Annotated in this window: 98 protein-coding genes (2 of these 98 running past the window's edge); 41 read left to right on the top strand and 57 right to left on the bottom strand. The window is 54.5% G+C overall.

Features of this window, described 5'->3' with window-relative positions:
• The 4 genes from panC to C5Y83_RS17070 all read right to left on the bottom strand — a co-directional run.
• A protein-coding gene (panC, locus tag C5Y83_RS17050) for a pantoate--beta-alanine ligase (protein ID WP_105330974.1) crosses the window boundary here: on the bottom strand, window positions 1-824 show its 5' portion. 43 nt of this gene lie to the left of the window's left edge; 824 of the gene's 867 nt are visible here — the first part of the coding sequence; it begins with the start codon at window positions 822-824; the stop codon falls past the left edge of the window.
• Between the two features lie 243 nt (window positions 825-1,067).
• Window positions 1,068-2,084: a class II fructose-bisphosphate aldolase gene (gene fba, locus C5Y83_RS17060; RefSeq protein ID WP_105330976.1), complete on the bottom strand. Its 1,017-nt coding sequence runs from the start codon at window positions 2,082-2,084 to the stop codon at window positions 1,068-1,070.
• A gap of 115 nt (window positions 2,085-2,199) precedes the next feature.
• Window positions 2,200-3,126, bottom strand: a complete 927-nt coding sequence (locus tag C5Y83_RS17065; protein WP_105330977.1) for a hypothetical protein — start codon at window positions 3,124-3,126, stop codon at window positions 2,200-2,202.
• A 135-nt stretch (window positions 3,127-3,261) separates the two neighbouring features.
• On the bottom strand, window positions 3,262-6,363 hold the full coding sequence (locus C5Y83_RS17070; protein WP_105330978.1) for a PVC-type heme-binding CxxCH protein: 3,102 nt from the start codon (window positions 6,361-6,363) through the stop codon (window positions 3,262-3,264).
• A 267-nt stretch (window positions 6,364-6,630) separates the two neighbouring features.
• Here C5Y83_RS17070 and C5Y83_RS17075 point away from each other — a divergent pair, with 267 nt between their 5' ends.
• Window positions 6,631-8,793 (top strand): hypothetical protein, encoded by a 2,163-nt coding sequence (locus C5Y83_RS17075; protein WP_105330979.1) that lies wholly within the window; start codon window positions 6,631-6,633, stop codon window positions 8,791-8,793.
• A gap of 3 nt (window positions 8,794-8,796) precedes the next feature.
• On the top strand, window positions 8,797-9,906 hold the full coding sequence (gene ribD, locus C5Y83_RS17080) for a bifunctional diaminohydroxyphosphoribosylaminopyrimidine deaminase/5-amino-6-(5-phosphoribosylamino)uracil reductase RibD (RefSeq protein WP_105330980.1): 1,110 nt from the start codon (window positions 8,797-8,799) through the stop codon (window positions 9,904-9,906).
• 9 nt (window positions 9,907-9,915) lie between these two features.
• Here ribD and C5Y83_RS17085 read toward each other — a convergent pair whose 3' ends face one another.
• The 15 genes from C5Y83_RS17085 to C5Y83_RS17150 form a co-directional block, all read right to left on the bottom strand.
• Window positions 9,916-10,542 (bottom strand): hypothetical protein, encoded by a 627-nt coding sequence (locus C5Y83_RS17085; RefSeq protein ID WP_146117813.1) that lies wholly within the window; start codon window positions 10,540-10,542, stop codon window positions 9,916-9,918.
• 130 nt (window positions 10,543-10,672) lie between these two features.
• Window positions 10,673-11,989, bottom strand: coding sequence for a DUF1501 domain-containing protein (locus tag C5Y83_RS17090; protein ID WP_105330982.1), 1,317 nt, complete (start codon window positions 11,987-11,989; stop codon window positions 10,673-10,675).
• Window positions 11,990-12,036: 47 nt separating this feature from the next.
• Entirely contained in the window at window positions 12,037-14,142 is a 2,106-nt protein-coding gene (locus tag C5Y83_RS17095) for a DUF1549 domain-containing protein (RefSeq protein WP_158262391.1), read from the bottom strand.
• A gap of 275 nt (window positions 14,143-14,417) precedes the next feature.
• Window positions 14,418-14,615: a CsbD family protein gene (locus tag C5Y83_RS17100; RefSeq protein WP_105330984.1), complete on the bottom strand. Its 198-nt coding sequence runs from the start codon at window positions 14,613-14,615 to the stop codon at window positions 14,418-14,420.
• A gap of 195 nt (window positions 14,616-14,810) precedes the next feature.
• Entirely contained in the window at window positions 14,811-15,830 is a 1,020-nt protein-coding gene (locus C5Y83_RS17105; protein ID WP_158262392.1) for a PRC-barrel domain-containing protein, read from the bottom strand.
• Between the two features lie 364 nt (window positions 15,831-16,194).
• Complete coding sequence (locus C5Y83_RS17110; RefSeq protein ID WP_105330986.1) at window positions 16,195-16,392, bottom strand: hypothetical protein; 198 nt, start codon at window positions 16,390-16,392, stop codon at window positions 16,195-16,197.
• Window positions 16,393-16,453: 61 nt separating this feature from the next.
• Complete coding sequence (locus tag C5Y83_RS17115) at window positions 16,454-16,705, bottom strand: hypothetical protein (protein ID WP_105330987.1); 252 nt, start codon at window positions 16,703-16,705, stop codon at window positions 16,454-16,456.
• Between the two features lie 54 nt (window positions 16,706-16,759).
• On the bottom strand, window positions 16,760-16,939 hold the full coding sequence (locus tag C5Y83_RS29150; RefSeq protein ID WP_146117814.1) for a hypothetical protein: 180 nt from the start codon (window positions 16,937-16,939) through the stop codon (window positions 16,760-16,762).
• 262 nt (window positions 16,940-17,201) lie between these two features.
• Entirely contained in the window at window positions 17,202-17,627 is a 426-nt protein-coding gene (locus tag C5Y83_RS17120; RefSeq protein ID WP_233207263.1) for a hypothetical protein, read from the bottom strand.
• A gap of 70 nt (window positions 17,628-17,697) precedes the next feature.
• Window positions 17,698-18,405, bottom strand: coding sequence for an AIM24 family protein (locus tag C5Y83_RS17125; protein WP_315850493.1), 708 nt, complete (start codon window positions 18,403-18,405; stop codon window positions 17,698-17,700).
• Between the two features lie 105 nt (window positions 18,406-18,510).
• Complete coding sequence (locus tag C5Y83_RS17130; RefSeq protein ID WP_105330989.1) at window positions 18,511-19,167, bottom strand: RNA polymerase sigma factor; 657 nt, start codon at window positions 19,165-19,167, stop codon at window positions 18,511-18,513.
• Between the two features lie 100 nt (window positions 19,168-19,267).
• On the bottom strand, window positions 19,268-20,497 hold the full coding sequence (locus C5Y83_RS17135) for a hypothetical protein (RefSeq protein WP_105330990.1): 1,230 nt from the start codon (window positions 20,495-20,497) through the stop codon (window positions 19,268-19,270).
• 201 nt (window positions 20,498-20,698) lie between these two features.
• Complete coding sequence (locus C5Y83_RS17140; RefSeq protein WP_105330991.1) at window positions 20,699-22,783, bottom strand: serine/threonine-protein kinase; 2,085 nt, start codon at window positions 22,781-22,783, stop codon at window positions 20,699-20,701.
• A 112-nt stretch (window positions 22,784-22,895) separates the two neighbouring features.
• Complete coding sequence (locus C5Y83_RS17145; protein ID WP_158262393.1) at window positions 22,896-23,486, bottom strand: FHA domain-containing protein; 591 nt, start codon at window positions 23,484-23,486, stop codon at window positions 22,896-22,898.
• 217 nt (window positions 23,487-23,703) lie between these two features.
• Window positions 23,704-24,558, bottom strand: coding sequence for a hypothetical protein (locus C5Y83_RS17150; RefSeq protein WP_199195065.1), 855 nt, complete (start codon window positions 24,556-24,558; stop codon window positions 23,704-23,706).
• A gap of 600 nt (window positions 24,559-25,158) precedes the next feature.
• Here C5Y83_RS17150 and C5Y83_RS17155 point away from each other — a divergent pair.
• A complete protein-coding gene (locus tag C5Y83_RS17155; protein ID WP_105330993.1) occupies window positions 25,159-25,362 on the top strand; it encodes a hypothetical protein in 204 nt (67 codons plus the stop codon).
• A gap of 69 nt (window positions 25,363-25,431) precedes the next feature.
• On the opposite strand, the gene C5Y83_RS17160 is transcribed toward C5Y83_RS17155, so the two are convergent.
• Window positions 25,432-26,505 carry a DMT family transporter gene (locus C5Y83_RS17160; protein ID WP_105330994.1) on the bottom strand — a complete coding sequence of 358 codons (1,074 nt, stop codon included), beginning with the start codon at window positions 26,503-26,505 and terminating at the stop codon, window positions 25,432-25,434.
• A gap of 52 nt (window positions 26,506-26,557) precedes the next feature.
• Between C5Y83_RS17160 and C5Y83_RS17165 the strand changes: the two genes are divergently transcribed.
• The 10 genes from C5Y83_RS17165 (at window position 26,558) to C5Y83_RS17210 (ending at window position 39,055) form a co-directional block, all read left to right on the top strand.
• Complete coding sequence (locus C5Y83_RS17165; RefSeq protein WP_105330995.1) at window positions 26,558-27,718, top strand: hypothetical protein; 1,161 nt, start codon at window positions 26,558-26,560, stop codon at window positions 27,716-27,718.
• Window positions 27,719-27,863: 145 nt separating this feature from the next.
• Window positions 27,864-28,910 (top strand): ROK family protein, encoded by a 1,047-nt coding sequence (locus C5Y83_RS17170; protein ID WP_105331887.1) that lies wholly within the window; start codon window positions 27,864-27,866, stop codon window positions 28,908-28,910.
• A gap of 96 nt (window positions 28,911-29,006) precedes the next feature.
• Window positions 29,007-30,821 (top strand): translation elongation factor 4, encoded by a 1,815-nt coding sequence (gene lepA / locus C5Y83_RS17175; protein ID WP_105330996.1) that lies wholly within the window; start codon window positions 29,007-29,009, stop codon window positions 30,819-30,821.
• A gap of 97 nt (window positions 30,822-30,918) precedes the next feature.
• Window positions 30,919-32,178 (top strand): hypothetical protein, encoded by a 1,260-nt coding sequence (locus C5Y83_RS17180; RefSeq protein ID WP_105330997.1) that lies wholly within the window; start codon window positions 30,919-30,921, stop codon window positions 32,176-32,178.
• Window positions 32,179-32,346: 168 nt separating this feature from the next.
• The gene (lepB, locus tag C5Y83_RS17185; protein ID WP_105330998.1) at window positions 32,347-34,083 is read left to right on the top strand and encodes a signal peptidase I; all 1,737 of its coding nucleotides are present in this window, start codon (window positions 32,347-32,349) and stop codon (window positions 34,081-34,083) included.
• 20 nt (window positions 34,084-34,103) lie between these two features.
• Window positions 34,104-34,874 carry an LPS export ABC transporter ATP-binding protein gene (gene lptB, locus C5Y83_RS17190; protein WP_105330999.1) on the top strand — a complete coding sequence of 257 codons (771 nt, stop codon included), beginning with the start codon at window positions 34,104-34,106 and terminating at the stop codon, window positions 34,872-34,874.
• A gap of 16 nt (window positions 34,875-34,890) precedes the next feature.
• Entirely contained in the window at window positions 34,891-35,913 is a 1,023-nt protein-coding gene (locus C5Y83_RS17195) for a class I SAM-dependent methyltransferase (RefSeq protein ID WP_105331000.1), read from the top strand.
• A gap of 257 nt (window positions 35,914-36,170) precedes the next feature.
• Window positions 36,171-36,611 (top strand): BlaI/MecI/CopY family transcriptional regulator, encoded by a 441-nt coding sequence (locus C5Y83_RS17200; RefSeq protein WP_233207264.1) that lies wholly within the window; start codon window positions 36,171-36,173, stop codon window positions 36,609-36,611.
• Window positions 36,608-38,185: a M56 family metallopeptidase gene (locus C5Y83_RS17205; protein WP_105331001.1), complete on the top strand. Its 1,578-nt coding sequence runs from the start codon at window positions 36,608-36,610 to the stop codon at window positions 38,183-38,185. Before C5Y83_RS17200 ends, C5Y83_RS17205 begins: the two co-directional genes overlap by 4 nt.
• Window positions 38,186-38,266: 81 nt before the next feature.
• Entirely contained in the window at window positions 38,267-39,055 is a 789-nt protein-coding gene (locus C5Y83_RS17210) for a class I SAM-dependent methyltransferase (RefSeq protein WP_105331002.1), read from the top strand.
• A gap of 8 nt (window positions 39,056-39,063) precedes the next feature.
• Here C5Y83_RS17210 and C5Y83_RS17215 read toward each other — a convergent pair whose 3' ends face one another.
• Both C5Y83_RS17215 and C5Y83_RS17220 read right to left on the bottom strand, forming a co-directional pair.
• Window positions 39,064-40,914 (bottom strand): mechanosensitive ion channel family protein, encoded by a 1,851-nt coding sequence (locus tag C5Y83_RS17215; protein WP_105331003.1) that lies wholly within the window; start codon window positions 40,912-40,914, stop codon window positions 39,064-39,066.
• 493 nt (window positions 40,915-41,407) lie between these two features.
• Complete coding sequence (locus C5Y83_RS17220) at window positions 41,408-42,922, bottom strand: diguanylate cyclase domain-containing protein (RefSeq protein ID WP_105331004.1); 1,515 nt, start codon at window positions 42,920-42,922, stop codon at window positions 41,408-41,410.
• Between the two features lie 367 nt (window positions 42,923-43,289).
• Here C5Y83_RS17220 and C5Y83_RS17225 point away from each other — a divergent pair, with 367 nt between their 5' ends.
• The 3 genes from C5Y83_RS17225 (at window position 43,290) to C5Y83_RS17235 (ending at window position 45,531) form a co-directional block, all read left to right on the top strand.
• On the top strand, window positions 43,290-43,994 hold the full coding sequence (locus C5Y83_RS17225) for a response regulator transcription factor (RefSeq protein WP_105331005.1): 705 nt from the start codon (window positions 43,290-43,292) through the stop codon (window positions 43,992-43,994).
• A gap of 77 nt (window positions 43,995-44,071) precedes the next feature.
• Entirely contained in the window at window positions 44,072-45,262 is a 1,191-nt protein-coding gene (locus C5Y83_RS17230) for a M20/M25/M40 family metallo-hydrolase (protein ID WP_105331006.1), read from the top strand.
• A complete protein-coding gene (locus C5Y83_RS17235) occupies window positions 45,259-45,531 on the top strand; it encodes a bacterioferritin-associated ferredoxin (protein ID WP_105331007.1) in 273 nt (90 codons plus the stop codon). Before C5Y83_RS17230 ends, C5Y83_RS17235 begins: the two co-directional genes overlap by 4 nt.
• A 26-nt stretch (window positions 45,532-45,557) precedes the next feature.
• Here C5Y83_RS17235 and C5Y83_RS17240 read toward each other — a convergent pair whose 3' ends face one another.
• Window positions 45,558-45,917 carry an STAS domain-containing protein gene (locus tag C5Y83_RS17240; protein ID WP_105331008.1) on the bottom strand — a complete coding sequence of 120 codons (360 nt, stop codon included), beginning with the start codon at window positions 45,915-45,917 and terminating at the stop codon, window positions 45,558-45,560.
• A 378-nt stretch (window positions 45,918-46,295) separates the two neighbouring features.
• Here C5Y83_RS17240 and C5Y83_RS17245 point away from each other — a divergent pair, with 378 nt between their 5' ends.
• On the top strand, window positions 46,296-47,339 hold the full coding sequence (locus C5Y83_RS17245; protein WP_233207265.1) for a TIGR00730 family Rossman fold protein: 1,044 nt from the start codon (window positions 46,296-46,298) through the stop codon (window positions 47,337-47,339).
• 100 nt (window positions 47,340-47,439) lie between these two features.
• Here the strand turns inward: C5Y83_RS17245 and C5Y83_RS17250 are convergent, their stop codons facing one another.
• On the bottom strand, window positions 47,440-51,396 hold the full coding sequence (locus tag C5Y83_RS17250; RefSeq protein WP_105331010.1) for a HEAT repeat domain-containing protein: 3,957 nt from the start codon (window positions 51,394-51,396) through the stop codon (window positions 47,440-47,442).
• A gap of 395 nt (window positions 51,397-51,791) precedes the next feature.
• Between C5Y83_RS17250 and C5Y83_RS17255 the strand changes: the two genes are divergently transcribed.
• From C5Y83_RS17255 to metG, 5 genes are all read left to right on the top strand, one after another.
• Window positions 51,792-53,744, top strand: a complete 1,953-nt coding sequence (locus tag C5Y83_RS17255) for an ABC transporter substrate-binding protein (protein ID WP_105331011.1) — start codon at window positions 51,792-51,794, stop codon at window positions 53,742-53,744.
• A gap of 58 nt (window positions 53,745-53,802) precedes the next feature.
• Complete coding sequence (locus C5Y83_RS17260) at window positions 53,803-54,789, top strand: ABC transporter permease (RefSeq protein ID WP_105331012.1); 987 nt, start codon at window positions 53,803-53,805, stop codon at window positions 54,787-54,789.
• Between the two features lie 2 nt (window positions 54,790-54,791).
• Entirely contained in the window at window positions 54,792-55,895 is a 1,104-nt protein-coding gene (locus tag C5Y83_RS17265) for an ABC transporter permease (RefSeq protein ID WP_105331013.1), read from the top strand.
• Between the two features lie 24 nt (window positions 55,896-55,919).
• Window positions 55,920-57,794, top strand: a complete 1,875-nt coding sequence (locus tag C5Y83_RS17270; RefSeq protein WP_105331014.1) for an ABC transporter ATP-binding protein — start codon at window positions 55,920-55,922, stop codon at window positions 57,792-57,794.
• Between the two features lie 194 nt (window positions 57,795-57,988).
• Window positions 57,989-60,049 (top strand): methionine--tRNA ligase, encoded by a 2,061-nt coding sequence (gene metG / locus C5Y83_RS17275; RefSeq protein WP_105331015.1) that lies wholly within the window; start codon window positions 57,989-57,991, stop codon window positions 60,047-60,049.
• Window positions 60,050-60,203: 154 nt separating this feature from the next.
• Here the strand turns inward: metG and C5Y83_RS17280 are convergent, their stop codons facing one another.
• From C5Y83_RS17280 to rlmN, 3 genes are read right to left on the bottom strand one after another with little or no spacing between them, the layout of a single operon-like run.
• Entirely contained in the window at window positions 60,204-60,734 is a 531-nt protein-coding gene (locus tag C5Y83_RS17280) for a hypothetical protein (protein ID WP_105331016.1), read from the bottom strand.
• A gap of 33 nt (window positions 60,735-60,767) precedes the next feature.
• Window positions 60,768-61,433 (bottom strand): hypothetical protein, encoded by a 666-nt coding sequence (locus tag C5Y83_RS17285; RefSeq protein WP_105331017.1) that lies wholly within the window; start codon window positions 61,431-61,433, stop codon window positions 60,768-60,770.
• A 32-nt stretch (window positions 61,434-61,465) separates the two neighbouring features.
• Window positions 61,466-62,542, bottom strand: coding sequence for a 23S rRNA (adenine(2503)-C(2))-methyltransferase RlmN (rlmN, locus tag C5Y83_RS17290; protein WP_105331018.1), 1,077 nt, complete (start codon window positions 62,540-62,542; stop codon window positions 61,466-61,468).
• A 181-nt stretch (window positions 62,543-62,723) separates the two neighbouring features.
• On the opposite strand from rlmN, the gene C5Y83_RS17295 reads away from it, so the two are divergent.
• Together C5Y83_RS17295 and C5Y83_RS17300 are read left to right on the top strand one after the other, a co-directional pair.
• Complete coding sequence (locus C5Y83_RS17295; RefSeq protein ID WP_105331019.1) at window positions 62,724-63,077, top strand: DMT family protein; 354 nt, start codon at window positions 62,724-62,726, stop codon at window positions 63,075-63,077.
• 114 nt (window positions 63,078-63,191) lie between these two features.
• Window positions 63,192-63,962 (top strand): hypothetical protein, encoded by a 771-nt coding sequence (locus C5Y83_RS17300; protein WP_105331020.1) that lies wholly within the window; start codon window positions 63,192-63,194, stop codon window positions 63,960-63,962.
• 21 nt (window positions 63,963-63,983) lie between these two features.
• On the opposite strand, the gene C5Y83_RS17305 is transcribed toward C5Y83_RS17300, so the two are convergent.
• From C5Y83_RS17305 to C5Y83_RS17315, 3 genes are all read right to left on the bottom strand, one after another.
• Window positions 63,984-64,889 (bottom strand): sugar phosphate isomerase/epimerase family protein, encoded by a 906-nt coding sequence (locus C5Y83_RS17305; RefSeq protein WP_105331021.1) that lies wholly within the window; start codon window positions 64,887-64,889, stop codon window positions 63,984-63,986.
• A gap of 11 nt (window positions 64,890-64,900) precedes the next feature.
• Window positions 64,901-66,013 carry an SMP-30/gluconolactonase/LRE family protein gene (locus C5Y83_RS17310; RefSeq protein ID WP_105331022.1) on the bottom strand — a complete coding sequence of 371 codons (1,113 nt, stop codon included), beginning with the start codon at window positions 66,011-66,013 and terminating at the stop codon, window positions 64,901-64,903.
• A gap of 87 nt (window positions 66,014-66,100) precedes the next feature.
• Window positions 66,101-67,096: an NADPH:quinone reductase gene (locus tag C5Y83_RS17315; RefSeq protein ID WP_105331023.1), complete on the bottom strand. Its 996-nt coding sequence runs from the start codon at window positions 67,094-67,096 to the stop codon at window positions 66,101-66,103.
• A 218-nt stretch (window positions 67,097-67,314) separates the two neighbouring features.
• On the opposite strand from C5Y83_RS17315, the gene C5Y83_RS17320 reads away from it, so the two are divergent.
• Complete coding sequence (locus tag C5Y83_RS17320) at window positions 67,315-68,088, top strand: SDR family NAD(P)-dependent oxidoreductase (protein ID WP_105331024.1); 774 nt, start codon at window positions 67,315-67,317, stop codon at window positions 68,086-68,088.
• A 78-nt stretch (window positions 68,089-68,166) separates the two neighbouring features.
• Here C5Y83_RS17320 and C5Y83_RS17325 read toward each other — a convergent pair whose 3' ends face one another.
• From C5Y83_RS17325 to C5Y83_RS17335, 3 genes are read right to left on the bottom strand one after another with little or no spacing between them, the layout of a single operon-like run.
• The gene (locus C5Y83_RS17325; RefSeq protein ID WP_105331025.1) at window positions 68,167-69,096 is read right to left on the bottom strand and encodes a DUF3618 domain-containing protein; all 930 of its coding nucleotides are present in this window, start codon (window positions 69,094-69,096) and stop codon (window positions 68,167-68,169) included.
• Window positions 69,072-69,518 (bottom strand): phage holin family protein, encoded by a 447-nt coding sequence (locus tag C5Y83_RS17330; protein ID WP_105331026.1) that lies wholly within the window; start codon window positions 69,516-69,518, stop codon window positions 69,072-69,074. The genes C5Y83_RS17325 and C5Y83_RS17330 overlap by 25 nt, the downstream gene beginning before the upstream one ends.
• Before the next feature lie 51 nt (window positions 69,519-69,569).
• On the bottom strand, window positions 69,570-70,091 hold the full coding sequence (locus C5Y83_RS17335; RefSeq protein WP_105331027.1) for a hypothetical protein: 522 nt from the start codon (window positions 70,089-70,091) through the stop codon (window positions 69,570-69,572).
• Between the two features lie 467 nt (window positions 70,092-70,558).
• Here C5Y83_RS17335 and C5Y83_RS17345 point away from each other — a divergent pair, with 467 nt between their 5' ends.
• Window positions 70,559-71,983: a DUF1254 domain-containing protein gene (locus tag C5Y83_RS17345; protein ID WP_105331029.1), complete on the top strand. Its 1,425-nt coding sequence runs from the start codon at window positions 70,559-70,561 to the stop codon at window positions 71,981-71,983.
• 101 nt (window positions 71,984-72,084) lie between these two features.
• Here the strand turns inward: C5Y83_RS17345 and C5Y83_RS17350 are convergent, their stop codons facing one another.
• The 7 genes from C5Y83_RS17350 to C5Y83_RS17380 form a co-directional block, all read right to left on the bottom strand.
• Window positions 72,085-73,071 carry a glycosyltransferase family 2 protein gene (locus C5Y83_RS17350; protein WP_105331889.1) on the bottom strand — a complete coding sequence of 329 codons (987 nt, stop codon included), beginning with the start codon at window positions 73,069-73,071 and terminating at the stop codon, window positions 72,085-72,087.
• Window positions 73,072-73,240: 169 nt separating this feature from the next.
• Window positions 73,241-73,933: a hypothetical protein gene (locus C5Y83_RS17355; protein ID WP_105331030.1), complete on the bottom strand. Its 693-nt coding sequence runs from the start codon at window positions 73,931-73,933 to the stop codon at window positions 73,241-73,243.
• A 146-nt stretch (window positions 73,934-74,079) separates the two neighbouring features.
• Window positions 74,080-74,796, bottom strand: a complete 717-nt coding sequence (locus C5Y83_RS17360; RefSeq protein WP_105331031.1) for a hypothetical protein — start codon at window positions 74,794-74,796, stop codon at window positions 74,080-74,082.
• A gap of 645 nt (window positions 74,797-75,441) precedes the next feature.
• Window positions 75,442-76,149 (bottom strand): hypothetical protein, encoded by a 708-nt coding sequence (locus C5Y83_RS17365; protein WP_105331032.1) that lies wholly within the window; start codon window positions 76,147-76,149, stop codon window positions 75,442-75,444.
• 238 nt (window positions 76,150-76,387) lie between these two features.
• Complete coding sequence (locus C5Y83_RS17370; protein WP_105331033.1) at window positions 76,388-77,233, bottom strand: hypothetical protein; 846 nt, start codon at window positions 77,231-77,233, stop codon at window positions 76,388-76,390.
• Between the two features lie 282 nt (window positions 77,234-77,515).
• The gene (locus C5Y83_RS17375) at window positions 77,516-77,869 is read right to left on the bottom strand and encodes a hypothetical protein (RefSeq protein WP_105331034.1); all 354 of its coding nucleotides are present in this window, start codon (window positions 77,867-77,869) and stop codon (window positions 77,516-77,518) included.
• A gap of 64 nt (window positions 77,870-77,933) precedes the next feature.
• Window positions 77,934-78,815 (bottom strand): SHOCT domain-containing protein, encoded by an 882-nt coding sequence (locus C5Y83_RS17380; RefSeq protein ID WP_105331035.1) that lies wholly within the window; start codon window positions 78,813-78,815, stop codon window positions 77,934-77,936.
• 706 nt (window positions 78,816-79,521) lie between these two features.
• On the opposite strand from C5Y83_RS17380, the gene C5Y83_RS17385 reads away from it, so the two are divergent.
• The 4 genes from C5Y83_RS17385 (at window position 79,522) to C5Y83_RS17400 (ending at window position 84,459) form a co-directional block, all read left to right on the top strand.
• The gene (locus C5Y83_RS17385; RefSeq protein WP_105331036.1) at window positions 79,522-80,580 is read left to right on the top strand and encodes an Lpg1974 family pore-forming outer membrane protein; all 1,059 of its coding nucleotides are present in this window, start codon (window positions 79,522-79,524) and stop codon (window positions 80,578-80,580) included.
• A 178-nt stretch (window positions 80,581-80,758) separates the two neighbouring features.
• A complete protein-coding gene (locus C5Y83_RS17390) occupies window positions 80,759-82,990 on the top strand; it encodes an HTTM domain-containing protein (protein ID WP_146117815.1) in 2,232 nt (743 codons plus the stop codon).
• A 17-nt stretch (window positions 82,991-83,007) separates the two neighbouring features.
• Window positions 83,008-84,138 (top strand): hypothetical protein, encoded by a 1,131-nt coding sequence (locus C5Y83_RS17395; RefSeq protein WP_105331038.1) that lies wholly within the window; start codon window positions 83,008-83,010, stop codon window positions 84,136-84,138.
• Window positions 84,139-84,177: 39 nt separating this feature from the next.
• Window positions 84,178-84,459 carry a hypothetical protein gene (locus C5Y83_RS17400; RefSeq protein WP_105331039.1) on the top strand — a complete coding sequence of 94 codons (282 nt, stop codon included), beginning with the start codon at window positions 84,178-84,180 and terminating at the stop codon, window positions 84,457-84,459.
• A 12-nt stretch (window positions 84,460-84,471) separates the two neighbouring features.
• Here the strand turns inward: C5Y83_RS17400 and C5Y83_RS17405 are convergent, their stop codons facing one another.
• A complete protein-coding gene (locus C5Y83_RS17405; RefSeq protein WP_158262394.1) occupies window positions 84,472-84,879 on the bottom strand; it encodes a phosphopantetheine-binding protein in 408 nt (135 codons plus the stop codon).
• Window positions 84,880-85,210: 331 nt separating this feature from the next.
• Between C5Y83_RS17405 and C5Y83_RS29860 the strand changes: the two genes are divergently transcribed.
• The 4 genes from C5Y83_RS29860 to C5Y83_RS17425 all read left to right on the top strand — a co-directional run bounded on the left by C5Y83_RS29860 (window position 85,211) and on the right by C5Y83_RS17425 (window position 91,813).
• Window positions 85,211-87,880 carry a hypothetical protein gene (locus C5Y83_RS29860; RefSeq protein ID WP_233207266.1) on the top strand — a complete coding sequence of 890 codons (2,670 nt, stop codon included), beginning with the start codon at window positions 85,211-85,213 and terminating at the stop codon, window positions 87,878-87,880.
• Window positions 87,881-88,036: 156 nt separating this feature from the next.
• Entirely contained in the window at window positions 88,037-90,166 is a 2,130-nt protein-coding gene (locus tag C5Y83_RS17415; RefSeq protein ID WP_105331041.1) for a peroxidase family protein, read from the top strand.
• Window positions 90,167-90,302: 136 nt separating this feature from the next.
• Entirely contained in the window at window positions 90,303-90,809 is a 507-nt protein-coding gene (locus tag C5Y83_RS17420) for a hypothetical protein (protein ID WP_105331042.1), read from the top strand.
• A gap of 119 nt (window positions 90,810-90,928) precedes the next feature.
• Complete coding sequence (locus tag C5Y83_RS17425; protein ID WP_105331043.1) at window positions 90,929-91,813, top strand: hypothetical protein; 885 nt, start codon at window positions 90,929-90,931, stop codon at window positions 91,811-91,813.
• On the opposite strand, the gene C5Y83_RS17430 is transcribed toward C5Y83_RS17425, so the two are convergent.
• A complete protein-coding gene (locus C5Y83_RS17430) occupies window positions 91,807-92,535 on the bottom strand; it encodes a hypothetical protein (protein ID WP_105331044.1) in 729 nt (242 codons plus the stop codon). The two genes, C5Y83_RS17425 and C5Y83_RS17430, sit on opposite strands and share 7 nt — an antisense overlap.
• A gap of 284 nt (window positions 92,536-92,819) precedes the next feature.
• Between C5Y83_RS17430 and C5Y83_RS17435 the strand changes: the two genes are divergently transcribed.
• Together C5Y83_RS17435 and C5Y83_RS17440 are read left to right on the top strand one after the other, a co-directional pair.
• A complete protein-coding gene (locus tag C5Y83_RS17435) occupies window positions 92,820-93,428 on the top strand; it encodes a hypothetical protein (protein WP_105331045.1) in 609 nt (202 codons plus the stop codon).
• A 186-nt stretch (window positions 93,429-93,614) separates the two neighbouring features.
• Complete coding sequence (locus C5Y83_RS17440) at window positions 93,615-94,358, top strand: hypothetical protein (protein WP_105331046.1); 744 nt, start codon at window positions 93,615-93,617, stop codon at window positions 94,356-94,358.
• Here the strand turns inward: C5Y83_RS17440 and C5Y83_RS17445 are convergent.
• On the bottom strand, window positions 94,350-94,724 hold the full coding sequence (locus tag C5Y83_RS17445) for a hypothetical protein (RefSeq protein WP_105331047.1): 375 nt from the start codon (window positions 94,722-94,724) through the stop codon (window positions 94,350-94,352). The two genes, C5Y83_RS17440 and C5Y83_RS17445, sit on opposite strands and share 9 nt — an antisense overlap.
• Window positions 94,725-94,949: 225 nt before the next feature.
• On the opposite strand from C5Y83_RS17445, the gene C5Y83_RS17450 reads away from it, so the two are divergent.
• On the top strand, window positions 94,950-95,279 hold the full coding sequence (locus C5Y83_RS17450; protein ID WP_105331048.1) for a hypothetical protein: 330 nt from the start codon (window positions 94,950-94,952) through the stop codon (window positions 95,277-95,279).
• Window positions 95,280-95,385: 106 nt separating this feature from the next.
• Window positions 95,386-96,168, top strand: coding sequence for a hypothetical protein (locus tag C5Y83_RS17455; RefSeq protein WP_105331049.1), 783 nt, complete (start codon window positions 95,386-95,388; stop codon window positions 96,166-96,168).
• Window positions 96,169-96,264: 96 nt separating this feature from the next.
• Here the strand turns inward: C5Y83_RS17455 and C5Y83_RS17460 are convergent, their stop codons facing one another.
• The 6 genes from C5Y83_RS17460 to C5Y83_RS17485 all read right to left on the bottom strand — a co-directional run bounded on the left by C5Y83_RS17460 (window position 96,265) and on the right by C5Y83_RS17485 (window position 103,081).
• The gene (locus tag C5Y83_RS17460) at window positions 96,265-97,296 is read right to left on the bottom strand and encodes a DUF1559 domain-containing protein (RefSeq protein ID WP_105331891.1); all 1,032 of its coding nucleotides are present in this window, start codon (window positions 97,294-97,296) and stop codon (window positions 96,265-96,267) included.
• A gap of 17 nt (window positions 97,297-97,313) precedes the next feature.
• Entirely contained in the window at window positions 97,314-98,387 is a 1,074-nt protein-coding gene (locus C5Y83_RS17465) for a DUF1559 domain-containing protein (RefSeq protein ID WP_158262395.1), read from the bottom strand.
• Window positions 98,377-99,459, bottom strand: a complete 1,083-nt coding sequence (locus tag C5Y83_RS17470) for a DUF1559 domain-containing protein (protein ID WP_105331051.1) — start codon at window positions 99,457-99,459, stop codon at window positions 98,377-98,379. Before C5Y83_RS17470 ends, C5Y83_RS17465 begins: the two co-directional genes overlap by 11 nt.
• Complete coding sequence (locus C5Y83_RS17475) at window positions 99,449-100,501, bottom strand: DUF1559 domain-containing protein (protein ID WP_105331052.1); 1,053 nt, start codon at window positions 100,499-100,501, stop codon at window positions 99,449-99,451. Before C5Y83_RS17475 ends, C5Y83_RS17470 begins: the two co-directional genes overlap by 11 nt.
• Complete coding sequence (locus C5Y83_RS17480; protein ID WP_105331053.1) at window positions 100,498-101,193, bottom strand: DUF2306 domain-containing protein; 696 nt, start codon at window positions 101,191-101,193, stop codon at window positions 100,498-100,500. The genes C5Y83_RS17475 and C5Y83_RS17480 overlap by 4 nt, the downstream gene beginning before the upstream one ends.
• 406 nt (window positions 101,194-101,599) lie before the next feature.
• The gene (locus tag C5Y83_RS17485) at window positions 101,600-103,081 is read right to left on the bottom strand and encodes a SulP family inorganic anion transporter (protein ID WP_105331892.1); all 1,482 of its coding nucleotides are present in this window, start codon (window positions 103,079-103,081) and stop codon (window positions 101,600-101,602) included.
• A 411-nt stretch (window positions 103,082-103,492) separates the two neighbouring features.
• Here C5Y83_RS17485 and C5Y83_RS17490 point away from each other — a divergent pair, with 411 nt between their 5' ends.
• Window positions 103,493-103,885 (top strand): hypothetical protein, encoded by a 393-nt coding sequence (locus tag C5Y83_RS17490; RefSeq protein ID WP_105331054.1) that lies wholly within the window; start codon window positions 103,493-103,495, stop codon window positions 103,883-103,885.
• Here the strand turns inward: C5Y83_RS17490 and C5Y83_RS17495 are convergent.
• Window positions 103,882-104,220: a hypothetical protein gene (locus tag C5Y83_RS17495; RefSeq protein WP_105331055.1), complete on the bottom strand. Its 339-nt coding sequence runs from the start codon at window positions 104,218-104,220 to the stop codon at window positions 103,882-103,884. The two genes, C5Y83_RS17490 and C5Y83_RS17495, sit on opposite strands and share 4 nt — an antisense overlap.
• A gap of 251 nt (window positions 104,221-104,471) precedes the next feature.
• On the opposite strand from C5Y83_RS17495, the gene C5Y83_RS17500 reads away from it, so the two are divergent.
• On the top strand, window positions 104,472-105,356 hold the full coding sequence (locus C5Y83_RS17500) for a M20/M25/M40 family metallo-hydrolase (protein WP_105331056.1): 885 nt from the start codon (window positions 104,472-104,474) through the stop codon (window positions 105,354-105,356).
• A gap of 1 nt (window position 105,357) precedes the next feature.
• On the opposite strand, the gene C5Y83_RS17505 is transcribed toward C5Y83_RS17500, so the two are convergent.
• The 3 genes from C5Y83_RS17505 to C5Y83_RS17515 all read right to left on the bottom strand — a co-directional run bounded on the left by C5Y83_RS17505 (window position 105,358) and on the right by C5Y83_RS17515 (window position 108,735).
• Window positions 105,358-105,768 carry a DUF4259 domain-containing protein gene (locus C5Y83_RS17505; protein WP_158262396.1) on the bottom strand — a complete coding sequence of 137 codons (411 nt, stop codon included), beginning with the start codon at window positions 105,766-105,768 and terminating at the stop codon, window positions 105,358-105,360.
• 233 nt (window positions 105,769-106,001) lie between these two features.
• Window positions 106,002-107,384 (bottom strand): sulfatase, encoded by a 1,383-nt coding sequence (locus tag C5Y83_RS17510; RefSeq protein ID WP_233207267.1) that lies wholly within the window; start codon window positions 107,382-107,384, stop codon window positions 106,002-106,004.
• 31 nt (window positions 107,385-107,415) lie between these two features.
• Complete coding sequence (locus C5Y83_RS17515) at window positions 107,416-108,735, bottom strand: sulfatase-like hydrolase/transferase (RefSeq protein ID WP_158262397.1); 1,320 nt, start codon at window positions 108,733-108,735, stop codon at window positions 107,416-107,418.
• A gap of 234 nt (window positions 108,736-108,969) precedes the next feature.
• Here C5Y83_RS17515 and C5Y83_RS17520 point away from each other — a divergent pair, with 234 nt between their 5' ends.
• The gene (locus C5Y83_RS17520; RefSeq protein WP_105331059.1) at window positions 108,970-111,696 is read left to right on the top strand and encodes a PQQ-dependent sugar dehydrogenase; all 2,727 of its coding nucleotides are present in this window, start codon (window positions 108,970-108,972) and stop codon (window positions 111,694-111,696) included.
• Between the two features lie 9 nt (window positions 111,697-111,705).
• Here C5Y83_RS17520 and rph read toward each other — a convergent pair whose 3' ends face one another.
• The 4 genes from rph to argB all read right to left on the bottom strand — a co-directional run.
• The gene (gene rph / locus C5Y83_RS17525) at window positions 111,706-112,422 is read right to left on the bottom strand and encodes a ribonuclease PH (protein ID WP_105331060.1); all 717 of its coding nucleotides are present in this window, start codon (window positions 112,420-112,422) and stop codon (window positions 111,706-111,708) included.
• 225 nt (window positions 112,423-112,647) lie between these two features.
• Entirely contained in the window at window positions 112,648-113,583 is a 936-nt protein-coding gene (gene argF / locus C5Y83_RS17530; RefSeq protein WP_105331061.1) for an ornithine carbamoyltransferase, read from the bottom strand.
• Window positions 113,584-113,639: 56 nt separating this feature from the next.
• A complete protein-coding gene (locus C5Y83_RS17535) occupies window positions 113,640-114,869 on the bottom strand; it encodes an aspartate aminotransferase family protein (protein ID WP_105331062.1) in 1,230 nt (409 codons plus the stop codon).
• Window positions 114,870-114,954: 85 nt separating this feature from the next.
• On the bottom strand, window positions 114,955-115,343 hold the 3' end of the coding sequence (gene argB / locus C5Y83_RS17540; RefSeq protein ID WP_105331063.1) for an acetylglutamate kinase. Its footprint extends 490 nt past the window's final position; 389 of the gene's 879 nt are visible here — the last part of the coding sequence; the start codon falls outside the window, past its right edge; the stop codon is at window positions 114,955-114,957.

Genomic DNA, 115,343 nt, shown 5'->3' on the forward strand with positions numbered 1-115,343 from the left:
CGCGTGGCCCCGACTTTTGCAGCCACAAGGATAACGACCTCGGCCGTGATTGTCTCCACCGATTTAAGTGTCTGCGGGTCGGCAATCGTCACATATTCCGGGGCGATACCCGCTTCCTGCATAAGTGCCAGCATTTCACCCGACAACAAATTGCCATCGGTCGCCCCTGCTTCAATTTGGGCAACTGAGGCCCGCAAAGTCTGTGAGATAACTAACGCAATTTTCCGCTCTCCCTCGGAGAGATACCGATTCCGCGAACTCATTGCTAAACCATCCTCTTCACGAATGATGGGGCAGCGGATGATTTCGATCGGCACCAACAAATCTCGCACCATCTCTTCAATGACGCGAACTTGCTGAAAATCCTTCTGGCCGAAATAGGCCGCGTCGGCCGGAGCCACTTGAAACAACTTCAGCACGATTGTGGCAACGCCATCGAAATGAGTCGGGCGAAACTCACCTTCCAGGGTTCGAGCAATCTCAGGAGCGTTTACTTCCGTCGTACTGCCGGAAGGATACATTGCTTCGACCTCCGGAGCGAGCACCCACACCGGTTCAAACCGTGACAAGAGCTTCAAGTCCGTATCGAGTGTCCGCGGATACTTCTCGAAATCTTCCCCTGGGGCAAACTGTGTTGGATTTACGAAGATAGTCACAACGGTCAAGTCGCAGGTTTTCTGAGACTCGGCAACGAGACTCAAGTGTCCTTCGTGAAGCGCTCCCATCGTCGGTACGAGCCCCGCACGCTGACCACGAGCTTGAGCTCTACGGACTTCCGATCGTAACTCGGAGGGATCGTGAAAAACGCGTGGTACCTGGGACATATCTGCTGTTCAACAAAAAGGAGTTAGAGGGCGGCTGAGACGCGGACGAGCGGCATCGGGGTTCTCTTCAAAATACACGCAATTGGCGTTTCGATGTCTTCGATTAAAGCCATTTGAGCCGCAAACCACCGGGAATTTTTGAATCCAAGCAATGATTTTGTGACGTCCAATTCGTAGACAAGAAACGAACAAAGGGCTGCGATTGCTCGCAGCCCTTTGCTTATTCGGTTTTCGCCATCTCGATTAGACGAGGCTGGCGGCACGCATCTTCGAAGCCTGACCTGCTTGGCCGAAGGCAACCATGCGATCGATACAAACCTGCTTCATGGCGTCGCGTGCTGGGGTCAGGTAAGCACGTGGATCGAAATCAGCAGGCTTTTCCATCAGGACCTTACGAATCGCGCCGGTGATGGCCATACGGTTGTCGGTGTCGACGTTGATCTTACGGACACCACTCTTGATACCACGTTGGATTTCTTCAACTGGCACACCGTAGGTCTGCTTCATCTCACCACCATACTTGTTGATGATGTCTTGCAGTTCCTGGGGAACGCTCGAGCTACCATGCATCACCAAGTGGCAGTTAGGCAGACGCTTGTGAATTTCTTCGATGCGGTCCATCGCCAGGACTTCACCGGTCGGCTTTTTGGTGAACTTGTAAGCACCATGGCTGGTACCAATCGCGACGGCCAAAGCATCGACGCCAGTTTCTTCGACAAAGCGAGCGGCTTCATCAGGATCGGTCAGCAGCTGATCGTGGCTCAGTTCGCCTTCCGCACCGTGACCATCTTCCGCTTCGCCCATGCCACTTTCCAGCGAACCCAAGCAGCCCAACTCGCCTTCCACGGAGACGTTCTTGGCATGAGCCATTTCGACGACCTTTTTGGTCACGTCGACGTTGTATTCGTAGCTTGCTGGGGTTTTACCGTCAGCTTCCAGCGAACCGTCCATCATCACCGAGGTGAAGCCGTTTTCAATGGCGCTCATGCAGGTTTCCGGGCTGTTACCGTGATCCTGGTGCATGACGATCGGAATGTTTGGATACAGTTCGGAAGCAGCCAACATCAAGTGACGCAAGTAGTTATCTTGCGAGTACTTACGAGCTCCACGCGAAGCCTGAACGATAACCGGCGAATCGGTTTCCTTGGCAGCTTCCATGATCGCTTGGATCTGTTCCATGTTGTTGACATTGAAAGCAGCCACGCCGTAAGAGTTTTCGGCAGCGTGATCCAACAGAACCCGTAGGGGAATCAAAGCCATGAGGTATCTCCCGAGTTAGAACGGTGACACGGCTGCTTGAGGATACACATTGCCCCTACGACAGCCAAAGTGTTTCATTGAAAGTCGTTATTATCAGAGCGTTTGCGGCGTGAGGTCAATCCCCGGTCGGCTCGTCAAAATGCGAGGGAAGCAGACCTTCCGTAGAGTCGTCATTAAGGGGAAGATTTTCCTTGACATGGGAAGGCGTTTGAAAAAGATCGTCAAATTGCGTCCCTGCCACCCGGATCATGAGTACTTGGCGACGCAACGAACCGCCACTTTCCCTCTGGAAATAGACCTGACCGATCCCTTTCGGATCATTCGTTCCACTAATCAACAATGTTTGCCCTGGCTCAAGCGTGGCCGCGAATTCGACCTGCGAGAGCACCCGGGTTTCCTTCCGGGTTTCGATCCGGAACATTCCTTCGCCAGGTTCGATTCGCTGACGGGCTTGGCCGTAATGAATCTCCGGCGTAATGGCAATTTTTACGCGCCCGTCGTTTTGCGGGAACGCCTTCATGATGAACTTGCATTCGGCGTCTTGGTAGGTTTCGCCTCGAATGCTTCCATCGATCCGTTCCAGCAAGGAGACTTCCGGCTGCAAAGGAACCATAATGTATTCGCTTCGTTTCCCGCGTGGGAACTGGCGGTGGTTGATCGCGGCTCGCTCTTCGCCGTCAACCTGAACCATCTCTTCGCCGTTGAGGCCTTTGGATCCTTGGCGACCTTTCATCATGTCCCGAATCGGAGCAGGCACGTTAAAGTCAATGATGCCAACACGGAACCCGTTGGCTGAAAGCTCGCGACGTTTTTCCAGCGGAATGCTTTGCTCGTCGACCTCTTGCCAAACGTCCAACAAGGCAACTTCTTCCGCCGTGGTCAGCGATAGACGAGCCATCTCGAGCATCACCGTGTCTTCCGAGATCGGTCGTGGTGGAAGCTCGCTTGGGGGAACGTCCTCGGGCGTCTGCCATAGCGCGCAGCCACTCAACGCGACAAAGATCGCGAGCAACAAGACAGCGGCGGTTCTTCGAGCATCCATGCAAGAAGTCGCTAAGTTTCCAGGGTAAGGAACAATCCGACAAAGGTGCGCAGCATTGGGCGGGGAGATATTAGAGAAAACCCCGCCTGACTGCAATTGCGTTTTCTAATGTGCTAGCAATGGACACCGTTTCGCTTACTCACGCGGCAACGGTACCTGAGCCGGATTCTTCAAATAAGAGATCAAATCGAGGAACTGTTCATCGGTTAAGAGACCGCCTGGTTGATTCGGCTCTGCCCCCAGCTGCAGATCTGGCATCGGTGAAAGATTCGTCTTCTTCTGGGCTTCGATCTCACCCTTCTCGACGGTCACCCGATCGGTCGGTGTTTGCAAGGTGAGCGTCTTATCGGTCTGTTCCGCCACAATCCCACTCAGCACGCGACCATCTTCCATCTGCAGCACGGTCATTCGGTAGTCGGCACTTACGATGGCACTAGGGTCAATTATGTTTTGCAACAAGTAATCGATGTTGCTTCGGTTGCTACCGGTCAGGTCTGGGCCAATCGTGCTTCCTTCGCCATACAAGCGATGGCACTTGGCGCACAGCCCTTCAAAGACCACACGCCCCTTGGCCATGTCGGCCTGGGCGAGATTGGCTTCGGTGAGTCGACCTTTCCAATAGGCCATGGCTTTCTGCTTCTCTTCGCTCGACTCGCGAACCTCTCCCCAAACTTCGTTAGCTCGCTTGGCAAGAGCCTCGTCGCCCAACGATCGCAATTGCCGCACGTGAATCGCGGTCACGTCTGATTTTCGAATTCGATTTTTGTCCAATGCATCAAGCAGCACACCAGCAAACGTGGGACGCGAAAGCAAGATCGCGAGAACTTCAGCTCGTTGTGGTTCGCGGAAGCGACGATAGTTAGCAATCAGCAACTCCGCCGCGGCCGGGTCGTCGTAAAGTGCCAACCCACGAGCCGCCACAACGTTGACCATCGAAGTCGTGATCAGCTTTTCGCAAATCGAACGTAGATCATCGGGCTTCGCTTCGATCAGCGAGGTAAGAGCCGCCTGTCGCGTAAGCGTGTCGGCTTCGCTACTGAGGGCCAACTTCCTCAATTCATCCAGGGCCCGGCCATCGCCGAAGACGGCTCCTAGCTCGCGTACCTTAGACGAAATTTTCGGAACCGGAAGCTTGGCCAACTTCAAGGTCAGCGTGTCCCAAGCAGCTGGCTTGGGTGCTTTCGACCACCCACGAAGCGCTTCACTCATCCCTTCTAACATGGCATCGACTCTTGGCACAGTCGAGACACTTGCCTTGGTAACCAGCGCGTTAATTGCCTCGGGCTGGCTCTCAATCTCTTCGGTCAATCGGCGGGCGATCAGCTTGGTCGTCGTCGGCCAAGTACTCGCCGCGGCCACTTCTACCAAGTCCTTCAAATGCTCTCCACGATTAGACATCAGCCCGTACCAGACCATTAACGGAAGATTATGATCGGTGGCATCTTCCTTGTGCGTTACGAGCGGCGTAGCCAGCTTACCGCGCATGTCGAGCGGTAAGCGTTGCAATGTCGAAGCGAGCGTTAAACGGACGAACGACGATGGGTCGTTATCAGCCATTTCAATGAACTTCGGCAACAATTCGGTCGCTTCGTCGTGAACTTGCTTGGCGATCGCATCCTCTTGCGGAATCGGACCGAGGGCCGCATCGAGTTGCCACTGCTCGGTCAACAGGCGAATCGCCCAGGCCCGCACATGCTCGTTCCGATCGTCTAACAGCTTTTTGAGCAGAGGCCGATCGGCACCGCCAATCGCATTCAAAGTCCACAAATATCGTAACCGATTACGATCGTGCTTGGCCTGCGAAGTCAAACCTTGTTCTGCAGCTTCCTGCAAAATGAGTGGTTGCAGCAAGCTGGCCAGGGCAGTCATGTCTTCGCCAGCCAATGCCTTCTCTTGCAGGACGAGCCGCGCCATGCGCGGTGCCCAATTGTCATCGAGTTCCTGCACCATCGGATTTTGGAAGTAAGAGTCGCCTGCCGGTGGTCGTGTGAACTGCCTCGCACGATCGTACGACACACGATAAATTCGCCCGCTGGTTCGATGCACGCCGGTATGATCGTGACACTCGCCGGTGTCGCTCCAATCAATCACGTAGACGCTACCATCGGGGCCAGCGCTAAGATCCATACCGCGAAAGAATGGATCGTCACTTAGGAGGATGTCGTTACCATGCTTGCCAAGGTAACCACTTCCTTCACGTTCTAAGATTTCCTGATTCGCCCGGCGGCCGTGCATATTGAACGTAAAGAGATTGCCGCGATACTCCTCTGGCCAGTTGGTTCCCTGGTAGATCATCATCCCGACGTGTGCGTGACCACCACCGAACTTGTTCGCGGCTCCGTCGCGTGAATCTTGCCAACGCCCGCTAGTGTCGAAGTGCCAATGATCGGCATGCATGTCGATTAATTCGTATGAATGTGGATGCGGATCGAGAGCGAAGTTCTGCATGAAATGAGCCCCCGGTAGCATGTGCCACAGGTGGCCGTTCACAGTGTTAATAAAGAATAGTTCGCCAAGCTCATCCCAATCGTGCCCCCAGGGATTGGTCGTGCCAGTCGTCAGGACCTCGACATGTTTGGTCTGCGGATGATAACGCCAGATTCCCCCTTCCATCGGCAGCCGCTCTTCCTCCGGTGTGCCAGGCAAGCCAATATGTCCCGGACACGAATGGCCGCAGCGACCATAGAGCCAGCCATCAGGGCCGAAACGAAGTCCATTGGCGAAGTTGTGATAGTTATCCTTGGCAACGGTGAATCCGTCGAGCACGACTTCCGCCGGACCATCTGGCCTTCCATCGTGATCGGCGTCAGGGACGAAAAGCACCTGGGGCGGGCACATCAGCCACACGCCGCCGAGACCAACTTCTACGCTTGTTAGCAACTGCACGTTGTCGATGAAGACATTTCGCTTGTCGAGTTTGCCGTCGCCGTTGGTATCTTCAAAGAAAAGGACCCGATCCCGCAAACTTCGATCGAACTTCATGCTGGGCTGGTCGTACGTATAGTTCTCGGCGATCCATAACCGTGCCTGGGAATCCCACGCCATATCGATCGGATTTTGGACGTTTGGCTCGGAGAAGACGACTTTGACGTTAAAGCCTTCCGGCACCTCGAGGCTTGCCGCGGCTTCCTCTGGCGGCATCGGTTGAGCCTCTTTGTCCCGTTCAGAATTGTGAATCTCGGGGAAATCGGCCCAAATCGGGCTGGCAGACAACAGCAAAATGAGAAAGGTTCGCATGAGCGACTCGCCTTGAAGAGGAAAGCTGGGGAGAAGGGGAATTGGCGGGAAAAACGAGAAAAACTAAGTCTAATCCATTCCGAGTCGCCTCAGCAAACTGTTCCTGACGCCTCTTTCCAGCGGGGCGATTCCCACCATAAAGCTGCTCGTCAGAATGCCATTAATTTGTTACCATCCGGGTTTTACGACGACTCGCTCTGCCTGATAGGCAGAAATTCAAATACCAACTTCGCGACCAAACCCCAGAAACCACATACGGAAGTCGGCATGACTATCGACGCTTATTCCTATCCACCTTGCGGCACCAACAAGAAGATCAAGTTTCATTGCCCCGACATGGTCGGCGATATCGAAAAGATCGAGCGCCTGCTGCAAGGCGATCAGCGCGTGGCGTGCCTCGACTTTGTGAAAAAGCTGCTCGAGAAGTACCCAGATCACTCGGTACCGCTGTTCTACAACGCCATTCTGAATCTTCAGCTTTCGGATGAACACAAAGCGGAAGAAGCGATCAACTTGTTTCTGGAAAAGCATCCAGAATTGCCTTCGGCCCATGCCTTGAAAGCGACCTTAGAAGCTTCCCTAGGCAAAGGGGATGAAGCAATCGGCGAGTTGCAAACAGCGCTCGAGAAGACCGAAGTTAATCTCCATCCATCGCTGTACGATGCCTTCGGTGTCGTAGGCCAGATGTTGCTGATGACTGGCAAAGTACTCGCCGCGCGGGCTCACTTCACGCTGCAGTCGAACCTGGCTCAGGACGACGACAACACGCCAATGCAAATGTTGATGCGGATGAATCATGCTCCGGAGATCCCAATCTTCTTGAAGCAAGATCTCTCCTTCGTCGAATGCCCAGCCGACTTCCCTCGCAAGGACGAATTCAACACCGCCCTGAAAGATGCCACGCAAGGCTTGTGGCGAAAAGCTCTTGCTCAGTTTGACGAATTGCGAGCAGGCGCACCACGTAATCCAGCCATCTTGGAAAATATCGCAGCTCTTCAGTTCAGCTTGGCCCAGGACGAAACCGCTGCCAAAACGCTGCATACGTTTGCCGTGGCCGAACAGCGGCTTGACTTTGAAACAGCCGCCGAAGCAGAAGCCCTCGCCAAGTCGCTCAGTGAGCAGGACGAAGAACAGATCGACGTGGTCGCTGCCTCGATGCCCATCAAAGAGATGGAGCAGCTGCTCGAAAAGCTACGCGTCGACGAACGTGCCGAGCACCTGCCGGTCGACCTTTCGCAGCTAGGCACGGAGGATTCGCCTCCACCGCGTGCAGCCTACTTGCTGCTGGACAAGCCACGCATTGCGTCTGCCGCAGAATTAACACTCGACAACGTTTCGAGCGTTCTAGGCGAAGTCCTGGTTTACGGCAAAGAGACTGATCGTCCCGCACGAATTGAATTCACTTCCGCCAAGGGTCCGCTATTCGATCAAGCAATTGCCACGCTGCAAGAGATCTGTGGTGACACAATCGACCCAACCGTCGAGGAATCACCGCAAGGCCGCATCTACGCTTTGCAAGATTTGATGAACTGGCAGTGGCGTCTGCCGGACGATATCACGCCAGAGAAGCGTGCCACGCTGATGGCCGAAAAACGCCGTCTAGTCATGCTGGAACAATGGATTGAGTTCCCGCTTAAGACGCTCGGCGGAAAGACGCCGCTGGCCGCATCGCAAGATTCGGAACTTCGATTGCCACTCGCTGCCGAGGTGCTGACCTTAGAGATGGTTGCTCAGCAAGAGAAATGGAAGTTCGACTTCAGCGAGCTGCGTAAGAAGCTGAACTTGCCTGGCGCCGACATGCTTTCTACAGACGACCTCGATGTCCTATCGGTTCCGATCACGCGTCTGCACCGCCTGCCAGCCGACAAGCTCTCGGACGAAGATTTAATTCACGCCTACGGTCGCAGCGTGATCCGTGGCCTGAACAAGGCTGTCGAAATCCTGGCGAAGGAACTGCTCAGTCGCGAATCGCTGCAGGAACAGATTGATCGATCGCAGCTTTACGGCGAGCTCGCACGCACCGCCGCCGACGGTGACGAAGCACTCGGCTATTTGAAGTTGGCCCAAAACGAAGCCATTCAGCAAGGACAGTCGCCAGGGCTGTGGATGGTTGCCGAGCTATCCATGCGGTTCGAACGACGCGAAATGGCGGAAGCCCAGCAATTGATGCAGGTGCTGATGTCGAAGTACGCTCAGGAACCGAACACTGCTCAAGCCTTGTTCGGTGTCTTGCAGCGATTTGGCTTGATTACGCCAGATGGTCGCATGGCAGGCATGCCACAAGGTGCTCCTCCGGCAGCTCCTGCCCCGGAGCAATCGCCAGGCCTATGGACTCCAGGTGCCGGCGGTCCACCTCCAGCAGCTCCGCCACAAGCTGCTCCCCCGGCGGAGGAGAAGAAGTCGGGCTTGTGGCTTCCAGGAATGGACTAAGCAATGTCCTCCCTTCGCGACGACGATCAGTCTTTCATGAATCGCGCCCTTCAGCTCGCCGAGCAGGGGCGCGGCCATGTCGAACCGAATCCCATGGTTGGCTGCGTTATCGTGAAAGAAGGTCAGGTGATCGGTGAGGGGTATCACGAAAAGTTTGGTGGTCCCCACGCTGAAAGAAATGCCCTGGCGAATTGCGGAAGCGCTTCACTGGAAGGCAGCACGGTCTATGTCACGTTAGAACCGTGTTGTCATCACGGGAAAACGCCACCATGTACCGATGCATTGCTGGCGGCGAAACCTGCCCGGGTGGTTGTCGCCATGCAAGATCCTTTTCCCAAAGTGCAGGGAGGTGGTCTGCAGATTCTCTCCGCCGCTGGAATTGAGGTCAACGTTGGTGTTTGCGGCAAAGAGGCCGAAAGGATCAACGCCCCTTACCTCAAGCGACAACGCCAGGGCAAGCCATGGATCATTGCCAAGTGGGCGATGACTCTCGACGGTAAACTGGCCACCGCCAACGGTAGCAGCAAGTGGATCAGCAGCGAAGAAGCGCGGGCCGAAGTCCATCGGATTCGTGGCTGGTGCGACGGCGTAATGGTCGGCAGCGGCACCGCGAAGCTAGACGATCCACTCTTGACCACTCGCCCCCCTGGCCCACGAACGGCAGCCCGAATCATCTTCGACAGCCAAGCTTCGCTTAACGAATCAAGCCGCGTGATCGAGACCATCGATCAGGCACCGGTTATCGTCGCCGCATCGACTTCAGCCCGATCAGAACGCCTTGAACGGTTGCAGCACGCCGGATGTGATTTGATCCTCTGCGAAGGCAACGATCATGCATCCCGGCTTGATGCACTTCTTATCGAGCTCGCCAATCGCGGCATGACGAATATCCTGGTCGAAGGAGGCAGTCAGCTTCTTGGTCTCATGTGGGATGAGCGCCAAATCAACGAAGTCTTTTCGTTCATCGCCCCCAAAATCGCCGGCGGAAGAGATGCCATCAGCCCGATCGGCGGCCAAGGGATTCGCAATATGGAAGACGCCACCCCCTTAGCCGAGACGGAGATACGCTCGTTCGGCAATACTATCTGCCTGCATGGCTTCACCGGCTTCTAACTTCTCTGCTTAAGCACCGAGTTGCGATTGAAGCGTTATTAATCGAGGATTCACGTAAACGGCTTCGAAGTGGTTGGGCGTAAAGATGGCACAATCCTGATTGTGCAGAAACACACGTTCAAACCGCTGATTGATATGACGAAACTGTGGAACGAACGACCCGGGTGAGCATTGCACAGCAATACCGATCCCCGTCCATGAGTCCGTGTCCGGAATGTCATACTCGATTGCTTCCCCCTTTGACTCCCAGAGAAGGCGACCATTGCCGTGTTTGTCATCAAGACGACAGGCAGGACTTGCCAACAGATGGTCGATTAATTCCTGACGGTCGTAGCGAGGTGGTTCGCATTCACAGAGCGTACTATCGAAACTATCTTCGAATTCGTCGCCTACCGATGTCAAAATCCAATACGACTCAAGAAAGACATCGTCCAGCTTAGCCAGATAAAACTCAATAAACGCGGAAGCCTCTGGCGCGTCGAGTAAACAATCGTAATGAACAGCCGATCCCGCAAATTTATAGAACGGATGCTTTTTGTTAAGCGAGAAGCACTCGAACTCAAATGAACTTGCGTCTGTTTCTCGGCCGCACAAACGACATTTTGTGAGGTCGTTCCGGTACTGAAAGAAGGGCACGAGAAACCAAACCTAAGGTGAATAAAGAGAGGGGAAGCTACGGACCATCTGATTCCATCAAAACGGCCACGAACTCCCATCAAGTATGATTGAAGTTCATCCCAACCTTCAAGTTTCACCAGCTTGCTTCTTAGAACAATTCGTGAATCAGCTCGCCACCTTTGACCAGTGCCAATGGTTGGTCTTGGTCGGTCACGTATTCGTCATGTGGGTTCATTCCCAGCACCTGGCAGAAAGTCACGAACAGATCCTGCACACCAACTGGCCGATCTGAAACGCTGACACCTTCTTTGTCGGTCGCTCCGATCACTTGACCCATGTTCACACCACCGCCCGAAAGGCACGTAATCCAGCCATCGGAGTAATGCTCGCGACCACCGTCAGGCTTGAACTTGGGTGTCCGTCCAAATTCCCCCATCCAGACAACCAATGTGTCTTCTAGCATGCCGCGTTGATCAAGGTCTTGCAGCAGCGCAGCGTAGCCTTGATCGATATCGCCAGCCAGTTTCGGATTCTCGTTCCAGCCATGCTTGTGTGTGTCCCAACCCTGGTCGCTGACGTTGCCGGTGCTGAAGACTTCGACAAAGCTGACACCGGTTTCGACCAGACGACGAGCCAGCAAACACCCCTGACCGAAATCGGTGCGTCCATACGAATCACGGATGCTATCGGGTTCGCTATCCAAGCGAAATGCTTCGAGCTTTGGGCTGAGCACAAACCGCTGTGTTTGCTCATAGATCGCTTGCTTCTCGTGAACTCGCTCGCTGCCGCCGCTGGTCGCGAATTGCGAATCGAGCCGGGCCGCCAGACTCAACCGCCGTTTGAGGCGTTCTTCGGGAACCGTGGTCAGGACATCCTCAGGCAAGCTTCCCGCCCGTTCAATCTTGAACGATTCAAACTTTGGCCCAAGCACACCGCTGTTGATGTCGCGTGTCGTGATGCGGGGCTTACCAATCCGCACGAACGCAGGCAAGTCATAGGTTGGATCGAATCGCTCGCGAGCCACCACGCTCCCCCAAGTCGGATATTGGATCGAAGGGTTAATCGGATAGCCACTGCGGACCAGCTTGATCGCGCGGAAGTGATCCCGTTCAGGACTTTGCATGGAACGAATACATGCAATCTTGTGCATCATCTTCGCGGTATGCGGCAGATGCTCGGCAATGTGCACGCCAGGTAGGGAAGTCGGGATCGACTTAGCTGGGCCTTGGTATTTGGAACCGATCTTCGGGTTGAACGTCTCGAACTGGCTCGGCCCGCCATCCATCCACAGCAAAATCATCGACTTGCCAGTTTTGCGAAGTTCGCTGGCACGTGCGATCATCATATCCCGCCACGACAATCCGACCGCACCGGCGGCGGAGGCAGTCACAAGCTGTTTAAGAAATCCGCGACGCTGCGAAACGTGACCATCTCGGGTCGCTAAATTCCAAAAAGGTCGAATCATCGTAGATTCCTTGGCAGGATGAGGGAGCTCGGCAGGTTTCGTGCGGCTTAACGACGCGTGGTGAATTCCGCAGTGTTTAACAACGCCCAGAGAAGATCTTCAAAGGCTTCACTTCTCGAATCGATTTCTTGAACATAGTCGTACGCTACATCCAACTCTTGCTCATTGGGCGCGCGTCCGAGGACATTCACATATAGCCGTTGAATAGCTTGGCGATCGTCTGGTGACTCGTCGAGCAGCTTCGCCAACTTGGTCTTCTGATCCCCTTCGGCACGAATCTGCGATTGCAGCTGTCGATTGTTCATCATGAACATGGCCTGCTGCATCGTCTGTGGTCGAAAATCTTTGCCGAGAGATGGGTCGTAGCCAAACACCTCGTTCACCAGGTCAAGCGTGCTCTTGGGTGGCGGCGGAAAGCGAATCGCATCGGTCGGTTCGGTTGGCTTGCCTTCCTGATTCGGCAGGTCAATTGCGACCGCAAGCGACTTGAAGACAACATCTCCCCGCATCTTCCGGAATTCGGCAGAAGCCAACTGGCCGACCACTTGATCATCGGCATCAAGCTGACGCTGATAGGCTTTGGTGTTTAGGATCAACCGGAACAACGATTTGGCGTCGTAATCGTTCGCCGCGAAATGACCAGCGACGGCATCATGAATGGAGGGCAAGCTGGGATAGCCGGCCTCGGCGGTGATTTCGTCAATCGGATCGCAAAAGGGTGAATCCATCAAACGTTCCCAGATACGGTTTGCGTAGGCCTTGGTGAACATTTCGTTTTCGGGGCTCGTCACCCACTGGGCCAGCTGCACACGACGCTTCACGTCGCTGGTCCCCTTGGGAAGTGGATCGCCGCTGAAAACGGTTGGCAACATCACACGGCTCGTTTCCGGCAGCTTGTGCTCGCCTGATTCCTTGCTGCTGACGATGATCTCACTGCTGTCGTTCCAAGGAAGCTTCGAGCTAGAACGCACGAAGAAAGCGGCCATCTGATGGAAGCGTTCCTGTGGAATGTCAACGAAAGGGTGATCGTGACACTCGGCACATTGGATCTGCGTACCGAGGAAAATCCGTGTCGTTTCGCCTGCAAGTCGAGAGGTACTCGCTTGGTGGTAACCAACAAAGAAAGCTGGCGGGTTATCACCCACTTTGCCAGTCGCCGTCAGAATGCGATAAGTGACTTCGTCCCAGCCCATTCCTTGATTCAGTTGCTCGGCCATCCAATCTTGAAAAACCTGGTAATCCAAGTAAGTCAACTCTGGCTGAGGGATTCGATAACTAAAGACATCGCTCCAATAAGTCGCCCAATTCTGCCCGAACTCCGGGCTGGCCAACAAGCGATCGACCAACAACGACCGTTTTGCTGGGTTTGTATCTTGCAGGAATTCGGTACGCTCCTCTTCAGTTGGAATGCGTCCGATGACATCAATCGTTGCCCGTCGCAAGAAAGTTTCGTCATCGATGATCGACGTCGTCTTATTGAGATGAGCGTCGCTGACGATCAGTGCGTCGAGTTCTTTCGAGGTTAAAGCATGTTGCGAATCAAGTTCAGCCCGCACAAATTCAGGAGCGATTTCCTGCTCAGGTTCGCTGGCCTTCTTTTCTGCAGCTTCCAGCTTCGCAACTTGGCTCTTCGGGACGAAGAGGAGTGCGTCGACGATCACAATTCCATCTGCTTCATTATCAGAAATCGTAACGACGGCATCTTGCTCGGATTGGAAGTCGAACTCACCTAACAGATGGAAGACCAACGGCCCTTTGGGCTGTGTACGCTGGTTGACCTTCAGCTGAGCTTCCCCTTTGGCATGTTGGATTACAACCGGTGCTTTTTTCGCTCGGTTGCCACCTGCGTTGTAAGCCAGGTAAACATGATAGGCACCCGACTTAGGAAGCTTCTTTCGGAACGTAACACGTTTGGCCTCGCGGCTGACTGGATCATCCGACTTGCCGCTGTGGATATAGCCCTCACCCACATACGGTTTCGAATGCTGCGACTTTTGCCAGGGACCTTCGATCTCAGCATCGAGATCATCCAATAACACACCCGGCAGCGGCTGGGTGTTAATCGAATCAGCAGCGCGCCCTGACGAAGCAGCCGTCAACAACAGCAAAGCCATGCATGATTGCACCACAAAGCCCGAAGGTACCAGTCGCATGGGCATACTTTCCCTGGATGAGAGGCAAGTGTTTGAGCGTCTCCACAGAAAGGGAGAACGGTAGGCAGACCCCCAATGTAAGGAAAAAAGAAAAGTAACGTCAATCTAAAAGCATAGAAGATTTGTTACGTCATGCTGTAACGGCGATTTTGTCACCGCTAAACTACGCCCCGCCTGCTAGCGACACGGTAAAGTCGCCGTAAATCACCAAGAGCCTTGGACTGCGAGGGACAATCCAAGGCTCTTGGTGCTATTCCGCTTTTCGCTATCTGCTCTTACAAAGCATTCCGAAATTGGTCGATCTGTCGCTCAGCTTCCTCTTTGGCTACGCCATATCGCTGTTGAATCTTGCCAACCAGTTCATCTCGCTTGCCGGCGATCACTTCCATGTCGTCATCGGTCAGTTTGCCCCACTGCTGACGCACGTTACCGCGAAACTCTTTCCAGTTTCCTTTAATGGTGTCCCAATTCATGATTGGACTCCTGACTGAATGAAGTAGTGAGGGGGTATCAAAAAAATTAAGCCAAGCCTCGGGGGAAAGTGTTCCTAAGAACGTCTCCCCCAAGGCGTTGGCCCAACAACCACTTCGCAATCCATCTCAGGTGTGGTTAAAAGTTCTTGCTCCTACGCGAAGCGTCACTCCATCAACCACCTGAGACTTCCTGTACTAGTTGTCTTTCGTGTCCACGTCGACACTCACACCAGGGACATTGATGTTGGCATCCACTTCCGGTCGGTCATCTTCGACCTTCAGTGTTGTCGTTCCGATATGAGCGTTCGCTTCTTGTGGCCAATTCTGTTGGTTGAAGCCTTTCACGTCTTCCAACGTTTCTGGGTCGATATTCAAAACCAGTTCGCTTACGTCGTCGTCCGCGTCATGCTTCATTCGGAAACTGTTCCAAGCGACGGCGTACAAACTATCGCCAATCCCAGCCAGTCCCCCAACCGACATTGCGGCGTAACGAACGCGACCGTTCGAGGTATCGATCATAAGATCGTTGATCTTGCCAACTTTCTCATCCGCTTCATTCACGATAGCCATACCGATCAAGTCGGCAGCTCGGTAAACAGCGTTCGGGTTGGAAGGTTGCTCGGCAGGCGTCTTACGATCGACGTCGACATTAATACCGACGGGACCGGCCTGAATATTCAAACCGCGGTCACGTTCACCATAATGTTTATCGATAGCCGTCGTGAAAGCCTCCGAAGCCATGTTCGGCCAGTTGTCCGAGTCGAAGCTAGGCGCCTTGCGTAGCATTTCCTCGTCCAAATTTAGAAGCAGGACATCGTCGCTGCCTTGCGCGGAAGCTTGGAACTTGAAGGCCTGGAACGGCACGGCATATAGTTTCGAGCCAAGCCCCAGGAAGCCACCGTACGAGACGGCGACATATTTCACTTGGCCACGATCGGTATCGATCACGAGATCGCGAACCGCACCCAAATCTTTTCCAGCTTCATTCTGAATGGTCATTCCTTGAATGGTGCTGGCTCGGCGGGCGAGCGACATCGATTGCTGATCGGTTGTTTTGACATCCGCTTTCAAGCGATCCGAAACGACTGGTTTCTTCACGTCGACATGAACATTGGAATCGTCTTTAACGGGTGTATCGTCGGCATGAACTAGTGAGGTGACGCATCCAGCGGCCATCAAAGCAGCGGCTGCGGCTGCGGGCATTCTGCGTAACATAAAACCTCTCCTTGAACCTTCACTGGGCAGACTCGTAATCGTCGCGGGCGGCTCTGCCTCAACACCAAAACGCGACATGGGCTGTTGTTGTTGATCACTTCGGTGTGGAACGAACTGCTTAAGCATTTTGCTGAAGCAATGGTGACCAACGGAAAATCACTTACGCATGTGCCGTTCCAGTGATTAGAAAAAAGAATGCCTTTGGTAGAAGATCGTGATGAATGCCGTGTTTTTCAGTGCCAAATTGATTCTGCAGCGTGCCGGTTAGCCATTGGCTGACTTCCTGAGAACCACAAAGAAAAAGAGCCTGGTCGTTCGACAACCAGGCTCTTTTCAGCATGATGGAGGCAAGGGGGCTTAGGCGTTACCAACGGCGACGAATGATGCTCACTAATTCTTCTTTGTGCATGATCTTGCTACGTCCACGAATACCAAGTCGGCTCGCCAGTTCGCGAAGCTCTTTCACAGTGTGGTCCTCAAGCCGTTTCGTCGAGGCTCCCATGGTTGCGGTGGTTTCTTCCGATACTTCGGGATCGGCGGAAGGACTGATAATGGTCGACATAGTGAATCCCTAATTGATTTTTCTAACGGACAGCCAGACAAGCACGAGGCAAAACTTGTCCTTACAATAAAACCCATACTTTCAATGCAATCGCAACGACAATGAGCAGTGCGATCGACGTCCAAAAGAGACGGTCAAGCATCACCATTTCACGATGACGATTGACTGCTCGTTCCGGCTGCCGCTCCGAATGAATCGCATCAACCGGATCATTCATAGGCACCATGAACGATCCGTCCGGCAGAGGAGGTTGCACGAGCGTGGCACTCAGACCGGCGGACTTTGTCGAACGATGCAGGGGGGCGCTGCTCATGATCGAAGACCTTTATGTGCTTGAAGAGAATGGGTTCTTCGCCCCATACCTCGCTTACGATGGCTTTGGCTCCGCAGGCTCGTTTTCGGGTGTTTCAGGAGTCTCTTCGGGTGCTGTCACGGGAGCATCTTGTTCCGAGTTCACTGCGGGTGGATGACATCCGGCGTGAAGCAATCCGCCGACGGCGGCTAATCCCATAATCGAAAACGTTCCAGAAGTGCGGCGCCAATTCATCGTTCCACCTGATTTGGCTAGAGGTATAGGAATATCTACTCGAATCGGACGTAACAGCAAGCTCCGTGCCAGGAATTGCGATCCAAGTTCAATAAGCGCGCGTAAACCCCTTTCAGATAAACAGATAGGGCGAATCCCGAACAATAATGTCGCAGCCTTTCGGGCGGGCGATCCAAGAAGGGCCTGGGCTGGGCTCCAGTTATTGACCGGTTGGCGGTTGGAAGTCGCTCAGCCAGAACGCCGCGCGAACAGAATTTGACCGTCAGTCTTCTTTGCGTAAACGCCCCACGCTGGACTGGAAATACTTCCGCCGGCGGGTCGTTTGCTGCTCATCGCTGGCAGACTGTTCGGATTCTTCCGAGGCTTTAATCAAGTCGGCCAAGTTCGCGGAGCAAATACGGCAGCCAACTTGCTCGAGGTGAAACGAGATGTAATTCACTTCCTCTTGCGCTGGCATCACTCCCAACAGATATTGCTGGAGTTGTGGCCGCGTCGGACAGGTAATGCGATGCCGACGCCAAATCTCGCCTAAGCTATGCACGCCCGCATCGCGTCGCGCCAAAATCTCAAGTAGTTTCGCTTTCAGCTCAGGCTGGTCACGGATTTGCTCCTCAACGGCACTAGCTTCTTCCACAGCCAGTTCTTCGTTCAGGTAGGCTTCCAGATCGGCGTTGGTAAGGGCTCGCATGATTCTCTCTTCCTCTCCCCTCTCTCCGCTAGGACAATGAGAGGGGATGCTGTTGACATGGTGACGGCGCTTAGCCTTCTGCCGTGTAGACTTCTTCAAACGGCTGAACGACCACGAAGCCGTTGCCAATGAACTCCATCTGGAAAGACTCACCACTCGATCGGCCAATCAACGAGCGGAAAGAAATATCAGTCTTCAGGTTCGGCGACAACGTACCGCTCCAGGCGACCGTGGCATTGGGGTCGGTATAAACGGGTTGATCAGGCGTCACCACCAAAGTCAACGGTTCATAGTGCGTGGTAATCGCGACCATGCCAGAGCCACTAAGGGTCATCTGAAACAGACCGCCCGCCATCATCGACGAAATCCGTTTCATCATCTTGATATCCCAGGTCACGCTGCTTTCAAATGCGAGGATGTCGTTCGCATTGACGACGATTTCCTGGTTTTCCAAACGCAAGATCTGGATCTTTTTACCGTAATCGGCCAGGTAAAGCTTGCCGTTTCCAGATACCTTCGTAAGACGGGCCCCTTCGCCAGTGATCGCCTTTTTGAAGAACCCACCGAGCCCTTTATCAAAGACCCCTTCACGTTCGAACTTCATACCGCCGAGATATGAGATCATCGATCCCATCTTGGTCCAGACGTATTGCCCTTTCAGGTTGACTTCCAGGATGCGGGGGCTCTCCATTTCGAAGAAGCCTTCGCCCCGGTCACGTTGTTGGGTTTGCTCGACAAACTCGCGTAGTGTGTAACGGTTTTCAACGGTGGACATCATTTCCCCCTGGGAACAATCGTTGTAGAAAAGAGAACTTATGAGTAGCCGTTTGCCTCGATACTCTGCGTTCTTTCAATGCATCTGCCTGGCGAATTGCTACGTGGCCTAACCGGCGTAAAGCTCTGGGAACACCTCTTCGCACAGCTGTTGATTCTTGACGCTACCACGTAATTTATTCGTGAAGTCGTGTTTGTAATTGGCGACATGTTGTTCGCTAATATCCAGATGGGTCGCAACATCTTTATTCGCCCAACCGCGGACGAAGAGCAGCTCGACGCATTGGACTTTGACCCAATCGCCTCGTTCTTTCCAGTATTCAATCTGCGAGCGAATCGCTTCCACCAGGGCGTCTTCTTCGAGTGTCCGACGTTCGCCACTGCGAACCAAGCTGGAAGCAGGGCGGGCAGGGCCTTCAAGTTCCCAGGTATCACTCGACGATCGACCAGCCCCAGCCGAACTGAGCGGCAGGGTAGGGCGGCGCCCTTCGCGACGCAAATGATCGGTGAGTTTATACGCGCAGATGGCGAAAAGATAGCTTTCCAGCGAACGACGACCATCATAGTTCGGCAAGCTATTTAGAAAACCGATGAAGGTCTCTTGAACGACGTCTTCACTATGGGCGCGACGACGCAAGCGACTTTCAACGAAAGCGAGTAAGCGTCCCTCGTATCGGTCGATCAAATCCTGCCAGGCGTCCTCTTCCCCGTCACGAATGCGACCAATCAGTAAGGCATCTGTTTCTGAAACGCGTGATAGAGACAAGGTGAGTGCGTTCCTTTCGGGCCGGTAGGAAAGTCGAAATCAGCGAACCGCTTGGTTACGCCACCGCGGGCACGACACCCCGCGGCTGGATTTTCCTAATTTATAGCATGGGAAATGACTGGACGAAAATCACGCCTGCGACGAAAAGACCTCCCAGAGCGACGACCGTGCCCGCTGAGACGAGCCAAGGAGAAACTTTGCTCCCCTCGCCGGTCAATGCCATGCCGAAGTAAAAGATAGTTAACATTCCTAACAATCCGAAAAACCCGGCCCCAATGTAGACAACACGACTAACTTGTTGTTGGGCCTGCCATAACTCGCGCAGTTTCTGTTGCAACGAGGTATCGAATTTCAGCAACGAATGCCATTGCTGCATCGGACCGATCGAAGGTGTTAATTCTTCGTGATAGGTTTCCATGACGACCGATTCCTGCAACTCGTCAAGCTTTGTGCCTAGCATTTTGGCGGCCTGGGGATTGTCCAGGTAGTCGTTGGCGAACTCCGCTAAGGCAATTCGCGTTTCGCTTTCCAGCGACTTTCGGCAGTCCATTCCCCGATCGAAAGGTCCGGAGCTAACGGCTATGAGACAAGTTCCATCGTCCTCCCAAACCGGAGCCTGTTCGACCCAATCTGGTCGGCCTGGCGGAATGATGCTGGGCGGTTCGCTAATTGGATCGCTCGGTGCGGATTCCTCGTCACTTTCAACTTCGGGCGAACTGGCCGAAGGCAGACCATGTAGACGTTCGTACAACCCGCCCATCGCTCGTTCGCGCATTCGCTCGATTTCGGCTCTGGGGTCGGAGGAGGCAGAAGACGCATAGCGTTGACCACTACCTGACGCGTAAGGACCAAACGGACGAGGAAAGCTCGGCGGTCGGATATCAGGATAGGGAAAATCGGAAGCCGAGCTAAGTGTGCGTGCTGGGGTCGAGGATTCTGAAACTTCCTCAGGCATTTCCTCGACTTCTGCTTCCACGTTTTCCTTTGCAGGCTGCGGTTTGCCCGACTTCGTACTCAGTTGTGCTTCTTGCGTCGTATCGAGCGGGATCTCGCCTGTCGATGAAGCCGGCACGCGATGATTGTCGTAGCGAATTTCGGTGGTCGATTGTGACGCGACTTCGGTGCGTGACGAACCGATCATTACAAAGCCCAGACCGAGGACGATCAAGCCCATGAATGCCAAAGTACCGACCCCCAAGATAACGCGGCCAGCTTTTGTCCTGACCATAACAAGACCAACAACAACCGCCATCAGGGAACTCAAAAAGAGCACGCCAAGGATAGCAAGAAGTAGTGTTCCGACCGTCAAATGAGGTTCAGAGGTGTACATGTTTCCAATTTTAACTCCGTGAGCCGGTTTCTGTTCGGCTTAAAACGAAGACTAATGGCGTCCGCGCGAGGCAATCGCCGCGATAGTAACGACCACCAACAACAATCCAACGCCCAAGACCGCTGCTCCACCTAATATCATCATCCAACTCATCGATGTTTCTGCCATAACGCAGACTCCCTATTAAATCTCAAACGGCTCTTAGTTGGCGTTCGATACGGTCGTTTCTTTCAAGGCTTGTTCGTAGTTCTTGCGGGCCTCGTCACGGCGTTCCTGGTTCAGCCAAGGAGAGGAGAATTGAATCGTGGTCGCGATCGCTCCGATCAGCATCACGCCACAAGGCTGAACGAACGGCCAGAAGATCGACAACAGCGCTGCCCAGGCAACGTACACGCCGATGGTCGCTGGGCTAAGCCAATTACTTCGTAGCGGATCAGCAAGCTTCCACCAGCATGGCACCAGGAAAGTCAGACCAAAGAAGAGCATCATCCCTCCCACGGTCGCCGGCTCGCCCAAGGTTAACCAGCCGCCGGTAACACTCTCAACGGGAAGCGAATGCGGGAACATCATCAGCGATGCGGCCCAGGCCAATATCCCAATACCAGCCCCTAGCATGGCCATCACCAATCGGCGTCGGGCATGCTCTCCACCACGGTTCTCCCAGAACTTGGCGGTGATCATCACGCTCCACGATGCCAACACGGTCACACCAGTGAAGAATACAAATGAGGGACCATAGGTTAAAATCGCCGAGCTGGTGAACGCCTTCTCGCCGGCGGTAATCAACAGCAAGACAGACGATACCACCACGGCCGTCAAACCGCTGGCAATCAGCGAGCCCGTTAATTCCTGGACACGCCGACGGGTCGAGCGGGTAGCCAACGCGGCCCGTTCTCGATCTTTTCGCTTAGGCTTCCAAGCCCCGTTCTCGGCAGCTCGATGCTTTCGCTTCATCGCCTCGGGATGGTACCGACCGCTGGACCCGCTTCTTGATTGGGGATTACCGCTACTGGTCTCTTCGTCCTTAAAGACCCCCATCAACAAGCGAATAAACAGATACGCCAAATAGAATACGCCCAGCATGATTCCAATCGGCAAAATGAAATGCAAATTGGTGATCACACCAAAGGCAACGGCGACCAAGACGATGATTTTCACCGGCATGCTGGTGGCGTTATGATTCCACCACCGCATGAAACGCTGCTGCGCGTTGCCCATCGCTTGCGCGATCGGTTCGTCGTCAAACGTTCCCTTTGCGGCTGGCTCCAACTCGGCAACCACCTCGGGTTCGTCAACAGCGCTGGCCACGTAAACCGGTTCTGGCTTCGGCTCAGGAGCCGGTGTCGCGCTGGATCGCTGCGAATCGGTTGGACGATGGCTGGCCAAAGTCGCCACGTAGCCATCGGTCTCTTTCAAGCCGAGTTGTTGTAGCATCTCTTCGGCGGAACTCGTTCGTTTTTCTGGATCCTTATGCAGCGCCGAGGCAACCACCGATCGGAACGGCTCACCCAAGTTCCCGAGATCTGGGCTGGCCGTCAGGTGTTTCATGATAATCTCTTGGCTGCTTTCCCCTTCAAAGGGCACACGGCCAGTGAGCATCTCGAACAGGATGATCCCCAGAGCGTAGACATCGATCTCGCGACCGTAACGTCCTTTGCCGATCTCCGGAGCCATGTAGTGAAACGTGCCCACACTTTCAGTCTGGCCACTTCGGCGACTGACCGAAATAAACTTCGATAGCCCATAGTCACCGATCTTGACGGTTCCCTGGTCGTTGAAGATGTTGCCTGGCTTCAAGTCACGGTGAACAATTCCATGGTCATGGAGATAGTTAACCGCTGAAGCAATCGCTTTGAACCACGACAACGCTTCTTCCCGCGGCATGCCGTTCGGGTTGCGTTCGACGACGTCTTGCAGGCTATCGCCATGGACGAACTCCATGACAATCCAGCCCTCGCCTTCGCTGTCGTAGCGAATATCGAACAGCGAAACCAAGTGCGGGTGCTTTAGATTCAAGCAATGCTTGGCACCTCGCATTTCGATATCCAGATTTCGCTGGATATGTTTCAGAGCGACTTCTTTGCCCGCGTCGGTGGTCGCGTAATAAACTTCGCCGAAACCACCCGCTCCGACACCACGCTTGATGGTGTAACCATCGAGCGGAGTGGAACCGGTTTTGTAAGTAAACCGCATGGGGCTTTCTTTCGGCATGGCTAGTTTCGCAGGGCCGACTTCATCGTCCCCCGGATTGTTATCCGGGGATATGGCGGCTGCCGACTGGTTCATGGTCTAGTCCCTGGCCAACAAATAATGGGATATATCTTTTCCACTCTTCTCTTGTCTCCACTTCCCTCACTGGCAGAAAGGGAAAAGGAGACCAGAGCCGAGCAACGTCTCGTCATGCCCGGCTAATTGGTTCCAGGCAAAACGACACCTCTTCTCCTTGGACCGTCTCTCCTATTTTGATCGATGACGCAGGCTGGGTCGAATCACTTTGATAAAGGGGCGTTTTCGACCGCAGTTGCAGTTTGTCTCCATTTCGGAAAATGACCACGTCGCGTTCCCACTGAGGGCAAACGATGTGATTATTCGACTTGGGGCCCAGCAGCAACGAGTCGGCCAGCATCACGATTCCATCACAAGCCGGTTCGGTCCGATGGCGGCTAATGATCCGCAACACGGCAGACGTGCTGAGTGGATGAGGCTGCGTGAACTGAATCCGAACCCCGCGTCCTACCGTCATGACATCGCGATGCTTGAGCATCGTGGGCCGTTCGACTCGTTGATCATTGACCTTTACCTCGGCCAGCGGTTCCAGGATGTATTCATCCCCACTCCGCCGAATCGCTGCATGACGTCGGCTGATATCGCCCATGATGGGAATATCGACTTGGGCCGAAGCCATCGCCTGGCCGATGTTGACGCGATTGGCCAGCAGCAACATGTAGCCACCAACCCCATCGATCCACATTTGCAGGCGATCGCTCACATTCCCTCTTCTATACGCGAAATTTGGCTCGACTACAGACATTTAAAATTGCTCGTGCATTCGCTGTCCAAGTTTACCACACAAGCCCCGATTCCTACTGCTGTTCGTTGTCGGCCGGAAAATCTTGTCCCGCGCGTGCCAAGATGGCTGCCGTTTTTCATCCTAAACGTAGCCATCTCGGCGATCGCTGGAGATTTTCCAAGGGTCTATCCGTGCCCTAGTTCAGCTGAGACAACTCGATTCGGTTGGTCAGCTTTTCGGCGGCTTGCGTATCAATTTCAGCAAACTCTTCCTCGTCCACTTCAGCTTCCAGGCCGAAATAGGTTGCCACTTCGTCACCGATGTCGGTGTTGGCTGGTTCGTCCAGTTGGATCTCGCCAGCCAGTTCACCGTCGACATCGACCATCCGTTCCGCCACGTCGATTCGGGTTCGGATCTCGTCGATCAGACGCTTGGTCTTCGAGAGATGGCTATCGTCAAAGGCAAACTTGCTGGAAGTTTGAGCGACTTCAACCATCTTCTGACGCGCTTCCAGATTCTCGACGTCGACTTCCAATTGGCGACGAGCCGTCAGCATACCGTCGAGTTTGGCACGAGCAGCGTCCAAACCTTGCTGGCGAGCACGCAGAATGCTTTCCAGCTTTACGCGTGTGGCGTCCTGAGTCTTGAAGCGTTCAAAACGTCCGGCGAGATCGGTCTGCACCGCACCGCGGGAGTATTCGTGCCCGGCGTAGGTGAAATAAGTGCTTCCAGAATCGAGATCGGTTTTCAGGCGGACAATGTCAGACTTGCTCGATGCTAGCTTCTTTTCTAAATCGCCAACACGCGATTGGAGCTTTTCGACTTCGACCTCTTCCTTCGCAATCAAATGCATGTTGCGACGAATCTCAGGAGTGAGGTCCGTAATCATCTTGCGAGCTCGATCCAGCTCGAATTCAACTGGAACGCTGCTTTTGACGTTGTCGCTCAAGCGACTAGCCGTCGTCGAGATGTAGCTGTACGCATCGGTGCCAAACACCAATCCTGCCAGCACGGCGGCACCAATTCCGGTGCATGCGATTTTCTTGATCATGACTCAACCCTCTTCAAAAACGGAATGACCCTCGTACTTTTCCTGCCCGGCAATGACTTCCGGATCGTAAAACCCCGCCGTGGCCGAGCGGTTAACTTGCAGGCATAAATAGGACTTCGCAGGGAATTTGCCGATCTTTGGATTTTTTTCCCGTTTTTTGACATGCTGTCAGTCAGATCCATGTCGAGAGCAGAAATAGCTCGAATTGAAAGATTTCTGTTTTCACCCACAATGGGGTAGACAGCAGGCAGAAGTAACTTCAACTCCCCTTAATCAGGTCCGAACGTTGATGTTCTCAACTGCAGGCCAAGCCGCGTTGCTCCGACAGTTAGGATGGCAGGTTGATGCAAAATGTGGTGATGAAAATGGCAGGTGCTGCCTGAAGACCACACAACCGATGCCGCGGCCTACCGCAATCCACCAGGAACTGCATTTCCACAACTGATTGGTAATTTTCACTTTAAGAAAGATTCGCGACGCCCCATTAAGAATTTGTGCGAACTTGGCACCACGGTTGCGGTGTCATGATGTGACCAGAACCGTCCACCACCCGAGTTGCTTCGCGAAGTGCGACTTCTCGCTCGGATAGGAGAATACTCAATGGATCACTCGACGCCATTTAAGCTGGTTCATGAACCATCGAAGACCCCCCGGGGTAACTTTGTGGTATTCCAGCAGCTCCCCGAAGATTCGCTCGCCGCGTTGTCAGATTGGATGGACCACGCCCTCGAGATTCTCGAAGAAGAAAACGCGAATTTCGTCTCGCCGAATTCTTCCCGTAAAGACTTGGTCAAAAATCGCTGAGACCAGTCGTGGAATCGGCCGTCACTGATCGGCGGTCGATCATGCCACAGATGCAGTTATCGTAGTGGTTTACTTATCTACGTTGACTGGCATGGTCGCCAGTTCTGGGGTTTCAGTTTCCCCTTCCGGCACATTTTCTGTCGTGTCGTTATTTTGCCGCAATGCGGCTTTATCTTTTAGGCCCATCATTACCACGCCTGCCACCGTCAGTACGATTCCAAACTGCAGATAGATGCTGTCTGCTTCGTGAAAGAGGTAGACGCCGGCCAGCGCCGAGAGAGGATTCTGCAACGAGTTTGCCGCATTTCCGACGATGATCGGTGCATACCGAAAAGACATCGCCAAGGACACGAAAGCCCCAGCATTCAGCAATCCCGCAACCAGCAAGACTCCATATTGCGGGAAAGTTGTCAGTGCGATCTTCTCGAAGCCTGCGGTAAATAAACTGAGCGGGCCCAAAATCAGCATTCCCACGGCACAGATCAAAGAGGTGGTCGTAAACATACTTACCTCATGCGACACCCCTCGCCGTATCGCAAGACTCAAAAAGGCGTACGAAACGCCAGAGGACATGGGGGCGATGATCCCCACGAGCGTTAGCCACCACTGCGTTTGCGAGTCAGCGACCGATTGAACCGCTCCTTTGCCGGCCATGCTTAACGTAACGAGTGCTAATACCAGCGAGACTGCTCCCCAGGTCTGCCATCGCGTGAGGTGTTCGTGCAAGATCCATTTACTAATAAATACACTCACAACGATCATCGATCCCAGGCAAAGCGGAACGCTCATAGCGACACCGATGACGCCGAAGCTCCACTGCAGAAGTGCATTTCCCAGCAACTGACTGGCGATCGCCGCGACAATCAACAGGACCAGCGATGAGGCCGACGGAAGGGGCGTCCGACGCGTTGCCACTTGCCAAATAGCAACCGGCCCCAGCAACACGACAGTGGGAATTGCTTTGAAGAACGAGACCCAGATTGGATCCAATCCGGTCAACGAACGTAAGCAAACGTTGGTCAAAGAGTAACCAAGCGCCGCAAGCACACCACATAACATGCCCAACCAGAGATGGGTGGAAGTTTTGTCCGTCATAATGATCCGCAGGAATCGCTCGAACACATGAAGACATGTGGTCGACATCCGACCGCCAACGGTCTATTCTTTCGAGGGTCAAGGGACTAGGAAATTGGCCATGAACGACTCGATCACCCAACATTTAATTCGGCAATTGCATCGTTCACCATGGCGACTGGCAGCAGTCGTAACAGGGGGTGGAAGCGAGGCTCTGAGCCGATTGCTAAGCGTTCCCGGTGCATCCGAGACCGTTCTCGAAGCACTGATCCCTTATTCCAGCGCATCGTTGGAAGACTTCCTGCACTACAAGCCCGCTCATTATTGCAGCCGAGCCACAGCCCAGGCCATGGCTATGCGGGCCTTTTTCCGAGCACGTGATCTAGAAAAACGAAATTCTAAACACGAACTCGATGACACCCATTTGATTGGCGTGGGGTGCAGTGCGAGCCTCCGCAGCTTGCGTCCCAAGAAGGGGCAGCACCGGGTCCATATCGCCGTGCAAACGGCCCAGGTATCAAGCTTGGCCTCGCTTGTCCTGACGAAGGACTCTCGTGATCGAGAGCGAGAAGAGAACGTGGTTGCCGCACTGCTTCTCAATCGAATTGCGGACGTTACTGGGATTTCTGATCGCATTCCCATGGATCTGCTGCCAGGCGAGCGTGTCGACGAAAGTTCCGCCTCGGCATGGCCAACATGGAGCGAACTGATCTTGGGCAAACGAAAAGTCGCCTGTGCGATTAAAACAGAACAAGATGCGTCGCTCGATTCGTTCAGCGGAGTTCTTTTCCCAGGTGCCTTCAATCCGCTGCACGAAGGACATCAGCGGATGGCCGAACTGGCCGAGAAAATCACCGGACATCCGGTCGACTTTGAGATATCCATCGAAAACGTCGACAAGCCGCCACTCGACTTTTTCGATATTCAAAAGCGAGCAAGCCAATTTGCCCCTGCACAGCGATGCTGGCTGACCCGAGCACCGACGTTTTTGGAGAAAACTAAGATTTTTCCGGAAGCGACGTTTGTGGTCGGGGCCGATACGATCGTCCGCATCGCGGAGCCACGCTACTACAACGACTCGATCGAACAACGTGATGCGGCCCTCGAAGAGCTTCGCCAGCAGAACTGCCGTTTTGTCGTCTTTCCGCGGGTTGTAAAGGAGCACTTTCTCTCGCTGGAAGATTTGACTCTTCCGCCAATGCTGGCGGAACGGTGCGAAGCGGTATCGAGTTCGGAATTTCGGATGGACATCTCGTCAACCGAATTGCGTAGTGGCGCTTAATTCCGATGAGATTCTATGCGATCTCACCTTATCCGCTCGACAAGCCAAACAAAGGAGCGGATTGCGGCCGTAAATCGGCTTCCGTATGATTGAGGACGATCGGCGTTTCGCCGTGCTCCCAGCATCCGTTTCAGAAGGCAAAGCTATGGTGTCGGCACCGCAAATAGAACCAGGTAAGGAGACTCTTCCCCTCTTTTTCGGCGTCGACGTCGGTGGCACCAATATCAAGATTGGCTTGGTCGACGACCACGGAAACACGGTCGTCTATCGCAAGATCCCGACGTTGGAAACGGAAGGTCCACAGCGATATATGGAGCGTTCGACCGAGGTGATGCAGGAAATCTGCGCTGAACTCGGTCGTCCGATCAGCGATGTCACGGCAATCGGTTTGGCCACGCCGGGCACAATGGATATCGATAACGGATTGCTGCTGGAACCGCACAATCTGCCGAACTCGTATAACTTCCCAATCCGCGATTGCCTGGCAAAGTTGACCGGTCGACCGGTGATCTATGCCAACGATGCCAATGCGGCCGCGTTCGGTGAATATTGGCTCGGCTCTGGCCGCGAATTCCGTAGCATGATCTTGCTAACCCTCGGAACGGGCGTGGGGGGAGGTATCATCGTTGACGACCTGCTCATCGATGGCGAACATAGCCACGGCGGCGAGTTGGGGCATATCATCATCGACTTCAGCGAGAACGCCCGTACGATCCCAACGGGGCAGAAAGGGCATTTAGAAGCCTATGCCAGCGGAACGGCCATCATTAAACGAACCGCCGAAGCTTTGGCCGGCGATCTAAAAAAGGAAAGCTCGCTCCACATTCGCATCGATAATGGTGAGCCACTATCCCCCCTAATGGTTTCACAAGAGGCAAGCCGAGACGACTCACTCTCGTTGCACATCGTCATGGAAACGGCTCGCTATCTGGGAATAGGCATCGTTTCTTTGATGCACACCATCGATCCAGGTGCGGTGGTTTTGGGCGGGGCGATCGATTTCGGCGGTCACGAAACGCCGCTGGGCCGAAAATTCCTGGAAAGGGTTCGCCAAGAGGTCAAAGCCCGGGCTTTCCCAGTCCCGGCTAAGGGAACCGTGGTAGATTTCGCCCGTTTGGGTGGGGACGCGGGATATCTGGGGGCTGCGGGTAAAGCCAGAGCGGTTACCCACCGCGATTCCCTGAACTCCTAGTCGTCATGTATAATGGGGCGTTTACCCGAACCATTCGGGCATTCGTCAGGGTCCCGCTCGGGGACCAACCATGCAAATCAGGGTATCTTCACCACGATGGCAATCATCGACCAGAAGTACATTCGCAATTTCTGCATCATCGCTCATATCGACCACGGCAAGAGCACGTTGGCCGACCGCCTGCTGGAGAAAACAGCCACGGTCAGCTCGCGCGAAATGAAAGAACAACTGCTGGACGACATGGAAGTCGAACGCGAGCGGGGCATTACGATCAAAGCCCGCGCCGTGGCGATGCGATACAAACACGATGGACGCGAGTACGAGATCAATCTGATCGATACGCCTGGTCACGTTGACTTTCAGTACGAAGTGGGTCGATCGCTGACTTGCTGTGAAGGTGCTGTATTGTTGGTCGACGCCTTCCAAGGGGTGGAAGCGCAGACCGTTGCCAATGCGTTCATGGCGATGGAGCACGAACTGGAAATCGTTCCGTGCCTTAGCAAGATCGACTTGAACCATGCTCGCCCGACTGAAGTCGCCGAGGAAATCGAGCAAACCTTGGCCCTCGACGCGACCGACATCTGCGGTATCAGCGGCAAGACCGGGCAGGGTGTCGATGCCTTGTTGGCTCGGATTATAGAACGCGTCCCCGCCCCCACCGGCGATCGCGAAGGCACGCTGCAAGCGATGGTCTTCGACTCGCATTATGACAAATTCCGCGGCGCGATCACGTACGTCCGCGTAATGAATGGTCGCTTAAAGAAAGGGGACAAGATCCGCTTCATAAAAGGTGGGACGAACCACGACGTACTCGAGGTCGGACAGTTTGTTCCTCGCCCAGTCGCCCGCGACGAGCTTTCCGCGGGCCAGGTCGGCTACGTCATCTGCAACATCAAATCGCTCGAACTGGTCAACATCGGTGATACGATCACCGTGCAAGGTGACAAAGGCGCAAAGCCGTTACCCGGTTATCAAGAACCGAAGCGGATGGTGTTCTGCGGCCTGTATCCTTCGGACGGGCAAGACTTCGAACAACTACGAGACGCGCTTAAGAGCCTGCGTATCAATGACCCTAGCTTCACATTCGAGCCAGAAACGAGCGATGCACTCGGCTTTGGATTCCGCTGTGGCTTCCTTGGATTGCTGCATATGGAAATCGTGCAGCAACGACTGGAGCAGGAATCGGACATCGATCTGGTGCAAACCGCGCCGAACGTAACTTATCAAATCGTCAACAAGCAAGGCGAAACGGTCGACATCCACAAACCGCAGGATGTTCCTGAAGCAGGCGAGATCGAAACGTTCCTGCAGCCCATCGTTCGCGTCAGCTTGATTCAGCCGTCCGACTACATCGGTCCGGTGATGCAGCTTTGCAACGAGCGTCGTGGAATCCACGTTCGCACGGAATACTTGTCCCCAACACGATCGATGTTGGTTTACGACATTCCGCTGGCCGAAGTGATCTACGACCTTCACGACAAGCTGAAGAGTGCTACACGTGGCTACGGCACCATGGACTACGAGATCCGTGGGTACGAAGAAGCCGATTTGGTCCGCATGGATATCCTGGTCAACGGCAAACGGGTCGATGCGTTGAGCATCATCTGCGATCGAGCCGACGCCGATCGTCGCGGTAGGGCCGTTGTCAAGAAGTTGAAAAGCGAGATCGATCGGCATATGTTCGAAGTGGCGGTGCAAGCCGCTATCGGTACTCGCGTGATCGCTCGCGAAACGGTCAAGGCGCTACGTAAGAATGTTACCGCCAAGTGTTACGGTGGTGATATTTCACGTAAGCGCAAGCTGTGGCAAAAGCAGAAGGAAGGTAAAAAGCGGATGAAGTCGATCGGCTCGGTCGATATTCCGCAGAAGGCCTTCATGGCCGTTCTCGAGACCGGCGAAGACCGCACGTAATCGATTTAAGCATTCCCATCAGACGCAATTACAATGGAACGATCGCCGGCCCCACTCCGGCGATCTTAGATCCCCTCCCTTTCCGTTGGAGGAGCCGATGCGTCTCGTTCCTTTGCTTGTTCTCCTGATTTCGTTCGCAGGCGTGATTGGTTTCACTGCGGCCAACATCTCGCCTGATCCGATCTACCGGATTGCCAGTGGATCGATGGCACCTCATCTGCTTGGTCCGCATGCCGAATTCGTGTGTCCCAACTGCCAGTTGGAAACATCGATTGATGGGGCGATCGAGTTACCCCCTGAGGTAACGTGCCCCAATTGTGGACAGACAAGTTCCTTTGACCGTGCCGAGATCTACCCAGGACACGTCATTCAATGGGAACGTGTCTCGTTTGATCAGTTGCAACGGTTCGACCTGATCGTCCTGAAAGATCCAGCCCATCCCCAGCAGTTCGCGATCAAGCGAATTGCTTTCCTGCCAGAGGAACTACCTGAAATCGCGGACGGTGAGCTTTGCCAGAGCGGCATGCTGATTTGCAAGACACCGCGGCAGCGGGAAGCAACAAAGCTACTTGTCTACGATCAAACCCACCAACCATCCGACAACAACCGCTTCCTCACAGCACTTCCCAGTGGAAGTGGCTGGGACGTCCGCCCCGGCGTCATGGCGTTCGCTCCGTTACATGGCGATCATTCTGGGGAATCCGATTGGCTGGTTTACCATCATCAGCCCTGCCTCCCACCCCCTAGCCCGCAGCAACACGAGGGGCCTCCGAAAGACAGCTACGCCTACAATCACTCCGTTTCTCGCGAATTGTTTCCGGCAAACGACCTTTGGCTGGAGTGGACGTTCCGTCACTGGCAAGCGGACTCGCTCACCTTCAAGCTGAAGGGGAAGACGGCCGAAGCTAGCATTCGCATCGACCCACGAAAAAAAGTGGTGCACGCCCAATCAACTGTGGGTGAGATCGAACTACCTTTGGAGATTGATACACTCACCGGTGCAACCGTTCGAGCAGGGAAGTGCGACGGTCGCCTGTTTCTCGAGATTGAACAGGGCTACCACCACTGGACCTTTCCTTTAGTGGCGGCCGAGATTGACTTTGCGGCCCAACCACTGGCCGTCCTGGTTGAAGGAGGTCCGGCGGTCTTGAAGCAGGCGAAAGTCTACCGCGATATCGTCTGGCTTGGCGCTCATCGCCGAACCGATGCCTGGTCGTGGGAAAGAAAATTGGGGAAGCACGAGATCTTTGTGCTGGGAGACAACGTACCCATTTCGGAAGATTCACGCGGTGAACTAGGAGCGATCGATGTCCGTAAGTACTTGCAAGGACGTGTCTTGCGAGTGACAACGGATTGACGTTCGCCAATCCATCCAACTGGGCGACCAGCGCTGCGTCAGAATCGGCGATTCGCTATAGTAAAGTTTCTCCAATCCACAAACTTCGGGGATTTCGCGCCCCGAGCGACTCCTTTGCTTCCCGTTCGCCCCTTCGAGCTCGATCTGGGAAACAGGAATAAACAGATAATGGTCAAGAAGAAACGTAGTCCAGCAGCCGCCGATAAGTCAGGCAAGGGAAGCAAGGAAGCCGGCGATAACGATCACTTTGCCGTAACACGTGAGTTTGTCGAATCGCTCGTCGTGGCCGTGATTCTGGCACTCTTGTTTCGGGCGTTCGAAGCCGAAGCATTTGTGATTCCCACCGGTTCAATGGCTACCACTTTGCTTGGGCGCCACAAGGATGTCGTCGATCAGTACACCGGCTACGAATACACCGTGGGTGCCAGTGCTGAACTTGACCGTGACACGCAAATTCAAGAGCGCGACGTCATCCAAGCGGTCGATCCGTTGTATCACCGTTTGACGGATGTCAGCCAAGATACGTCCTACAGCGGCGACCGTATTTTGGTAAGTAAGTTTGCTTACGACTTCTCGGCGCCTGCTCGGTGGGACGTGATCGTCTTCAAGTTCCCCCTTGAGCCACAAACGAATTACATCAAACGATTGATTGGTCTCCCTGGCGAGAGTGTGCGCATCTTCCATGGCGACATCTACATTAAGAAGCCAGGCGAGAACGATTTTTCGATCGCTCGCAAACCTCCGGCCAAGCAGCTAACCCTCCAGCGTCTTGTTTACGACACGAACTACCCCTGTGATATTCTTGAGAAAGCAGGTTTTCCCGATCGGCTCGAAGCATTTCCTGCGAACACGCAAGGAAGTTGGACCAAGGAAGAAAACGGTTCGTTCGTCTGCAAACCCCAAGGGGAGACGTGGCTACGTTATCGCCATGTGCTGCCGGACAATGGAAAAAACATTGGTTACTGGGCGCTGGCCGAAAATAACCAGCCCATCGATACCAAGGTTGCCCGAGATAGATGCAGCCAGTTGATTACGGACTTCAGTTCGTACAACACCGGCACCGTCGTCGAGAGTTCCAACTACCAACATTCGTCCGGAATGCACTGGGTGGGCGATCTTTGCTTGGAATGCACCACGAAAGTCGAGTCCTCGTCGGGCGTGCTATCGCTTGATTTGGTCGAAGGAGGTGCCCACTTCCGCTGCGATATCGATGTCGCCACGGGGAAGGCGACCTTATCGTCAAGCGATGCCAGTATCAAGTTCGATCAAGAGGGCGTTATCGAAGCTGACACCGGCGTTAAAGGTGCCGGCACCTACGCATTCCGCTTTTCAAACGTCGACAACGAACTACGTTTATGGGTGAACGATCGTGTGGTCAATTTCGGTGCCCCGGTCACCTATTCGCCAACTCAAGATGTTGTTCCTAAATGGAGCGAAACTGATCCAGGCGATCTGCTACCAGCGGGGATTGGAACAAGCTCCGTAGAGATGACCGTCACTCGTGTTCGCATGTACCGCGATACGTACTACATCGCCTTCGGAACGCAATATACCGCTGGACGTCATTCCAACACGATCGTTGACTATGCCTCGGATTCTCATCCTGGTTTTAATTTTGCTCAAGAGAGTGACATTCGCGCGGTACTTACGGATCCGCAATCTTGGGCCACGACCAATGTATTCAAAGCGCGTCGCGAAGCGATCTTCGACCTGGAAGATCGGCAGTACTTCCCGTTGGGTGATAACAGCGCCGAAAGTTCCGATGCGCGGCTTTGGGACATTGGTCAACAATTTGTGCCGGAACATATGCTTATTGGCAAAGCCTTGTTCGTATATTGGCCCCACTCCAAGAACAAGCCGATCCCGTTTTTCCCCAACTTCAGCCGCATGAAGTTCATTCAGTAGCGGAAGGACTCGCACGATTCATGGACGAATCAACCATTCTCTCTGCCCAAAATCTCGTCAAGACTTACGGTCGCCGCCGTGTCGTCGATGGGGTTAGCTACGAAGTTAAACGCGGCGAAATTGTCGGCTTGCTCGGCTCGAACGGTGCCGGCAAAACGACCAGTTTCCGCATGACTTGCGGCATGGTCACGCCCAACGAAGGTCGCGTTCAACTGAACGGCAAAGACGTCACGTTGTGGCCGATGTTCAAGCGGTGTCGCGATGGCGGGATGGGCTACCTGGCCCAAGATAGTAGCGTATTCCAGAAGCTGACGGTTGAACAAAACCTGATGGGCGTGATGGAACTCTTGCGGATCGACGCCTATCATCGCAAACAGCGCTGCGAAGAACTACTTGAACGCTTTGATATCACCCACATTCGTAAATCGAAAGCCAAGAGCCTCTCTGGCGGTGAACGTCGCCGCTTGGAGATTGCTCGCTGCCTAGTTTCCGATCCCGAAATCATCATGCTCGACGAACCGTTCACTGGGATCGACCCGGTGACCGTCGATAGCATCCAGTTGGTGATTCGCGAACTGCGACAAAGCGGGATTTCGATCCTGATCACCGACCACCAGGCGGAGAAAACCTTGGAGATCGTCGATCGCTGCTACGTGGTGCATCGCGGCAATATCCTTTGCCATGGCACCCCGGACGAAGTGGTTCGACATCCTGAAGCCGTGAACTATTACTTCGGTAACCTGTCACGCAACAACTTCGGCGGACGAGAGAACGTCGACGCTGCGGCCTGATGTAAAGGATGATGAGATGGTGCATCGCGTATTCCATGCCTGGGATGGAACCGACGGAGTCGTTGGTTCCGAGATCACCGCATCGGCGTCTTGCCCCATCTCCGGCGACCGAGCCGCACTGGTCGTCAGCAATCGCGACCGCCGCGGCTTCCCGTTGCGCACGATCATCTCCATGGCCTCCGGGTTGGTATACGTCGATCCTCAGCCGCCTGCCGAAGCGATCGACAATTTCTATCGCTATTCCTATCGGTTGTCGTACAAATCTTCGGCCACTCCCAAGTGGAAGCACACAGCTCGCAACGCATTTATCGCCGGGCAGCGAGTCGAACGCCTAGAGCATTACGTCCCGAAAGGCGGAACGGTCCTTGATATCGGTACCGGCTCTGGCGAGCTCTTGTACGTTGGCAAGAAGCATGGCTTTGTCATGCAAGGGCTTGAAGTCGATCAGGCTTATTCCCAATTCGGCCGCAGTAATTACGGGGTGCAGATCTCGAACACTTCGCTGCAAGATGCCAAGTTGCCTGCGGAAAAGTACGATGCCGTTACGATCTTTCATGTATTGGAACATCTGGCCAACCCGCTAGGCGCGATGCAGAAGATGGCTCACACGCTCAAAATAGGTGGTCATCTGATTCTTGAGGTGCCGAACGTCGAATCGCGAGACGCCCGTTTCGCGCAAAAATGGCATCTCGGTCATCTTTATCATTTCAATTGCGCAACCATAACAGCCATGGCGAATCTGTGTGGGCTCGTCCCCACGGTCGTCGCGACATGCGCCGGAAAGAATCACACGGAAGCCGTTTTGACCAAGGTAATCAACCCACCTCCTGTCGATTGGCAGTCGATCGTTGCTGGGAATTTCGAGCAAACCTGGGGCACGCTTCAATTCCAAGCTCGCTGGGGCTGGCAACAAAACTGGTACGCTCGTTTCGACCGTACGCGGCACAAGCTGACTCGGAACGTCAAAGAATGGGTTTCGGCATTCTCCGAGCCGAATCGCAGACGCTTGGTGGACAAAGTCGTCAAGAAGCGAGCCTGATCGGATCGTGCGCAGACCAAACTTCACCCTGCCGCACAAAGGCCAGCTTCGGCGAACCGCAATTCTCTCGCTTGCTTTGTCAGATGAACGGCTATCGAACGAATTTCATTTCCAGCGAGAAAATCGAGATCGCTAGACCAGAATCAGGCAGTGCGGTACGATGTCTCCAGTTTATGATAGTAGTTTCGGGGGCGAAACCATCTTCATCATCAGAGCTGCATGCGCAGTGAGTTAGGACTTTGAATGAAGCGGTTTCGATGGACGATTCTTTTCTCTCCGATAGAGACGGCATCGAAAACAACATGGCAAGGCCAAAGCAGGATACTCCCACATCCGGAGAACTTGAAGTTCTCAAGGTTCTCTGGAAACGGGGACCAAGCACCGTTCGCGAGGTGCTAGAAGAACTCAATCAACAAGGACGTCGACGCGCCTATACCTCGGTGATGAGCTTGATGAATGTCATGGCCGACAAAGAGCTCTTAGACCGAGAACCACTGGGACGTGCTTTTCAGTACACGGCCCGCATGCCTCAAGAGTCGACGTTGGGTGGCATCGTCGGCGATATTCTGGGGCGTGTGTTTGAAGGGTCAGCTCACTCGATGGTAGCTCACTTGCTTGAAGAATCGAAACCCAGCGCAGTCGAACTGGAAGAGATTCGCAAGGCACTAGAACAATACGAAGAGGAGAACGGGCAGTGATCTGGAGCTTGCTGCAAAGCCCTGTCGCGATGAAGCTGACGTTTGTTTTGCTCCACTTCCTTTGGCAGGCGATTTTGCTCGTTTGTCTGTGGCGTGTTGCGGCGGCATTGCTTCCGCTACGTTCGGCGGAGGCACGTTACAACGGCGCTTTGGCAACGCTTTTATTGATGCTCGCGTGTCCCCTGGTGACGTTCATGCTGGTGGACGTTCACGACATTTCTTCCGCCACGGAACTTCCGTTGGCGGTTTCATCTTTGGCTGCCAATCCTGAGTTGAGCTTGAACTCTAACGCGATGCCGGATTTTGCGGCTGAACAAGCAATCTCGCCAGAAATCGCACAGGCGGCGGTAATCAACGATCAAGCCGCGCAGCTAACCCCGACCGCGATCTTACTTGCCAGCCAGCCCTACTTGATGCTCACTTGGCTGGTTGGTGTTCTATTACTGGGAACCAGGATTTGCGTTAGCTACCTGGGCACCGTCTGGCTTCGCAAAGCTGGCCTGACCTGCGTTGCCCCAACCGTTCTGGTTCGTTTCGCGGAAACTGCGCAGCGTTTGAATATCGTTCAATTACCGCCTATCGCGTATTCGAGCCGTATCACGCAAGCTATGACTGTTGGTCTGATGCGGCCGATGGTACTGCTGCCGATGGCCTGGGCCACAGAAATTAGCCCCGATGTTCTCGAAGCGGTCCTGGCACACGAACTGGCCCACGTCCGACGTAGCGATCTTTGGATTAACTTTCTACAGCGTGTGATGGAGACGATCTTTTTCTATCACCCGGCGGTCTGGATTTTGTCGGCGGAAGTTCGTCGCGAACGCGAATCGTGCTGTGACGAGTTGGCTATCCGAGCGACCGGTCAACGGCTGGATTATGCCAAGTCTCTGCATGAAGTTGCCTATCGTCAAATGGCCTCACAAGCGCCTTCGCTGGCGATTCCTTTCCTGGGACAACGGCCTGGCGAGTTGCTGGGTCGCGTACGTCGCATCTTGGGTATTACCACTCCACAAGCCGGAGAACGGTCGTGGCCAGCCGGCTTGATGCTGATGATTGTCCCTCTCTTCTTGTGGGCGATCTCGGCGATCTTCTTCCCAGAGATCAGTGCTAAAGCGGAAGCGGAAGAGGCCCCTAGCCAAGAAGTCACCGAAGTGGAAGAAGTGATCGAGGAAGACGAGATCTTCCTTCCGCCGCCCCATCACCGTCGCGGCAGGCCGCACCCACCACATGCGCCGATCCATCCACCGCATCCTCCAGGGGAACCAGGGAGACGCCCAGCCCGCGATCACCTTCCTCCGCCACGAGGCGCTGTCGTGGGCGAAGACCGCCCAGCCCCGCCCCTTAATCAAATCGACATGGACGAGTTAGCTCCTCACGACCAAGCGATGGTTCGCGTGCTGCGTTCCCTCCGACATGAAGTCCGTCAGCTTCGAGATCAGGTTCAAGAGCTCAAGGAAGAACAGGAACAAGAGACCGAATTGCAAGCCAACGCTCCGCGTCGTCGTAAGCGAGCACGTCGCGTGGAAGTGATGGAAACGACCGAGTCAGACATGACTGCCTTAGACGAAACCGATTAAGTTCGGCCATCTTCCGTGAGACGCATTCGCTAACCTCTTTCGCCAGTCTCCTTCACTGGCGTTCTTTCTCGATCGACAACTATGACCTCACGTTCTTCCAAACCAGCCTGGCAGCTCCCTCCAGGAGTCACCCGGGGCTCGCTCGATTACATCGAATCTCCTGCGATCGCCGACGGCTACGACGAAGACCTTGCGTTTGGCAGCGACTTTCAATTCGATGAAGAGACGATTGCCAACTTCGTTCCTTCGACCGGACTGGTCGCCGACCTAGGTTGTGGCACCGCCCGCGCCCTGATTCCATTAGTCCGTCGAGGAAATCGGGGCTTGGCCGTTGATCTCTCGTCCGAAATGCTCCGTATCGTCGCTGAGAAGGCCCGTGACGAGAAGTTGGATATCGAATGCATTCAGGCCAATCTGGTCGAACTAGACGCGATCCAAGACGCTTCAGTTGATCATGCTATCTGCATGTTCAGTACGCTCGGCATGATCAAGGGAGCAGAAAACCGTAAGAAGTTTCTGGATCATGTCCACCGCATGCTCAAGCCAGGAGGCAAGTTCGTGGTTCATGTCCACAACTTTTGGTTCAACTTCTTCGAACCAAGCGGGGCGTACTGGCTGGCCTCGCACATGATCAAAGCGAAGCTGACCAAAGGGATGGAGCGGGGCGACAAATATTATCGCTATCGTGGCATCCCCAACTTCTTCCTACACGTTTTTAGCCGCGGTGAATTCAAACGCGCATTAAAGCAGAGCGGTTTCCAGATCGAACGCTTGGTGCCACTTCGCATGGATCGCCAGGGAGAGCTTTCCAGCGCATGGATGCTAGGTGGTTGGCGCGCAAGCGGCTGGATCGCGTTGTGCGCGAAGTAACCATCGGGTTACTTCTTTCTTCGCCGTGTATCGATATCTTCGTACGGATGCGGCCCGGGGAAGTCGACCAAGCCTCGACGTTCGTTCGGCATGGGCAAAGGCCCCGCGATTTCCGCTGCCGCGCGACGTCCTGATTCCTCGGGAAGTTCTTCTGCACCGGGGAAGGGGGTCGCTTCTTCCTGGTAAAGATGAATCGTCTGGGTTGGAAACGCGAACTGAACTCCCAACCGTTTCGCCAAGCGAACAATATCGACAAACAATCGATGCCGCTCGCGTAACTCAACGCTCCAGTCGTTACAGTCCAGGTAAAGGTTGACTAGAATATCGAGCGAGCTGTTATTAAATTCATTGAGAAAGACCTGGTAATAGTCTTTCCGTGTATAGGGCTGGCGTCGAATCAGTTCGCGAATACCTTCACAGAACGCGTCAATCTGCTCAGGCGTCGTATCATACTGCACGCCTACGACGGTCTTCACGCGACGGAATTGACGGCGCCCCATATTGTCGACCTTCGCGGTGATCAACAAGCTGTTCGGAACGGTCATCAAGCTGTTATTAAACGTGCGAATCTTCGTGCTTCGCAGGCCCATCTTCTCGACGGTACCTTCGACACCTTCCGTCAATATCCAGTCGCCGATCTCGAAAGGACGATCGATCATTACCGTCAGAGAACCAAATATGTTGCTCAGCGTATCTTTGGCCGCCAAGGCGATCGCGATACCACCGATACCGAGCGAACCAAGCAAACCGACGATCGGCAAATCGAACGATTCGGCTAACACCAGTACGCCCACACACACGGCAAACGTCTTCAGTGATTTGCCCAACAGTGGCAATAAGAGATCGTCATACTTCTTGCCACGACGGGCCGCAGCGTTGATCAGGTGAATGATCAACAAGTCAATGATCCGGAAAAACGCCCAGATCGCTGTGACAATTCCAAAGAATTGAACCCCATAAAATAGAATCGCACGGAACAAGTCCGGTAAACGAAAGAGGTACAATCCCCAGTACCAAACAACGGCCATCGCCGTCAGTCCAATCGGCTGCCACGCTTTCTTGAACGCTTCGCTCAGTTCCTCATCCGAGGCCGTACGCGAAAAGCGAAATAGATAAATCAAATGCAGAAGCCACTTGGTCATCACGTCGACGGCATAGCCAGTGACGATCAGCAGCAGCAAACAAATCCATTGATACGTCGGAATCAGAAAATGATCCTGACGATAAAACGGCGGAACTTGTGATTCAAGCCACAATGCAAATGTTGGACGTGGCTTGGGTGTGGCATCGCCTGATTGTTTTTCTTCCTGTTCGCGACTTGTAATCTCCGAGGCATACTTCGTGACCAGCTTGTTGATCGCGTCGACGGTCTTCGTGCTGAAACGCCATAGGCCGTCACTTCCTTTAGTCAGTGTGATTTGCTTAGCATCGTCTCGTTCATCTTCGCGAACATATCGCCCTGTCGTGCCATCCCCAAAAACAGGAACTTCTATTTCTTCGGTCTTCTCAGGGACATCTTCCGGTTTGATACTCCATAGCGTTGATAGCAGCTGAAACAACTGGTAGGCCAGGTCGCGCTGCGATAGCTTCTGAGACTCAGGCCGTTCGCTGAAGTCCATGCACTGGATCGCCGTGTCGAAGTCATTCTCCTGACACGCTTCCAGAAACGTCTTTACCGTCGCTCGAGGCGTTCCCTGACGCAACAGCAGCTTGGGATCGATCGGTGGGGGCTCAGCTGGTTTCTCAGCCGCGGCCCCACCAGTTACTTCAGGGATCGGAACCGTCTGAGCCGATGCTACCAATGCCAGCTGACCCATGAGCCAACAGCCGAGCAAGATCCGAAGAATTTTTCTGGCCATGATGGGGGAGAAAACCAATTCAGGACGTTGATGGAAGAAAGCCGTCCAGTGCTATCCAAATTTCACCGCAAAACCGTGCGGGAAGTTATCCAGAGACCTTCGATGCTATTCGTTTGCTTCGAAATAAAAAAGGCCCCCGGAAAGTTCGGATCCCAGGGGGGCAAAGGATTCCGTTCTTCTCCGGGAGCGATTGGTCGGTTCTGCGATCGACATCCTGTCGAAAATGAGCCGAGTCTTTCGGTTGCCGAAATGCGAGTTATCAAGCCAGCCAGTCGAACTTCCGTGCCCAACCGCCAGCTAACGATCCGCGGAAAACCATCGTCACGGTTTTCCCTATGCAGGAAACATCTCATCACTAAGGCAAGTCCGAACGACCGTCAATTTGCTTTCGCAGGGGAAGACGTGTCGTTCGTGTGTGGCGGCAAATTATTTGTTTTCGGAAAACGGGTCAACCCCGTTTCTTGGAAAGATTTCCCCTGCGATTACCGACAGACTACTTTGCTATCACCGGTGAAGCTGTCTCTTGTTCCGCTTCCGACATGGCGCCATCTTTGTCAGATCGGATGACGACATTTCCTCCAATCTCACCACCAAGCCGCACACAAGCCTCGGCACGAGAAACAAGCTTCTTGCCACTATCGCCATCCATCGCTTCTGCGACGCCGCAAGTGACCGTGATTCGAACCACACCTTCTGGGGTTTCGAACTGCAACTGACTAATTGAATTGCGTGCTCGTTCGGCCACAGCGGCCGTTTCCACTTCACCAGCCGTTGGCAATAAAGCGCCGTACTGCATCTTCGACAGTTTGCAAACGTGATCCATCTCGCGAAGTACTATTTTGAGTTCTTCATGAACACCTTCCTCGATGGCTTTGAAATCATTGGGGCCAACCATCACGTTTTCGTCGAGTGGATCGATGTTGACGATAAAGATTCCTAGCGGATTTTGTTTTCGATGGAACATTGCTAAGCGACGATCAACATCTCGCAGGAATTCTTCACGACCGGACATCGCGACCGGAACGTCGTGCTCTTCCGATGTCACCGAAGATTCGTCGTTTCCTTTGGGGATCTCATGACATCCATGCGAGTCATGCCAGCATGCACGATTGCGACCACGGCGTTTGGCGTCGTATAGTGCGCGATCAGCTCGGCTAAGCCAGTCTTCGGGAGTGGCATCGTGAAAGAGTTCCGCCACACCCAAGCTCACCGTTACCTCCAGAGTTGTCTCCTCGTACGGTACGGCCAGCTTTTCGATCTTATGGTTGATTCGCTGTGCGGCAATCTTCGCGTCAAAGATTTCAGTCTTCGGAAAGAGGACCGCGAATTCCTCGCCGCCGTAGCGTACGACAATACCACCAAGCGGCTGAACAGTTTGCCAGATCACTTCGCCGACTGATCTTAAGCATGCATCACCTGCTTGATGTCCGCGACGATCATTGAACTCTTTGAAATGGTCGATATCGATCATGATCAAGCATGCTGGATCCTTCAGCCGTCGTCGGTGATCAAATAGTCTTTTCAGTTCTTCGTCGAAGACGCGACGGTTTGGCAATCCGGTCAATGCATCGGTGCGTGCTTCGACGCGGTGCGATCGTAGCTGTTGCGATTGTTCGAGGAGCCTTGCTTCGGCCACACTCAATCGCGTATCAAGATGGCGATTGGCTTCAATCAAGTGAGCAATCACGCGGGCAACGCCTTCGACGTCGGCCACGCCAGAGATAGTGGTCAAATCGTTGTTAATTCGTTCGACCGATTGCGAATGCTCCTGGACATCGGTTCGCATGCCGTCGGCAAGCGTCTGCACGCTTTCGACGACACATTGAACCATGTCTTCCAGCTCAGAGGACGCGCAGCTATCTGGCGCCGGCTCGTCGACAGCATGTTGGTCTGATTCCACGACCGATTTCTTTCGGCCGATGGGAAGGTTGAGCCACGCGGATGCAAGGAAGCCAATTCCAAAGAACAGGCCACATTGAATCGCATGAAACAGCGTGAATTCAGGCATCTCTAAATTCGCGATCACTGGGGGCAGTGGTAGCGATCGTACCGGTTAGATCATCTGTGACCGGCCGTTACCGCTGAGGTTGTTAGTGCGCAACCGCACTATGGGCAGCAACCTCTACTTGTTACTTAAGTCACAATACCCCCCGGTCAAACGAAAACGGCAAGATAGTCCACAAATACCAGGGTCACGAAAATCCTGCGTATATCCGCACTCGTCGGCAATTAACTCCCTATCTTGAAAAGCGGAACTATACTTGACCCAGAGGATGCGCCAGTTGTGTGACGTTGCGCATTCAACGACATGCTACGCGTTCATTTTTTTGGCGCCAGCTCATAGGAACCCTGCTAGTTGAATCAGGGGCAGACTGATGATGCTTGCAAAGAGCAATTCCGAACAACGCTACCCACGCGTTTTGGTCGTCGACGATGACGATGCCATTATGCGTGCAGTGTCGCGTGTGCTCGACTCCGACGAATCAATTCAGATCGTTGGTCAAACCACTCACGCACAAGCGGCCTTGGCGATGGCCGAAGCATTGAAGCCCGAAGTCGTGCTGATGGACATCCACATGCACGGGCTCGATCCATTCCTGGCATGCACGGAAATCTCGCGAGCAACCAACGGTCATTCTAAGGTGTTGTTTTACACTGGGTTTCCTAAGGACAATTATCTCGATCGCTGCTTGGCGGTCGGAGCCGCCGGTATTGTCTCCAAGCATTCCGAATCGCTCCGCAATCTGGCGTTTGCTATTCGTCATGTGGCGGCTGGTAACACTTACTTTTCGCCAGAGCTCGATAAGCGATTGACCGAGCGAGAAGACGGCCTGCCTGCCTCGCGATTGGCCACTCTCACCGAGCGTGAAGTGGGGGTACTACGTGAACTGGCCCTGGGCCGTACCCAATCCGAAATCGCCGAAGCGTTGGATATCAGCGAACGAACCGTGAACAAGACGGTTGGTGACCTGAAAACGAAGATCGATGTCCAAACGATCAACGAGATGCTCATCTTCGCCGTAAATGAAGGCCTGGTTCATCCCGAACTGCTATTCGTCGAACGTCCTGAAAAAGCGTAGGCTGCTTTTTCCGCAGACGATTGTGGTACGATAATTCCCAGGGAACCCCTGGAATCTATCACCACGGAAGATCGTTCATGCTTACCAAGACGCAACAAGATCGCGCGTTCGCCCTCGTACAATCCCTCATGGCCATCTCGGGCAAGAGTGGCGACGAGGCAGAAGTCGCGACCTTCGTCCGCAATCAACTTCTGGAAGCTGGCGTTGCGGAAGAGGCAATGCAGCACGATACGGCGCATTCACGCTGCCCTATTCCCAGTAGCACCACCGGCAACCTAATCGTCCACTTGCCCGGCGAACTCGATATTCCTCGCCGTCTATTGATGGCACATATGGATACCGTTCCGATTTGTGTCGGATCGCGTCCAGTCCGAGATGGTGATTTCCTGATACCGCAGGACCCGCATACAGGTCTCGGCGCGGACGATCGGGCGGGTGTTGCCACCATGCTTTTTGCCGCAACCGAGCTCTTACAGCAAGGGCTGCCGCACGGACCACTGACTCTGTTGTTCTGTGTGCAGGAGGAAATAGGTTTGCAAGGAGCACGATACCTAGAAACCGACAAGTTGGGGGAACCAGCCTTAGCGTTTAACTGGGATGGGAGTGATCCGGCAAAGCTGACCGTGGGAGCAATCGGCGGGTATCGCATGACGATCGAAATTCGAGGCAAAGCCAGCCACGCTGGCGTCGCCCCGCAAAAAGGTGTTAGTGCCGTGACAGTCGCTGGCATCGCGATCGCCAAACTACATCACGCCGGCCTCCTCGGTAAGATTGACCAAGGAGACCTTCAAGGTACAAGCAACATCGGCGTGATCCAGGGTGGCAACGCGACGAATGTGGTCGCCGATCATGTCCACCTACATGCCGAAGTCCGCAGTCATCAGAAGGAATCGATCGAAATCCTGGTCGAACGGTTCGAGATGGCCTTCCAGGAGGCCGCCAAGGAAGTGGTGAACGATCAGAACGAATCCGCGAGCGTCACCTTCGATGGCGATCTCAACTACGAGCCGTTCGTCATGCCAACTGACTCCCCCAGCGTGCAAACGGCCGAACGGGTCTTGAAGTCCCTTGGCATCGAACCGATTCATGCGATCGCCAACGGGGGCCTCGACGCCAATTGGATGTTTCGACACGGAATCCCCACGGTTTCGATGGGCTGTGGCCAGCAGAACCCACACATGACAAGCGAACGAATGAGTATCCCCCAATTTCACACCGCCTGCGAAGTCGCATTGCGTATCGCCAGCGGAGAAGATGGTGCGTCATGAAGCCAGACGATGAACTGTGCTTATGCTTCCATGTGACGATGCGAAAGGTGCAGAACTTTTGCCGGATTGAAAAGCCACGGCGTGCTTCTCAGCTCTCGGAGTGTGGGGGGGCAGGAACAGGCTGTGGTTGGTGCCGCCCATTTCTGCAGCGGATCTTCGAGAACCAACAGCAAACTGGTGAATCCGAGATACCCGATTCTGAGGCCTATCACCGTGATCGAGCCGCCTACTTAGAGGAACGTAAGAAACGCGGCGACAAAACGGACTAATGGAACGCAAGCCGACGAAGTGTCTGCTACGATTGCCACAGTTCTTTGAGGGCAACCATGGCAGCTTCGCGATCGGGATATCGCTGCCAAAGAGAGTCGATCTTCGATCGCTTCAGAACGTTTAAACAATCCTCGTTCAAACCGGCAAGTACGAGGTGGCCACCCCGCTTCTTAATCAACTTCCAGATCCGAATCAGGAACTGAATAAAGAACGCACCGATCGACTTCGTATGCGAGAGATCGATCACGACCAGGGGAGGCGAGGCATGTTTCGCAACTTCAACGATTTGCTGAACCACGTTGCCGAGGTTTGACTCTTCTAGGTTCTCGTATTCTGGCCCGAATTCGAGAACCGTGATATCGCTCTGGCGCAGAATATTGACCATTTGGCTGACATTCGCCGGTATACGTGGGAACTAGATCACGTGGCAAGGATTTCCTCTTGGGTGAGCGGGGTTTTCACCTAAGGGAAAAAGGGAGTCGACTGTATGTCAAACAGAAAACCGGCAAATCGAGCAAATCCATGCTTTCGCGTAGTCTATCTGTCTATGTCCGTAATAACAACCCCTTAACTTCTTAAATATTTCCGTAGTGATTTCACAACAATTGTATACTTGAGGAATGCCTCCGAACAATTTTATCCCTAGAGGGATATGCTATTATTCGCATGGGTGCCCTACCTTAAGAGGGGCCACCTTCGTGGTTACCCCTGTGCGAACAAAACCTCATCAAACATCTTCTGTTCAGACAAGGAGTCAGGAACCGTGAATCGATTCGAAGACACGGATGACGACGACCTCTTACCCGAGAGCGACGATCGTCGCACGAAAGAGATTAATCGCTTACTCGATCAAATCCATGAGACTGCGGACAAACTGCAACGCGATGCCGCAACGCGTGGCGACCTCAAACTCCTTTCACGCTCTCTTAAAGAGTTACGTTACGCGTTCAAGGTGTTCACGCCGTATCGCGACATGCGAAAGCTAACCATCTTCGGTTCAGCCCGCACACTGCCAGATCATCCGACTTACATCGCCGCCGCCAAGTTTGCCGAGACCATGGCCGAGGACGGTTGGTTGGTGATTACGGGAGCCGGCAGCGGCATCATGGAAGCGGGTCATCGCGGGGCAGGGCGAAAGAACGCGATGGGGCTCAACATTGTGCTTCCGTTCGAACAACAGGCCAATCCCATCATCCATGGGGATGATAAACTCGTAAACATGAAGTACTTCTTCACGCGAAAACTAATGTTCGTGAAGGAATGCGATGCAGTCGTTTGTTTACCTGGTGGATTCGGTACTTTGGACGAGGCGTTCGAAGTACTCACCTTAGTTCAAACTGGCAAGCGTGATCTGTTCCCGATTGTGCTTTTAGATGCCCCAGGAGGAACCTATTGGAAGAAGCTTGATGACTTTATCCGTGCCTCACTTTTCGAGGACGGAATGATCTCGCCAGAAGACTTTGCACTGTACCGCGTCACCGATCGTGTGGAAGAAGCAGTCGAAGAGATCGAGCAGTTTTACAAGGTCTATCACAGTATGCGGTACGTCCGCAACCGTTTGGTTATCCGTCTACAAACAACGATTAGCGACAAGCTATTCAATGCCATTCGGTCGGAGTTTCAAGACATACTGAGCGAGGGGGATTTTGAAATCCGTTCGGCGTTGCCGGAAGAAGACGAACCCGACTTGGAAGCATTACCTCGTTTGGTGTTCACCTTCAATCGGCGCAATCTGGGAAGACTCCGACTGATGATCGATTGTCTCAATGCGGACAGTTTGGAACCTGCTTCGCGTGAACCAATCTGACGGTTTCCGGCCGCGAGACAAGATTTTTTTGTTCCACTAGCGCAAAAAAATCGTCCGCAAAATTTTGTTCGCGGACGATTACTAGGGCGTTAATTATTCGCTATCGAATCGTTGATCCTGCCGGCCGTTCGGCAATGCGATCTTCCTGACTTTGCTTGTTCGCTTTCAAGTAAGTCATCAAGTCGCCGATTTCCTCGGCCGTCAGTTGATCTAACAACCCCGACGGCATCACGCTGATCTTCGATGGCTGAATCTCGTCGACATCCGCCTTAGCAACCGGTGTCTTATTGCCTTGGCTATCGATGACCACGTAGTCGCCAGTAGGGCTGGTCGAAACCAAGCCAGAGAGCACCTTGCCATCCAATGTCAGAATCTGCTTGGTCGCGTATTGATCTGAGATCACATGCGATGGGAATAATACCGATTCCAAGATCTGCTTCTTCTGGAACCGATGCGAGATGTCGGTCAGGTCAGGACCAATTGCTTCGCCGACGCTTCCCATCCGGTGACACGCCGCACACTGGGCCTTTTTGAAGATCACCGCCCCAGAGGATACGTCACCCCCGTGGTAGTCTTCCGCAGTCAGGAAGTCGAGAAGTTCGTCCAAGTTCCAGTTGCTTGACTTGGTATCCACCAATTTCGCTTCCGGCAAATCAGGATGCGTTTCAGTGAACCACTCTTGCCAGGCAGCCATCTTTTTCTCAGGCGAATCGGATGGCCGTGCAGCGAGTTCTCCCGTCCAGTTCCCCAGCAATTGGCTAACCGCTTGTTTTCCGGTGTCATCCAAACGTAGCCCAAGTAAAATCAGCTGACGAATTGCCTGCGGATCGTTCTCGGTCTGCGAAACCTGGCTCATCTTCTGCACGATATTCGTAGCGAAGTCCCCTTCAATAACCGGAATGGCTTTAACCAGGTAAGGGAAGTTCTTCCCCTCGGCTTGTTGAGCTAAACCAAACGCGATCGATGCGCGACGTTCAGGTTCTCGGTCGAATGCCTCACGGAGATAGGCCATGTTCTCGGGCGTTCCGTTACCCGCCAAAATGGCCACGATTCCTTTCCGCATCCGGGTCGCTACGGTTGTTTCGTCGCCAACCAATTCCTTGTCGATCATCCGCAAGGTGGCGAGCACCTGCTCGCTTGGATGCTCCGGCAATTCAAACAGCACCGCCAACGCCGCATTGGGCCACATATGTCCCATCGAGAGAGCAACGTACTGCTCTTGGGGTGTTAGACATTTAACAAATTGCTTAGTACTGGTTTCGATGTAGCCTCGCAGGCCTTCACCGCCGTCGATATCTAATCCGTTCTCCAGATGGCCCAGCAGTTTCAACTTTTGCTCGCTGGTCCAACCTTCGCTGATGAACGACATGTGCATTGCCAGGTTCAGCCGTTCGGCTGCTGGGATATCGCTATCCAGGTGAGCGATGTACCGGTCGGTAATGTTGGAAACGTGGAAGTGAGCGAGGGTACGAATCAATTCGCGATTCATCCGATCGTCACCCGCCGGGAATTCGTTCGCAATACGATCCGCCAAGCCTGGGACGTCGGCGTCTTGCAAGTCACCACGATGCACAGCCAATTGAATAACTCGCAACATCGCTAAGAATTCCGTATCACTTAGGTAATCGTCCAATCGTTTCTGAGCACGCTGAGCGATTTGGAGTGCTACGTCTCGTGATGGCTGAGCAATCAAAGCTGCCACACAACCCGCGTTGAACAGCTTGGACGAATCTGCATTCAACGCCGAATCAATCCACTCGTTCACTGGTTGCATTTCCAACAGACGTCGAGCCGCGTACGCTTCGCGCCGATCGGTGGCGGACAACAGCGGACTAAGTTGCTCGAAAGTCACCTTGCCGTTGATTTCAGCGAACGAGTTACAGACTTCACGTCGTACGGCAGCACTTTCGTGGCCGAGCAACTTTTGTAGTCGTTCGGTCGTCTCGTCGCCGGGGTAGTTGATCAGCAGCGAAACCGCTTTCTGACAGACGTCGTAATTGTCGTCCTTGGTCAGATCTAACAACATATCAAGCGATGGAGTCGGTCCGTAGAGTTGCATCAAGTCCAGTGCACGCGTCCGGTAATTCGAGGGGTTCTCTTTGGCGATCGCCACCCCTTGGATCTGAGCATTCCAGGAATCCCCCAGCTCGGCTTGGATCTCGGCGATCTTCTGGCGTCCCCAGGCACTTTGCGGTTGTGGATAACGAATCGCTTTGGCGATCCCCTCACCGAGGTTTTGGGCACCTTCGGAGATCTCACCCTTGTAGACAATTCGGTAAAGGCCACCTTCCGTACCGCGGCCACCAGTGGTGAAGTAAACCCATCCATCTGGTCCAACTTCCAGATCGGTCACGTTCATCGGCTTGCCTTCCAGTAGCGGTTCGCTCTTGGCGGTGTAACCAGCACCCACTTTATCGAGTTCTACCGTACTGATTCGACCGTTCGCCCAGTCTGTCACGAACAAGCGATTCTGGTACTTCGTGGGGAATTTGAAGTGATCGTAAACCACGACACCCGTCGGCGAGCCTGCTCCCGTTTCCAGAATCGGCGGAACACAATCGGGATAATAGTTTGGCCACTTCGCCCAACCGCTACGCCAGCCGAAATCGGAACCAGGCGAAACCTGGTAGATGCGGGTCGGACGATGCCAGACGAGACCTTCGTCCCATTCCATGTCGCTATCGTGGATGAATAGATCACCGTTGCGATTAAATGCCAGATCGTACGCGTTGCGAATACCGCCTGCGACGACTTCGACGTTCTGTCCTTCGATATCGGTTCGCAGCACCATCCCGCCTGGGGCTTTCACACCGACGGCGTGCCCACCTGGATCTTCGAAACGAGGCACTAAGTCCCCTTCGTAGAAATGACGATGCGGGCTTGTTTCCGAAATCTCGAAGTCGAGCTTCGTGTCGTTACCAGCAACCATGTAGATCAAGCCGTCTGGTCCCAAAGCCAGGGCATGAGGACCATGCTCGCCGATTGCTCCGTTGAACTTAGCCAGCGTTGCGACTTCTTCCACCTTGCCGTCCTGATCGGTATCGCTCAGGCGATAAAGGCCGGTTCCTTCCGAACCTTCACCGACAACAAACACGTCGCCGTTGAGTGGCAAGATCCCTTGAATGTTCTTGACGGTATCATTGTAGGTACGCATCGAATCGACGATGCCGTCGTCATTGGTATCGTAGAGCAGCATCAAATCGCCACCTTCTTTCGAGGCGATGATGTTGCCGAACTCGTTGAACGTCATCGAGATCAGCGCACCGGTCTTCTCCGACGATAAAACCTCTTGAATGGCGAAGCCAGGCAAAATGCGGAAGCGTGATTCTTCCGGGGCTGGTTTATCATCCGGAGCAACTTCCGGTGTCGTGTTGGTGACGACTTCAGGCTGTTTCTTCGCCGAGATCGGCTTGGCTTCGATTGGGCGCTGCGAAGGCTTATTGTTCACTTCCGCAAAGGTTGGCTCCGGCGGGACAGGCGGCCCGGAGTTGGTTCGTGGTTTCTCAGCGGTTTGTGAAGAGGTCGACGTCGAGCTATCGGGTCCGAACTCTTGCGCGCCACCCCAGCGTGAATCGCTGTAGAAGGTCGATTGCCACAGCGGGAAGGGGCGCAGATCGGTCTTCCATCCGGAGTTCGACGGGAAGCTGACCTTCTGGTTGTTGGAACCGAAGATCGTGATTTCCGCCAGCAGCCCCGCCGTGTTCCCACTGGTGTTTTGAACCTGAATTGCGAAAACGTTATCGCCAATCTTCAGATACTGCGAAACGTCGAATCGCTTCTTGCTGCGGGAGTTATTATCTTCCGCGATTTTTTTTCCGTTTATCCACAGCTGGTATTCGTCGTCCGCGGCGATCATTATTTGACCACCTGTCATCTGCTTGATGTTGATGCTCTTGCGGAAATAGCACGAAGCTGCCGGGACTTGGTTCATTTGGTGCTGCGGCGCCCAAATCCACTGCGGCTGGTTGGACTGAGCCAGGGCCAACCCAGGACGTCCTACGACCGCAGAAACGGCGACGAGCAGCAATAAGCAAAGTGATTTGGGGGAAGTCGACATCGTACCACTCTTACCAGCTACGTATTCTTTCCTCGTTGCGGGAAGCCGAGACCGGCGACAACGAGGCGCAATCAAGCCTGATCCTTCATTCGAAAGATCGGGAAGAGCGGCCAGCAAAATCAGCAAAACCGGACTAACTGGCAAAATTTACCGCATCGACAGACACTATCATTGCATTCCCCCCAGAATGTGAGACCACCGAACAGAGTGATAGCACGTGATCGCATCGAAGCCATCGCGCGGATGTTATTGACCCTCTTTTTTGATCCGTTTACGATTCGGATGGGACTATTTAGGAAATCTGCATCGAATGGGACACACTCCATCATCGCTAGCGGTGACTGGATAACTTTTTCCCTACCTATTGGTGCGTTCTCACTACTAAAGGTTGCGTAATGGCAGACACCCGCGGCGCGCATGGACTTTGTCTTGTTCTAGCCCTCACCTTGCTGGCATCACTTGCTGGTTGCAAGGTCGGATCTTCCGAATTGACCGAGGAGGAGAAGCAACAAGCGATCGCGGACTTCGACTTTGATGCCGGTCTACCTGATCCCGACTTCAAGCCTCCCACACTGGAGGAACTCGACGCTAACTACGGTTGGACCGATAAGAAGGTCATCGATCCGATGCCTGCCCTCCAGAAGGAGATGGCTGACTACATTCCGCCGATTACTCCCCAAGAGGCGATGAAGATTCGTCCCAAGGATGAGAAGGATTACGAAGAAATCCTCGGCGCCATGAAGATCCAACCCAAGAACGATGATGAAGTCGCTTGGGATTCGACTTGGGTCCACCACGAAGCAGGCGACGTCAACAGTTTGAACCCGCTTCGAATGAGCTCGGTGGGCGACTTCTTCTATGTGTACCTCACCGGCGTCAGCGCGGTCAGCTCGTCCATCGATTTGGAACCTTTCGGCGACGGACGGTATATCAAGTCGTGGCAAGCTAACGACGACAATACCATTCAGAAAGTCGTTCTTCGAGACGATATCACTTGGTCCGACGGAACCCCCATCACAGCCGAAGACTGGGAATTTACTTTCAAGGTAATCCTTCATCCAGACCTGATTTCGATGTTCCCCGCGATTCCCAGCAGCCTGGAAGACGTGAAGATGATCAAGGCGTACGGTAAGGACACCTTCGTCATTTTCCACGACAATTCGAGCGCGGTGAACGACATGAAGCTCGATTTTCCGATCATCCCCAAACATATCTACCAACCGGCTATCGCGGTCGATCCCACGCTGACCGATAGCCTGACCTTCGAAGAGCAAGAGAACCAACCGGTGGTTGGGGGGCCTTACGAAGTGGTCAGTCGCGAACGGAAGCAGCGTATTCTGCTGAAGCGACGCGAGAGCTATTACATGCACGAGGGCAAGCAAGTGCGTGAGAAGCCGTTCTTTAAAGAGATCCGTATGGAGATCATTGAGAACCCGACCCAAGCGTTGATCGCGATGACCGATGGTCGCATTGATGACATGGAAGTGCCCGCCTCGAAGTGGAACACTGATGCCAACAAGGAAGACTTCTTCAAGAACAACGTGAAGGTTAAGCACACGGCCTGGTCCGAAGGGCACATCGTGTGGAACACCGGCTCGCCATTCTTTGAAGATGCTCGTGTGCGTCGCGCGATGAGCTATGCGATTGACTACGACGCCCTGATCAACGGCATCATGAATGGAATCCACGAACAATCGAGTGGACCGTTCCATCCTTCGGCTTGGTTCGCTCCGCAGCCCTCCCTGCCGAAGTTCACCCTCGACCTCGACAAAGCTCGACAATTACTCGACGAAGCAGGTTGGAAAGACACCGATGCCGATGGTATCCGTGACAAGGAAATCAACGGCAAGAAAGTGCCGTTCTCGTTCAAGATCATGTTGTCCTCCGGAAACCCGGTTGGCGAACTGATGGCCCGTCAACTGGCCAGCGACTTTGGCAAGATCGGGGTCAAAGCAGAACCACGTCAATACGAATGGACCGTGGTCCAGCAAAAGACTCGCGAGCATAGCTTCGATGCTTCGTTGGGCGGCTGGGGATCTGGCGGCGATCCATTCTCGACAGAAAACATCTTTGGAACCGAGGCTCCTCGTAACTTCGGCCAATACTCGAACAAGAAAGTAGACGAGTTATATAAACAAGGTCTGCTTGAACTCGACCGCGAAAAGCGCGCCAAGTACTATCAAGAGATCGCTAAGATTCTGTACGAGGAGCAGCCTTATACCTGGCTTTACTACCGCGCCGACCTATTCGCGTTCAACAAGCAAATGCGGGGCTACCAATTCAGTCCCACCGGACCTTGGTACTATGCTCCAGGGATGCATTCGGTGTGGAAGGCGAAATCCGAGTAAGTCGAATCATGCCGCTCGAACAATCGTGCATTGCTGAACAACCAAGAGGCCTGGCTGCATGCTGACCTACATTGCGCGCCGCGTATTTATCGGAGTCTTCACGATCCTGGCAGTAACCTGCTTGGTTTATGGATTGATCCGAAATATGCCGGGCACTCCCTTGACCGTGATGCAAGAGAATCCGAGCATGGACCGGGGAATGTCAGAGAAGCAGATGAAAGAGCTCGAGAAGCTCTATCATTTGGATAAGCACTGGATTGTCGGCTATGGCTATTGGCTGGCGGATGTCGTTCAAGGAGACTTGGGCCGCGGAATCAGCTTTACCGACCGTCGCCAGGTTTCAACGATCATCCTTTCTCGCTTGCCCAATACGTTGATGCTGACGATCACTTCGTTGTTGCTAACGTATCTGCTTTGTATTCCGATGGGTTTGTTCTCAACCGCGAAGAACGCGACGGCGAGCGAGCGTGCCTTGAGCGTCACTCTTTATGTGCTTTATGCACTGCCAACCTTTGTCGCAGCGATCTACTTGAATCTGCTCTTCGCGGTAAAGCTCGATTGGCTTCCCCTGGGCGGCATGACCAGTCCTAACTACAGCGAACTGACTAGCTTTGGTAAAGCCTGGGACCTCCTCAAACACACGATCCTACCGATCACTTGTTTGACCTATGGGTCGTTGGCCTATTACACCCGCTTTGTCAAAGCCAACATGATGGAAACGATTCAGCAAGACTACATCCGCACGGCTCAAGCCAAAGGGGTAGGGCCCCTCAAGGTTCTCTTGGTTCATGCGTTTCGCAATTCGCTGATTCCCCTTTTGACCCTGATCGGACTAACGCTACCAACCCTGCTCGCCGGTAGTGTGATCTTGGAACATATCTATCAATGGGATGGAATTGGACAGCTTTTCATCTCGAAAATCGGACAGCGCGACTACCCTGTAATTATGGGGCTGGTTCTCATGTTTTCCGTGATGACGTTGATTGGCCAACTGTTGGCTGACATCCTGTATGCCGTCGTTGACCCTCGGATTACCTATTCCTAAACATGAGTGCCGATCAAGAGCCAGTCACCCAATTGAGCAAGCCCACGAAGTCGCTCGGATTTTGGGCCACAAGTTGGCGTTATTTTCGCCGGCGATTTCTCGCTATGGCGGCGTTGTATTTCGTGATCTTTCTCGCCCTTGTCGCGATCTTTTCGCCGGCAATTGTCGGAACAAAACCGATTGTCTGTTACTACAAGGGCAACATCTATTTCCCGGCGATGGGCTATTTCTATCAGCCTTGGGAAAACGCGATCTTCACGACCGGTGATCACTTCGACAACAAGTACGAACCTAACCTCAAAAAGAACGATCCCAACAGCTGGGCCATCTGGCCATTAGTCCGCCAAGACCCGATCGAACCGGTTGGCGATGACTGGTTCGAAGGACAGCCGAAAAACCCTTCCAATGCCGAAGGGCACCCGAGTTGGCAAAACCTGTTCGGCACCAGCAGTGTCGGCGTCGACGTCTTTGCTCAGTTAGTCCATGGAACACGTGTCGCGTTATTGGTCGGTTTCGTCTCCATGGGACTCGCCTCGGTGATCGGCATTATCATCGGAGCCTGTTCAGGTTACTTCGGTGGCTGGATCGATTTCGTGCTGTCTCGTTTCATCGAGATCGTACTGTGCGTTCCCACTTTAATCTTGGTGATCGCGTTGTTAGCCGTCGTCGAGAATCCCAGCATTTGGCAAGTGGTGCTCGTGATTGGTTTGACCGGCTGGACGAGTATCGCTCGCTTGACCCGAGCCGAGTTCCTCAAGATCCGCCAGATCGAATACGTGGCAGCCGCCAAGGCCATGGGTGCCGGGCCCGTTCGAATCATGTTCGTGCATATCTTGCGGAACGCTTTGGCTCCGATTCTCGTGCCGATCACGTTCGGTATCGCGGCGGCGATTTTCACCGAAAGTGCCCTCAGCTTTCTCGGCATTGGGGCAGATACGGAAACACCGACGTGGGGCCGAGTGCTTCACGAAGGGCAAGATCACATTCGTTCGATGTGGTGGCTCAATTTCTTCCCCGGCTTGGCCATTTTCAGCACCGTGCTGGCCTACAACTTAATCGGGGAAGGCATCCAAGAAGCAACCGACCCACGAACCCGCGACGCCTAACACAACCAGCTTGACCCGCGAACTATGACTAAAATCCTGCTCAAAGTCGACGACCTCCGCACCTTCTTTCATGGCGAAGAGGTCGTCAAAGCGGTCGATGGGATCTCCTTCAAACTGGAAGAAGGGGAGACGCTCGGTATCGTCGGCGAATCAGGTTCCGGCAAGTCGGTCACCTCGCTTTCGATCATGCAGCTGCTGGCTCGCAGTGCGAAGATCGAATCTGGCACCATCTCGTTCCTTGGGACTGACCTGGTTCGCTTGCCTGATCCGGCCATGCGAAAGATTCGCGGCAAAGATATCAGCATGATCTTTCAAGAGCCGATGACCTCGCTGAATCCGGTTTTCACCGTCGGGTCACAGGTCATGGAAGCGATCATCCTGCATCAACGCGTGAGCAAAGCTGAGGCCCGCGAGCAAACCATACAGCTATTCGACGAAGTCGGTATCCCGGAACCGCATAAGCGTGTCCATTACTATCCTCATCAAATGTCCGGCGGACAGAAGCAGCGTGTGATGATCGCGATGGCGCTGAGCTGCAATCCGAAGCTGCTGATCGCCGACGAACCGACCACCGCCCTCGACGTCACCATTCAAGCTCAGATTCTCGACATCCTGCGCCGGCTACGCGATAGCCGGGGCATGTCGATTCTCTTCATCACGCATGACTTGGGCGTGATCGCGGAAATCGCCGACCATGTACTGGTCATGTATCGCGGCAAGGTGGTCGAGCACGGCGAGATTCACCAGATCTTCGAGGCCCCTCAGCATCCGTATACCAAGGGTCTTCTCGCATGCCGACCTCGTCTCGATACCAAGGTCCGTCGCTTGCCCACCGTAAGCGACTTCATGGATTCGACGGTTACCGAATCCGGGATCGAGATTACCGAAAAGAAGATGTCGCCGGAGAAATACGAAGAGCTGCTTCAAGCGGGGCGTGGCCGTCTCCTCCATCCCAAGCCGATCCTCGAAGAGATTGGGCATCCTTGGAAGGAGGGAGAATACAGCGCCGATACGAAATGCGTTGCCGACGACGAAAAGCCACTGCTCAGCGTTCGCGATTTGAAGGTTCACTTCCCAATCCGTAAGGGGATCTTCTCACGAGTACACGGGCATGTGAAAGCGGTCGACGGAATCGACTTTGATGTCTTCCGCGGACAAACATTGGGACTCGTCGGGGAATCTGGCTGTGGCAAAACAACCACCGGGCGAGCAATCCTGCGATTGATCGAACCGACCGATGGAGTTGTCGAATTTGAAGGGAAGAACGTCCGCTCGTTGCAGGGTGCCTCCCTAAGAGAGATGCGGAAGAAACTACAGATCATCTTCCAAGATCCTTACGGCAGCTTGAATCCTCGCATGACCATCGAAGCGGCCATCTGTGAACCGATGGTCATTCAAGGCATCGGAGGCACTCGTAAAGAGCAAGGCCAGCGGGCCGCCGAACTGATGAAAGAGGTCGGCATGAATCCCGATCACTTGCGGCGTTATCCGCATGAATTCTCCGGCGGTCAGCGACAACGTATCTGTATCGCCCGCGCTTTGGCCGTTGAGCCTGACTTCCTGGTCTGTGACGAATCAGTCTCGGCCCTCGATGTATCCGTACAGGCTCAAGTCCTCAATCTTCTGAAAGAGCTACAGGAACGTCGCGGGCTGACCTATATCTTCATCAGCCACGATCTATCTGTGGTCAAGTTCATGGCCGACATGATGGCTGTGATGAATGCCGGCAAGATCGTCGAGTTCGGCCCGGCCGAGGACATCTACGCCAATCCGTCCCAGGAATATACCCGTAAGCTGATCAACGCCACCCCGAAGGACAGCCTGGAGCATATTCAGATGCGGCAAGAAGAACGAAAACAAGCCCGAGCCGAGCGTCTCAGCACCATCGCTTCGGCCTAGGTAGCTGGCCGTGTTCAAAACGGCGAATGTCCGATTTTCCTGGCGAAATCGCATTTTTTGAACCTTTTTCGCCGGCGGGTTGTCTTCCCCCTACCGTTTCAACCGCACTCCGCGCATCGAGCGGGGTGGGGTACAATGCTCCATTCTTGAAGATTGAACCCCAGCGATAGGACCTCGACCGAGAGGAAGTCCCCATGGCACGACGCATTTTGGTCACCTCTGCCCTGCCGTACGCGAATGGGCCGATCCATATCGGGCATCTGGTGGAATATATCCAGACCGATATCTGGGTCCGCTTCCAGAAGCTGCAAGGCAACGATTGCCGTTATTTCTGCGCCGACGACACGCACGGCACGGCAATCATGATCAGCGCCCAGAAGAACGGTGTGACCGAAGAGCAGTTCATCGCCAAGATGAGCGAAGAGCACCAGCAAGACTTCGCCGGTTTCGGCATCGAGTTCGACAACTACGGCTCGACCCACAGCGATGAAAATCGCGTCCTCTGTGGCGAGTTCTGGCAATCACTGCGCGAAGCCGACTTGGTTGTCGAAAAGGATGTCTCTCAGCTGTACGATCCAGAAGCGAAAACCTTCCTCGCTGATCGTTTCGTACGTGGAACCTGTCCCAAATGCGGCGCCGAGAACCAGCCTGGCGATAACTGTTCGAAGTGTGGTGCTGCTTATACCCCAGCCGACTTGGTCAACCCCAAGAGCACGCTCTCCGGTGCGACTCCGGAACTGAAGACTTGGAAGCACTTGTTCGTGCAGCTTGAGAAGTTGCACCCATTCCTGGAAGAATGGTCGCAAAGCGGGAAACACCTGCAAGATGAAGTTGCGAACTACTTGAAAGGTCACTTCCTCGGGGAAGAGCTTCGCGACTGGGATGTTTCGCGCCCAGGTCCCTACTTTGGCTTCGAGATCCCCGACAGTCCAGGCGACTACTGGTATGTCTGGTTCGACGCGCCGATCGGGTACATCGCCTCGACACAGCAGTGGTGTGACAAAAACGGCGAAGACCTGGCTAAGTGGTGGAAGAACCCGGAAACCGAAATCCACCATTTCATCGGCAAAGATATTACCTACTTCCATACGCTGTTCTGGCCCGGCATGCTCAAGACAGCCGGTTACAATCTGCCGACTAAGGTCCATATCCACGGCTTCCTGACAGTGGATGGCAAGAAGATGTCCAAGAGCGATGGGACGTTCATCAAGGCAGCGACCTACCTGAAGCATCTGGATCCTGCCTACGTCCGTTATTACTACGCCACCAAGCTCGGTCCGCGCCTGGATGATCTCGATTTGAACGTGAAGGAATTCGTCGACAAGGTCGATGCCGATCTTCGCGGCAAAGTGGTCAACCTCGCCTCGCGGGCCGCCAAATTCGTCGAAAAGACAGGGCTATCCGAGACCTATCCGGACGACGGTGGCTTGTTCGAGCGTGGTACGAAAGCAGGCGCTGAAATCGCCAAGGCGTACGAGGATTGTGACCTGAATAAGGCCATGAGATTAATCCTGGAGCTGGCCGACGCTGCGAATCCTTACATTGAGGCGAATAAGCCGTGGGAGCTTCGCAAAGATCCTGCCAACGCCCAGAAGCTGCAAGATGTCTGCACGGTCGGGATCAATTTGTTCCGGCAGATCATTGTGTACCTGACGCCGGTGCTGCCCAAGTTGGCCGCCGACACCGGTGCACTGCTGAACGATCCAATTACCAGTTGGGAGCAATCCCAGACTCCGTTGACTGGCACCGCCGTCAATAAATTCCAACACCTGATCCAACGGGTCGAACCCGATAAGGTCCAAGCCATGATTGATGACAGCAAGGAAGAAGCTGCCGCCGAATCCCCCGCGACCGAAAGCCAAGCCGACACGACGGCGGCCAAGTTCGAGGACAGCGGTCAGCCGCTGATCGACGAACCGATGACCGAAGAGTGCACGATCGACGACTTCGTGAAAGTCGACCTGCGTGTTGCTCGGGTCCTTTCGGCGGAAGAGGTCCCCGATGCTCGGAAGCTGCTGAAGCTGACGCTGGGACTGGGTGGCGACGCGCGAAAGCAAGTCTTCGCCGGGATCAAAGCGGCCTACAAGCCGGAAGAACTGGTCGGACGACTGGTGATCATGGTCGCCAACCTCAAGCCACGCCAAATGAAGTTTGGCCTCAGCGAAGGCATGGTTTGCGCCAGTGGCCCGGGCGGTGAAGAAGTCTTCCTGCTCAGCCCCGACGATGGTGCCAAGCCCGGCCAGCGGATTCACTAGGCGAATCTAGTCATCCGAAAGAAGAGTCATAACCACGGATCACACTGATATCACCGAATAGATGTTCGCCTCGCCGATGGCGAGGCGAACATTTTTCTAATCGTTGCCCATCCGTGTCATCCGTGGTTACTCTTATCTAGGCCGATCACGCTTCTTACGTCCCACGCAGCCCCAGTACCATTTCTACGGCGTAAGAATCTAAGCCCAGTTTGGCGGCGATTTCTTCTTGAGTGCTTCCAGCATCGGCCATCTCGTAGACTTCGATTTTCTTTGCTTCGTCGCACAACAGTTCCGACACGGCGGCGAAGTTCGGGGCGCCCTGGTCCGTCAATTCTTGGCTTTCACGGATGACCGGTTCGATGGCGGCTTTCTCTTCCGCGCTGAGAGGCGCGGCTTTCACCTTCAACAAGGTACGATGCAGAATCAGCAGCTTGGTATCAACAATGGCCTGAAGCTCGCGGGTTCGCTCGAGCATTTCGACCTGCCACTGATTAAGCTCTTGCGGACCATCCGACATGGTCCATTCTTTGGGCTGCGGCCGGGGATTCCGCGCGAGGTAGTCATCTTTACCCCGCTCTCTCTTGGCGCGTAGCTGTCCTTTCCAGTTCCGGCGCATCAGCAACCAGATGAGAAGGATCAAACCTCCAAAGAACATCAAATATGGTGCGTATCCATCTTCGCCCATGACCGGCTTCCTTGCTGGCGGCGTCTGCCACGGTTACTGGTCGAGCACGAGGTACTTGTCCAATAAGGCCTCGACCCCGATGCAATACTGCGAGCTGCTTTCGTTCTCTTCGTAAACTGGATCCATCGCCACGGCAGAAACCGAGTCACGCAAACCAAGTAAGATCTTGCGGACATGTTCCATGTTGTGCAGCGTGACAACTTCACCTTCTTTGTCTTGCGTCTCGGCGTACTTCTTGGCTTTCTCTTCGTCGGTAAATAGGTTCAAGAGTGTCATCGACTCACCCTCTTCGCCGTTGCCGACCGTGCTGGAATAGCCGTCGGCCTGATTCACCACGTATACCGGATAGTTCCACGGCGAGTTATCGACGATCAAGTAATCTTCCAGCAGCGTCTTGATCTTGGCAATCCACTTGGCGTTGATGTCGAACTCGACTGGCTCTGGATCGTATGCCACTTTGGTAACCGGCAGCTTCAAACTCTTCAAAAACCAGCGAAACTCACGATCGTTATTCAACTGTCGTGGCTCGCCGATGATGCCGAACTGCTGCATAAAACCGAGCGCGATCGCTTCCGTGGAATGTGTCGTCAGAATATGCTGCGGCTGATCGTCCGTGTCTTGCGGATCGACGATCGACGTGTATCCCCCGCCATGAGCAATCAGATACAGCGGATATTCCCATTGAATCGGGGCAGACATGTCCAAGCTTCCTCCCTTTTTCCTATCCCTGGTTACTTCGTGGCGGTTTGCGTGGCCCGCAATTGCTTCGCGATCTCACGATTCTCACGTTGAATCAGTTGCCCGCACGCGGCGGCGATGTCCGCACCCAATGAATACCGAATCGTCACCGGGAAGCCAGCGGCTTTCAACGTATTGCCGAATCGCTCGCGTGTCGCCTGACTGCTGCCGGTCAGATGATCCGCGCCATCGATCGAATTGTACGGGATTAAGTTGATATGTGCGGGGATGTTTTCCAGGAAAGCGATCAGTTTTTCCGCATCGGAGTCTCGATCGGTTCGCCCGTCAAGCATCAGGTACTCGATCATGATTCTTCTCTTTTCCGACAGCTTGAGCTTCAGCAGCGTCTCTCGCAGCCGGGCAAGCGGGACACTTTTGGCCAGCGGGATTAGTTCCTGGCGGCCAGATTCGTCGGCACTGTGTAAGCTGAGAGCCAAGTTCACCTGGGGAAACTGCTCATCGAGCCGTAGCATCTCGTCTGGAATGCCGACCGTCGAGACAAGTAGTCGTTGCAGCGAGTAATCCAATAACAGCGGCGATGAAAGTACCGCGATCGCTTCGTTCAGGTTTGCCGGATTGTGAAGTGGTTCCCCCATGCCCATGAACACAATGTTTCGGACGCGGCGGTCTTCTTTCCGCAACAGCTCATTCGCTTGGACAACCTGATCGAGGATCTGGGCCGTGGTCAGGTTCCGGGCAATTCCCATCTGGCCTGTCGCGCAAAAACGGCAAGCGGCCGCACAGCCAACTTGCGAAGAAATGCACAGCGATGTCCGCCCTGTACCGGCCCGCAAGATCACCGACTCGATCATTAACCCTTCGTCGGTACGAAATAGCAGCTTGCTGGCCCCGTCCAGCTGCGAGTCATGCCGTTCGGCCAGGACTAAGGGATGCGGCTTGATCTCGGCCTTGATGGTCGAAGCGACGTCAGGCGAAACTTCTGCCAGCGCCTCTTCGAACGACCAGCCCTGCTTCAGCCACCGCGTGCGAAACTTGCGGAGCGAATGAACGGTTTGCGAATCGTTGCCGAATCGCGCATTCCAGGCGTTAACGTCGTACCAGTGCAGCATAAAAGAAGTTCTCGAGTGCTCGCTCCAAGTATAACAGCCGTGTGCCGAATCGTACGATGCTACTTGACAACCTTGCCGCAACTTTTGACACGTAGCCACCTGACGGGATCGCCCAAACCGAGTTCGATCGCAATAATTCCCTCCTATCGGATCGACTTATCCCCCTTCAGGTGCCCAATCTATGTCCACTATTTTGACCACTTCGGTCTTGCTGGCGATGTCGAATATCTTCATGACGTTTGCTTGGTACGCCCACTTGAAGGACCTCGATAAGCGGCCCTGGATCTTGGCGGTCCTGATAAGCTGGGGAATTGCCTTCTTCGAATACCTCATTCAGGTCCCAGCCAACCGGATCGGGTTTTCCGAAATGAGCCTCGGACAACTCAAGATCTTGCAGGAAGCGATCACCCTGACCGTGTTCGTCCCATTTGCAATCTTTTACATGAAACAACCACTAAAGCTCGACTTCCTGTGGGCGGCGCTGTGCATCTGCGGTGCGGTTTACTTCATCTTCCGTGGGAACCCGGCCAGTTAGTTAGGTGTCCTTTAAAAGCGTTGATTGTGGGCGCTACAGTATCGAGAACGTGTCCACACTGCAAGTAAATGTTTCCCCTTTCCTGATAGACAATTCGTCTCGGCAACGAATCCGATGGATGAACTCTCAAACCTCGCAGAAAGGTTCTCTGCCTCGCCAGACGCGATTTGGAACAAACTGCGACCGGCGATCGATAACAAGATGCTGCGAGACATCGCGATGGCCGACTACGGAAACGGTGCCGATCAGGCATACGATCTGCTTCGCGTCATCCGTGATCGGGGAGAATTGCCGCAGCCGCTGCCATCGCAATTGGACGAAGTCCTCCATCTAACTCGTTGGTGCGATCCTGACCGGCCAGAAAAGTCTCCGTTTGCCCCCGGCCCAACTGGCCAGAATGGGCACCTGACGCGGTTATTTGCCTGCGCGATCTTACTGCGCGCCGCCGATACCCCAGCCTGCCTGTATCGTCACGACAGTTACGATTCCACAATTGCCCAGGCCCTTCAAAGCAGCAAAGCACTCGGCCACGACTTCGACCTGGCTCTGGGACAATATCTTGCGTGGCGTCTCTCGCAGGACGAACCGCTGGGCGAACTGTCTTATTCTCTGTTAGGCCTACTAATTGTGCTCCTTCGCACTCAGCCACGGCAGGAGATTGAGCCGCTTGTCGAGCATCTGGCGGAGATATTGAAGCGACACGAGGAACTCGTACAGGCAATAAACGGTCCCCTTCATTCCACCGAGCCGTGTCCCAGCGAATTCAGCATTCAGCAAGGTTTCTGGAAACCACTCGCGAAAGAATTGAATGGATACGCAGAGAAGATCAACTCGCCTGAACTACGCGAACGCTTGCAGTTCATCGCGCTGACCCTGGAGGAGTGATGTCGATCAGTAACACGTCGCTTAACTCAGTTTTTCTTTCAGATAAGCGATATCGCGTTTCATGGCGGCCAGGTTCTTGGCGACCATTTCGTCACCCTTCAACCCGTGCAAGTATTCGACATGCAGCGAGATCGGACCGTTGTAGTCGCTTTCCTTGAGGAGTTTATAAAACTGGTCAGGCAGTTCGCCTTGGGTAATCGAGCACCAAGCCGGCTTGCCGCCGTTGCCGGTAAAATCTTTGATATAAACCGAGCCTAAGTGCGATTGAACCAGATTCCATTGAATCGGCCACGATGTATTTCCTTCGACTCGGGCATGGCCGATATCGAAGGCCATTGCGATATGCTGAGGATCGTACTGACGCACCAAGTGATAGATATCCCAGATCGGTGCCCCGACGTACTGACTGCCGGAATGATTTTGGTAGACCGCCTGGATGCCGATCTCCTCGTTCATCGCGACCAGGTCCTTCAGCATCGCACCTGCTTCGCGCAACTGGCGCGTGACCGGCTTCTTCAAGTCGTACTTGTAGTAGTTCATCCGGTAACGCGGAATCCCCAAATCTTTGGCCACCTTCAGTGTCTCTTCCGCATTGGGCGAATCAACGCTGTTGATACTGGAGGTAAGAATATCGATCGTCAGCCCCCGCTTCTTCAGCGCTGCGACGAACTTCGGCAACTCGTCCGCGACGTTCTCCGGCTCGATGTGTCCTTTGATGCGAATAGGGGCTTCGATCCCATCGAAACCGAGTTCCGCCACCGCATCGGCCATCTGGTCGTAGCTAAGGGGCTGTAGGAACTTGGTGAATGTGATTAGCTTCCAGCGAATGGGCGTGGGTTGGGCCGCCGGTAAAGCACTTCCCAGCGAAAGCGCCGCGGCGGTACCCAGGGTCGAAGTAAGCAGCTGACGTCGATTGAGGCTAGACATGATCGGGTTCCTTAGTTTGCCGACGGGATCACTTTGCGAACCCGATGATTGTTTGTGTCGCCAATGTAGAGGGCGTTGTCTGGCCCAATGCCAATTCCATGCGGCCGATCCATCTTCGCTTCCGTCGCCGGGCCTTTGTCACCGCCGTAGCCTCGTCCTTGCGGACCAACCCCTGCGACGGTGCGAATTTTGTCGTTGACAGGATCAATCTCGCGAATCACTTGGTTTTCTGTATCGACGATATAAATGTTGCCGTTAGGCGCTTTGGAAATTCCTTTGGGACCGTTCATCGTGGCCTCTTTTGCACTGCCACCGTCGCCGCTGAAGCCCGTCTTGCCGGTACCGGCGATGTGATGAATACGACGTCCCTTTTTGTCCAAACGCCAGACACTGTTTCCTTCTCGCAGCGCAATCCACAGCGAGTCGCCGTCGTAGAATAATGCTCGCGGGCCGAGGATAGGTTTACCCTCGGTCGTTTCCCCGTCGGTGGGCAGTTTCTTTTCGCCGTTGCCAGCGATTGATTTGATCATGCCGGTAGTCAGATCGATGATCCGAATTCGATGATTCTGAATGTCAGCCACGAACAAGTAACGATCGTCATCGGTCAACGCGATACTATGCGGTCGGTTAAACTGGGCTTCGATCGCGGGGCCTTTGTCGCCACCGTACCCTGGCTTACCAGTTCCCGCCACGGTCGAGATCGTCCCCGTCTTGGCATCGACCTTGCGGATAAGATGATTTTGCATTTCGACGAAGTACATGTCGCCGTTGGTGGCGAATCGGACTTCATAGGGCTCGTTCAACTGCGCTTCGGTCGCCGGGCCGCCGTCGCCGGAATAACCTTTCGTTCCGTTGCCAGCCACGGTGGTGACCTGCTTGGTATCGAGATCGACTCGCAGCACACGATGGTTCTCGACTTCGGTCACATACATCGCCCCATCCGGGCCAATCAGCACGCCAAATGGCTGACCAATGTTGACCTGATCGACCGGTCCACTGTTCTCTGAAAGCTCTTTCTGGCCTGTCCCAGCGACGGTGATGATGTCACCAAACTCGTCCGCAACAAGGCAAGACACAGGAAGCAATAGAAGCACAAAGGGAACCAAGGCAAGTCGACGTAGCATGAGATCGATTTCGGCAGGATTGGGGAATAAAAAAGGCGGGCACCCAAGAGGATGTCCGCCGCATTATAAACTGCCGAAATTTGCAAATCACGGCTTGATCACAATTTTCCCGGCCAGCGTCCCTGCTTGACGCAATGTGTTGTCTTCCTGCAATTGATGGGCGGCGGCCGCTTCTGACAGAGGGAACTCTTTGCCGATTTGCGCCTTCAGCTTTCCTTCCGATAACCACTGGCTGATCTCTTTCCCGCACACTTCCATTTCTTCGGGCGTGGCCTTAAACATCACGAACCCGTGCAGGCTACATTCCTTGACATAGAACGGACCAACCGGGAAGGGTGGTCGTGCGTCACGTCCGGCCATCAACACCATGCGACATCGCTCGGCCGCAATGCTGACCAGGAAATCAAAGTCTGGCTCGCGGATTGTTTCCCAAATGACATTCACGCCGCTCGGACAAATCTTCAATACTTCTTCCGCGACGTTTTGCGTCTTGTAGTTGAAGATGTGATCCGCACCGAGTTCTTTACATAGCTCGGCCTTCTCGTCACTACCGGCAGTCGTTAAAACGGTTGCCCCCATTGCCTTGGCCATCTGCACGACCATCGAACCAACCCCGCCCGAGCCACCATGGACAAAGATGGTTTCGCCCTGCTTAAGTCGAGCGTTATCAGCCCCAAGCCCAATGTGGGCGGTCACGCCCGTCAAAGCACATGCGGCTGCAGCTTCGTCGCTTACGTTGTCAGGGGTCGCGTACAGCCAATGCTCGTCGACAACGGCATATTCCGCGAACGTCCCTTGCCGACCGACCAAACCTTGGTTCGTTCCCCAGACGCGCTGTCCAACCATGAACTTTTGGGTTCCCGGCCCGACGGCTTCGATCGTTCCCGCCAAGTCACTACCGGTAATAAAGGGCTTGGGAAGCTCCCAGTAGTTCGCTCCGTTGCGAATGTACGTATCGATTGGGTTCAACGCCGCTGCCCCGACCTTGACCAGTACTTGACCGTTACCCGGCTCTGGGGTCGGCAGGTCGCCATATTGAATGACTTCCGGTGGTCCAGTCTCTTCGATATAAGCGGCTTTCATGGGATTTCTTTTCCTCGCAAGGGTGTCGGGGCTCACTATCCCTCATCTTACCGTGCAGGCACTTCGTTACAAACCGGGTGACCGCCACCTAAATTCATGAACAATTCTCACCTTATTCATGCACACTTATGGGTGAATCTCACCAGAGTTTCCCCATGCTTGCAAGTTTCTCTAGAATAGAACTTTGCAAGTTCATCGCCACCAAGGACCGAGCCCCCATGAAGAACACCGCACTTATTACCGGCGCCTCAAGCGGTATCGGACGCCAGCTGGCCTGGGTTCATGCGGAAACTAAGGGCGACCTTATCCTGGTTGCCCGCCGCGAAGATGCCCTGAACCAGTTGAGGGACGAACTGGTCGCTCGACATGGCATCGAAGTGCTGTGTATCCCAATGGACCTGAACGAATTTGGGGCCCCCGAGCGACTGTTCGATCAGATCACTTCCCAAGGTATTGAAGTCGAGTTCCTAATTAACAACGCTGGGTTCGGCTTGCATGGCTTGTATCATGAACAAGAATGGGCGACCGACGAAGCGATGATTCATTTGAATGTTACCGTCTTATGCGAGCTAACGCATCGTTTTCTGCCGGGCATGATCCAGCGGAAACGAGGACGCATCTTAAACGTCGGCTCGACGGCCGGCTTTCAGCCAGGTCCATTGATGGCCGTATATTATGCGTCGAAAGCATACGTCCTCAGTTTTTCTCAGGCCATTGCCGAAGAGGTGGAACGCTTTGGTGTCACAGTCACTGTGCTTTGCCCCGGACCGGTCGATACTGAGTTCTTCGATCGCGCGAACGCAAAACAGGTGTCGATGTTCAAAGCAGGGGCAACTGCGCGAGACGTGGCGGAACTCGGTTACCGCGCGATGCTTAAAGGCCGCTTAGTGGTGATCAACGAGTGGCGTCTCTGGTTCATTCAGAATTGGATCAATCCTTGGGTCCCACGACGTACGATGCTGAAGATCTCGCGGTGGCTGCTTGAGACCTAATTGCCAAGAAAGAGAAGAAGGGCATGCCGGTGCGTGAGGAATCCGACATGCCCTTACCTCGTGGAGAGAGTCCGCAGATTAGCTCTTTGGTTTGTTCTCTTTCCAATCTTCCTTCGCCGACTCGGTTGCCGCCTCGGCGGTTTCGGTCAGCTTGTCTTTAACCTCTTCAGGGCCGAGCCCTTCTTCGTCCAGCGTTTCGCTGGCCGCGTCGGCTGCCGCCGCTGCCGCGTGCATACCACGATCACGAACTTCCTGAGCGACCTCTTTTCCTTGCTCCATCAGGTCGTCGCGGGTCTCACCCATCCATTCGTCTTCCGCTTCCGTCTCCGGGATCAGCACGCCGCAAAGCAGGCCTAGTCCCAGCGCGATACCACCGACTGCCAGTGGGGCTTTCCGCATGCCAAGCTCGTAACCTTCTTCCAGCTGATGAATGCCGCGTCGCGTCTGACGCCGGGCATACTTGCCGGCCTTCTTCATCGAGCGAGCAGCATCGTGAGCGGTCTCTTGGACATACTCACTCGCCTCGTGCATACCATGCTTGGCAGACGAACCCGCCGACTTCATCGCTTCTGCCGAACGCTCTGCCAAACCAGGCTCGTCGTTCAAGTCATCAAGGAAGCTATCGTGGTAGTTATGCCGGTGCGAAGCCGGACGGTCGCTCTCCATGAACAACCAAGCCGCGCCCAGTGCGATCATCGCCGTAGGAATTGGGTTTTCCTTGGCTTTCTCGAGCAAGTTCTCACCCATGTTTTCGAGTGAATGCCCTGCCTTGCCAGCCACGTGGGCTGTTTTGTCCGCCGCTTTCGAGCTACCGCCGATAAAGCTGCGGACCGTTTTGGAAAGGATAGCGGCAGGATCAAGGCGATCGATCAGAGCATCAATGGTGGCATCCATCTCAGCTCGCGTGTGGTCGACCTGACGCTTGATTTGCTCGGACGAGTGATGTCCGTTGCCATTGCCGTTACCGTTGGTGTAGCGACCGCCTACGTAATCTTGTCGTTGACCCATTGCTTATTCTCCTTCATCGTTTGTGCGGTTTTTTCAGGGACGATCGTATCGTCCGCCATCGATTCCTTGACCGTGTAAGCGACGATCGCGCCGCCGATCATCACGACCAGCCCGACCAAGACCGGGCCAATCCAAAATGCCTGGGCGCCGACGCCGGCTGCGGCCAACATCAAGCTGATTCCTTCTGCGATACCGATCAGCAACACGATCAAGCCAGCGGTCGAAACCAACGTGCTTTGCGTGAAGATGTAGGCCTTGCGACCGAAGCGACTCGCCTTTTCGGTCATCTCGGTGCGAGCCAGTTCAACCTCTTGGTGGAACAATTCAATCGATTCGTCACGAATCTCTTTGATCAACGAGCCTAAGCTGCGTTCTTGATCGACTTCGTGCTCTTCCGCGTACGTTGTTTGTGGGGGATTCATCGTTACCTTTCCTTATCTTGGGAACGTTCACAGGGATAACGCGACCGGCCTTTACGGACGGTCTGGATCCATGTCGCGCGAGAGCGAATCGGGATAACGTGTTTCTGGTTCTGGCGACGAAGCCTTAAGGAATCTCGCCGCGGCTAGACCGGCCAAGAACATTCCACCCAGGAAGATCTCGGGGTGCTTTCGGGCGAAGCTATTGGCGTCGTGATACAGATCACCCAGCTTTCGTTCACGAAGGTAACGCGACGTATTCTCCAACTGTTCGGCACACATGTTGGCATAGCCAGCCACGGCTTCTTCACCGTCCGATTCCAACGAATCGGCTGCGGAACGAATCGCCGAGCCAAATACGCCAAGCTCTTCCGCGGCGACACCTTTCCGCTCTTCCGCGAACTGTCGACCACGCTCAAGCGTGCGATCGCGTGCTTCGCGTGCCTGCTCTTTCACTTCCGCGCGAACCTCTTGGGCCGCTTCTTTGGCTTCCTGAGCGGTCGCCGACGAAGGTCGCTCGTTCTGCGGGTTAGCACGAGACTTCTTCTTCATTTGCGAGGGGGATGGATTGGTCATGGGGGGAACTCCGTTTATGTCAGATGCGACTTGGTTACGAAAAGAACAAAGTCAATGCATCTCTCATGACGCAAATGAAGCGCCAACAATGATGAAGTCGACTTACAAGTTCCTTGCGTCGAACGAACGTCGGAGTACCAAATGTGGTGTCAGAAAATGACTAATGCGAATTCGCCCACCTGCGAAAGAAAATGACAACAGGCGTTCTGCTGGAAGCCACTTGCGTGCTAGCCCGCTGATCGATAGACGTCCAAGCCGAAAGCTCAAGGCGCGAAACAGCTGCTCGATCGACGGCCGCATGACCGTACAACGCTCTCTCGGCGTCCCAGGAGACTTCGTTGAAAGAATGTTCGATGAACCTGGCAGAATTCATTCGCCAGAGGTCAACGGGTGAAACCATAATAGGGGCAGGCAGGGAGTGCCATCTCGACCGTTCGTCTACTCATCATTTATCGGGGGATAATGCGATGAAAAGGTTCCGTCTCACGGCTCTGGTGTGGGCCCTTGGCTTGATCGTTCCTCTTTCCAGTGTAATGGCGCAAGATGCATCGCCCGACGATGCAGCGATTGCCGAAGAAGCGTTCGTGTACGGCTTTCCCATGGTGATGAACTACGGCGTGATGTACGAGTACTTCATCGATACCAGCTCGGATCAGTACAAGTGTCCATTCAACGAGGTCTATAATACCGCTCGCGTTTATACACCCGCCGATACCTCAGTCGTCACGCCGAATAGCGATACACCTTACTCGTTCTTTTGTGCCGACCTGCGGGCCGAGCCCGTTGTGTTTGCCGTACCAGAAATCGAGAAAGATCGCTATTTCTCGGTTCAACTGGTCGACTTCTACACATTCAACTTTGGCTACGTCGGCAGTCGCGCCACCGGTAATGGAGGCGGCAAATACATGATCGCCGGACCGAACTGGAAAGGCGTGAAGCCGGATGGCATCGACCAGGTCTTCTACTGCGAAACCGATTTTGCTACCGCGATTATCCGCACCCAGTTGTTCAACCCTGCCGATCTCGAGAACGTGAAGCAGGTTCAAAAAGGATATCAGCTGATTCCCCTATCGACGTATCTGGGCGAAAAAGCACCAGAGCCTGCTCCTCCCATCAAGTGGCCGAAGATCAACAAAGAGCTGGCCGCCAAAGATCCCTTTGGCTATCTCGCGTTCCTGCTGACCGTTTGTCCGCCGGTGGGCCCCGCCGAGATTGAAATCCCGATGCGAGCCCGCTTCGCCAAAATCGGCATCGAAGCGGGGAAGTCGTTCCCTTGTTGCGAACTGACCACCGCCCAGGAAGCGGCCCACAAGCAAGGTGTCGAAAAAGGACTCGCCGCAATCAAGCAGAAAACCAGCCACATCGGTACGACGGTCAACGGCTGGAGTATCCTCGACATCACTAACGATCGCGAAGCCTACCATGGCGATTGGATGGCACGAGCCGCCATCGCCATGGCCGGGATCTATGCGAACGATTCGGTCGAAGCGGTCTACCCGATCACTCGTAGCGATGTCGATGGCAGCCCCCTCGACGGTAGTCAGAACAAGTACACCATCACCTTCCCCGCTGGCCAGTTTCCACCGGTGAAAGCGTTTTGGTCCGTCACCATGTACGACGGCAAGACGCAGCTACTAATCAACAACCCAATCGACCGCTACCTGATCAATTCACCGATGCTGTCTGATTTAAAAAAGAACACCGACGGTTCGCTGACCATCTACATTCAAAAGGACTCGCCCGGAAAAGAGAAAGAATCGAACTGGCTGCCAGCACCCGACGGGCCGATCTACCTGGCGATGCGTTTGTATTGGCCAAAGACCGATCCACCGTCGATCCTGCCACTCGGAAAAGGAACCTGGAAACCGCCAGGCATCGTCAAAGCAGACTAATTTCGTACCGCGCTTTCTCCTATTCCTGAGGGAGTAAAAAAAGCCATGCCGACTCTTATGCCGGCATGGCTTTTATTTTGATCTGGTGGAAATGCAATAGGTTAGGCTGCTTGTTTTCGCCACTTGATCGATTGCGGCGAATCTTCTTCAAAGTTGGTCAGGCTGCGGACGGCGTACGAATCGTTACCGTTCGAGGCGTAATAGATTCGGGCGTTCACTTCGCCCAGCAGCCCCATGCCGAACATCTGCGAGCCAAGGATCGTGCTCAGCACGGCCAACAGCAGCAGTGGGTTCCCAGTCATGTCGACACTGCCGATCAGCTTCATGCCTACCGTCGTCAGCACACTTAAGCCGGCGATTCCTAAACAGGCAAAGCCCATCCGGCCGAACAGCTTCATCGGGCTGGTGAAGAACTGCTGCATGTAGGCGACCGTCAACAGGTCGAGCACAACTCGCGTAGTACGACCGATGCCATACTTGGTTTGGCCGAAGCGGCGAGCATGATGCCGCGTGACCACTTCCACGCACTTCGCTCCGCGCTGATGCGCCAAAATGGGAATGAAGCGGTGCATTTCGCCGTACAGTTCCAGTTCAACAGCAATCTCGCGGCGAATCGCCTTCAACGTGCAACCCAAGTCGTGAATGGGGAACTTGGTCACCTTCGAGATAATCCAGTTGGCAATCTTCGACGGCAGCTTCCGATTGACCCACGCATCTTGCCGATTCTTCCGCCAGCCGTGTACCAGATCGTACCCTTCGTCGATCTTGCCCAGCATCATCGGAATGTCGTCTGGCTCGTTCTGCATATCGCCGTCCAGCGTAATCACCACTTCCTTGGAAGCGTGCTGAATCCCGGCATGCATGGCCGCCGTTTGCCCGTAGTTGCGGCGAAACTCGATTACCTTCGCTTTGGGATCGGTCGCGGCAATCTCTTTCAGCTTGCTGGAGGAACCATCGGTCGAGCCATCGTCGACAAACAAGATCTCATAATCGCGCCCCATCCCTGCTAGCACCTGGTGCAAGCTGCTGTAGAGCAAAGGAATGGTCTCGATTTCGTTGTAAATGGGGACAACAACGGAAACACTCATGATGGCGACAACCCGCATGGAACATTTGAAATTCAGGCTCAAGTTGGATCGTCCATAATCCGACAAGCCTGGCGCGGGATGTTAGCAACTGTGGGCCGAGTACCACAATGTTGATTTCACAGAAGAGCATCCCTGCGAAGATAGGATACGTGGGGAAGTGGAACTGAGTTCACTCGGCTCGCTGTCTTATTAGCTCTTTCTGCGTGGGAGGTCCCCAAGGAGTCCACCAGGGGCTGGCATCGATCAACCACCTTCCGTCAACGTTCTTGAAATGGAGTTTTCCCCAGCCGTCTCGATGGTACCGGTCATGAAAGTCGTTCACCTGAGCGATTGCCCAATCATCGTCGACGCGTAAGTCGCTCATCGTGCTTTCCTGATCGATCAGGCTGTTGTCTTCCCATAATAGCAGTGCGTCGGAAATCTTTGGGATAAACTCGTCCAGGTTATCAATATCCCCTGGCCACACTCTCCCCCGATCAGGAAGTTGGTACTCGTCGAAAACAGCCGATACTTCGAGTGCCTGTTCTTTCTCCCAACCGGAAAGAGGTCGTCGGCGATCGGGATCGATCTGAATATACTCGTCGTCATGTTTCGCGCGGAAGTTCAAGTGCGAACCATCCCTTAGAAGCGTTTCGATCATGTCGTAGCGTGCCTCGTTGGTAAGGCATCCGTAAAACTTCGGCCAGTCGCGCTCGGCCGATGCGGCTTGCAGTGTCTCGAATGTTGACTCCGGAGTATCTCCCGTCGGCAACTCGACCTGCATCGTCTTCCAGCCCTGCGAACAGCCGCTACCGAATATCGTTAGCCAGGCCAGTCCTAGCATCAGTACATTGGGATGAAAGACCATTAATGCAGGTCGCATGGTTGTCACTCGTTCTGAAATGCCCCAATTTTCCGTACCAAGCGTTATGAAGAATCCTTCCCCAATATGGCTCCGGATCCTTCACAACTATGGGCCACGTTTTGGGGGAGATTTCATGAAGTTCATCCTGATCGGAAATTGGAGCTTTAGAACCACAAACGTGGAGCGACATACGAAAGGGCTCTCCGAGCAAAATCCGAATACCCCTCCGCTCCGACATAAAATTTCTGGTTGCTCCCTCCAGCAACGGCATCGAAACTGGGAACGACACGGAGCTTCCCCACGAAATCCAAATCGTCAAAATGAGATTGTAGAACTCGGAAAAGCTCTCTTTCACTTGCCGATGTGCGCATTGACTCGCGCGCCGTAAACACGAACTTCTCCAAACTACTTCTGCTGGCGGCAAATGTCCGAGTATCCGCATATTTTCGGCCAGGCTTGACATCGATATAGAATTTTGCGCCACTCGGAATTGTTCGCCATAATCGACTGTAGTTCGAAAGAATGTATCTACCGGTGACTTTCCACAATACTTCATCCGGAGGCAGGTCTCTTAATATACGTGATTCCTCAAACGCGGTTTCCATAAGCAAGTATTCCCCATATCCACGTCCATAACTTGCAGGATAATCGAGGCCGTAATAGGAGACGATCTCGACTTGTTTATTCGGATACTCTTGAGCAATCGCTCTTAGATCACTTATGTCCGAATTCGAGTTCTCGACAAACACGATCCGGTCCACGAGTTCCGTCTCAACCTCGAGATAAAATCGCAGGGCTTTAGTGTAGTCCTGCCTTCGAACAACTGGGTCGGTTCGCTTCAATCCTGTTAGCCCTGCCTGTGGCGTGATCGTCGCCGTCATCAACAATGCGAAGGGACCTGGTTCTACTGGCCCCCGCACCCAGCGGAGAGGACATCGACTTATCTCGCGGGCCAATCGGACTAGATTCATGATTCGGCATTTACATTAAGTAGAATACGATTTGGAATATGAGGTCAAAATAGAATAATCACGCTTGTCTCGACTGTCTACAAATTCTCGTCAATCAAGCCTCGCTGCCCTATTAACCGCTGCGTCATGAATCTTGTACGAGTCGGCTCGACAGGTGTCTTTCTCCAATAAACGTCGATCCAGCGATTGCTGGAAGATTTCGCCTAAGAAACCTGCTTCCATTTCAGCACGATCGGCCTCAAGCCAGCTGCATAACCTGCCTCTTGAATGAACTCATCCAGCAATGGCTCGATCAACATCTATTGGAACACCACTTCAGTCATGCAGGATCAAAATGAAGTTGGGTTAGCACTGGTTTCTGAACAACATAAGAGGATCGAAAACACAGAAGAGGCAAGGAGGTCTCCGAGTTTCAACTGACGGCCATTGAGTCGGCTCAATAACTGCTGGTGTCGCGATGACAAATTTTTTGCACGCCGATCTCCAGACGAACACGCTAAACATCTTGTTGAAGTCGGCCAAAGTGACGTCTCATCACTAGAGCATCTTTCCTATCTACCTCGGTTTGATCTGCACCGAGTCGACCGGGTGAAAACGATCGCGCTGCACTTCCGCTTTAAGCTGCTTGACCAACTTCGTCATTCCCTCAGGAACGTAGATAACGCAGTAATGGGTCATCGTTTGCCGCTCGATGTCTTCCAAACCGTCCAAGAAACTCCACAGGTTTTTCTCCGCCTCTGCCTGTTCGCTGCCGCGGGCATCGCGCAGGGCCTGAATCCGCAGCAAAAGATCAATTGCCTTGATGCATGCTTTCGCCTGAAACTGACCACGCATCTCACGCAGGCGTTCGGGGGCGATGGTCGATTCTCCGAATCCGAAAATCGACAGTCGAATGCCCCCCTCATCACGAGCGTGCCTTAAGGTTTGTATTAATCTGTGATCCTTTTCGACATCGCCGTTGATTCCGAGAGAGAGCTTCGCCTCAACAATTGTCGGAAAGTTTCTAGGTGTTTCTAAGTTCAGAAACAAATTGTACTTGGCCCTGATGGCAAGTTGACTCCCTTTGCTGACCTGTTGCCAATAGTACTCGTTATCCTCCATCAGTCCTGGAAACGAACGATGAAAATAGAAATCGACCTGTTGCATCGACTCCAAATCGAACCGATTGTCACCCGGCCCGCCAAAGCCGTAAGCCCTGGGACTTATTTCACGAAAAAGTAGATTTCCTAGTCCTTGGTCTTGCGTAAAGTATTCCCATCCCACGCATCCGGTTCCTCTTGGCCCCTGCAACGTGAGTTTCTGATCGCTCAAGTTCTTGATCGAGAGTCGCAGGTAAATCGGTTCGACAAACGAGCGATGTGCCCGATATTATTCCAACTGGCATTCAATCGGCTGTGCCCACGCCATTGCCGTCAGCAGGAGAGAGAAGGCAATGGCGACTATCGTTTTGTGAATGAATCTGGTCATGGCAAGTTCTCAGCATTGCTACTCATTCGGTTCGTCAACGTACCGGAGGGTCAATCAAGATGGTCTCGGACATTCCATTGATCCCTAAGCCGTGCCGCAGTGCTTCGCTTTCGATTCTCGGCTGTCGGTCATACCAGTGTTCAAGCGATTGCTCAGCAACGTTTCGAGTCGATTCCGGTGAATGGGTCACCGCATGCTTCAGCAACAAGAATTCAACAAGCTCATCGACGTCTTCTTCCATGAACTTCCCCTTGAACTGGGTTAGGTTCTCCTCCGAGATCTTATGACCTGGGGCTCCCAAGAAACCAAGACCGATCCCTTCCTGGTCATTCGTGCCAGTCAGTTTCTCGAGCAATTCGAAGTCACGCGGTATCAAGTTGCTAACGACCAATTCTGTTTCAGCAACAAATTGAATTCGCGGCTGCTGGTTTAGGTCCAGTGAACTGCGCGGGGTATAAATCGCGTTGACCTGCAAGGCACCAACCCCGGCCATGGCTTCCCAAAACTCGGGGGCGTTGGTGCGATAATCTCGTAGCGAACGCACCAGGAAATACCTCGCCGTTTGCCCTGGCTTCAAGGTGATCGGCTGCTTATCCGAACGCAAACCAAAACCGGCCCCGCGATCGACATACTTCAGCACGGACAGCCCTTGCTCTTTCGTCCAATACTCCAAACGGAAATTTCGAAAATTCAAGGTCGGCGGCAAGACCGAAACCTCTTGCTCTGATGGATTGCTTATCTCGAATTGAAAGTAGACATGCGTCGCCAGATCGATCTTTCGCGATGCCGGCGTCAACTCTACATGAAGGTCTTGGGCAGCCAGCGGTTTGCCTAAGCAAAATGCTGACGAGATAAAGAAGGTTAGCAACAATCGATTCATGAGTTTCACCACGGTTAATGTCCTAATGAATCTGATTCGACATCAGTAATACAGCGGCGTTGCCATATCCGTTCCTCGGCCAATATCGATTATGTGAAACCAATCAGAAACAGAAAAGCAATCAAGAACAAACGATTTCGTGGGGCGAAATGCATCGAAGAGACCTCTCGATCGTACGAGGAGTAGCAAACCAGCGGGCTACCAGATTCTAGAGCATCGCAAGAGGCTTTTCACGCGTTTCACAATTGAAAGGCGGCCAGCCGGCGCATCGATCGATCTCCCTCACTCCATCAATCGAGGTCGATACGCCTGGGCAACAAACGACAGCACCTCATCTCGTTCCGCCTCGCTCACCTCAGGCGAAAAGTGCAGTTCGTGCCCGTTGATGGTAAATAGCTGGTCAAGTGGTTCGAGCGAGATGACCAGCGTTTGGAGATTGGCGGCCCAGGCCGTACCTCGGGGCAATTTTAGTGAGTGGCCCGGGCTGGTTTTGTGTCGAGCCTGCAGCCAGTTCAGCAGTTTGACAATTGCAACGCGCAGGGCATCGTGACCGAGTTGGTTGGCGCATGGAGTCAGCAGCGGCCCAGCGTTACGGACCTGAAGAAACTGAGTCATTTCCGCGATCGCGCGATTCATCTTCGATGCTTACCCGCATTCGCTTCGCAGCCGTTCCGCGATACCGCCAGGAACCCGATGTGACCTACAGCCGGGCCAACAATTCCGACTTCTTGGCACTGAACTCATCGTCGGTCAAGATTCCCTTGTCGCGCAGCTCGCCGAGGCGGGCGATCGCGTCGAAGATATTGGTCTCGTTGACCGAGTTGCCGCTGGAAGCATTGCTGGGTGACGAGGAAGCCGGTGCCGTGAACGAAGGGGCAGGGGGTGGTGTCGGTTCCACCGTTTGACCATTCCGCGAGACAACCGGCAACGAGCTTAAGCTGACCGTGCCGTATTGGCTGGTGAAGATAATCGAGCTGCCCATCCCTTGCTGCTGCGAGAAGCCGCCGATCTGATGATCGAGCGTATCGTACACCCAGACATCGCCGCCAGAATCGACGGCCAACCGCCGTGCGCCAGAGAAATAAGCATAACGCAAATTGTTCTGCGAACCGGTCGAACTAGGCTGCCCCAATTCGGCGGGCCACCAGTGGGCGCGCGGGTCGGGGACAAACAAACTCGACTGCCCCATCATCCCGCCGTTGGCCTGGCTTTGGTTGCCACCGCCACTTTGCTGCTGGTAGCTGCCGCCCCCTTGCTGCTGCTGACCGCCACCACTTTGGCTTTGCGATTGAAAGCTACCCGATTGCAACAAACCTGGCTGATTGGCCAGAAGGTTGGAGATGTCGTTGCAAAGGGCATCGACACGCCCTTTCAGGTTGTAGTTGAACATATCGCCCAACATCATCATGCCTCCCTGCATCCACTGGCCCGAGCCAGCGAATTCTGGGTGATTGAATTGGGCCATCGAGCCATTCCCGTTCAAAACGGCAAACAGCATGTGCGTAACGGCATCGGTGCTAAAGCCATGTCGCTGGGCAAGATCAGAAGCGATCCGATGCCCTTCCGGCGAAAGTTGTTGCATCGGTCTTCTCCATGGTTGGTCGAATGCAAAATCGTTTCCCCCCAGATTATCACACCGTAACGGTTATGATAACTGGGCGAGCTTATACGGACATGGCAAACAACAGGCCAATATGAAGATCGAATTAACCCCCATCGATGCACTAGCTGATAACGGTTTCTCCCATAGAAACTCGGCCTCCCATGAAAACAGGGACGTGTCACCCTGGTTGTCTTCAGAATCGGTCGCCCCGCTCAACGATCGAGAACATCTCGGCCCGATTCGGTATGCAAAACTCTTGCTCGATCTCTCCGCTGGCAGTGAGCGAGCACGATTCTTCGGAGGTTGTCAAAACTCGTTCCCCAGGCGAATTGCCGCGGCGCGAAACTTTGGACGGAACCCACGACGACCGTGCTAGCAGATGCCGCAATCAGGTGAGCCATATCGAATCACTTTGGCTGGTATGCGGGGGGCCTGTAAGAGGCAGGAATCAGGCCAACCTTGAGAATCGTTCGAGTTTACAAACGTCCGATTGAGGAATGCGAAAATCGGACCAAATTCGCGCTGAAAGTATTAATTCCGGTTTCGTTACTGGCCGATGGAGCTGATTACGTAACGACATCGACTGCTAGTGTTGATTGCTTCCAACAAAGCAACCAGGGGCGGCGCCAGCCACGATGCACCATGCGAACCAAAACTCCACGGAATTGATTTAGGGGAACACGCGATGGATCGCGGAATTTGGAAGGCAATCCTGCCGCTAGCAATCCTTGCTTCGGCAAGCGTTGCCAATGCTGAAGAGGTCAAGCTGACGTCGTACGACGATCTGCTGGTCCGGATGCAAAATCTGGAACATCAAGTGCAAGCCCAAACGGCCACCATGTATCAAGCCGCTCCTTGCGAAGCATGTGCTCCGCAGCCGTGCGGGAAGTATTACGGTTCGTACGAAGCAGTCTTTGTGACACCGTTCCAATCGAACAACACCGCCATCATCGCCCAGAACGATCCTGTGATCGAACACTTGGGCTTCGATTGGGAAATGAAATACAGCAACCGCTTCGAGCTCGGTTACTTGAACTCGCCGGGCGGTTTGGGCTGGCGTGCCCGTTACTGGCAGTTCGATCAAAGCACTTCCTTCGCTGTCGATTCCAACGTTGGCCTGGTACAAGACGAAGGGGCCATCATTTGGTCGTCCACCGACGATGGCGGCACGATCATCGGCCTGGTTGATGTCGACACCGCGGTCATGACCCAGTCGATCGACGCTCAAGTATTCGACCTGGAACTGCAAACGCTGGGCACGAAGAACTTTCTGGTCAGTGGTGGTTTCCGCTTCGCCGAGATCGATCAGTCGTATCTCGCCAACACCGACTCGGGGATCGCAATTGGCGACATGGACTTCCGCGGCTACGGTCCGACGTTGGCCGCTGAATACCAACGGAATATTTGGTGCGGCTGGGATGTGTTCGCCAACGGGCGCGGCTCGGTTTTGTTCGGACAACAAGCATTCCGCGCTTCATCCGATGCCGACCCCCAGATCATGGACGTTCGCAACACCGGTTCGCTGGCCAGCTCGCTGGAAATGCAGATGGGTATCAAGTGGACTTCCCGCAACGAGCACTTCTTCTTCAAGTCGGCTCTGGAAGCCCAATACTGGGCGAACGTGGGCAGTCCGAATCCGTCTGCGGTTTACACCGATGACTCGGACGATGCTTCGGTGGACGATGTCCTGAACGAAGACCTCGGCTTCGTCGGCTTCACCGTCGGTGCCGGTTTCCAGTACTAAGCCCGCGCCTGGCAATCGCCTGAATAACCTGAAACTTACAGACGCCTTCACATCATTAGGTGTGAAGGCGTTTTGCTTATCTATCTTCTCTTGACGCGTCACAACCGGTTCGGCTAGAAGCGGTCACCCCATAATATGGCCTGACCCGACGAAATCTTTACGTGTGACAACGATTGCCATGAAAGCTGCAGCGCGCTCGGCAAAATCAGATTCGAGTCTGTTCGATACCCTGCGAAGCAAACTGGCAACGCCGGTTGATGCTTCGTCGCTGGCCATCTTTCGCATCTGCTTCGGCCTGGTCATGGTCTGGCACATGCTCAAGTACTTCAAAAGCCCGTTCGGCATGACCGAAATCGAGCGAGTGTTTGGCAGCCCGACGCTCCACTTCACCTACCCGGGCTTCAGCTGGGTGCAACCATGGAGCGAACCTTGGCTGACGGTGCACTTCGCTGTGGTGGGAATTGCTGCCGCGTTGGTTGCTGCTGGGCTTTTCTATCGTGTCGCATGCGTGACGCTGTTCCTGGGATACACCTACATCTTCCTGCTCGAAGCCTCGCTCTATAACAACCATTACTATTTGATCTGTCTAATCTCGTTTCTGTTGATTTTCATGCCTGCGAATCGTCGTTGGTCGGTCGATCGATGGTGGTCTCAGCGGAAGTTGCCCGCCGAAGAAAAAGCATCCTCTCCGGCGACGATCCCGTTCTGGCCGATCGTCCTGCTCCGGTTTCAGTTGTTCCTCGTTTACTTTTACGGGGGCATCGCCAAGCTGAACGCCGATTGGCTGACCGGCGAGCCGCTGTACACCCCTGGGGCAACTCTGCACGAGTTCATCGCCAGCACGATCGGCTTGCCGGCGTTCGTACAGCCGATCCACCTTTGCCTGTTCCTGGCCTGGGCCGGGCTGTTTTATGACTTGAGCATTGGCTTTCTGCTGCTGTGGCCCAAGACGCGTCTGATCGGCCTCGTAGCAACCGCCTTCTTCCACATCCACAATCACTTCATCTTCCCGATTGGTATCTTCCCTGCGATGGCGCTCTCGTCGACGCTGATCTTCTTCGATCCCGACTGGCCACGGCAATTGGTCGCATGGGTCCGGCAACCACGTTGGCCGCTCGGCAAGAAGGACAACGACGTCGCGAAAGCACAGACGAGATCGCAGCCGAAACTAGCGATGGGTCTGACGGTGGCATTGTGTGCGTTTGTCGTATGGCAATCGACCTGGCCGTTACGTCACTTCTTCATCCCCGGCGACGCCAACTGGACTGAAGAAGGACAAGACTTCGCCTGGCGAATGATGCTACGTGCCAAAGCAGCTGGCCACCTTACGTGCCGCATCATCGATCCCAACCTCCAACAAGTCTCGGAGAAAGGCCAACCGGCAATTCGCTGGAAAGCTTGTCCGAAAGGAACGCCGCAAGCGATTCATATCGCGATCGATTCCCACTTGTTTGTCTGGTCGCATCACCCCGGCCTGACCATCACGCAAGAGCCCATCGTCGGGCGACGCATTATCTACAACCCGAGCAGCTTCCACACCGATCGCGCTGAAGCGATCACGATTGGCAAAGAGAACGTCCAGCAGCAATGGGAGAAAACGTTCGCCCGCCAGCCAGTCGTGGAAGAAGCCATTTCGCTGCGGGAAGCGGTCGCGATGATTCGCGAGCGCGTCGAGAAGCTTTCGAGCGAACTTCGATTATCGGCAGAATTCCAGGCGGATTTCTTCGAGCAACTCTCGCATCTGCAACAACAAGACGAAGCAAACGTCGCCGAAATTCCTGGTCGCGAGCCACGTCGTGTGCAGTTGGTCAACTCGCTGCATCGCCTGTACCATTCCCCTCTCGCAGAAGTCGTCCGCCCCGTGATTCGCCGCATCGAACCATTCGCCTTGCAAGGCGCTTCCCCTTCCGGTGCTCGGTTGCTGGTGATCACCGATCCACAGCTTGACTCGAAGTCATCCGACCAAGTCGAAGCCGATTTGCTCGCGTTATCTTCCGGCGAGCCGTACATCGTGTGGACCGACTTCTCACGCCTGCGTCCGGACGATTTCCGCCAACTTCCGCAGAACTTTGTAACCTTCGAAGATCGTCAGCTGCACATGGTTTGGAATCACTTTCGCGAGATCGAACCGTACCAGTTGGAAAAAGCAGCCGTTCGTCCCTGGATGATTCACCAGTACGCCCAGCGTGTTGGTAACCTCTGGAAAGAACAAACCGGTCGCCAGGCCGAAGTGCGCGTCGAAAGCTACGTGATGATGAACTACACGATGCCTCAGATGCTGATCGATCCGCACGTCGATCTCACTTCAGTCAACCTCAGCAGTTTCGGTCACAATGCCTGGATTCTGCCCCGCAACCACAAGCGATTAGGAATCGCCGACAACGCCCAGCCGACCACGATCCGCCGGTAAGGTCATCCCATCTGCGAATGTGGGAAAAGCATTTGGTCGCCGCTTGCTTGCCAGCTATCGTAAGAGACGAAACCACGTACGTCTCTTACGAGCATTCCAGCATGCAAACCTATCAGCTTAGCAGCAACGAATCGCGCCTGATGCCGCTGGGTTGCCTCTTGCTTTTGCTACTGGGTGGACTCTGCTTTCTCTTACTCATCGGGCTACCTCGCAACGACCAGGGCGAGCTTTTCTCGGTAACCGACGGTCCGATGCCGTTACTTCTGGCCTGCGTTGGGCTGTTTGTCTTTCTGTTGACTTGTGGTCGCCGCACGACGGTCGATCCAGCGAACCGAACGATCATTGTCCACGATCTGATTCTGTTGGTCGTGCCGATTTGGATTCGCCGGCTGGCGTTCGTCGACGTCACCGGCATCCAGTACGAACATCGCTCACCGCGAGACTGGTCGGATGATGATTCGCACCAATTGACCATCTATCTGCAGCTAGGCAAACGTCGCGTGGCAATCATGCGGAGGTCTTTAGAAGACGAGTTCGCACCATGCTTACTTTCGGCCTGGCGACTCGGCAAGATACTGGGACTGCGTGTCCAACGAATCGCTTCAACCACGCAACCGAAGAAGCGAGATGCCCTCGCGCGAATAACCTTCGATCGCTACCCCACGTCAACTCAGTTCCTCGGACTCATCGGTTTCTCGGCGGCGACGATAGTACTCGGCTACCTTTTCTTCTCGCGAGGAGACAGTCCCGACAATTGGGCGCTACTATTGCTTGGCCTCCTTTGCCTGGGCGTTGCCTTATCGTCGACTTACAACCGCCGCACAAGGGTCGATCCAAATCAGCGGCGCATATTTATTCGCGATCGCCTGCTCCGTTTCATTCCAATCCGAACGATACGTATCGAATTCAACGATGTTGTTGGCGTCGAGTACCTTCTTCGCCCACCGCCGTTCTACAACAACGAATATCGAATGGCCACCGTCACCCTCGTTACCCGCGACAAGCAGTGGCCCATCCTCGATCGCGTCAACGATTACCAGCTCGATCCGTTGTTGGCATCAGCTCGCGATCTGGCACAAACGCTCGAGCGTCCCTTTACGGACGTTTCCCCCGAGTGTGAGAAGAAACCGGAACGTACGGCGACGTAGATCGTCCCATTAGCGATAACAGGCAACGACTAACCTTCCATGCGAATCGCCAAACTTCCCTATTCAATCTGGCTGGCCGTCTTGCTCGCGCTCGCGATCTTTGCCAATTGGCCAATCCGCACAGGGCTCCCAGTGGGCTTCATTAGCTATGCTGGATTTCCCTGGGTCGGCGTCGAATGGATCGGCGGCGACCTCACGCGAATCAATGGACCAGCCATCGTATTGGATGCGGCGATTTGGCTCGTCGTTATTGTGGTCTTGCCGATCGGCCTCGCATTGCGGACAAGATCGAAGCCGAGTGAAACAGAGAATGCCTCTTAAGCGGATCGGTGGCTACGGCTTGACCGGTTCGCTCTCTGCGGCAGCCGGGTCGGCGTCGGTGCCAGACTCTTTCAGTGTCTTCATCACTTCCGCGAACTGACGCACCGTTAGTGTGGCCGGCATATCCTTCGGGTCGCTGACACCGGTTACCTTTTCCAAGGTCTCAACCGAGATCGAAACTCCCAGGTCTTGTTCTGCCTGCTTCACGATGGAAACGAAATCGAGTCCGTCCGCCCCCAGTTCGGCAAAAGTTAGCTCCGGCCCGACCTCTTCCGGTTTCAGGCCAATCTGCTCCGACACCACCTCTTGCACCTGAACAACTTCCGGTGAATCGGCCGGTACGAGCGGGGCTGGCGGTGGGGCAGGGGATCCGCAACCAACGGCAACAATTGCCACAAACAGAAGGCCCAAGCGCGTCATGGTACAGAGAATCCAAAAGGGTCGAGGTCGAATCGCTACACCCCTCAGCATAACAGGCCCCTCCGTAACTGGCTATCGGCTGGCAGCCAACCTGCACGTCACCAGGCCACCGGCCAGAAAATTTCTACTCCCGCCTGGGCAACACCTTGCGCTGGCAAGCCCCAAAAAATCGCTTGCCAGGTTTACACGATATCTGGATAACCGAAGCCATCTCAAATCAATTCACCAGAGGGTGCGTCTTGACGCGCCATGTCCTGCTGCGGCGTGACACTCTTCTGTTGCGTTGGGTGCGTCGAGACGCGCCCGACGGTTTTGCTGCTTTGCATTTTCCATGTCTGACACCTACGTCCAACTTGCCGCCGAACTCGATGCCTATAGTGCTGGCGTTCTGCCCCCGCTGAAGCGGACGAAGCCGCCCACAGGCGATGAGATTCGACGATCGATGCGCGAACTGATTACGCACATCGATCAGACGTTGGTCTCGGTCGCGGGAAGACTGCGAGCCATGGACGCTTCTCTGAAGGAACAGCAGCAACAGCAAACAGGCGACGATCAACCCATTCCGCCTCGCACACCACAGGAAGTTCTCGACCAGTTGCAACTGAGTGTCGCCAGTCCCACCAAGCGGAGGCGACACTCCTGGAAATCGCTCGGCAATCGATTGCGGAAGGTGATCAAGCAGGTCCACGAGAAGGAATCAAGATCGCAGCAACAGGCGGAGGAGAACCAGCGTTACCAGGAACAACGCGAGGCAGAGGACAAGGACCTTTGGTCATGGCGCCCAGCTGGCAATAAGCCGGAGCCGAGACGCCGTCGTCCACGAAAGCTGCCGCCTGCTGCCAGCGAGAAACGAACCGACCTGACGGCAGGAATCAGTCCGGCGATTAACGTCGTCGAGCTCGACACAGCACATCTCGAACGCTCGCCACTAGCGACTTCTGCAGAGAATCTCGCTGAGGACACGTTTGCGGCTGGCAGCTTACCAGAGTCTTCCCCTCGAGCACCTGACCAGGCGAGCAATTCAAGTGAATCCACCAAGCTGCTTACTTCTCACCGCAAACCACGAAACTGTCCAAGACGACACCGGAAAAGAGTTCGTCGACAACGCGCCGTGCTTATCACGCAGAAGACGAATAAGACTTCTTGTCATCACATTCGCAAGCATTGCGTCGGTCGGCATCAGGTTCCGCATTCGCGGCTATCCGCATCGACACTCGTTGATGTCATTTGGGGACAGTTTTCTCGGCAAATTCACTTACGGAGTATTGCCCCCTGGGGACGTGGCCCCCCGCTGTTTGGATCCGCGGTTGGGTCAAAAACGCTCGTGGTCTATGATGCACTACGCAGCGCTGATGCTTTCCGTGTCCCGCTGGCCTCGAATTCGTTTCTGCAGCTGAGAGAAAACAACACGACCGTGTATACCGAAACCGAAGGCAGCCGCAAGGCAATTGGCGACGTTGATGTTTTGTACCACGATGGTCTGTACCACTTGTTTCACCTGGTGCTGCCCAATCACGATTTCATCGCGCATGCGGTCAGCACTGACGGCATCAATTGGCGGCGGGTCAACAACGCGATTTTCATTGGCGATCCGGGGTCGTGGGATGACTTGATGCTGTGGACGATGGCCGTTTCTCCCAACCCGCATCAGCCCGGCCAGTGGCGGATGTTTTACACTGGCCTCTCGCGACGCGAGCAAGGCAACATTCAGCGAATCGGCCTGGCGATCAGTAATGACTTGTTTCACTGGCACAAAGTTCCTGTGAACTGGCACGACGATCGTGGACCGAACGATCCTGAGCTAGTTCTGAAAGCGCGCGAGATTGCCCGGCAGCAACCAACCAGTTGCCGACATGCGATGTACGATAGCGACAGCAACTTCCCGCTCGAAGCCGATCCCGAGTTCTACGAATCGAACCTCGAGGAAGGTCGCCAATGGGTTAGCTTTCGCGATCCTTATTACTACCGTGAAGGGGGCCGTGGCTGGCTGATCATGGCCGCGCGTACCAAGCACGGGCCGATCGTGCGCAGAGGTGCCGTGGGGGTGATGGAAGAGGTTGCGCCCGGCAAGTTCGAGGCCCGTCCACCACTGCATCACCCTGGTTTGTACGACGATATCGAGGTGCCCAATCTACTGAAAATCGAGAACGAATATTATCTGATCGGCAGCTTGCGCGAAGATGCCAAGATTCGCTACTGGCACAACCACAAGATCGGCACGCCATGGCGAAGTTATTACGACAACGTGCTGCTCGCTCAAGGAAACTACGCGGCCCGCATCTGTCAGGATGAACATGGGTGGCTGCTCTGGAACTTCTTCACGCTGGGAAGTGCCGATCGCACGTCACACAACTTGATGCCGCCACCGAAGCGACTCAAACGAGGCGATGACGGCATGCTGCGTGCCACCACATTCGAGGGCCTCGAGCGTTTCTTGGCGGAACCGGTTGATACACGTTGCGTACGTATTTTGCAGAAAGAGTTCGGCCATCAAACCTGTTCGATCGATGGGAGCTCGCTCGAACTTTCCTGCGACGCTGGCTTTCAAGCGTTCGTCTTCGACGAAACGATCGAATCGGCCTGGTTCAGTGCCAAGGTCGACCTGCAAGGCCTCGGAAAGTGTGGCATTGTATTCCGCGTCGATCCCGAAACTCAGGATGGCTACTACTTGTCGCTCGATTTGTTGAAAGGTGTCGCTCAGCTTCGTGCTTGGCATACCGGCGCCCCTGGCACGGGCGAACACATGATGCAGTTCCGGACCTTGCAAGGTGGCAACTGGCACAGCAACACACCGGGCAAAGCCGAGCTCAGTTTGATTGCATTCGGGCATTACCTCGAGCTATCGGTCGACGGCCGCGTGATTCTTTCTCTCGCCGATCCGACCTTCACCGAAGGGTTGTTCGGCGTTTACCTCGAATCAGCCGCGATGAACTTATCGGACGTCGATTTGCGAATCATGCGTAGCCCAGAACAGTCCGCCAATCACCTGGCAACTGGGTAATTTTCCGTGGCAAGGAACGTCACCATCAACCAAGCAGGGCCAGCCTCTGAAACTCGTGAGATTTTTCCCGCGCAAATCTCGCGACAGATTCTCAACCTCGAACTACTATCTAAACCGTAGAGGGCAAGGCGATCAACGGAACGGAGAGAAAACCTCATGAAACGCCTTATCACACAACTGTCTCATCGTGCGCGCCGAGCAAAGACTTCCCCTGCGGTTCAGATGCTGGAAGAACGACAACTCCTGGCCGCGGACCTGCTGAGTAGCTTGACCAGAATCGAATTGTCTCCGGATGATTCCAACCTCTCGCAGTTGATGCGAAGTCAATTTGCTCCTTGGTCGATCCCGACGCCAGGGGAGGAAGTTCGCTCGATCGACGGGACCGGCAACAACCTGGCCAATCCCGAACTGGGCAGTATCGGCCAACAACTGCTGCGAATTGCACCGGCCGATTATGCCGACGGTATCTCGGCCATGGCAGGGGAAGATCGTCCCAGTGCACGCGAGGTCAGTAACCAATTCTCGGCACAAGAAGAAGGGACCGTCGGCAACGCGCGAAATCTCTCAGCGCTGGTTTACGTGTGGGGGCAATTCCTCGATCACGATATCACGTTGTCCGAGTCGGGGACCACGGAACTCGCTCCGATCGAAGTTCCCACCGGCGACCCCTCATTCGATCCGACCGGTTCGGGGAACGCGACGATCATGTTCTTTCGCTCGCTGTTCGATCCGACAACCGGCGACAGTGTCGATAATCCGCGTCAACAGTACAACGAGATCACCGCGTTCATCGACGGATCGCAGGTCTACGGTTCCGATCAGGAAACAGCCGATGCATTACGATCGTTTGTCGGTGGACGCATGCTTACTTCGCAAGGTGAATTGCTGCCAATCGGCGAAGATGGCTTCTTCCTGGCCGGTGACGTCCGGGCGAACGAGAACGCTGCATTGACCGCTCTGCACACGCTGTTCGTCCGGGAACACAACTGGTGGGCCGATCAAATCGCCGCCAGCGATCCTTCGTTGAGCGACGAGGAAATCTACCAGCACGCCAGAGCGATCGTGATCGCTGAAATCCAATCCATCACCTTCAACGAGTTCCTGTCAGCAATCCTAGGCGAAGGGGTCCTTCCCGAATACCGTGGCTACGACGCGTCGGTGAATCCCAACATAGCCACCGAGTTTTCGACCGCCGGATATCGCCTGGGACATAGCCTGTTAAACGACGACATCGAGTTCTTCGACGACGACGGTCGTCCAATGGGCGAGGAAGTTGCCTTGGCCGATGCGTTCTTTAACCCGGGCATCATCATGGAATCGGGAATCGATTCGATGCTCAAGTATGTCGCGTCGTCTCAGTCGCAAGAGTTGGACGGCACGGTCGTCGACAGCGTGCGGAACTTTCTGTTTGGTGCGCCTGGTGCAGGAGGGCTCGACCTGGCCTCGCTCAATATTCAACGCGGGCGAGATCACGGCCTGGCCGATTACAACTCGGTTCGCGAAGCCTACGGCCTCGAGCGGGTGACCAGCTTCGCCGAGATTACCACGGACGTAGCCGTTCAACAGACGCTCGAAGAATTATACGGTACGGTCGACAATATCGATCTGTGGGTCGGTGCATTGGCCGAAGACCATGTCGCTGGTGGCAGCGTCGGCGAATTGACTCAGGCAATTCTCGTCGATCAATTCACCCGACTGCGCGACGGAGATCGCTTCTGGTACGAGAACTCCTTCTCAGCGCAAGATGCGGAACGGATCGGACGAACGTCACTTTCCGACATCATCCAGCTCAACACGACCATGACCAACTTGCAAGACAACGTCTTCTTCATGTCGGCGTCTGTCAGTGGCACCGTTTTCGCTGATTCAAATCATTCCGGCGATCGTCCCATGCCAGGAGCTTCTGGCATGGAAGGCGTCCAGATTAACCTGCTGAACAACGAGGGCCTGATTGTTGCAACCACCTGGACCGATGCTCGCGGCTACTATCGCTTCAACGACTTCAACGAAACTGGCGATTATCAAATTCAAGCCATGATGCCAACCGCCGAAGGGGTAGTGCCGCATACGGTCGACATGCTGATCTCGGTCGGCGGGGAATCCATTCGGAATGTTAATTTCGGCCAATCGCCCCATCACGATCGTCCCAACTTTGGTCACCCCGGTCACTTTCGCAACTGCGACCGCATCCTGGCTGGTGACTTATTACCGCACCACTTGGATGACTTGATCGATCAAATCGTCAACAATCGAAGCCGATCGAGACGCTTTGCATGGTGGCGATAGATGCGACATGTTTTCGACACGAGCGTGTTGACACTTTGTTCTCAGCACGCTCGGAAATTATTGCTGCCGCCGATGGCTTGCATTAGATTCACTCCAATGACACACCCTGTTTCATCGATACGATCTCATTTCCACCATGCAAGATCTGTTAACCCAGCTCGATCGAACGCTCTTAGAAAGGCAACCGAAACTGCATGCCACGCTCCAGCCTGGCATCGCAATCGGCGGTACAGGGAATCTGGCGCAGTGGTTCGCCTGGCACAATGGCCAAAGCCGTGATGCCAAGGCGATGCTGAAGCAGACGTATCAGTTCGCCAGCTATGAAGACGGCTGCCAACTCGTAAGACACATGCGAGGCACGCTTTGGCAGCATCCACTGCAAGGATTGGTCCTGGGACTCTTTGCTCGACGATCGTTTTATTCGCTGCCGTTGTTGACCGATCCAGCCGGCGACGGCTATTACTATCATCAACTTCGCAAGACGGTATTTTGGAAATTCGAAGGGGAACAAGACATCGTGCTTCCCAGCTTTGAAGCCTTTATTCAGTTGTTGTTGGAATTGGTCGAGCAGCCCCATAGTTCGCCCGCGGCCTTCGGCGAGAGCGAATGGAAACTGCTAGAGAAGTACGCTTTTGTTAAATGAAAAGCGAATTTCGTTGCACGACTCTTCGAACTCGCCTAACTTATAGACACCACGTCTGATCTACCCCACACGCTTCGCCGCTAAGCGGCGTTCATGCTCTCTGCCGAGGAGGCCCTTTCATGCGGTATGCTTGGTTGAAACTGACTTGCGGAATATTGCTTTCGGCGTTCTGGCTCTCGCCCACGCTAGCCCAAGAGACGCAGGCGGAAGCACCACAGGCGAATACCAAGTCGCCGACGATGACGGTCTTTGGCGATCTGATCGAAATCGGTTCGAACATTCAAATCGCTCCAGAGGGTGATAAACCGCTGGAGTTCAACAAGCAGCCGCTGGTCAGTTGGAGCAACCCGACCCGCCCTGCGGCACCGCACGGATGCATTTTCGTCTGGAGTCAGGCAGGTCGACCGCAAGCCATCGGCAGCGTGTTTACGTTCATTATTCGCAATGAAACACGCATGAAACACCAACTGCACTCCCTTTCCCAAACGCCGCTCGAAGCGACTTACGAAGGGCAAACGGTTTGGAAACCTAGCAAGCCTGGCATCACCTGGATGGCCCCCCAGCAAGAGATTTCGCCCCACGTTAACGAGCGTTTGCGGTTAACACAAATGCGCGGGATCGCTCGGCAGTTCAATGCTCGATTTGAGAAACCGGATGGGGAAAGGACGAACCTGGAACTAAAACCAACGCCCCTTTATCGCTATCAATCGCCAGCGAACAAGGTCGTCGATGGAGCGATCTTTTCATACGCCAATGGGACGGATCCCGATGTGCTGTTGCTAATCGAGGCATATGAAGATGACGCCGGGCAGAAACAGTGGCGGTTGGCCTTTGCCCGGTTTCATTATTGGCGGTTGGTCGTCGAGCAAGCACAGGGAGAAGTTGTCTGGCAAGTTGAAGAAGAGCCTGGTCTGAAGTTAATGACGATCGGCGATACGCGGCATCGAGAACTACCCTACGTCAGTTATATCGTCGATCGACAACCGCTGGAAAACGATCAGTGAGAAACCACTTCACAGCCAGGCAACGCGGATCGCAATTGGTCGAGTCCCGCTTCCGTCGTTTGCGTTCCACTGACCCAAACGATTTCCAATTGATCGCAGTTTTCCAATTCCCTCAGGCCACCGTCGGTGATTGCCGTGTTCGAGACATCAAGCGAAGCCAATTGCGAAAAGCGGGCCACGCTGACCAAAGACTGATCGGTGATCGAAGTCCCGGAGAGCCGCAAACACTTCAAAGCAGATTGATTGCCAAGCCCCGCAATCTGCTCGTCGGCGGTGTCGGTATCGTCGAGCGCGATTGTCTCTAGGCACGGTAGTTCGTTGAGTGGTTCCAGTGACAAGCCTGAGAGCGACATTCCTTTCAAATTGAGATGTCGCAAACTTGAGAGCCGACAAATGGCGTGCAGTACACGCTCGTCAATCGGACCACGAATCGTGTCTTTCGAAACCGAAACGTATTCGATTTGCGCTCCGTAGTAATCGTTAACGCTCGGATTGAACCGATGATCCCACTCGTCGCCGCGATATTCGTCGTAGCCGACATCGAACAATAGTCCACGCAAGACGCTGATCGATTCGCGATCGCGCTCGGCCGCATTCCATCGCATCGCCACACCAACGATTAAAGCACCTAACAGAGGCACCACAACCAGCAGCGTCAGCAAGCGATAACGGGGCGTGCGAAGCGACATCGTTGAGGTCGCTTCGATAGTCTTGGAGGCCATCGCACGGGTGTTCCTGGGTCTTACAATCAGGTGGGTTCCCTTAGACTACGAACCATCTGCAATTGTTTGAAGGATTTTGTTCCACGATTTTTCTCGCGTCCTCAGACGTTGTCTGGCGACTCGGGGGAACCTTCCATTTTTCCTTGGCGATCGACGATTTCACACCCTTAAAATGGTTGTAAGACGGCACGATTTCAGCTGTTTCATTCGATCGACCTCTTTTCCTGAGCCCAGCCATGTTGCGATTATTTTTTATTCTTATTTGTCTTTCGTGCAGCTTAAACGTGGGCTGCTCCACATTCGAGCATCCCCTTTCTCCGCTTGAAGATGCAGAAATCCATCAGGAAGCAATCGGCAGTTGGTATGCCTCGAAAGGAAAAGACGACGAAGGGAAGCCAACCGAGATGTTCCTTCACATTGGCCTGCCGCCAGCATCAAGCATCAAACCGAAGGAGAGTGGTTATGCCAACTTCAACGAGGTCAAAGGGGAAATGCCCGACGATAAGCTTTGGGTGAATAACATGATGCTGATGACAATCACCAGCATCGAAAAAGATCAGCGCATTCAAAGCTCTAACATGCTCGTGTTTCCCACCAAGCTAGGGAACAATCACTACGCCAACGTACCAAGCTTTCATGGCAACCAAGTCATCACTTATAAGATCCTCAAGTATCAGATCAATGGCGATGAACTCACGACTTGGCTGCTCCCCAACGATCAGGCGATCGGTGAACTGATTCAAGCAGGCAAGCTCCATGCCGGCGAGAAAAAGGACTATGTGGCCGACGACACCGAAACACTTCGCCAGGTTTTCGTCGAGCACGATGCGGAACTCTTTCCGCCAGAAAAGAGCATGACCTTCCGCCGGATCAAGTTGTGGAAAGATGAATGAACTACCCGCCACGCGTTGATGTTAGTCGTGCAATCTCGACGGTCTTCAGTCGTCATTCCATGCGTCGCGTTGAAGATTGGAAACAGTTGTTCTGAAACACCATTATGCAACGATACCTTTTTGTTGACCGCTTGGAAGCGTGGCGATAGGTTAACGACTTACTTCCCTTCCTGTAAGGAGATTGCCATGCGTCTAGGCTACGTCATTGCTTTGGTATTAGGCTTTGTCTCCAGTGGTCACGCGCAAACGGCGTACGATCCGTTTGGGCCTTCGATCACCACGGTGCCGGCGGAGCCCAAACATGTACTTCCCGCTGTGCCCAAATCGAATTCGAAGTCCAAACCGTATGCAGAGAGTTCGTCCGATGATGGTTCTCAGCTGGTCAAAGCTTTTTGGATTGGTGCGACGGCCGACGAAGACCAGGCCGTGCGTGAGAGAATGAAACAGGAAACGAAGATCCAATTCATCGAGACGCCACTGGAGGAAGTGGTCGGATATCTGAAGAATTTGCATGGCTTCAACATTGTCATCAGTCCGCGCGTTTATGAGCAGATCGGTCCGCCACACGAAGTCACGGTGACACTCAATATTGAAGGGATCCGGTTGGACTCGGCGCTCAATTACCTTCTCAAAAGCTTGGAGCTGGATTGGTATATTCACGACGAGATGCTGGTGATCACCACAGCCGATGTCGTCGAAAAGCGAATGACCTTGCGTGCCTATCCACTGCGAAACGTCGATGGCGGGGACATCACCCGACTGCTGGAAAGCACGGCCAATCCCGATTCCTGGAAAGCGAACGGCGGGCAGGGCCAGATGAAGTTGAGTTCGCGAAACATTTTATTCGTTTGGCAGAACCGTCACGGGCATGAACTGGTCGAAGCGACGATTGACATGTTCCGGAAGAATGACTTCGGCGCGCTAAAGTAAGGTAATCTTATAACCAAGTGCGCAAGCACATCGTTCGAGCAGTGGCCGCGTTGCTTGCTGGTGATCGTATGAGAAATAGCCGATGAAGATTCCGTTGTTCGGTTTCACCGTGAACTGTAAGTAGTCGTCCGAATTGGAATCGTCCGACACCACAATTTGCAGCGCACGATCCTGCGAAGCGAGTTGGAAGTCGATCACTTCCTGAGGTGCATCCAACTCGACCAGTTTGGCGACGATCGCGCCGACCACGTCTGCCCCTTCGTCGCGATCAATTGCGGTGTAATCAAACTCATCTTTCAGTCGCCGAGCGACTTCTTCCGGATCAAGAAAAGCGACACCGTCCGGTGGTGACAAGATATGAGCCATGGATGTCCAATGATTAGCTGGCTTATTTTCTGGACAATGAAAATCGAAGTAAATGTAGCAGATTTCTTTAGTACATTTCTACTAGTTCACCCGTCTTTATTAGGGCAATTTCTTGACCAGCAAATTGGTCACAAAACAACGAATTTTCTCTTGAGCGAGCAGCGGGCGAATGGGATAATAACGACTTCTCTTCGCTTCCCTTGCTTCTCTAGATAGGGCATCTTCGTGGATCGTCAGCAGCGGATTCCGTTGTGGATTTTGATTGGCCTGCAGGTCGGTTGCTTGGCGATGTTGATCGCTGGCTTCATCTGTTTGATTTCGCCAGCCTGGTATCCGGCCGGTTTCGTCGGCTGGTGGGAAGGTTACGATGCTAAATCCGATGTGCTGGGCATTGTGTGGCTGGCCGGCACCTTGGGAAGCATCTTTATCGGCATTGTGCTGATTGGCGGTGCGGGGGCGACGGCGATTTGGATTGGATTTGTAGCGGGGATCGTTGGGCTAGTGATGACGAAAACCGCGAAGGCGCCGGAAGGGGATTCAAACGCCGCCTCGTAGAAGTTAGCGGATCGCGAATTCGACAAATTCGTTGGCGGATCGTACACAATCTTCTAACCTGACGGTCAAACCCACTTCTTTTCTTTCGCTGATCGGAGATCTTGTCATGCGATACGCGCTCGCTTGGACACTCGTCGTTGTCGGATTCTGGACATCCTCGGCCTGGGCTCAATTTGGTGGTGCCCCTGGCGGTATGGGAATGATGGATGCCGGAGGAGGCTACGGCATGGAAGGCGAAATGGAAGGTTACGGCGGAGGATTCGGCGTCGGCTATGGAGATGGCGGATACGGTCAAGAGATGCATGGCGGCATTCGGGCGTTTGGGCGTACGGCAACCGAAGGGGCCAAGTTCCAAGTCACATGGACCGGCCCTGAAGCTGCCAAGAGCCAGGAAATCTACGAACGCCTGAGCCAAGAGCCTTCGAAGGTTCAGTTCATCGATGCGCCGCTGGAGGAAGTGGTTGGTTATTTGAAGGACCTGCACAGCGTTTCGATCTTGATTGATCTCGAGGCGTTCAAGAGTGCTGGCCTCGATATAGAACTTCCAGTGACGATTAACGTCACTGGGCAAACCGCTGCCAGCACGCTCGATCTACTGTGCGATCGCTACAAACTGGGCTGGTACGTCGATCGTGGCATCTTGATGATCAGCAGCAAGGACGATGCCGCGCAGCAACAATCGGTACGGATCTACCAACTACGACAACTTAACGCCGCTGGGGCGTCGCAGATTGTTACCAAGATGATCGAACCTGGCTCGTGGGAAGTCGGAGGGGGTCACGGCGACATCACCGCAGTTTCCGATCGCAATCTGCTCGTCATTCGCCAAAATCGCGCTGGTCACGATGCAACGGAATCGTTGCTGAAATCGTTGGAAGCGACGAAGTAACCGGGCCGACGGAAAACATCTGGCCCGGCGAGCGATTCCCCTGGCCAGACATTTGGAAGTCGATGCGTCCGCTCAACGCTGCTCGTGTTGCTAAAGTTACGATTTATCTTGTCCCGCGATCGAGCCCAGTGCGCCCCATACGCCGAAGCGGTTTTGTCCTTCTTCTCGCGGCTTGTCGGCAGGCAACGTCAATTCGCCGGTGTCGATATCGTTGAGAATGAAGTCGGTCGATGCATCTCCCATCAACACTTGAACACCACCTGGGTGAGAGCTGCTAACCGAATAGTATCCGTCGACTGCTTCCGCACCACCGACCGCAAAGCTGGGGCTGTTGGGTGGCAAAATAGTATTGAATAGCGCTGGCCCAGCCCCACCGTCGCTCCATTGGTATCCGCGTCCTCGCTCAGAAAGTTTCACGTCGTCTACGTCGCTTTCCTGGTCCGCTTCCCCAGACAAGCAGCGGATCGGTTTTTCCAACAGGCTTAACGACTGGTCGATGGCATAACCCATCGTTCGAACTTCGCTCATCATCACCGTGTAGACAAGGCCATCCGTCACATCTTGGTAACGGGTAGTAAGACCAGGGGCGAACATGCCCCGTGGCGTAGTTTGACCGTAAATCGGCGTTGCGATATCGCCAATCGAGAAGACGTAGTTCGTAGGGGAAAATCCAGAATCCGTAAATGTGTTGGAAGGACACCGGAACGCGTCGATCTTCGTTTGCCAAGGTTCGTACTCCTTCACCCACGGCGCCGGGCCCATCGCCGGATAGGCTTGACCTTCGTACGTTTGGGGCATCGCAATCGTATCAAACAAGGCGTTCTGTTCGATGAACGGCAACAGGGCAACCAGCCCGCTCAAGCGTCCTTGGTTACTATCGGTATCGAAGCCACCTTCACTTCCACCGGTTCCTAGCGGGAACGAGCCGTGGGTGTCGTGATAGTTGTGTAGGGCCAGGCCAAACTGCTTCAAGTTGTTCATGCACTGAGCCCGCCGCGCCGCCTCGCGCGAGGTTCGCATTGCCGGCAAAAGCAGGGCGATCAAGATTCCGATAATCGCGATCACGACCAGCAGTTCAACCAGCGTGAAGCCGCGCTGTGAACGGTGGTTGGCATGCAACGTATTCATGATTTGCCCTTCAAGGATCAATAGTCAAAGTCTGTCTTCTCTTGGCCGTCACGACTTCCCAACGCACCCCACACACCGTATGGACTGGAAAACGCATTCTTCCGAATGTCTTCCTGCTGAGGGGGCGATTGAGTCAAATCCCCGGTGTCGATTGTTTCGGGAATGAAACGAAACGAACCGTCGCAAAGCCCCACCAGGACACCTCCTGGATGAGAACTGCCGGCGGAGTAAATCCCATCGACCGCTTCCTTACCCAGCACCGCGCAGCTGGCACCGTTTGGGGGAAGAATTGTGTTGACCAGTCCTGGCCCAGCACAACCATCGGCCCACGAGTATCCCCGTCCCAAATCATGAAGCGGAATCGCTGCTCGATAGCTGCGATACATGGCTCGCTTCGGTTTCGCCTCGTCCAACACTTTCCAACAGCGTGCAGGATCGTCGAGCACGACCGCTGGAATGTTGATGGCATAGTTGCCCGGCACATACCGCCAATCGGGCGAACCGATCTCGGCCAGCATGATCGTGTTTGACAAACCATCGTGCATATCTCGGAAGCCAAGACAAAGCCCAGGCGCCGACGCGCCGCGAGCCTCTTTCAAGTGATGAATATCGCTGGCCACATCGCCAATCGAAAACGCATAGTTGGTTCGTCCGAGGGAAGACTCGACACGAGGTGCCGAAGGACACGTCAGTATTTCGAGCTGCTCTTGCCACGGCGCAAACGACTGATCCCAGGGAGGAGGCGGAATCGCGGTCCCTTGCGAGGTAATTTGCTCGTACAGGAAGTCCTGCTCCAAGAACGGAAGTACCATCACGAATCCGCTCAATCGGTTGGCATCGCGAACCGATGGATCGCCCGCACTCCCGAAGCCACCCATCGCGGCGGGCAAGTGCCGATAGGTATCGTGGTAGTTATACATGGCCAGCATGAGATGCTTGAGGTTGTGGGTGCACTGCATCCGCCGATAAGCTTCCCGGTGCCCCATCTGCGTCCAGGGCACGCAGCAAAAAAGCAGCGCCGCGACAAAGAATGTCAGCATCAACAAGTCCCGAATCGTGAACCCGGCCCGCGGTTGGTGGCTATTCGTCATCGGTGTCGTCCCCGCCGGCTCGGCTTCCCAGGGCTCCCCAGACGCCAAACGGGCTGGGGAAGGAAGACTCTGCGTAATCATTTTCTCGGGGAGGGGACTGCTTCAAATCGCCGGTGTCGATTGAATCGTTCATCGATTGGACCGAACCATCAAGGAAAGCGACGTTCACGATGTCAGGATGAAAACTACCGGCGGAGTAAAACCCGTCGACAGCATCGTTACCGCCGACTGCGCAACTAGGGCTATTCGGCGGCAGAATGGTGTTGAACAGGCCAGGTCCGGCCGCTCCATCCGCCCAGTTGTAACCGCGCCCTTGAGGATGGAGGCGAATACCATCTCGGTAATAGGCTTGCCGCGTCCCAAGCGTTTTCAGACAGAGCGAGGGGTTCTGCAAAATGGTCGCCGGCATCTGTGTCGCGATCTGCCCTGGCACAAAGCGATCGCTGGCGGTGCCGATCTCTGCCATGGCGAGCGTGTTTGACGATCCATCGGTACATTCGTCCCGTTTGGTAAAGAGCCCCGGAGCAAACATGCCGCGAGCCGTCTTCAGGTGATGAATATCGCTGGCGATATCACCGATGCAAAACGCGTAGTTTGTCGGCCCAAAATCAGAAGAAGAGTCGGGTGCAGAAGGGCACTTCAGCCACCAAATTCGAGCATGCCACGGGGGATAGTTCTTATCCCAAGGTGCCGGCCCCATCGCCGGATAATTGATGCCATTGTAGGTAGATGGATCAACGATTTGAATGTAGAACGAGGATGATTCCATGTAGGGGCTCAACACGACCAGTCCACTAAGCCGATTTTCATTTCCGCCGATGCCAGTGCCACCCATTGCCGAGGGAAAACGTCGGTAGGTGTCATGATAATTATGGACGGCAAGGAGCAACTGCTTTAGCTTGCCGCTGCAATCAAGTTGCCGAGCGTTTTCGCGGGCCTGGTTGATCGCCGATACCAATGGCAGTAGCAATACACCGATCAGGAAAATCGCGGCGAAAAGCATTCTCAACGAGTAGCCAGAGCGTCGCGCTATTCGTTTCTTGAAGTCGTGTTTCGTGTGGCTAATCGTCATCGGTGTCGTCCCCGCCGGCGCGGCTTCCCAGGGCTCCCCAGACGCCGAACGGGCTGGGGAAAGAAGACTCTGCGTAGTCCTTTTCTTGGGGAGGGGACTGCTTCAAATCGCCGGTGTCGATCTCTTGCGAGATATAGCGGACGGCACCGTCGACCAGCAAGACTTGGGCACCACCACGGGCATGGTAACCTCCCACGGAATAGAAGCCATCGACAGCGACCTCACCCCCGACCGCCAGGCTAGGTGCATTGGGCGGAAGGATGGTGTTGATCAGACCAGGCCCAGCACCGCCATCGGCCCAACTATAACCGCGCCCCTGAGCATGTAACTCGACATCCGAGCGGTAGGGAGTCCAGCAGTCTCGGTTGGTCGTGACGTCGGTTAGCTTCCAGACGCGATCGGGATGCTTGAGGAATTGCTTCGGCTGACCGATCGCGTACTTTCCCGTGAGCGCTCGGCGATGGATCGTACCGATCTCGGTCATCGCGATCGTGTTGCTCGTGCCGTCGGTGATCTCTTTGAAGCGGGTATAGAGGCCAGGGGCAAAGGCACCCCGAGCTACTTCCAGTTGGTGAATGTTGCTTGCGATATCGCCAATGCTGAACGCATAGTTCGTCCAGCCAAAATTGACCTTCGTGAAGTTTGGGGCTGACGGGCAATCAAGAACGTCCAACTCGGTTTGCCACGGTGCGAACGACTTATCCCAAGCTGGCGGCAGATTGCCAACGACTGTGTCTTCGGCGAGACGATGTATCTCTTCGTGGAGCGTCACTTGTTCCAACTGGGGCAACAAAGCGACGATGCCACTTAAGCGGCGATCGCTGAGCATAGCCGTGGGAAGACTCTCATACGTTTCGTGATAGTTGTAAAACGCAAGCCCAATCATCTTTATGTTGTTTTGGCACTGCATCCGCCGGGCCGCTTCGCGTCCGCGCTGGGCTGAGGGGATGAGAAACACGAGCAAGATCGCAATGATGAAGATCACCACGAGCAGTTCCAGCAATGTGAAGCCTGCGGATCGCTGGGTGGGTGTTGTATTCATGAGATCGCCTCCAACGATGCTTGTTCGCTGAGTCTCGGTTTCTTCGCGTGCTGCTTCCGCATACGCCACACTTCGTAGGCAAACAGCGGTATCGTCCAGCTGAGCCAGGCGTTGATTTGATACGCTTCGACCGATTCGCTTTCGGTCACGATCAGCACGCCGGAGGCCAAGCGGAACAGTAGCGGCGAGATCAGTAGAATGAAGCAGCGGGTAGCCCAGACTTGATGCGTGGCCAGTTTTCGGAGCATCGCATACCGTGCCGCGAGCGCGGCGGTCAGCCCGGTGGCGATCGATTGCAGGGCGAACGCGACGCCAGCGATCGGCCCAGAGAACGCCCAAACCGACATGATCAATCCACTGGGAACCAGCACGGCCAGGACTAACAACACTTGTAGCTTGCCCAACTGGCGATGCCGTTTCTGATGCGTCTTCCGTTTCCCGCTGAACATCAAGTAGGCGGCCAACAGCAAGGTGATGGGGCCGACGATAATGTGGGCGTAGAAGGCGGGCGGGTAGATGCCGGTGAATGACTTTTCGCGGCCCACCAGGAAAGCGGAATCGAAGTTCGGCGGAAAGTAATCGCCATATTGCAGCACGATCGACGCGACCACTTTCGCGCCCAAGAGAGCGATCACCCCTAGGGCCAGTGTCTTGAGCGTCGCCATACGACGTGCCGGTCCATGCGCTTTCACGGCGCCGCACTCCCGAGGTTGATGAGGTAAAGAGAAGAGCAGGGGGAGCTCGGCCAAAGTGGGTTCGCCAGCCCCACCTTAGAGGATACCTAATCAACGTGGCCCCGTCGATGAAATTGCCGCTCGACGGGCTTTCAACAAGCCTTCTAAGCAGCAATATCGAACCATTTCCAAAGGCCTGGAGGGCCGGTCGAATGTAGCCAGGGGCGTTAGCCCCTGGAACCGATTGAACAAATTTAACAAGCCCTGGAAGGGTGCCCGAAGCATCTGTTGCAAGAGTTCGGTCGCCCTTCCAGCGCTTGTGAATCATAAAACTCTTACCAGGGGCTAACGCCCCTGGCTACATTCGCGCGCCCCATCTGGGGCTTCGGAACCGTGAAGTCGTGATGTGCGGCACGATAGGCTTTTAGTGGGCCACCAATTGCTTATCGGCGTCGGGCTTATCGTGGATGGCGAAGCGGTTGACCATGTGGGCGCTCGCTTCGTTCAGGCCGATGATTTCGACTTCGACTTCTTTCTGGCGATACTTAACGACCACCTTATCGAGGGCTCCGATCGCGGTGATGTCCCAGAAGTGAGCATCTGACACGTCGATATGAACTTTCTCGAGTTGTTCGTGGTAGTCGAACGAGTCGACAAAGCGATCGGCCGATGCGAAGAAGACCTGACCGCTTACGTTGTAGGTCTTCAGTGGCAAGTCTTCGTGTGGGACGCCATCGACTTCCAGAATTTTGCCGACCTTGTGGGCGAAGAAGAATCCTGAGAGCAGCACACCAACGAGCACGCCTTGGGCGAGGTCGCCGGTCATCACGACAACAACGACCGTACTAACCATCACGGCGCTAGAACTCTTGGGATGCAAGATCAAGTTCTTCAGCGATTCCCATTTGAACGTGCCGATCGAGACCATGATCATCACCGCTACGAGCGCGGCCATTGGGATCATCGAAACATAAGGGCCGAGGAACACCACCAAGATCAACAGAAACACGCCGGCACACAGCGTCGACAAACGACCACGACCGCCTGACTTCACGTTGATAACCGATTGCCCGATCATCGCACAGCCTGCCATGCCGCCAAAGAAACCAGCGACGATATTCGAGATGCCTTGCCCCATGCACTCTTGGTTCTTGTCACTCGGCGTGTCGGTCATTTCGTCGACGATTTGGGCGGTCATCATCGATTCCAGCAAGCCGACCATCGCCAAGGTTACCGAAACGGGGAAGATGATTTGCAGTGTTTCAAATGACCAGGGAATCTCAGGAAGCAGAAACATCGGCAAGCTGTCCGGCAGTTGTCCCATGTCGCCAACCGTGTTGACATCGAAGCCGAAGCCAACCGAGATTGCTGTCAAAACACAGATTGCGATCAGCGGTGACGGAACGGCTTTCGTTACGTACGGCAGCAAGTAAATCATCGCCAGTCCGGCGGCCACCATCGTATAGACCAACCACACCGACGGGACCTCGTAAAGCTCTGGCAACTGGGCGCAGAAGATCAAAATCGCCAAGGCATTCACAAAGCCGGTCACCACCGACTTCGAAACGAATCGCATCAAGACGCCTGCCTTGAAATAGCCGGCCGTGATTTGAAGCACGCCCGCCAAGATCGAAGCAGCCAGCAGGTACTGCAAACCGTAATCCTTCACCAGGTCGACCATCACCAAGGCCATCGCTCCGGTCGCGGCCGAGATCATCGCAGGTCGGCCACCCACAAACGCGGAAATGGTGGCAATACAGAAAGCGGCGTACAGACCGACTTTAGGATCGACCCCAGCGATAATCGAAAAGGCGATTGCTTCGGGGATCAGAGCCAGGGCCACGACCAACCCTGAAAGGATGTCCTTGGGGACGTTCGAGAACCATTGTTGGCGCAGAGATTCCATCTGTTCTTTCTTCATCATTTGCGTATTCAGATCTTTTTCGGTGGGAGATCCTGGCTTGTTTGCCAAGCCAGAGGATGCGATTCGCCCTCATTCGTGGGGCAACGCGTGTCAGCGGACGGAGAGAGCTCGTCCCGCGGTTTGCCGAGTAATTACCACCTCAACACAAGATGATTACCCGTTAGCTAACCTTTTTCGGGGACGAATTTCACGCTGAGAGAAAAACAGCTTACACCGGTCTAATTTCCATTATTCAGTAATTTGGCGGACTGTATGGCACACATCTTACCACAACGCCCGAGAGACTGATAGACGAAAATTGGGGAGCTTTTCAATTTCAGCCCTTTGGCGGGGGAAATCCGCGTATCTCAGTAAGCAGTGAGCGAGCATCCCACCTTCACCAGGGCAGCCGGTATGAACGAGCGTCACCCCACCCTTTTCGGAACGTTTTTAGGCTTAGAAGCGGTGTCGGTCCTGTTCACGCTGATCGGGCTGTCGTGCGTTGCGTCCCCCTTGGTACTGCGTGGTGGCATCGTTGGATGGCTTTCCGATTACGAGCCACCCGTGTTCGATCGGCATGATCCGTTTCTGCTGCTTTACTTCCTGGTCGATCTGGTCACGGTGGCAACGCACGTTTGCATCAGCATAGGCGTAGGTGTGCTGACCATCTTGGGGGCGGCCTCGCTCAGCACCGGCACCGGTATCGCCGCCGCCCTGCTAGGGCTTTTCCGAACAAGTAAGTCACAGGAGATGGCGATCGATCGTCAGCAAAGGGTGAAGATCGCAACGCCGGATGACGATCGTTAGCCCGAAAGTGTCCGGGCTTGGCCAGCCGCAACACGTTTTCCTTGGCGCACGTAGCCCCACTCGCCGTGGCCGTGCGGATCGAACTGGACGAACATATCGTCCATCCGATACGAGCGAATCGTCAACGAGCGTGTGTCTTCCGACACTTCAAGTTGACTTTCCCCTTGATCGCGTCGGACCAATAATTGTTGCACGTTCGGATCTTCAAATAGTTCAGATTCATCCGGCACAATGGAAAACAGGCAGTCCCCTTCCAGGTCGCCTGGAGGAAGGGCGCAGAGGATGAAGCCGAGATGCTTCGATCCATCGAGAGTTTGCAGGACGATGGCTTTCATGACGAGTTGATTTCCCGAAGAGCGAGTTCTCGACACCGCCGCCCTAAAGGCACGTTCTGCCTGCTGGCAATTGGCAAAAAGGCTGAGCCAAGCGGTGCGATTCGGTTTATTCTAGTTGGACGCCGCACGGTTACTAGCCGCGCTGCGTGAATCGCGTGACAGTTTCTCTGGCGGCTTTCATTGACTTGGCGATTTGCCAATGATTGCGTAGCCTGGGATGCCTTACTCGAGCAAGACAAACTGGCCTATCTATGACCTTCGATCAACCACCTGTTCGTGAACTTCTGGCCAAGCACGTTGATTATCTGGCGGCTCAGATCGGACCTCGTATCTTGGCCCAGCCGGAGAGTATCGAAGCGACGGTTGCCTACTTACGCGGGCAATGGGAGCAAATGGGTTACGAAGTACGTGAAGAGCCGTACGAGTCATCCGATGGTCCGGTGAAGAATCTCTATGTTGAAATTCCTGGCAGCCAATTACCTGGCGACGTGATCGTGTTGGGGGCCCATTACGATACCGTCGCTCAGTCCCCCGGTGCCGACGACAATGCCTCGGCCGTCGCTGTGTTGTTAGAAGCAAGCCGACTACTGAAGAACCAATCACCGCGACGCACGCTGCGGTTTGTGGCGTTTGCCTGTGAGGAATCTCCCTACATGAGCATGGGCTCGATGGGAAGCCAACATCACGCCCGCGAGGCAAAGCAGCGCGGCGAGCGCGTACAGATGTTGTGCTTGGAAATGGTCGGCTACTTTCTAGACGAACCGAACTCGCAGAAGGTACCTCCTTCGATCCCGAAGTTTCTGCATGGTTTATTTCCCAAGCGTGGCAACTTCCTGGCGGCGATTGGTAACCTGGCTTCGTGGAAGTTGAACTGGGCGTTTCGCCGTGGCTTCAAGCAAGCGACGCGGTTAAGCTTGTTCTCGTTGAACTTGCCAGAGAAGGTGCAAGAGATTCGGCGGAGTGATAACAGTTCGTTTTGGGACCAAGGTTTCCCGGCGCTGATGCTGACCGATACCAGCTTTCTTCGCAATCCGCATTATCATCAGCCAACCGATACGCCTGACACGCTGGATTACGACCGGATGTCGCAAGTCACGTTGGGTGTCGTCGGTGCGATGATTCGATTGGCGAAGTAACTTACGTCGACTCAACGCGGCGCGAGACATCTTCGACGGTGGCCAGCCACTTGTCGAACTCGTCGCTGTCTTGCCACAACTGCTTCAGTTCACACTCGTCGGTCTTAATGCGTTCGAGAGCCAACTTGGCGATCGGCACCAGTGGTCCGGTCGGCAATTCTTTATGTTGACTGGCCCAAGCAGAAAGTTCATCGAGTGGCGCTTCCTGCAAGCCAGGACGACCGCGCAGGTGAGCCAACGCTTCGCACGCAGCTAACGCTTGACTGGCCTCATCAAGATCGACGAAGTCTTCCGCTTCGGTGACGCGCAGCAGCGCAGTTTGAATCGGAACGATGTCATCGCTCGCGAGCAAGTCTTCCTGCCAATCACAGGCAGAGTCGTTATCAAAGATCTCGTATCCCCATGCTCCCATGGCACAAGGGTCTCCTTTCGAACTGGCGAAGCACCGCATCACGATACGTTGTCGGTGCAAAGAGCACAATCCGGGTGGAAGATCGCAAAGAGTTTGTTGCGCATCTTGGAACAATTTATGCCAATTGAGTCATATTTCACGAGAAATAGCAATAAGGAATAGAGATGTATTGATGTCTATTTCTTACCACCACTCCTAGCGAATGACACATCAGAGAGGCAGATCTTCCCCTCCTATTCGGGCAGATGCCAATCCGCGCCATCCGACATGATGCTTGTGTTAATTCGCATCAGCTTTTGTTTCAATTGCGCAACAAGTTCCGGGTGCTGCGAAGCAAGATCGTGTTCTTGCTTAGGATCGTCCAGCAAATTGAAAAGCTGGTAGTTCGTGTACGTTCCCTTCTTCAGCGCAGGGATCCACTCTTCTTTGAATACGAGAGCATCGGGCACATCGAAATCACGATAACCAACGAAGCTGTATGGTCCATCGCGCATCGCCACAATCGGCACCGAGCGTTGCAAGTGCCAGAACAAAGGCTGGTGACGAACGAACTTCTTTTCGCCTGGGATGAGGATTGGTGTGAGATCGCTCCCATCAAGATGACGCCCCTTGGGAGGGCTGATCCCCAGAAGACCACATACCGTGGGCAAGACATCGACCAGGCCAGCCGGTGTGTCGCTGCTAATCACGCGTCCCGGTGGAATCTTGCCTGGCCAAAAGAAGATCCCCGGCACACGAATTCCCCCTTCCCAGTTGAAACGCTTACGACCACGCAAACCGCCCGTCCGATCGTCGCGGTAGCTACCGTTATCGGAAGCGTAGATGATCAACGTGTTCTCTGGTTTGTCGATCGCATGCAGCTTAGCCACCAGCCGCGCGATGGCACGGTTTCGATTATCGATCGTCGCGGAATAGACGGCCGCTGGATCATCGATCGCGCCATACGCCTTCACAATCTGATCAGGCGCGGCAATCGGTGCATGCGGTTCATGAAACCACATGTTGAGAAAGAACGGTTGATCGGCCGGACGTTTGGTATCGAGCCAGTCGATCGCCTCATCAACCACCAATTGGCACGAGTATCCTTGCAGCTTGCCCACCGGTTTGCCGTTGCGAACGAAGTTGCGGGGATTCTTGTGACTGGGAATCGCGTTGTTGCCAGTTGCAAACCAGTAATCGAAGCCATGCTTGTCAGGCGTTGGCTTATCGAACTTATCGTTCGGCATTCCCAAATGCCACTTACCGATGTGCGCCGTGGCGTAGCCTTCCTGCTTGAGGATCTCAGCGAGGGTATTCTCGCGCAGCAGCAAATGGGTACGTTGGCTGGTGTCGTTAATCCAACCATATACGCCGGCGCGAATATGATGCCTTCCAGTGAGCAGCGTGGCACGCGAGGGAGAGCAATTCGCGGCACCGGAATAGAAATCATGAAACCGCACGCCACCGGTCGCCAGGGCATCGATGTCAGGCGTCTTCACCGGGCCATCGTAGCAGCCGATATCTTGATACCCTTCGTCGTCCGCCAACAAGATCACCACGTTCGGTTTTTCCGCGGCATAAGTAAGCGGTGCCATCAAAACGGCAACACCAAGGGCGAGCAAGATTCGAGTGATCATGGAGGTTTCTCTTCCGCGAGGCGTGAGGGGATTACTTGTTGCCGTCGATTTGTTGTTGAGCGAACTTCAACTGCTGCGCCGCTTCGGCTTGCGACGCGTTGTAAGGCGACTTGATGGTAGCCGCTTTGGGCTGCCCCGTTTCTACGACGGGGCGTAATTGTTGCTGCCAAGTGAAAATGAAGTCGCGATTCCGGACGTAACGCTGCTGTTTATCTTGCACATGAATCCATGAGCGAGGGTCGCCTGGCTCGCCGCGGAGTTGCGGCAAGAAGCTCCGTCCGTCGATCGGTTTCGCAGGGAGCGAGGCCCCGGTTAGTTCTACGAGAGTCGGCAAGAGATCGGAAAGGTCGATCAAGTCGTGATTCACCTTGCCAGCCGCGATCACACCGGGCCAGTTAGCCACCAAGGGAACACGCGTGCCGGCATCGGTCATGGTTCCTTTGCCACCGACGGCGTTTCGTGTTTCGATTCCATTGCTCCACTTCGAGGTGATACGTCGATCGGTGCCGTTATCCGCTACGAAAATGACCAGCGTTTTGTCGCGCAGTTTCAGTTCATCGAGCGCCGCCACCAACTGCCCCACTTGCTTGTCGAGGTATGCGACCATGTCAGGCATGTACTTCTTGTCACCATCGCCATCGGCAGCACGTAGCGGTTCTTCGCTGTCGGGCGTTGGTTCCCAGGGATAATGTGGGAGCAGCGCTGTATAGTACGCCAAAAACGGTTCGTCCTTGTGTCGCCGCATGAAATCAATCAGGAAGGCAACGTTCGCATCGGGACCGTACTTCCCTTTCAGCTCGGCTTGAAGCACCTTCCCGTTTTGTCGCATGGTGGGATTGGCGTAGCGAGACGTCTTTTGGCCATCATGAAAGATCTGCCACATTTGATATTCATCAAAGCCGTGAGCATTGAGCGTGTCGCGTTCGTGCAGGAAGCTGACTTGCCATTTCCCAGCAATTGCGGTCGCGTAGCCCGCTTTCTTCAATAAGGTCGCGAAGCTGGTCTCCTGCGTCGGATCAAGGAACTCGCGGTGATTCTCCGGTTGATAAATAACGCGTGTGATTCCGTTTCGGAACGGATACCTGCCAGTAAGAAGCTGAGCGCGCGAAGGAGAGCACAACGGATTCGAAAAGCAATGCGTGAACCGCATTCCTTTCTCGGCCAGGGCATCAATGTTGGGTGTCTGATACGAGAGACCGCCGTACGATTGAACGCACTCGAGTCCTAGGTCGTCAGCGACGATCACCAACACATTTGGCGGACGTTCCGCGGACTGGCCAAGCGAAACCAGGCAAGTCGTGATCAGGAAGGTGAAGAGAGGAAGAACGCGATAGGGCAACACGCGAAACATGGTGGGGAGAATTCCAAGAGAGGAGGGGCGATCGAAAGCATTCAACATAAGACTGCAATCTTTTGTCTTGTCTCAGCATAGCCCCCTCTGTAGCAAAAAGAAACCGTTTGCGTTTACGGCTGACGTTGTGGACGACGTGCGAAAAGCAAATTATCTTAAGTTTCACCGTACCCCGCCGATTCCCCTTTTCCCACCAACCACGCCTCCTCCCGGGAAGCTCTGCAGGAACCCTCGATGCGAATCACACAACTGCTGCGCTATTCACTGGTCGCCGCCGTCTGTATTACCTCTTCTTGGAAGTCTTCAGCCCAGGCAGACGAAGCCCCGTACGATGCTTCTCGCTTGGAGGTCACCACGCTTGAAACCGGCCTCAAGCAGCCGATGGAATTGGCAGTGACCAGCGACGGCCGAATCTTCTACATCGAGATTCAAGGACAGCTGAAAGTCTTCGATCCAGAAACGCACCAATCAACGCTCGTGGGGGAAGTGAAAGTCACCACCGCGCAGGAGAACGGGCTGATCGGTTTGGCCCTCGATCCGAACTTCGATTCTAACGGCTGGATCTATTTGCAGTATTCGCCGCCTGATTACGAAGGGCAGCATGTCAGCCGCTTTAACTTGGTAGATGGCAAGCTCGATAACAGCTCGGAGAAGCTGCTGCTGAAGTACGAAGAACAACGCCGCGATTGTTGCCATCACGCTGGCTCGCTCGAATTCGGCCCCGATGGCTGCTTGTACATCGGCACCGGTGACAACACCAATCCATTTGGTGATAGCCAAGGGTACGCTCCGATCGATGAGCGCGAAGGGCGTTACTACTTTGATGCCCAAGCCACCGCCGGCAACACCAACGATCACAACGGCAAAGTGCTTCGCATCCGCCCACTGCCAGATGGCACGGCGGAGATTCCGGAAGGAAACCTGTTTCCGGCCGACGGCTCGAAAGGCAAGCCGGAAGTCTACGTGATGGGCTGTCGTAACCCATGGCGAATCAACATCGATCAGAAGACCGGTTACTTGTATTGGGGTGACGTCGGCCCCGATGCGGGCGGCGAGAACGAACGCGGCCCGCGTGGCTATGACGAAGTGAATCAAGCTCGTCAGGCAGGCTACTTCGGTTGGCCTTACTTCATTGCCAATAACTTGCCGTACAACGACGTCGATTTCCAAACCGACAAGATTGGCGAGAAGTTTAATCCGGCCGCACCGATCAACGAATCCGTCAACAACACCGGCGCGCGCGAGTTGCCGCCGGCCAACGAAGCGTTCATCTATTACCCTGGCTCAGGCAGTGATCGGTTTCCGGAACTAGGCTCTGGCGGTCGAACCGCATGTGCTGGGCCCGTTTATTACTACGATGCGGCCAATCCGAGCGAGACCAAGTTCCCGCCGCACTTTGACCGGACACTGTTCATTTACGAATGGTCGCGGCACTGGATCATGGCGGTTCACTTAACCGACGATTCGAAGATTGACTCAATCGAACCGTTCATGCCGAATCATCGCTTCGTCCGCCCGATCGATTTGCAATTTGGTCCCGATGGTGCGCTGTACATGTTGGAGTATGGCGAAACCTGGGGCGTGAACGATGACGCCAAATTGGTTCGAATTGATTACGTCCGTGGCAATCGACCTCCGACGGCAATCGCTGCGACCGAGAACAATACCGGAACGCATCCACTTGCGGTAAAGCTATCGAGCGCCGGTTCAGCGGACAAAGATGGCGACAAGCTGACTTACCTGTGGCGAGCGTTTCGCGCTGGAGATGAAAACGCTACCTTTACGATCTTGTCGACGGAAGCTAACCCCAAGGTGACCTTCCAAGAGCCGGGCGTCTTCAATGTCGAGCTGAAAGTCACGGATTCTGCTGGGGCCGAGGCTGTTGCTTCGGTTCCGGTAATTGTAGGGAACGAACGTCCGGCGGTCTCTTTTGTCACGCCGCAGGATGGTGACTTCTTCGATTCCACGATGAAGATTCATTACCAGTTGAAGGTCAACGACCTGGAAGACGGCACCTCCGACTTTGAACAAGCGGACGAGACCGGCGTTGCCGAAATCGATCTCGAAGCACCGCGGCGGACGGCTCTCAACTTTTCCCTCGGCAGCGGTAGCATTCCGAAGGCAGGCGACGACGGTGCGAGCGATTCCGATCCGGTTGGCTTGCAGCTGATGAAGAAGAGCGATTGCTTCAACTGCCATTCAGTCGATAGCGTCCGGGTGGGACCTCCGTTTTTGAAAGTTGCCGAGAAATACCGTGGGCAAGACAACGCGCTGGAAGCTTCGATGAAGCGCGTCCGAGAAGGCTCGACCGGCGTGTGGGGCAAGGTACCAATGCTGCCACATGGTCAGCATTCGCTGGACGAGATCCGCACGATGGTCAGCTGGGTGTATTCACTGGAAGCGGATAGCGCGGTTCGCGTCTTCGATGGCTTCGTTGGTGATATTCAACTAACGCCGGAAGAAGTCGACAAAGCAGGTTACGTGCAACTGGAAGCCAACTACCGAGATCTCGGCGCCGGCGATATCCCGCCCCTGGTTGGCACCTCGAAGATTTACCTACGGAAGCGAACCATCGAAGCGGAAGCCGCAGACGAGATCGGCGGACCGCAAACACTCGGCGGGCACAAAGCTTCCGGCGGCAATTTCCTGGGGGCGATCAATCACGAGCAGTTCGCCCGCTTTCAGCAGATCCCGCTTGATAACGTCGGCGCTTTGACCTTCCGTGTTACCTCGGCCGGGGCTGGCGGGCACATCGAAGCCCGACTCGACTCGCTCAATGGCCCCGTGATTGCCAAGGTGAAGGTCGACGTGAATGGAAGCTGGGAAGACTTCCACGATGTAACGGCGAAGATCAAGCGACAAACTGGCCGTCACGATATTTATGTCGTGTTCATCAACCCGCAGAATCGAGGCGGGCTGATGAACCTGGACTGCGTGACCTTCGAGCCGCCCACCGAATAACGGTGGCGGTTAGGCCATCGGCCACTTCTTGCCGAGAGCCTTTTGCTGCATCTCGGTCAGGTCTTTGATGCCGGACTTGGCGAGTTTCAACAGCTTGCCAAGTTCGTCTTCGCTGAAGGTCGCTTCTTCACCGGTTCCTTGGATTTCAATGAATTTGCCGCTGCCAGTCATCACGACGTTCATATCAACGGTCGCGGCGAAGTCTTCCACATAATCCAAGTCGAGTACGGGCGAACCGTTGACGATCCCTACGCTGATCGCAGCCAGGCTGTCCTTGAAGATCGATCGCTTCGGATCAGGCAATTCGATCGTGTTCACGGCATCGACCAGCGCGATGAATGCTCCTGTGATGCTGGCGGTGCGCGTGCCGCCGTCGGCATCGAGCACATCGCAGTCGACCGTGATCATCTGCTCGCCCAACGCTTCCAAGTCGATAACGGCGCGGAGGCTGCGACCGATCAACCGCTGAATCTCGGTGGTGCGACCGTCGACCCTGCGTGACTTACGCGTTGGTGTACTGCCGGGCAGCATGTTGTACTCGGCCGTGACCCATCCCTTTTCGCTTCCTTTGAGCCACGGAGGAACCGACGACTCGACACTGGCCGTGCACAAAACGGTGGTCGTGCCGGCCTGAATCAGGACGCTTCCGGCAGCATTCTTGGTGTAGCGGCGTTTGATCTTCAAAGGACGAAGCTGTGCCGCAGAGCGACCATCGTGACGTGCCATGAGGGTTCCTTGAGTTGGAGCGTATTTTTCTTACGAGAGAAGAGATTTTGCCACAGAGCCCTCTGAGATCACAGAGGGTCGGATCAAGACAAAGAAAACCACGGATGAATTCGATCTCACGGATGCAAAGCCGTTCGCTAAAAGCGATCGTCTTACTTTTTATCCGTGCCGATCGGTGTCATCCGTGGTCCACTCGACTTCTCTCTGATCGAAGCGAGAGAGATTCTATGCGACGGAGATCTTGTCGACTGCTTCGGTCAGCAGCCAAACCAAAAGCCCCTTTTGGGCGTGCATGCGGTTGCCGGCTTGCTCGACGATGCGACTGGTCGGGCAGTCCATCACTTCGTCGGTGACTTCCTGGCCACGCTTGGCAGGCAGGCAGTGAAGGAAGATGGCATCCTTTTCAGCAGCACTCATCAGCTTGCCGTTGACCTGGAAGTCAGCGAAATCGGCTTCGCGTTTGGCCTGCTCGGCTTCTTGTCCCATGCTGGCCCAAACGTCGGTATAGATCGCACAAGCCCCGGTAACCGCTTCGACCGGATCGCTGGTTTGTTCAATCTTGGCACCAGGGGCGTGCTTTTCGATTCGCTCGAGGAACTCGGGTTCGATCTCATATCCTTTTGGGGCAGCGATCGAGAAGGTCATGCCGGTTTTCGCACAAGCGAGAGCCAGGCTGCGCGAGACATTGTTGCCGTCGCCGACGAATGCCAACTTCTTGCCGGCCAACGAACCGAATTCTTCTTCGATGGTCAGCAAGTCAGCCAAGGCCTGGCATGGGTGGCAGAGATCGGTCAGACCGTTGATGATCACACTGCTGGCATACTTGGCGAGCGTTTCGACTTTCTCGTGCGACTTGGCTCGGCACACGATCACGTCCAGGTATTGGCCGATCACGCGGCTGAAATCTTGTGGTGCTTCTCGCTTGCCCCAACCGACATCTTCGCCGAGAAACAAGCTGCTTCCGCCCAGCTGAGCCATGCCAGCCTCGAAGCTGACGCGAGTACGGAGCGAAGGCTTTTCGAACAACAGTCCAGCGACTTTGCCTTGCAAGATTGGCTCGCGGACGCCCGATTTCAAACGTGCTTTGAGCTGACTGGCAAGCTCGAAGATTCGCTTTAGTTCGTCATCGGAAACGTCGAAAAGGCTCAAGAAATGTCGCATGGAAACGATCTCACGAATGAAATGATGGGCTCGTACGCCCTAGAGGAAAAGGGAAGTTACTCTGCCGAGGTGGGCAGATTTTTCAGCACGTCGGCCAGGATGTCGCACCCGTGATGGACTTCCTCTTCGCTGATGTTCATCGCCGGAAGAAGGCGAATCACGCGGCCTTGCGTGCAATTGATGAGAAGATGTTTTTCGAGGCAAGCTTTCACAGCCGGGGCCCCGTCGACGGAAAGTTCCAAGCCGATCATCAGACCGGTGATTCGAACTTCCTGAATCAGGTCGCATTCTTCCTTGAGCGCGGTCAGACGCTGCCGGAAGATTTCGCTGACGGTCTTGGCTTTCTCGAGCAAACCGTCTCGTTCGATTTGTTCGATTGCCGCGATCCCAGCTCGGGCAGCAATCGGATTACCACCGAATGTCGCGGCATGCATGCCAGGCTTCATGCTGGCAGCGATCTCGGGCGTAGTCATCAATGCCCCGCCGGCAATACCACCACACAGGCTCTTGGCCAAGGTCATTATGTCAGGCTGAACGCCGAAATGCTGATAGGCGAACCACTCGCCGGTGCGTCCACAGCCGGTTTGTACCTCGTCGAAGATCAACAGCAAGTTGTTCTCGTCGGCGATCTTCCGGAGCCCGGCCAGGAAGCCTTCTGGCGGGAGCTTTACGCCACCTTCTCCTTGGATTGGCTCGATCATGATCGCACAGGTATGCTCGTCGACCAGATCGCGTACCGCTTCCAAGTCGCCATGCGGAGCATACGTGAAACCGGCCATCATCGGACCGATTCCCTGGTGATACTTTGGCTGGGCGGTGGCGGTGACGGCCCCAAAAGTTCGTCCATGGAATCCACCAAGGAAGGTGATGATCTTGTACTTCTCGTCCGGCGTGTGCAGGCGAGCCAGCTTGATGGCGGCTTCGTTCGCTTCGGCACCACTGCTACAGAAAAACGCCTTGCCGCCAAAGCTACGATCAGAAAGCAGCTTGGCCCATTGGCCTTGGACATCCATGTGCCATGAGTTGGGAACATGGATCAGCTTGGCGACTTGATCCTGAACGGCCTGAACGACCATTTCAGGGCAATGCCCCAGGAGATTACAGCCCCAACCTGGGAACAAGTCGAGATATTCGTTTCCTTCGGCATCCCAGATCTTCGACCCTTCGCCGCGAACCAGGTTCACCGGATAGCGCGTGTAGTTAGGAACGACATACTTTTCAAAAAGCTGAACGGTGTCCGCAGAGCTGAGTTGCTCTTGTCCGGCGGAAGCATCAGTCGTCGACATCGCACGTTCTCCTAAACCACACTTTCCGAAATGGGAAAGTCAAAGGACAGCAGCACCAGGGACAAAGGTTCGCGAGGAAATCGTCTTATAGAACAATTTCGGTTCCGACCCCGGTATTCGTGTAAATTTCCAATAGCAACGAATGTCGCAAGCGGCCATCGATGATGTGGATCTTGCTGACACCACGTTCCAGCGTTTCCAGGCAAGCTTCGACCTTGGGGATCATGCCAGAGGCAATCTGGCCGGTCTTGATCATCTCGACCGCTTTCTCGCGATTGAGCGAGTGGACCAGCGTGTCAGGGTTGTCCTTGTCGAGTCGAACACCGTTCACGTCGGACAGGAAGACCAACTTCTCGGCACCCAGCGCTTCCGCGACGGCATTCGCGGCTGTATCGGCGTTGACGTTCAGTTTCTGCCCGGTGGCCTTATCGATGCACATGCTGGGGATGATCGGCACCTGGCCGGCATAGCACA

The sequence above is a fragment of the Blastopirellula marina genome (assembly GCF_002967765.1).
GTDB lineage: Bacteria > Planctomycetota > Planctomycetia > Pirellulales > Pirellulaceae > Bremerella > Bremerella marina_A.

Excerpts from the sequence above, each read along its gene's own strand:
- ribD (WP_105330980.1), top strand. The coding sequence starts at position 8,797 with ATGTCCTCCCTTCGCGACGACGATCAGTCTTTCATGAATCGCGCCCTT.
- C5Y83_RS17330 (WP_105331026.1), bottom strand. The coding sequence starts at position 69,518 with ATGAATCCCCCACAAACAACGTACGCGGAAGAGCACGAAGTCGATCAA.
- C5Y83_RS17105 (WP_158262392.1), bottom strand. The coding sequence starts at position 15,830 with ATGTTACGCAGAATGCCCGCAGCCGCAGCCGCTGCTTTGATGGCCGCT.
- C5Y83_RS17515 (WP_158262397.1), bottom strand. The coding sequence starts at position 108,735 with ATGTTTCGCGTGTTGCCCTATCGCGTTCTTCCTCTCTTCACCTTCCTG.
- C5Y83_RS17305 (WP_105331021.1), bottom strand. The coding sequence starts at position 64,889 with ATGTCTAGCCTCAATCGACGTCAGCTGCTTACTTCGACCCTGGGTACC.
- C5Y83_RS17260 (WP_105331012.1), top strand. The coding sequence starts at position 53,803 with ATGCTGACCTACATTGCGCGCCGCGTATTTATCGGAGTCTTCACGATC.
- C5Y83_RS17300 (WP_105331020.1), top strand. The coding sequence starts at position 63,192 with ATGGATGAACTCTCAAACCTCGCAGAAAGGTTCTCTGCCTCGCCAGAC.
- C5Y83_RS17535 (WP_105331062.1), bottom strand. The coding sequence starts at position 114,869 with ATGTCGACGACTGATGCTTCCGCCGGACAAGAGCAACTCAGCTCTGCG.
- C5Y83_RS17390 (WP_146117815.1), top strand. The coding sequence starts at position 80,759 with ATGAAAGCTGCAGCGCGCTCGGCAAAATCAGATTCGAGTCTGTTCGAT.
- C5Y83_RS17140 (WP_105330991.1), bottom strand. The coding sequence starts at position 22,783 with ATGAACCAGTCGGCAGCCGCCATATCCCCGGATAACAATCCGGGGGAC.
- C5Y83_RS17115 (WP_105330987.1), bottom strand. The coding sequence starts at position 16,705 with ATGAGCAGCGCCCCCCTGCATCGTTCGACAAAGTCCGCCGGTCTGAGT.
- C5Y83_RS17510 (WP_233207267.1), bottom strand. The coding sequence starts at position 107,384 with ATGATCACTCGAATCTTGCTCGCCCTTGGTGTTGCCGTTTTGATGGCA.
- C5Y83_RS17425 (WP_105331043.1), top strand. The coding sequence starts at position 90,929 with ATGCGGTATGCTTGGTTGAAACTGACTTGCGGAATATTGCTTTCGGCG.
- C5Y83_RS17180 (WP_105330997.1), top strand. The coding sequence starts at position 30,919 with ATGCGTCTCGTTCCTTTGCTTGTTCTCCTGATTTCGTTCGCAGGCGTG.
- C5Y83_RS17120 (WP_233207263.1), bottom strand. The coding sequence starts at position 17,627 with ATGCGAGCCCTTACCAACGCCGATCTGGAAGCCTACCTGAACGAAGAA.
- C5Y83_RS17230 (WP_105331006.1), top strand. The coding sequence starts at position 44,072 with ATGCTTACCAAGACGCAACAAGATCGCGCGTTCGCCCTCGTACAATCC.
- C5Y83_RS17455 (WP_105331049.1), top strand. The coding sequence starts at position 95,386 with ATGCGATACGCGCTCGCTTGGACACTCGTCGTTGTCGGATTCTGGACA.
- C5Y83_RS17100 (WP_105330984.1), bottom strand. The coding sequence starts at position 14,615 with ATGAATTGGGACACCATTAAAGGAAACTGGAAAGAGTTTCGCGGTAAC.
- C5Y83_RS17310 (WP_105331022.1), bottom strand. The coding sequence starts at position 66,013 with ATGCTACGTCGACTTGCCTTGGTTCCCTTTGTGCTTCTATTGCTTCCT.
- C5Y83_RS17225 (WP_105331005.1), top strand. The coding sequence starts at position 43,290 with ATGATGCTTGCAAAGAGCAATTCCGAACAACGCTACCCACGCGTTTTG.
- C5Y83_RS17415 (WP_105331041.1), top strand. The coding sequence starts at position 88,037 with ATGAAACGCCTTATCACACAACTGTCTCATCGTGCGCGCCGAGCAAAG.
- C5Y83_RS17150 (WP_199195065.1), bottom strand. The coding sequence starts at position 24,558 with ATGATCAAGAAAATCGCATGCACCGGAATTGGTGCCGCCGTGCTGGCA.
- C5Y83_RS17495 (WP_105331055.1), bottom strand. The coding sequence starts at position 104,220 with ATGAAAGCCATCGTCCTGCAAACTCTCGATGGATCGAAGCATCTCGGC.
- C5Y83_RS17325 (WP_105331025.1), bottom strand. The coding sequence starts at position 69,096 with ATGGGTCAACGACAAGATTACGTAGGCGGTCGCTACACCAACGGTAAC.
- lepA (WP_105330996.1), top strand. The coding sequence starts at position 29,007 with ATGGCAATCATCGACCAGAAGTACATTCGCAATTTCTGCATCATCGCT.
- C5Y83_RS17335 (WP_105331027.1), bottom strand. The coding sequence starts at position 70,091 with ATGACCAATCCATCCCCCTCGCAAATGAAGAAGAAGTCTCGTGCTAAC.
- C5Y83_RS17215 (WP_105331003.1), bottom strand. The coding sequence starts at position 40,914 with ATGGCCAGAAAAATTCTTCGGATCTTGCTCGGCTGTTGGCTCATGGGT.
- C5Y83_RS17350 (WP_105331889.1), bottom strand. The coding sequence starts at position 73,071 with ATGAGTGTTTCCGTTGTTGTCCCCATTTACAACGAAATCGAGACCATT.
- C5Y83_RS17505 (WP_158262396.1), bottom strand. The coding sequence starts at position 105,768 with ATGGGAGCATGGGGATACGAGATCTTTGATAACGACTCTGCCTGTGAT.
- C5Y83_RS17430 (WP_105331044.1), bottom strand. The coding sequence starts at position 92,535 with ATGGCCTCCAAGACTATCGAAGCGACCTCAACGATGTCGCTTCGCACG.
- C5Y83_RS29860 (WP_233207266.1), top strand. The coding sequence starts at position 85,211 with ATGTCTGACACCTACGTCCAACTTGCCGCCGAACTCGATGCCTATAGT.
- C5Y83_RS17075 (WP_105330979.1), top strand. The coding sequence starts at position 6,631 with ATGACTATCGACGCTTATTCCTATCCACCTTGCGGCACCAACAAGAAG.
- C5Y83_RS17200 (WP_233207264.1), top strand. The coding sequence starts at position 36,171 with ATGGACGATTCTTTTCTCTCCGATAGAGACGGCATCGAAAACAACATG.
- C5Y83_RS17070 (WP_105330978.1), bottom strand. The coding sequence starts at position 6,363 with ATGCGAACCTTTCTCATTTTGCTGTTGTCTGCCAGCCCGATTTGGGCC.
- C5Y83_RS17065 (WP_105330977.1), bottom strand. The coding sequence starts at position 3,126 with ATGGATGCTCGAAGAACCGCCGCTGTCTTGTTGCTCGCGATCTTTGTC.
- C5Y83_RS17165 (WP_105330995.1), top strand. The coding sequence starts at position 26,558 with ATGAACGACTCGATCACCCAACATTTAATTCGGCAATTGCATCGTTCA.
- C5Y83_RS17265 (WP_105331013.1), top strand. The coding sequence starts at position 54,792 with ATGAGTGCCGATCAAGAGCCAGTCACCCAATTGAGCAAGCCCACGAAG.
- C5Y83_RS17195 (WP_105331000.1), top strand. The coding sequence starts at position 34,891 with ATGGTGCATCGCGTATTCCATGCCTGGGATGGAACCGACGGAGTCGTT.
- C5Y83_RS17155 (WP_105330993.1), top strand. The coding sequence starts at position 25,159 with ATGGATCACTCGACGCCATTTAAGCTGGTTCATGAACCATCGAAGACC.
- rph (WP_105331060.1), bottom strand. The coding sequence starts at position 112,422 with ATGGCACGTCACGATGGTCGCTCTGCGGCACAGCTTCGTCCTTTGAAG.
- C5Y83_RS29150 (WP_146117814.1), bottom strand. The coding sequence starts at position 16,939 with ATGAATTGGCGCCGCACTTCTGGAACGTTTTCGATTATGGGATTAGCC.
- C5Y83_RS17470 (WP_105331051.1), bottom strand. The coding sequence starts at position 99,459 with ATGACGATTAGCCACACGAAACACGACTTCAAGAAACGAATAGCGCGA.
- C5Y83_RS17210 (WP_105331002.1), top strand. The coding sequence starts at position 38,267 with ATGACCTCACGTTCTTCCAAACCAGCCTGGCAGCTCCCTCCAGGAGTC.
- C5Y83_RS17485 (WP_105331892.1), bottom strand. The coding sequence starts at position 103,081 with ATGGAATCTCTGCGCCAACAATGGTTCTCGAACGTCCCCAAGGACATC.
- C5Y83_RS17280 (WP_105331016.1), bottom strand. The coding sequence starts at position 60,734 with ATGGGCGAAGATGGATACGCACCATATTTGATGTTCTTTGGAGGTTTG.
- C5Y83_RS17380 (WP_105331035.1), bottom strand. The coding sequence starts at position 78,815 with ATGCAACAACTTTCGCCGGAAGGGCATCGGATCGCTTCTGATCTTGCC.
- C5Y83_RS17385 (WP_105331036.1), top strand. The coding sequence starts at position 79,522 with ATGGATCGCGGAATTTGGAAGGCAATCCTGCCGCTAGCAATCCTTGCT.
- C5Y83_RS17370 (WP_105331033.1), bottom strand. The coding sequence starts at position 77,233 with ATGAATCGATTGTTGCTAACCTTCTTTATCTCGTCAGCATTTTGCTTA.
- rlmN (WP_105331018.1), bottom strand. The coding sequence starts at position 62,542 with ATGCTGCACTGGTACGACGTTAACGCCTGGAATGCGCGATTCGGCAAC.
- C5Y83_RS17440 (WP_105331046.1), top strand. The coding sequence starts at position 93,615 with ATGCGTCTAGGCTACGTCATTGCTTTGGTATTAGGCTTTGTCTCCAGT.
- C5Y83_RS17160 (WP_105330994.1), bottom strand. The coding sequence starts at position 26,505 with ATGTCGACCACATGTCTTCATGTGTTCGAGCGATTCCTGCGGATCATT.
- fba (WP_105330976.1), bottom strand. The coding sequence starts at position 2,084 with ATGGCTTTGATTCCCCTACGGGTTCTGTTGGATCACGCTGCCGAAAAC.
- C5Y83_RS17240 (WP_105331008.1), bottom strand. The coding sequence starts at position 45,917 with ATGGTCAATATTCTGCGCCAGAGCGATATCACGGTTCTCGAATTCGGG.
- lptB (WP_105330999.1), top strand. The coding sequence starts at position 34,104 with ATGGACGAATCAACCATTCTCTCTGCCCAAAATCTCGTCAAGACTTAC.
- metG (WP_105331015.1), top strand. The coding sequence starts at position 57,989 with ATGGCACGACGCATTTTGGTCACCTCTGCCCTGCCGTACGCGAATGGG.
- C5Y83_RS17445 (WP_105331047.1), bottom strand. The coding sequence starts at position 94,724 with ATGGCTCATATCTTGTCACCACCGGACGGTGTCGCTTTTCTTGATCCG.
- C5Y83_RS17395 (WP_105331038.1), top strand. The coding sequence starts at position 83,008 with ATGTGGGAAAAGCATTTGGTCGCCGCTTGCTTGCCAGCTATCGTAAGA.
- C5Y83_RS17270 (WP_105331014.1), top strand. The coding sequence starts at position 55,920 with ATGACTAAAATCCTGCTCAAAGTCGACGACCTCCGCACCTTCTTTCAT.
- C5Y83_RS17420 (WP_105331042.1), top strand. The coding sequence starts at position 90,303 with ATGCAAGATCTGTTAACCCAGCTCGATCGAACGCTCTTAGAAAGGCAA.
- C5Y83_RS17170 (WP_105331887.1), top strand. The coding sequence starts at position 27,864 with ATGGTGTCGGCACCGCAAATAGAACCAGGTAAGGAGACTCTTCCCCTC.
- C5Y83_RS17110 (WP_105330986.1), bottom strand. The coding sequence starts at position 16,392 with ATGTCGACCATTATCAGTCCTTCCGCCGATCCCGAAGTATCGGAAGAA.
- C5Y83_RS17135 (WP_105330990.1), bottom strand. The coding sequence starts at position 20,497 with ATGTACACCTCTGAACCTCATTTGACGGTCGGAACACTACTTCTTGCT.
- C5Y83_RS17475 (WP_105331052.1), bottom strand. The coding sequence starts at position 100,501 with ATGAATACAACACCCACCCAGCGATCCGCAGGCTTCACATTGCTGGAA.
- C5Y83_RS17220 (WP_105331004.1), bottom strand. The coding sequence starts at position 42,922 with ATGCCTGAATTCACGCTGTTTCATGCGATTCAATGTGGCCTGTTCTTT.
- C5Y83_RS17255 (WP_105331011.1), top strand. The coding sequence starts at position 51,792 with ATGGCAGACACCCGCGGCGCGCATGGACTTTGTCTTGTTCTAGCCCTC.
- C5Y83_RS17090 (WP_105330982.1), bottom strand. The coding sequence starts at position 11,989 with ATGATTCGACCTTTTTGGAATTTAGCGACCCGAGATGGTCACGTTTCG.
- C5Y83_RS17405 (WP_158262394.1), bottom strand. The coding sequence starts at position 84,879 with ATGACGCGCTTGGGCCTTCTGTTTGTGGCAATTGTTGCCGTTGGTTGC.
- C5Y83_RS17490 (WP_105331054.1), top strand. The coding sequence starts at position 103,493 with ATGAACGAGCGTCACCCCACCCTTTTCGGAACGTTTTTAGGCTTAGAA.
- lepB (WP_105330998.1), top strand. The coding sequence starts at position 32,347 with ATGGTCAAGAAGAAACGTAGTCCAGCAGCCGCCGATAAGTCAGGCAAG.
- C5Y83_RS17400 (WP_105331039.1), top strand. The coding sequence starts at position 84,178 with ATGCGAATCGCCAAACTTCCCTATTCAATCTGGCTGGCCGTCTTGCTC.
- C5Y83_RS17460 (WP_105331891.1), bottom strand. The coding sequence starts at position 97,296 with ATGAATACGTTGCATGCCAACCACCGTTCACAGCGCGGCTTCACGCTG.
- C5Y83_RS17320 (WP_105331024.1), top strand. The coding sequence starts at position 67,315 with ATGAAGAACACCGCACTTATTACCGGCGCCTCAAGCGGTATCGGACGC.
- C5Y83_RS17095 (WP_158262391.1), bottom strand. The coding sequence starts at position 14,142 with ATGCGACTGGTACCTTCGGGCTTTGTGGTGCAATCATGCATGGCTTTG.
- C5Y83_RS17360 (WP_105331031.1), bottom strand. The coding sequence starts at position 74,796 with ATGACGGCGACGATCACGCCACAGGCAGGGCTAACAGGATTGAAGCGA.
- C5Y83_RS17520 (WP_105331059.1), top strand. The coding sequence starts at position 108,970 with ATGCGAATCACACAACTGCTGCGCTATTCACTGGTCGCCGCCGTCTGT.
- C5Y83_RS17500 (WP_105331056.1), top strand. The coding sequence starts at position 104,472 with ATGACCTTCGATCAACCACCTGTTCGTGAACTTCTGGCCAAGCACGTT.
- C5Y83_RS17295 (WP_105331019.1), top strand. The coding sequence starts at position 62,724 with ATGTCCACTATTTTGACCACTTCGGTCTTGCTGGCGATGTCGAATATC.
- C5Y83_RS17315 (WP_105331023.1), bottom strand. The coding sequence starts at position 67,096 with ATGAAAGCCGCTTATATCGAAGAGACTGGACCACCGGAAGTCATTCAA.
- C5Y83_RS17465 (WP_158262395.1), bottom strand. The coding sequence starts at position 98,387 with ATGACGAATAGCCACCAACCGCGGGCCGGGTTCACGATTCGGGACTTG.
- C5Y83_RS17285 (WP_105331017.1), bottom strand. The coding sequence starts at position 61,433 with ATGTCTGCCCCGATTCAATGGGAATATCCGCTGTATCTGATTGCTCAT.
- argF (WP_105331061.1), bottom strand. The coding sequence starts at position 113,583 with ATGCGACATTTCTTGAGCCTTTTCGACGTTTCCGATGACGAACTAAAG.
- C5Y83_RS17250 (WP_105331010.1), bottom strand. The coding sequence starts at position 51,396 with ATGTCGACTTCCCCCAAATCACTTTGCTTATTGCTGCTCGTCGCCGTT.
- C5Y83_RS17235 (WP_105331007.1), top strand. The coding sequence starts at position 45,259 with ATGAAGCCAGACGATGAACTGTGCTTATGCTTCCATGTGACGATGCGA.
- C5Y83_RS17375 (WP_105331034.1), bottom strand. The coding sequence starts at position 77,869 with ATGAATCGCGCGATCGCGGAAATGACTCAGTTTCTTCAGGTCCGTAAC.
- C5Y83_RS17355 (WP_105331030.1), bottom strand. The coding sequence starts at position 73,933 with ATGCGACCTGCATTAATGGTCTTTCATCCCAATGTACTGATGCTAGGA.
- C5Y83_RS17345 (WP_105331029.1), top strand. The coding sequence starts at position 70,559 with ATGAAAAGGTTCCGTCTCACGGCTCTGGTGTGGGCCCTTGGCTTGATC.
- C5Y83_RS17125 (WP_315850493.1), bottom strand. The coding sequence starts at position 18,405 with ATGATGTCCACCGTTGAAAACCGTTACACACTACGCGAGTTTGTCGAG.